Annotated in this window: 103 protein-coding genes and 2 pseudogenes (2 of these 105 only partly in view); 38 read left to right on the top strand and 67 right to left on the bottom strand. The window is 61.8% G+C overall.

The genetic code is table 11. The features are described from left to right. The 5 genes from ABH945_RS21465 to ABH945_RS21445 all read right to left on the bottom strand — a co-directional run. Positions 1-788: the 5' portion of a 3-hydroxyacyl-CoA dehydrogenase family protein gene (locus ABH945_RS21465; protein WP_429251833.1), read on the bottom strand. Its footprint begins 127 nt before the window's first position; 788 of the gene's 915 nt are visible here — the first part of the coding sequence; it begins with the start codon at positions 786-788; its stop codon lies beyond the left edge, outside the window. A 154-nt stretch (positions 789-942) separates the two neighbouring features. Beyond that, the gene (locus ABH945_RS21460; protein WP_074766612.1) at positions 943-1,236 is read right to left on the bottom strand and encodes a hypothetical protein; all 294 of its coding nucleotides are present in this window, start codon (positions 1,234-1,236) and stop codon (positions 943-945) included. A gap of 459 nt (positions 1,237-1,695) precedes the next feature. Next, a complete protein-coding gene (locus ABH945_RS21455; protein WP_171910253.1) occupies positions 1,696-1,854 on the bottom strand; it encodes a hypothetical protein in 159 nt (52 codons plus the stop codon). Positions 1,855-2,042: 188 nt separating this feature from the next. Next, the gene (locus ABH945_RS21450; protein WP_253189788.1) at positions 2,043-2,264 is read right to left on the bottom strand and encodes a hypothetical protein; all 222 of its coding nucleotides are present in this window, start codon (positions 2,262-2,264) and stop codon (positions 2,043-2,045) included. A 414-nt stretch (positions 2,265-2,678) separates the two neighbouring features. Further along, positions 2,679-3,365, bottom strand: a complete 687-nt coding sequence (locus ABH945_RS21445; protein WP_074770994.1) for an MgtC/SapB family protein — start codon at positions 3,363-3,365, stop codon at positions 2,679-2,681. Positions 3,366-3,614: 249 nt separating this feature from the next. Here ABH945_RS21445 and ABH945_RS21440 point away from each other — a divergent pair, with 249 nt between their 5' ends. Beyond that, a complete protein-coding gene (locus ABH945_RS21440) occupies positions 3,615-4,721 on the top strand; it encodes an AGE family epimerase/isomerase (protein WP_429251832.1) in 1,107 nt (368 codons plus the stop codon). Between the two features lie 51 nt (positions 4,722-4,772). Then, positions 4,773-5,096, top strand: a complete 324-nt coding sequence (locus ABH945_RS21435; RefSeq protein ID WP_429251831.1) for an HNH endonuclease — start codon at positions 4,773-4,775, stop codon at positions 5,094-5,096. A gap of 115 nt (positions 5,097-5,211) precedes the next feature. Here the strand turns inward: ABH945_RS21435 and ABH945_RS21430 are convergent, their stop codons facing one another. Next, a complete protein-coding gene (locus ABH945_RS21430) occupies positions 5,212-5,487 on the bottom strand; it encodes a hypothetical protein (RefSeq protein WP_074770991.1) in 276 nt (91 codons plus the stop codon). A gap of 219 nt (positions 5,488-5,706) precedes the next feature. Here ABH945_RS21430 and ABH945_RS21425 point away from each other — a divergent pair, with 219 nt between their 5' ends. After that, the gene (locus tag ABH945_RS21425) at positions 5,707-5,910 is read left to right on the top strand and encodes a cold-shock protein (protein ID WP_007178724.1); all 204 of its coding nucleotides are present in this window, start codon (positions 5,707-5,709) and stop codon (positions 5,908-5,910) included. A gap of 121 nt (positions 5,911-6,031) precedes the next feature. Here the strand turns inward: ABH945_RS21425 and ABH945_RS21420 are convergent, their stop codons facing one another. Then, positions 6,032-7,654 carry a methyl-accepting chemotaxis protein gene (locus tag ABH945_RS21420; protein WP_429251830.1) on the bottom strand — a complete coding sequence of 541 codons (1,623 nt, stop codon included), beginning with the start codon at positions 7,652-7,654 and terminating at the stop codon, positions 6,032-6,034. A 267-nt stretch (positions 7,655-7,921) separates the two neighbouring features. Between ABH945_RS21420 and ABH945_RS21415 the strand changes: the two genes are divergently transcribed. Continuing rightward, positions 7,922-8,356, top strand: a complete 435-nt coding sequence (locus ABH945_RS21415) for a PaaI family thioesterase (protein ID WP_074770989.1) — start codon at positions 7,922-7,924, stop codon at positions 8,354-8,356. Between the two features lie 107 nt (positions 8,357-8,463). Here the strand turns inward: ABH945_RS21415 and ABH945_RS21410 are convergent, their stop codons facing one another. From ABH945_RS21410 to ABH945_RS21370, 9 genes are all read right to left on the bottom strand, one after another. After that, complete coding sequence (locus ABH945_RS21410; RefSeq protein ID WP_074770988.1) at positions 8,464-9,312, bottom strand: ureidoglycolate lyase; 849 nt, start codon at positions 9,310-9,312, stop codon at positions 8,464-8,466. A 51-nt stretch (positions 9,313-9,363) separates the two neighbouring features. Then, the gene (locus tag ABH945_RS21405; protein WP_074770987.1) at positions 9,364-10,107 is read right to left on the bottom strand and encodes an SDR family oxidoreductase; all 744 of its coding nucleotides are present in this window, start codon (positions 10,105-10,107) and stop codon (positions 9,364-9,366) included. 86 nt (positions 10,108-10,193) lie between these two features. Beyond that, positions 10,194-11,024: an amidohydrolase family protein gene (locus ABH945_RS21400; protein ID WP_429251829.1), complete on the bottom strand. Its 831-nt coding sequence runs from the start codon at positions 11,022-11,024 to the stop codon at positions 10,194-10,196. Positions 11,025-11,034: 10 nt separating this feature from the next. After that, positions 11,035-12,075 carry an aldo/keto reductase gene (locus ABH945_RS21395; protein WP_429251828.1) on the bottom strand — a complete coding sequence of 347 codons (1,041 nt, stop codon included), beginning with the start codon at positions 12,073-12,075 and terminating at the stop codon, positions 11,035-11,037. Positions 12,076-12,254: 179 nt separating this feature from the next. Continuing rightward, complete coding sequence (locus ABH945_RS21390; protein ID WP_429251827.1) at positions 12,255-13,589, bottom strand: UxaA family hydrolase; 1,335 nt, start codon at positions 13,587-13,589, stop codon at positions 12,255-12,257. Positions 13,590-13,631: 42 nt separating this feature from the next. After that, positions 13,632-13,958: a UxaA family hydrolase gene (locus ABH945_RS21385; RefSeq protein WP_074770983.1), complete on the bottom strand. Its 327-nt coding sequence runs from the start codon at positions 13,956-13,958 to the stop codon at positions 13,632-13,634. 31 nt (positions 13,959-13,989) lie between these two features. Next, positions 13,990-15,045, bottom strand: coding sequence for an ABC transporter permease (locus ABH945_RS21380; protein ID WP_429251826.1), 1,056 nt, complete (start codon positions 15,043-15,045; stop codon positions 13,990-13,992). Beyond that, the gene (locus tag ABH945_RS21375; RefSeq protein ID WP_429251825.1) at positions 15,035-16,558 is read right to left on the bottom strand and encodes a sugar ABC transporter ATP-binding protein; all 1,524 of its coding nucleotides are present in this window, start codon (positions 16,556-16,558) and stop codon (positions 15,035-15,037) included. The genes ABH945_RS21380 and ABH945_RS21375 overlap by 11 nt, the downstream gene beginning before the upstream one ends. Beyond that, entirely contained in the window at positions 16,555-17,613 is a 1,059-nt protein-coding gene (locus ABH945_RS21370; RefSeq protein ID WP_074770980.1) for a sugar ABC transporter substrate-binding protein, read from the bottom strand. The genes ABH945_RS21375 and ABH945_RS21370 overlap by 4 nt, the downstream gene beginning before the upstream one ends. A 272-nt stretch (positions 17,614-17,885) precedes the next feature. Between ABH945_RS21370 and ABH945_RS21365 the strand changes: the two genes are divergently transcribed. Further along, the gene (locus tag ABH945_RS21365; protein ID WP_429251824.1) at positions 17,886-18,674 is read left to right on the top strand and encodes an IclR family transcriptional regulator; all 789 of its coding nucleotides are present in this window, start codon (positions 17,886-17,888) and stop codon (positions 18,672-18,674) included. 132 nt (positions 18,675-18,806) lie between these two features. Next, positions 18,807-19,352, top strand: a complete 546-nt coding sequence (locus tag ABH945_RS21360) for a hypothetical protein (RefSeq protein ID WP_074770978.1) — start codon at positions 18,807-18,809, stop codon at positions 19,350-19,352. Between the two features lie 161 nt (positions 19,353-19,513). On the opposite strand, the gene ABH945_RS21355 is transcribed toward ABH945_RS21360, so the two are convergent. Then, positions 19,514-22,015, bottom strand: a complete 2,502-nt coding sequence (locus ABH945_RS21355) for a GNAT family N-acetyltransferase (RefSeq protein WP_429251823.1) — start codon at positions 22,013-22,015, stop codon at positions 19,514-19,516. 385 nt (positions 22,016-22,400) lie between these two features. Here ABH945_RS21355 and ABH945_RS21350 point away from each other — a divergent pair, with 385 nt between their 5' ends. Further along, complete coding sequence (locus tag ABH945_RS21350; RefSeq protein ID WP_429251822.1) at positions 22,401-23,270, top strand: LysR family transcriptional regulator; 870 nt, start codon at positions 22,401-22,403, stop codon at positions 23,268-23,270. Positions 23,271-23,361: 91 nt separating this feature from the next. Here the strand turns inward: ABH945_RS21350 and ABH945_RS21345 are convergent, their stop codons facing one another. The 10 genes from ABH945_RS21345 to ABH945_RS21300 form a co-directional block, all read right to left on the bottom strand. After that, positions 23,362-24,963, bottom strand: a complete 1,602-nt coding sequence (locus tag ABH945_RS21345) for a peptide chain release factor 3 (RefSeq protein WP_074770971.1) — start codon at positions 24,961-24,963, stop codon at positions 23,362-23,364. Positions 24,964-25,289: 326 nt separating this feature from the next. Further along, the gene (locus tag ABH945_RS21340; RefSeq protein ID WP_429251821.1) at positions 25,290-26,672 is read right to left on the bottom strand and encodes an MFS transporter; all 1,383 of its coding nucleotides are present in this window, start codon (positions 26,670-26,672) and stop codon (positions 25,290-25,292) included. Between the two features lie 122 nt (positions 26,673-26,794). After that, positions 26,795-28,234 (bottom strand): NAD-dependent succinate-semialdehyde dehydrogenase, encoded by a 1,440-nt coding sequence (locus ABH945_RS21335; protein WP_429251820.1) that lies wholly within the window; start codon positions 28,232-28,234, stop codon positions 26,795-26,797. Beyond that, a complete protein-coding gene (locus ABH945_RS21330) occupies positions 28,231-29,268 on the bottom strand; it encodes an aldo/keto reductase (protein WP_074770968.1) in 1,038 nt (345 codons plus the stop codon). The genes ABH945_RS21335 and ABH945_RS21330 overlap by 4 nt, the downstream gene beginning before the upstream one ends. 71 nt (positions 29,269-29,339) lie before the next feature. Continuing rightward, complete coding sequence (gene fae, locus ABH945_RS21325; RefSeq protein WP_074770967.1) at positions 29,340-29,864, bottom strand: formaldehyde-activating enzyme; 525 nt, start codon at positions 29,862-29,864, stop codon at positions 29,340-29,342. A gap of 628 nt (positions 29,865-30,492) precedes the next feature. Next, a complete protein-coding gene (locus ABH945_RS21320) occupies positions 30,493-30,789 on the bottom strand; it encodes an H-NS family nucleoid-associated regulatory protein (protein WP_074770966.1) in 297 nt (98 codons plus the stop codon). Between the two features lie 122 nt (positions 30,790-30,911). Further along, entirely contained in the window at positions 30,912-32,111 is a 1,200-nt protein-coding gene (locus ABH945_RS21315; RefSeq protein WP_429251819.1) for a serine hydrolase domain-containing protein, read from the bottom strand. A gap of 155 nt (positions 32,112-32,266) precedes the next feature. Further along, entirely contained in the window at positions 32,267-32,470 is a 204-nt protein-coding gene (locus ABH945_RS21310) for a hypothetical protein (RefSeq protein WP_074770964.1), read from the bottom strand. A 516-nt stretch (positions 32,471-32,986) separates the two neighbouring features. After that, positions 32,987-33,253: a hypothetical protein gene (locus ABH945_RS21305; protein ID WP_074771252.1), complete on the bottom strand. Its 267-nt coding sequence runs from the start codon at positions 33,251-33,253 to the stop codon at positions 32,987-32,989. Positions 33,254-33,345: 92 nt separating this feature from the next. Beyond that, on the bottom strand, positions 33,346-34,815 hold the full coding sequence (locus ABH945_RS21300) for a sigma-54 interaction domain-containing protein (RefSeq protein ID WP_429251818.1): 1,470 nt from the start codon (positions 34,813-34,815) through the stop codon (positions 33,346-33,348). Positions 34,816-35,124: 309 nt separating this feature from the next. Between ABH945_RS21300 and ABH945_RS21295 the strand changes: the two genes are divergently transcribed. Both ABH945_RS21295 and ABH945_RS21290 read left to right on the top strand, forming a co-directional pair. After that, positions 35,125-36,525 carry a GntP family permease gene (locus ABH945_RS21295; RefSeq protein WP_074770962.1) on the top strand — a complete coding sequence of 467 codons (1,401 nt, stop codon included), beginning with the start codon at positions 35,125-35,127 and terminating at the stop codon, positions 36,523-36,525. Positions 36,526-36,853: 328 nt separating this feature from the next. After that, positions 36,854-38,047 (top strand): phytanoyl-CoA dioxygenase family protein, encoded by a 1,194-nt coding sequence (locus ABH945_RS21290; protein WP_429251817.1) that lies wholly within the window; start codon positions 36,854-36,856, stop codon positions 38,045-38,047. A 16-nt stretch (positions 38,048-38,063) separates the two neighbouring features. Here the strand turns inward: ABH945_RS21290 and gltS are convergent, their stop codons facing one another. Further along, a complete protein-coding gene (gltS, locus tag ABH945_RS21285) occupies positions 38,064-39,269 on the bottom strand; it encodes a sodium/glutamate symporter (RefSeq protein ID WP_074770960.1) in 1,206 nt (401 codons plus the stop codon). 259 nt (positions 39,270-39,528) lie between these two features. Here gltS and ABH945_RS21280 point away from each other — a divergent pair, with 259 nt between their 5' ends. From ABH945_RS21280 to ABH945_RS21255, 6 genes are all read left to right on the top strand, one after another. Beyond that, entirely contained in the window at positions 39,529-41,241 is a 1,713-nt protein-coding gene (locus tag ABH945_RS21280) for a methyl-accepting chemotaxis protein (RefSeq protein WP_429251816.1), read from the top strand. 628 nt (positions 41,242-41,869) lie between these two features. After that, positions 41,870-42,121 carry a hypothetical protein gene (locus ABH945_RS21275; RefSeq protein WP_074770959.1) on the top strand — a complete coding sequence of 84 codons (252 nt, stop codon included), beginning with the start codon at positions 41,870-41,872 and terminating at the stop codon, positions 42,119-42,121. Positions 42,122-42,527: 406 nt separating this feature from the next. After that, positions 42,528-43,520 carry a DedA family protein/thiosulfate sulfurtransferase GlpE gene (locus ABH945_RS21270; protein ID WP_429251815.1) on the top strand — a complete coding sequence of 331 codons (993 nt, stop codon included), beginning with the start codon at positions 42,528-42,530 and terminating at the stop codon, positions 43,518-43,520. 90 nt (positions 43,521-43,610) lie between these two features. Beyond that, a complete protein-coding gene (locus tag ABH945_RS21265; RefSeq protein WP_074770957.1) occupies positions 43,611-45,341 on the top strand; it encodes an FAD-dependent oxidoreductase in 1,731 nt (576 codons plus the stop codon). A gap of 175 nt (positions 45,342-45,516) precedes the next feature. After that, positions 45,517-45,795, top strand: a complete 279-nt coding sequence (locus ABH945_RS21260) for a hypothetical protein (RefSeq protein ID WP_074770956.1) — start codon at positions 45,517-45,519, stop codon at positions 45,793-45,795. Positions 45,796-46,078: 283 nt separating this feature from the next. After that, the gene (locus ABH945_RS21255; RefSeq protein WP_429251814.1) at positions 46,079-47,302 is read left to right on the top strand and encodes a winged helix-turn-helix domain-containing protein; all 1,224 of its coding nucleotides are present in this window, start codon (positions 46,079-46,081) and stop codon (positions 47,300-47,302) included. Between the two features lie 50 nt (positions 47,303-47,352). Here the strand turns inward: ABH945_RS21255 and ABH945_RS21250 are convergent, their stop codons facing one another. From ABH945_RS21250 to ABH945_RS21220, 7 genes are all read right to left on the bottom strand, one after another. Then, positions 47,353-47,610 carry a hypothetical protein gene (locus ABH945_RS21250; RefSeq protein WP_074770954.1) on the bottom strand — a complete coding sequence of 86 codons (258 nt, stop codon included), beginning with the start codon at positions 47,608-47,610 and terminating at the stop codon, positions 47,353-47,355. A gap of 151 nt (positions 47,611-47,761) precedes the next feature. Beyond that, a complete protein-coding gene (locus ABH945_RS21245; RefSeq protein ID WP_429251813.1) occupies positions 47,762-49,945 on the bottom strand; it encodes a hypothetical protein in 2,184 nt (727 codons plus the stop codon). A 315-nt stretch (positions 49,946-50,260) separates the two neighbouring features. Then, a complete protein-coding gene (locus tag ABH945_RS21240) occupies positions 50,261-51,448 on the bottom strand; it encodes a betaine/proline/choline family ABC transporter ATP-binding protein (RefSeq protein WP_074770952.1) in 1,188 nt (395 codons plus the stop codon). After that, positions 51,445-52,098: an ABC transporter permease gene (locus ABH945_RS21235; RefSeq protein WP_074770951.1), complete on the bottom strand. Its 654-nt coding sequence runs from the start codon at positions 52,096-52,098 to the stop codon at positions 51,445-51,447. The genes ABH945_RS21240 and ABH945_RS21235 overlap by 4 nt, the downstream gene beginning before the upstream one ends. A 14-nt stretch (positions 52,099-52,112) precedes the next feature. Beyond that, positions 52,113-53,009, bottom strand: a complete 897-nt coding sequence (locus ABH945_RS21230; protein WP_429251812.1) for a glycine betaine ABC transporter substrate-binding protein — start codon at positions 53,007-53,009, stop codon at positions 52,113-52,115. After that, positions 53,006-53,722 carry an ABC transporter permease gene (locus tag ABH945_RS21225; RefSeq protein WP_074770950.1) on the bottom strand — a complete coding sequence of 239 codons (717 nt, stop codon included), beginning with the start codon at positions 53,720-53,722 and terminating at the stop codon, positions 53,006-53,008. Before ABH945_RS21225 ends, ABH945_RS21230 begins: the two co-directional genes overlap by 4 nt. 598 nt (positions 53,723-54,320) lie before the next feature. After that, complete coding sequence (locus ABH945_RS21220; protein ID WP_074770949.1) at positions 54,321-55,223, bottom strand: DMT family transporter; 903 nt, start codon at positions 55,221-55,223, stop codon at positions 54,321-54,323. A gap of 185 nt (positions 55,224-55,408) precedes the next feature. Here ABH945_RS21220 and ABH945_RS21215 point away from each other — a divergent pair, with 185 nt between their 5' ends. Further along, positions 55,409-56,302 carry a helix-turn-helix domain-containing protein gene (locus ABH945_RS21215; protein WP_429251811.1) on the top strand — a complete coding sequence of 298 codons (894 nt, stop codon included), beginning with the start codon at positions 55,409-55,411 and terminating at the stop codon, positions 56,300-56,302. Between the two features lie 6 nt (positions 56,303-56,308). On the opposite strand, the gene ABH945_RS21210 is transcribed toward ABH945_RS21215, so the two are convergent. The 4 genes from ABH945_RS21210 to ABH945_RS21195 form a co-directional block, all read right to left on the bottom strand. Next, complete coding sequence (locus tag ABH945_RS21210) at positions 56,309-59,329, bottom strand: FAD-binding and (Fe-S)-binding domain-containing protein (protein ID WP_429251810.1); 3,021 nt, start codon at positions 59,327-59,329, stop codon at positions 56,309-56,311. A gap of 46 nt (positions 59,330-59,375) precedes the next feature. Then, complete coding sequence (locus ABH945_RS21205) at positions 59,376-60,125, bottom strand: 2-keto-4-pentenoate hydratase (RefSeq protein WP_429251809.1); 750 nt, start codon at positions 60,123-60,125, stop codon at positions 59,376-59,378. Between the two features lie 39 nt (positions 60,126-60,164). Continuing rightward, positions 60,165-61,451, bottom strand: coding sequence for an MFS transporter (locus ABH945_RS21200; RefSeq protein ID WP_074770945.1), 1,287 nt, complete (start codon positions 61,449-61,451; stop codon positions 60,165-60,167). A gap of 263 nt (positions 61,452-61,714) precedes the next feature. Beyond that, a complete protein-coding gene (locus tag ABH945_RS21195) occupies positions 61,715-62,935 on the bottom strand; it encodes a pyridoxal-phosphate-dependent aminotransferase family protein (protein ID WP_429251808.1) in 1,221 nt (406 codons plus the stop codon). A gap of 162 nt (positions 62,936-63,097) precedes the next feature. Between ABH945_RS21195 and ABH945_RS21190 the strand changes: the two genes are divergently transcribed. Continuing rightward, positions 63,098-63,823: a GntR family transcriptional regulator gene (locus ABH945_RS21190; protein ID WP_429251807.1), complete on the top strand. Its 726-nt coding sequence runs from the start codon at positions 63,098-63,100 to the stop codon at positions 63,821-63,823. 451 nt (positions 63,824-64,274) lie between these two features. Here ABH945_RS21190 and ABH945_RS21185 read toward each other — a convergent pair whose 3' ends face one another. The 7 genes from ABH945_RS21185 to ABH945_RS21155 all read right to left on the bottom strand — a co-directional run bounded on the left by ABH945_RS21185 (position 64,275) and on the right by ABH945_RS21155 (position 70,233). Continuing rightward, positions 64,275-65,615: an MFS transporter gene (locus ABH945_RS21185; protein ID WP_429251806.1), complete on the bottom strand. Its 1,341-nt coding sequence runs from the start codon at positions 65,613-65,615 to the stop codon at positions 64,275-64,277. A gap of 78 nt (positions 65,616-65,693) precedes the next feature. Continuing rightward, positions 65,694-66,644 carry a hydroxymethylglutaryl-CoA lyase gene (locus ABH945_RS21180; RefSeq protein ID WP_429251805.1) on the bottom strand — a complete coding sequence of 317 codons (951 nt, stop codon included), beginning with the start codon at positions 66,642-66,644 and terminating at the stop codon, positions 65,694-65,696. Next, the gene (locus ABH945_RS21175; protein ID WP_429251804.1) at positions 66,641-67,834 is read right to left on the bottom strand and encodes a CaiB/BaiF CoA transferase family protein; all 1,194 of its coding nucleotides are present in this window, start codon (positions 67,832-67,834) and stop codon (positions 66,641-66,643) included. Before ABH945_RS21175 ends, ABH945_RS21180 begins: the two co-directional genes overlap by 4 nt. A gap of 128 nt (positions 67,835-67,962) precedes the next feature. After that, positions 67,963-68,913, bottom strand: a complete 951-nt coding sequence (locus ABH945_RS21170) for a LysR family transcriptional regulator (protein ID WP_429251803.1) — start codon at positions 68,911-68,913, stop codon at positions 67,963-67,965. 21 nt (positions 68,914-68,934) lie between these two features. Continuing rightward, the gene (locus ABH945_RS21165; protein WP_074770938.1) at positions 68,935-69,243 is read right to left on the bottom strand and encodes a type II toxin-antitoxin system RelE/ParE family toxin; all 309 of its coding nucleotides are present in this window, start codon (positions 69,241-69,243) and stop codon (positions 68,935-68,937) included. After that, positions 69,240-69,527 (bottom strand): YlcI/YnfO family protein, encoded by a 288-nt coding sequence (locus ABH945_RS21160; protein ID WP_074770937.1) that lies wholly within the window; start codon positions 69,525-69,527, stop codon positions 69,240-69,242. The genes ABH945_RS21165 and ABH945_RS21160 overlap by 4 nt, the downstream gene beginning before the upstream one ends. A 67-nt stretch (positions 69,528-69,594) precedes the next feature. After that, entirely contained in the window at positions 69,595-70,233 is a 639-nt protein-coding gene (locus ABH945_RS21155) for an HD domain-containing protein (protein WP_074770936.1), read from the bottom strand. Between the two features lie 252 nt (positions 70,234-70,485). Here ABH945_RS21155 and ABH945_RS21150 point away from each other — a divergent pair, with 252 nt between their 5' ends. After that, positions 70,486-71,448: a GlxA family transcriptional regulator gene (locus ABH945_RS21150; RefSeq protein WP_429251802.1), complete on the top strand. Its 963-nt coding sequence runs from the start codon at positions 70,486-70,488 to the stop codon at positions 71,446-71,448. Between the two features lie 93 nt (positions 71,449-71,541). Beyond that, a complete protein-coding gene (locus ABH945_RS21145; RefSeq protein WP_429251801.1) occupies positions 71,542-72,309 on the top strand; it encodes an SDR family oxidoreductase in 768 nt (255 codons plus the stop codon). Positions 72,310-72,946: 637 nt separating this feature from the next. Here the strand turns inward: ABH945_RS21145 and ABH945_RS21140 are convergent. From ABH945_RS21140 to ABH945_RS21110, 7 genes are all read right to left on the bottom strand, one after another. Continuing rightward, a complete protein-coding gene (locus ABH945_RS21140; RefSeq protein WP_429251800.1) occupies positions 72,947-74,113 on the bottom strand; it encodes a porin in 1,167 nt (388 codons plus the stop codon). Between the two features lie 146 nt (positions 74,114-74,259). Further along, positions 74,260-75,117, bottom strand: coding sequence for a class II glutamine amidotransferase (locus ABH945_RS21135; protein ID WP_429251799.1), 858 nt, complete (start codon positions 75,115-75,117; stop codon positions 74,260-74,262). 258 nt (positions 75,118-75,375) lie between these two features. Beyond that, positions 75,376-75,741: a response regulator gene (locus ABH945_RS21130; protein ID WP_074770931.1), complete on the bottom strand. Its 366-nt coding sequence runs from the start codon at positions 75,739-75,741 to the stop codon at positions 75,376-75,378. A gap of 34 nt (positions 75,742-75,775) precedes the next feature. Next, positions 75,776-76,747: a chemotaxis protein CheX gene (locus ABH945_RS21125; RefSeq protein ID WP_429251933.1), complete on the bottom strand. Its 972-nt coding sequence runs from the start codon at positions 76,745-76,747 to the stop codon at positions 75,776-75,778. 17 nt (positions 76,748-76,764) lie between these two features. Further along, on the bottom strand, positions 76,765-77,304 hold the full coding sequence (locus ABH945_RS21120) for a hypothetical protein (protein ID WP_074770930.1): 540 nt from the start codon (positions 77,302-77,304) through the stop codon (positions 76,765-76,767). Then, on the bottom strand, positions 77,301-78,035 hold the full coding sequence (locus ABH945_RS21115) for a methyl-accepting chemotaxis protein (RefSeq protein ID WP_429251798.1): 735 nt from the start codon (positions 78,033-78,035) through the stop codon (positions 77,301-77,303). Before ABH945_RS21115 ends, ABH945_RS21120 begins: the two co-directional genes overlap by 4 nt. Positions 78,036-78,067: 32 nt before the next feature. Further along, positions 78,068-80,458 (bottom strand): ATP-binding protein, encoded by a 2,391-nt coding sequence (locus ABH945_RS21110; RefSeq protein WP_429251797.1) that lies wholly within the window; start codon positions 80,456-80,458, stop codon positions 78,068-78,070. 798 nt (positions 80,459-81,256) lie between these two features. Here ABH945_RS21110 and ABH945_RS21105 point away from each other — a divergent pair. Continuing rightward, on the top strand, positions 81,257-81,994 hold the full coding sequence (locus ABH945_RS21105; RefSeq protein WP_429251796.1) for a response regulator: 738 nt from the start codon (positions 81,257-81,259) through the stop codon (positions 81,992-81,994). Next, entirely contained in the window at positions 81,978-83,225 is a 1,248-nt protein-coding gene (locus ABH945_RS21100; protein WP_074770926.1) for an ATP-binding protein, read from the top strand. The genes ABH945_RS21105 and ABH945_RS21100 overlap by 17 nt, the downstream gene beginning before the upstream one ends. Positions 83,226-83,302: 77 nt before the next feature. On the opposite strand, the gene ABH945_RS21095 is transcribed toward ABH945_RS21100, so the two are convergent. Further along, a complete protein-coding gene (locus ABH945_RS21095) occupies positions 83,303-83,497 on the bottom strand; it encodes a hypothetical protein (protein WP_074770925.1) in 195 nt (64 codons plus the stop codon). An 878-nt stretch (positions 83,498-84,375) separates the two neighbouring features. On the opposite strand from ABH945_RS21095, the gene ABH945_RS21090 reads away from it, so the two are divergent. Beyond that, positions 84,376-86,058 (top strand): Na/Pi cotransporter family protein, encoded by a 1,683-nt coding sequence (locus tag ABH945_RS21090; protein WP_429251795.1) that lies wholly within the window; start codon positions 84,376-84,378, stop codon positions 86,056-86,058. A 410-nt stretch (positions 86,059-86,468) separates the two neighbouring features. Here the strand turns inward: ABH945_RS21090 and ABH945_RS21085 are convergent, their stop codons facing one another. From ABH945_RS21085 to ABH945_RS21075, 3 genes are all read right to left on the bottom strand, one after another. After that, positions 86,469-86,987, bottom strand: a complete 519-nt coding sequence (locus ABH945_RS21085; RefSeq protein ID WP_074770924.1) for a hypothetical protein — start codon at positions 86,985-86,987, stop codon at positions 86,469-86,471. Positions 86,988-87,212: 225 nt separating this feature from the next. Then, positions 87,213-87,692: a DUF1348 family protein gene (locus ABH945_RS21080; protein WP_074770923.1), complete on the bottom strand. Its 480-nt coding sequence runs from the start codon at positions 87,690-87,692 to the stop codon at positions 87,213-87,215. 14 nt (positions 87,693-87,706) lie between these two features. Next, entirely contained in the window at positions 87,707-88,402 is a 696-nt protein-coding gene (locus ABH945_RS21075) for a TetR/AcrR family transcriptional regulator (RefSeq protein ID WP_429251794.1), read from the bottom strand. A gap of 121 nt (positions 88,403-88,523) precedes the next feature. On the opposite strand from ABH945_RS21075, the gene ABH945_RS21070 reads away from it, so the two are divergent. After that, the gene (locus ABH945_RS21070) at positions 88,524-89,174 is read left to right on the top strand and encodes a YceI family protein (protein ID WP_429251793.1); all 651 of its coding nucleotides are present in this window, start codon (positions 88,524-88,526) and stop codon (positions 89,172-89,174) included. A 46-nt stretch (positions 89,175-89,220) separates the two neighbouring features. Here the strand turns inward: ABH945_RS21070 and tdh are convergent, their stop codons facing one another. Together tdh and ABH945_RS21060 are read right to left on the bottom strand one after the other, a co-directional pair. Beyond that, complete coding sequence (gene tdh / locus ABH945_RS21065; protein WP_074770920.1) at positions 89,221-90,252, bottom strand: L-threonine 3-dehydrogenase; 1,032 nt, start codon at positions 90,250-90,252, stop codon at positions 89,221-89,223. Positions 90,253-90,264: 12 nt separating this feature from the next. Next, positions 90,265-91,464: a glycine C-acetyltransferase gene (locus ABH945_RS21060; protein ID WP_074770919.1), complete on the bottom strand. Its 1,200-nt coding sequence runs from the start codon at positions 91,462-91,464 to the stop codon at positions 90,265-90,267. Between the two features lie 183 nt (positions 91,465-91,647). Here ABH945_RS21060 and ABH945_RS21055 point away from each other — a divergent pair, with 183 nt between their 5' ends. The 3 genes from ABH945_RS21055 to ABH945_RS21045 all read left to right on the top strand — a co-directional run bounded on the left by ABH945_RS21055 (position 91,648) and on the right by ABH945_RS21045 (position 93,943). Then, on the top strand, positions 91,648-92,286 hold the full coding sequence (locus ABH945_RS21055) for a helix-turn-helix domain-containing protein (RefSeq protein WP_074770918.1): 639 nt from the start codon (positions 91,648-91,650) through the stop codon (positions 92,284-92,286). 105 nt (positions 92,287-92,391) lie between these two features. Then, positions 92,392-92,790: a DUF2471 domain-containing protein gene (locus tag ABH945_RS21050; protein ID WP_074770917.1), complete on the top strand. Its 399-nt coding sequence runs from the start codon at positions 92,392-92,394 to the stop codon at positions 92,788-92,790. Between the two features lie 70 nt (positions 92,791-92,860). Beyond that, positions 92,861-93,943, top strand: coding sequence for a tyrosine-type recombinase/integrase (locus ABH945_RS21045; protein ID WP_429251792.1), 1,083 nt, complete (start codon positions 92,861-92,863; stop codon positions 93,941-93,943). A 51-nt stretch (positions 93,944-93,994) separates the two neighbouring features. Here the strand turns inward: ABH945_RS21045 and ABH945_RS21040 are convergent, their stop codons facing one another. Further along, a complete protein-coding gene (locus ABH945_RS21040; RefSeq protein ID WP_429251791.1) occupies positions 93,995-95,221 on the bottom strand; it encodes a DNA-binding protein in 1,227 nt (408 codons plus the stop codon). 2,036 nt (positions 95,222-97,257) lie between these two features. On the opposite strand from ABH945_RS21040, the gene ABH945_RS21035 reads away from it, so the two are divergent. Continuing rightward, positions 97,258-98,610 carry a replication initiation protein gene (locus ABH945_RS21035; RefSeq protein WP_074770914.1) on the top strand — a complete coding sequence of 451 codons (1,353 nt, stop codon included), beginning with the start codon at positions 97,258-97,260 and terminating at the stop codon, positions 98,608-98,610. Between the two features lie 73 nt (positions 98,611-98,683). Here the strand turns inward: ABH945_RS21035 and ABH945_RS21030 are convergent. From ABH945_RS21030 to parA, 3 genes and pseudogenes are all read right to left on the bottom strand, one after another. Next, positions 98,684-99,556, bottom strand: a pseudogene (locus ABH945_RS21030) (ParB/RepB/Spo0J family partition protein); the annotation flags it as partial. 68 nt (positions 99,557-99,624) lie between these two features. Then, positions 99,625-99,739, bottom strand: a pseudogene (locus ABH945_RS21025) (ParB/RepB/Spo0J family partition protein); the annotation flags it as partial. Positions 99,740-99,764: 25 nt separating this feature from the next. Further along, a complete protein-coding gene (gene parA, locus ABH945_RS21020) occupies positions 99,765-100,427 on the bottom strand; it encodes a ParA family partition ATPase (RefSeq protein WP_042326592.1) in 663 nt (220 codons plus the stop codon). 1,054 nt (positions 100,428-101,481) lie between these two features. On the opposite strand from parA, the gene arsC reads away from it, so the two are divergent. Next, complete coding sequence (arsC, locus tag ABH945_RS21015; RefSeq protein ID WP_429251790.1) at positions 101,482-101,841, top strand: arsenate reductase (glutaredoxin); 360 nt, start codon at positions 101,482-101,484, stop codon at positions 101,839-101,841. Between the two features lie 91 nt (positions 101,842-101,932). Here the strand turns inward: arsC and ABH945_RS21010 are convergent, their stop codons facing one another. Beyond that, positions 101,933-102,916: a sulfonate ABC transporter substrate-binding protein gene (locus ABH945_RS21010; RefSeq protein ID WP_429251789.1), complete on the bottom strand. Its 984-nt coding sequence runs from the start codon at positions 102,914-102,916 to the stop codon at positions 101,933-101,935. 226 nt (positions 102,917-103,142) lie between these two features. Here ABH945_RS21010 and ABH945_RS21005 point away from each other — a divergent pair, with 226 nt between their 5' ends. From ABH945_RS21005 to ABH945_RS20990, 4 genes are all read left to right on the top strand, one after another. Beyond that, positions 103,143-104,519 carry a gluconate:H+ symporter gene (locus tag ABH945_RS21005; RefSeq protein ID WP_429251788.1) on the top strand — a complete coding sequence of 459 codons (1,377 nt, stop codon included), beginning with the start codon at positions 103,143-103,145 and terminating at the stop codon, positions 104,517-104,519. Positions 104,520-104,735: 216 nt separating this feature from the next. Then, the gene (locus ABH945_RS21000) at positions 104,736-105,026 is read left to right on the top strand and encodes a DUF1272 domain-containing protein (protein WP_074770908.1); all 291 of its coding nucleotides are present in this window, start codon (positions 104,736-104,738) and stop codon (positions 105,024-105,026) included. A 448-nt stretch (positions 105,027-105,474) separates the two neighbouring features. Beyond that, entirely contained in the window at positions 105,475-105,606 is a 132-nt protein-coding gene (locus ABH945_RS20995) for a hypothetical protein (RefSeq protein WP_268960526.1), read from the top strand. A 515-nt stretch (positions 105,607-106,121) separates the two neighbouring features. Beyond that, complete coding sequence (locus ABH945_RS20990; RefSeq protein ID WP_074770907.1) at positions 106,122-106,406, top strand: DUF6723 family protein; 285 nt, start codon at positions 106,122-106,124, stop codon at positions 106,404-106,406. A gap of 137 nt (positions 106,407-106,543) precedes the next feature. On the opposite strand, the gene ABH945_RS20985 is transcribed toward ABH945_RS20990, so the two are convergent. After that, positions 106,544-106,750, bottom strand: coding sequence for a hypothetical protein (locus ABH945_RS20985; protein ID WP_074770906.1), 207 nt, complete (start codon positions 106,748-106,750; stop codon positions 106,544-106,546). A 384-nt stretch (positions 106,751-107,134) separates the two neighbouring features. Here ABH945_RS20985 and ABH945_RS20980 point away from each other — a divergent pair, with 384 nt between their 5' ends. Next, positions 107,135-107,689 carry an NADPH-dependent FMN reductase gene (locus tag ABH945_RS20980; protein ID WP_429251787.1) on the top strand — a complete coding sequence of 185 codons (555 nt, stop codon included), beginning with the start codon at positions 107,135-107,137 and terminating at the stop codon, positions 107,687-107,689. Between the two features lie 70 nt (positions 107,690-107,759). Here the strand turns inward: ABH945_RS20980 and ABH945_RS20975 are convergent, their stop codons facing one another. Together ABH945_RS20975 and ABH945_RS20970 are read right to left on the bottom strand one after the other, a co-directional pair. Beyond that, a complete protein-coding gene (locus tag ABH945_RS20975) occupies positions 107,760-108,779 on the bottom strand; it encodes a hypothetical protein (RefSeq protein WP_429251786.1) in 1,020 nt (339 codons plus the stop codon). Positions 108,780-109,054: 275 nt separating this feature from the next. Continuing rightward, on the bottom strand, positions 109,055-111,337 hold the full coding sequence (locus ABH945_RS20970; RefSeq protein WP_429251785.1) for an ATP-binding protein: 2,283 nt from the start codon (positions 111,335-111,337) through the stop codon (positions 109,055-109,057). A gap of 537 nt (positions 111,338-111,874) precedes the next feature. Here ABH945_RS20970 and ABH945_RS20965 point away from each other — a divergent pair. From ABH945_RS20965 to hpnE, 5 genes are all read left to right on the top strand, one after another. After that, a complete protein-coding gene (locus ABH945_RS20965) occupies positions 111,875-112,243 on the top strand; it encodes a response regulator (protein WP_074770902.1) in 369 nt (122 codons plus the stop codon). After that, the gene (locus ABH945_RS20960) at positions 112,236-112,859 is read left to right on the top strand and encodes a chemotaxis protein CheC (RefSeq protein WP_429251784.1); all 624 of its coding nucleotides are present in this window, start codon (positions 112,236-112,238) and stop codon (positions 112,857-112,859) included. Before ABH945_RS20965 ends, ABH945_RS20960 begins: the two co-directional genes overlap by 8 nt. Continuing rightward, on the top strand, positions 112,856-113,794 hold the full coding sequence (locus tag ABH945_RS20955) for a sensor domain-containing diguanylate cyclase (protein WP_429251783.1): 939 nt from the start codon (positions 112,856-112,858) through the stop codon (positions 113,792-113,794). The genes ABH945_RS20960 and ABH945_RS20955 overlap by 4 nt, the downstream gene beginning before the upstream one ends. 215 nt (positions 113,795-114,009) lie before the next feature. Then, positions 114,010-114,861: a presqualene diphosphate synthase HpnD gene (hpnD, locus tag ABH945_RS20950; RefSeq protein WP_074770899.1), complete on the top strand. Its 852-nt coding sequence runs from the start codon at positions 114,010-114,012 to the stop codon at positions 114,859-114,861. A 4-nt stretch (positions 114,862-114,865) separates the two neighbouring features. Next, on the top strand, positions 114,866-115,343 hold the start of the coding sequence (hpnE, locus tag ABH945_RS20945; RefSeq protein WP_074770898.1) for a hydroxysqualene dehydroxylase HpnE. It continues 791 nt past the right edge of the window; only the first 478 of its 1,269 coding nucleotides appear in the window; its start codon is at positions 114,866-114,868; the stop codon falls past the right edge of the window.

Genomic DNA, 115,343 nt, shown 5'->3' with positions numbered 1-115,343 from the left:
TCGAGCACGTCTTCGTCCTTGGCAAGCTCGGGCATCAGATGCGACGAGATATCGAGGAAAGTATCGAGGCCGCCCATGTCGGCGCCTTCGAACGGGCCGACGATGCTCCACCGGCGTCCGAGCGACGCCTTCATCACCCGATCGACCTCGTCCGCCGTGGCCGCACCGGAGCGGACGATGTTCAACGCCTCACGCAACACCGCAAACTGGATCCGGTTGCCGACGAAGCCCGGAATCGCCTTTTCCAGCACGACCGGCTCCATGCCGATCGCGCTCATCAACGCGGCGGTTTGCTGCGTGACCTCCGGCAAGGTTGCGGTGCCGGGCACGACTTCGACCAGCGGGATCATGTGCGGCGGATTCCAGAAATGCGCGATCACGAAACGCTCTTTCGCGCGCAGCGGCGCGACGAGTTGGTCGGGCGGGAAGCCGCTGGTGTTGCTGGCGAGAATCGCGTCGTCGGCGAGCAGTCCGGTCAGCGTTGCATACAGCCGATGCTTCAGTTCGAGCACCTCGGGAATCGCCTCGATCACGAAGTTCGCGGACGCCATCACATCGATCTGCGTATGCGTCTCGATGCGGGCCAGCGCTGCCGTTTTCGCCGCGAGATCGATCCGCCCGCAGTCGATCAGTTCGTCCAGCACCGCTTCCGCTTTGGGCGCCACGCTCGCCAGACGCGTCGGGTCGACGTCGTGGACGATCGTCCTGTGTCCATGCAACGCGCTTTGCGTCGCGATTCCGACGCCCATCAGCCCCGAGCCCACCACTCCGATTGTCGCCTTGTCCACCACACTCTCCCTTGCTTCCAATATCGAATTGAAAGCTTAAAAGCATAACGCAGCACACCGTTTGCCGCGCCGAACGTGACAAAGCCGGTCTTCCGTGAGGAAGGACCGGCTTTGGGGACTTCACGCCGCCAGATGCGGCGGCGTCATGCACGCATTAATCGTGGTGCGGGTCGCGATGATCGTCGTGATGGTGCGGATCACGGTCGTGCGGATGATTGCGCATCCATTCGTCGTGCGACCAGTAGCGGTGACCATCGTAGTAACGGTCGCCATGCCAGCCGAGGTTGATCGACACGCCCACCGGCGTCATGTGCGGCTGGCCGTATGCGGCCGGGCCGTTGTCGATGTACACCCGCTCCTGGGCGAAGGCGCTGCCTGCTGCGAGCAATGCGCCACCTGCGAGCAGCGTGGCAATAATCGAACGCGACGTCTTGTTAAAGGTTTTCATTGTGACCTCCCATCAAAGTTTGTATCGAAGCCGGCGTCCGTGTTCGTTCGACCTGGGTCTGCGACATCGGGATCGAACCGGACGCCGTACGCTTGAGACCAACTTTAGCGGTGCAAACCTCGCGAATACGTGAGCACTTGTAAGAGGTCATTTCAGAGTAAGGGACGGATGAAAAGCCGCCCAGCCGGACTTTCCCGCTTGCCAACAAAGGCCTGCGCGAAAGATTGCAGGCAAATTACGTCGGCTGAACGTCAGGCTCCGTTACATTCATTTCGCAGGAGAAATAATTGGCAACGCGGCTAAGACACAGCGAGCAAGAGCGCCCGCCCGTTCTGGATTGCCCAAAACAAAAAGCCACGGTACGCGTTTGCGAACAGTGGCCTCAATCAATTCAATGCGCACCCGACGTGCGCGCCCCTACGCGTTGTTTCGCGATTGGGCTGGTACTACGTGGCTTTCTTAGTCGGTCAGCTTGATGCCGAACAGCGTTGCTTGTGCCTTGCGCACGCGCTCCGATTCGCGGCTGCGAGCCTCGAACGAGTAGTCCGAATCCAGCGGCAGATGGGGCGACGCAAAGAGATCGCTGACCTTTTGGAACAGTGCAAAAATGAAGCTCATGGCGACTCCCGGTTGGTGATTGCGTTGCTAGGGTTTTCCCTTAAGAAGAAGTATAGGGTTTTCCCTAGGCAAAAGCTAGTGCAATGCAGCAATTTTTTAGTGTGGTGGGATGTCGCGTGCATTTTTACCGATGTTGCGTTGCACCATGACAACGTCCCTTTTTTAGCCTTCCGGGGCCGGATCTGATCTTATTGCAGGGTGGTCGGTACAACCTTGCGGGCTCGCGATGCCCTCGCGGCCGGCGTACGCTTGCGCGGATTGACGACGGCGGCATCGACCGCGCCGGCTGCGGCGCTGTCCGCGGGCACCAGCGCCGCCGCGTTCATCGACACGATCAGGCCCGGGAGAGTGCGCGCGGCATCGTCGGCGGGCTTGACGGACGCGCCGGTGGCCGAGAATTCGATGTTCAACGCCCAGTGTCCTTCGTGTATGCCTCGATCACGCAAAAGCGCGCACAGCAACTCTTCAACTGAATATTTGTAATCCTTAGCCGACATATGGCTCCCCGCTAACAAAATGCTGGCGTATCCGGTCTGGTCTCGCCGCAGTCGTGAAAGTTTAAAGCGGGGGGATCACGTCGCGACGGGCTCGAGGACAGTGGAAGCCTTACAGTGCCTATCAGGCGCGGCGGGCATGGCGCGATGGCGGCGCCTCTTTGAAGCGGCATCCGACATGCACGGATTGCCGGGATGCTGCGAAATCTGCCATGGAGTAAAAGCGGTCGCCTCCGGAGAGCAGTCGCAGGGCGTCGCCCGTCAACGCGCTGGAATTGGAAACCACGTTGTCGCGCATCCGCCAGAACCATCCGGCGACGCTTCCCACATTCAAGTCGACGCATCGTCCTGCCGGAACTCCTTCACGCCGGTCAGTTGACGCAAGCGCGAACAGATCGCCTGATACTCCGTATTCGACACGCGATGCAGCGTGATCATCACCTCGTCGCACTCGGGCGAGTCGTCGCTTTGCTGCATCACGAACTGCTTGACGCGCGGACTCGCGGCGCCGAGTTCGTCGTGCAGCGTGTGAAAGGTCATTGCGCCGCGCTCGACGATCATCGTCAGTTGACGCCGCTGCTTGACCGTGATGAAACGGCGCTCAAGCGGCTTGATGCCGGCGAGGATGATCAGAATGATGATGGTCGCCGCAATCGACGCCGTGTACAAACCGCCGCCCACCGCCAGCCCGATCGCGGCCACCGACCACAGACTCGCCGCCGTCGTCAGTCCGCGAACGATTTCACCGCGCAGCAGGATCGAGCCCGCGCCGAGAAAGCCGATGCCGGACACGACCTGCGCGGCCATCCGCGACGGATCGAGCACGACGTGCTCCCCGCTCAGCACTTCGGCAAAGCCATAAGCCGACACGATCATGATGAGCGCCGAACCCACGCAGACCAGCATGTGCGTGCGCAAACCTGCCGCCCACGAGAGCCGTTCCCGCTCAAATCCGATCACGCTGCCAAGCGCGGCGGCGAGCACCAGACGTGAGACGAGTTCGAGATTTCCCAGCATTGTTTTTCCTCCTGATTGGAAAGGCTTTGTAGCAGTGTCGACTCCTGCGACGACGTGTCAGCGGGACCCGTTTGCTTTATGCTAAGCCGCACGCCACCGGAGTGCATTCGCGACGCATATTGCGACGAGGGTCGGCCTGTTGACGCTTAAGCGCGCGCGACCGGATAACATCCGTGCTCGCCAGCAGGTTTGCCAGCCAATGCGCCGCGACGCAGGCGCTTCGAATCACCGTGTTTGATCAAACTGACTATGCCGAGCATGAACCCTCCCGCCGCTTCGACGATCGCTCTCGCCAATACACTGCGCGATCACTTTACGGGCGTCGTGCTGCCCATGTGGCGCAAAGCGGGTTTCAACACGGCGCTGAAACTGCCTTACGAGGCGATCGGCGCCGACCATCAGCCGCTGCCTGTCGAGCGCTATCGCGCAATGGCCTGCGCGCGCCAGTTGTTCGTCTTCTCGCAAGCAGGCGATGCCGACCACGCCCAAACGCTGTTCGAATCGCTGACACGTACATTTCAGGACACGCATCACGGCGGATGGTTCTATAGCGTCGACGCGGAAGGCGCCCCGCTCGACACCACCAAAGACCTGTACACGCACGCGTTCGTCGTTTTCGCGTGCGCGGAATACGGCCGCCATTCCGGCAATCGCGACGCGCTGAAACTCGTGCACAGCACATCGGCGCTGATCCAGTCGCACTTCGCCGCGCCCGGCGACCTGTTCAACGCGGCCATGTCCGCGGACTTCGGCAGCGTCACCGGCACGCCCATCCAGAATCCGCTGATGCATCTGACCGAAGCGTGGCTGGCCGCCTGCGAAGTCACGCGCGACAACGTGTTCGGCGCGGCGCTGCGTCGCCTGGCGGACGCCGTCGCGCATCACTTCGTGCATGAACCGACGGGTTGCGTCGCCGAATTGCCGATTGGCGCGAGCCACAACCGGCTGGAGCCGGGGCATCAGTTCGAGTGGTTCTGGCTGGTCAAGCAGGCCGGAGCACAGTTCGAAGGTTCAGGTCTCGCCGAAGCGCTCACGCGTGCGTTCAGCTTTGCGCAGCAATATGGCGTGGATCGGGAAACCGGCGGCGTGTACGCCTCGCTCGATGAAACCGGCAACATCAAGGACGCGACGCAACGAATCTGGGCCCAAACCGAGTATCTGCGCGCGTTGGCGAGTCACGGCGACTCCGCCGTGCTTGCCGCGCTGCCGAGGCAAATCGAGCTGTACCAGCAGCGCTTTTTGCGGCCCGAAGGCTGGTTCGAGTGCAAAACGCCGGCTGGCGAAGTCGCGCGGGCCGACATGCCGTCCACCACGCCGTATCACCTGGCTACGGCTTACGCGGCGTTGCCGGGCTGAACGAAGTCGATCCGCGAAGCTGCCTTTCTTCTGGGCCTGCGGGCGCTGATCATGGCCAGAAAAGTCGCCGAACCCTGGTATCAAGCGCCGCCGGCAGAGGAAATCTGCCCGTTATGCGGGCGCCCGATTCCACCGAGCCAACGCGATCTGCATCATTGGGTGCCGAAAACGAAGGGCGGTAAGGAAGTCGCTGCCTTACATCGCATTTGCCATCGTCAGTTGCATGCGCTGTTTTCCGAAACCGAACTGGCGCAGCGCTACTCGACGGTCGAAGCGCTACTCACCGATGAAGCGGTCCGTACGTTTGTCCGCTGGGTTCGCACAAAGCCGAATGATTTTTACGAACGCAGCCGCCGCAGCGGGAGAAAAGGCTAAGGCGAGCAGTTTGACAGGCAGAAAACGGGTTGATCGCGTGACCGGCAGGCGCCGGCCACCATCTCACAACGCGTTCACAACCGATGCCGGGAACATAAACCGACAGGCCGGTCGATCAATACTCTTCGCGTTGCCAGGGTCCCCAACCGGTGTCGGAGGATTTAAAACGCATATAAGTTGCGCTTTGTCCGGTGGGTGTGTCCGATATTTCGCCATGCGGCTGACGATCGGTTGTATGAAGGGCAAAAGCCTGACGATCTTCGGTATCGACGGTGATGCGGCCGACCGGGTCAGGAGCACCTTCTTCAGGTGACTTAGACTCCAATATCGCCAGATAGGGGGTCAAACGACTCCAGAACGACGTAAGTTCTTCTTGCTGATAATGTGTCAATGTATTTCCCGAAAGAGTAATACAAGCAGTTTACCCTACCGGCGGGAACACCCTTCCAAATGCTTTCGAAGGCCTCAAAAAGGCACAAACCTGGGAATACCCGAATACGGGTTGATTGGCGTCGAACATTAAGACGTGATACAACTCTCACTTCGCGCTCGATCTCGTGTTGAGAAATAGCGGACGCGAATGCAACACACAACATTTACTGGATCAAAAATGGCAACAGGTACTGTGAAGTGGTTTAACGATGCAAAGGGCTTTGGCTTCATCACGCCGGACGACGGCGGCGAAGACCTGTTCGCGCACTTTTCGGAAGTTCAAGGCAGCGGCTTCAAGTCCCTGCAGGAAAACCAGAAAGTGACGTTCGAAGTCAAGCAAGGCCCGAAGGGCAAGCAAGCTGCAAACATCCAGCCGGCTTAAGTACCTAAGGTACTTCTAGCACGCTAAGGCGCTTGCGTCTGATGCAAAATGGCCCGCTTTGGCGGGCCATTTTCTTTGGTCAATCGCGTTTGGAATGCCTGCTTTTTAAGCGTTCGCGAAACTAGATCGCCCGCATTCCTGACAACGCAAATTCCCCATTTGCTCCGCGCACGTCGTCGAGCTGTTGCGTACGCAACACAGTTTCTGAAATTTCGAAGACGGATACAGCTTGTTTCAATTGCTGCGTTTGCTGATGCAGTGAAGCTGCCGCTGCTGCCGCCTCTTCCACAAGCGCCGCGTTCTGCTGCGTCATCTCATCCATCTGCACGACTGCCTGGTTGACCTGCTCGATGCCCGTGCTCTGTTCGAGCGACGAGGCGCTGATCTCGGCCATCATCTGCGTGACGCGCGAAATCGACTCGGACACGTTGTTCATCGCCGCGCCCGCATGCTCGACCAGCGTCGAGCCGCCCTGAATCTCGGCAACCGACTCGCTGATCAGCGTCTTGATCTCCTTCGCCGAATGCGCGCTGCGCTGTGCGAGCCCACGCACCTCCCCCGCCACCACCGCGAAGCCACGGCCCTGCTCACCCGCGCGCGCCGCCTCCACGGCCGCATTCAGCGCCAGGATGTTGGTCTGGAACGCGATTCCGTCGATCACCGAAATGATCTCGGCGATCTTGTCCGAGCTTCGCGCAATGCCGCGCATCTTGTCGACCACCTCGTTGACCACCTCGCTGCCGCGCGACGTCGCGTCCAGAGCGGTCCCGGCGAGCGCGTTGGCCTCACGGGCATGCTCGGCGTTCTGGCGGACCGTAGCGGTCAGCTCCTCCATGCTCGATGCGGTTTCTTCCAGCGAGGCGGCCTGGTTTTCCGTACGAGCCGACAGATCGGCGTTGCCGGTCGCGATTTCGTCGGCGCCGAGGTGGATCGAGTCGGCGGCTTCGCGCACGGTCTGCACGGTGCGCGCGACGCTCGCCTGCATTTTGGCGAGGCCCGAAAACAGGCGGCCGATTTCGTTGGTGCCGCGTGCGGCGATCGGCTGATCGAGACGACCTTGCGCGATGCGGTCGAAGTGACGGCCCGCTTCTTCCAGCGGCGCCACCACGCCGCGCCGAAGCGCTGCATAGACCGCGACCGTGCCGACCACCAGCACCAGCAGGATCGCGATGCTGACCACTCGGAACGTCGCCATGCGCGCGTCGATCGAATCGAGCGATGCGTGGCTTGCGGCGTCGCCGAATTGCACGAAGTTGCGCGACTCGCTCAGGTACGCGTCCTGGAACGACTGGGTGGGCTGATCCAGAAACGCCTGGATGTTGTTCGCGTCGAGATACTGGACGAGTTCGCCGAGCGCGTCGTGCAGCGGCTTGTAGCGCGCGGCGAGCGCGGTCGCGCGGGCGCTGTTTTCGTCGCTGGTCTTCGGCACGTTCATGAACGCGTTGAACGACTGGTCGGCGGCCGCCAGTTGCTCGCGCGCATGCTGGACGATGTCGGCCGGTTCCCCGCCGCCGCGCACCATGCGCGTGCCGGCGCGCGAGAGGTTGATCCGCGCGTCCATCAGACGCTGGGTCGTGTCGTTGACCGCGTCCACCTGTTTCAACGCGATGCTCGACAGGTCGCCCACGTCGTCATGCGTACGCGTGAGCGACCAGAAACCCAGCCCCACCGTGACGAGCTGAAATACGCAGAAAGCGACCAGAACACACAACAGCCCGGAGGCAACTTTGATCTTGCTGAACATCGTAAAACCTTGAAAGCATGAGAGACGGAGAGCTATATCAGGGTTTACGGCAAGCGAACATCCAACTTGAGGCCAATTTCATTAAAAATCTGCTTACATACCCTTTTCGTCGCGCAATTCGTCGATTGACAACGTTTGGCGCAACAATGTAATCCTCTCTGCGCCGATTCACCTTGACGCCGCGCGTCCGGGCTTCCTAGAGTGGGTAAGGGTTGCATTTCGCAACCGCACAATTGCTCGCAGCGGGCCCTGCCCGAAGGAATCACGATGACCGACCTCCTCGACCGGGCGCGCGGCGCACTGCATGCCCAGCCGTTCAGCATGCTGTTGGGCGCAGAGCTGATGCATACGGGCACCAGCGAACTCACGCTGAGCCTGCCGATCCGCGACGAATTGCGGCAGCAGCACGGCTTCGTGCATGGCGGTGTCATCAGCTATCTTGCGGACAATGCGCTGACGTTCGCCGGCGCGCTGTCGCTCGGGCCGAAAGTCGTGACGGGCGAGTACAAGATCAACTACTTGCGGCCGGTCGTGAACGGGACGCTGATCGCGCGCGCGAAGGTGGTCTACGCGGGTCAGCATCAGGCGACCTGTCAATGCAACGTCTATGTGATGGACGGCAATCGCGAGAAACTCGTCGCGGTCGCGCAGGGCACGGTGAACCGGATCAGCGACACCGGCGAGCACGAACCGGCAGGTTGATGCGGACGCCGATGCAAAAAGGCCGTTCGTTGCGTTTTGCGCAAGGAACGGCCTTTTGCTTTGCTACGTCAGGCGGCCAGAACCGGGCCACCTGAATCACGCGCGCGTTACTCCGCCGCGTAAGTCTTCTGCGTTTGTTCGCCGAGACCTTCGATGCCGAGGCGGATCGTCTGACCCGGCTTCAGGAACACCGGATTCGGCTTCACGCCCATGCCGACGCCCGGCGGCGTGCCGGTCGAGATCACGTCGCCCGGTTGCAGGCTCATGCACTGCGACACGTACGACACCAGCTTGGCGACGCCGAACACCATCGTCTTCGTGCTGCCGTTCTGATAACGGTGACCGTCCACTTCGAGCCACAGGCTCAGGTTCTGCGGATCGGCGACTTCATCGCGCGTGACGACCCACGGGCCGATCGGGCCGAACGTGTCAAAGCCCTTGCCCTTGTCCCACGTGCCGCCGCGCTCGATCTGCCATTCGCGTTCCGACACGTCGTTGATCACGCAGTAGCCGGCGACGTAGTCGAGCGCGTTCGCTTCGTCCACGTACTTGGCCGGCTTGCCGATCACCACGCCGAGTTCGACTTCCCAGTCGGTCTTCTTCGAGCCGCGCGGAATTTCAACATCGTCGTTCGGGCCGACGATGGCGCTCGTCCACTTGTTGAAGATGACCGGCTCGCTCGGCACCGGCAGGTTCGATTCCGCCGCGTGATCCGCGTAATTCAGGCCGATACAGATGAACTTGCCGATCCTGCCGACGCACGGGCCCAGGCGCGGATTGCCTTCGACCACCGGCAGCGAAGCCGGGTCGAGCGCGCGCAGTTTGGCGAGACTTTCGTCGCTCAGAACGGCGCCGTCGATATCGCCGACTACTTTCGACAGATCACGAATCTTGCCTTGCGCGTCCAGCAGGCCCGGCTTTTCCTGGCCTTTCGGCCCATAACGAAGCAGTTTCATCGTTGCACTTCCCTTTACGTTCAGTAGTGTTCGGTTCAGTCAGTGTGTGCGTCAGTTCGACCAGCCGCCGTCGATCACATGCGCCTGGCCTGTGGTAAACGCCGATTCGTCGGACGCCAGATACAGCGCCAGTGCGGCGATTTCTTCCGGCTTGCCGATGCGGCCCATCGGCTGGCGCGCGACGAACGCCGCCTGCACGGCATCCACCGACGCGCCCTGCGCCTGCGCCTGCGCGGCGATCCGCTGTTCGAGCGACGGCGAGGACACCGTGCCCGGGCAGATCGCGTTACAGCGTACACCACGCGTGACGAAATCTGCAGCCACAGCCTTTGTCAGACCGATCACCGCGGCCTTCGACGCGCCGTAAGCAAAGCGGTTCGGCACGCCCTTCACGCTCGACGCCGCCGACGACATGTTGATGATCGAGCCGCTGCCCTTCTCCAGCATGCCCGGCAGGAACGCGCGGATCGTGTGGAACATGGCCTTCGCGTTCAGATCGAACGCGAAATCCCAGTCTTCTTCGGTGCATTCGAGAATCGAGCCCGCGTGCACGAAGCCCGCGCAATTGAACAGCACGTCGATCGGGCCGACTTTAGCGGCCAGCGCCTTGATCGCAGCGTTGTCGAGCACGTCGAGCTGGTGCGCGTCGACCGGCTTGCCCGCGAGTCCGTCGATGCGGATATCCGTCGCAATCACGCGCGCGCCTTCGCGGGCGAAGAGTTCGGCGGTGGCGAGGCCGATGCCTTGCCCCGCTGCGGTAATCAGGGCCGTCTTGCCGGCCAGTCTTTGTGTCATCTACGGCTCCAGTTGAATGGACTGCTGTTGCGTTGATGCCTCGTTAAACAATTCGCTTCGGACTTCGCTATGAGCTTGATCCAGATTCAGATTCGATAAAACGCGGCGGCATTGCCGCCGAAAACGGCTTCGCGCTCGTCGTCGCTCAGCGACGCGAGCAAGGTGGTCGCCACGGAATGCCAGAGCAGGTAGTCGCCGTTCAGATCGAGCACGGGCCAGTCGCTGCCCCACATCAAACGCGCGGGGCCGAACGATTTCAGCAGATGCCCGACGTACGGGCGCAGCGTGTCTTCGGTCCAGCCGGGAGAGGCTTCGGTGGCGAGGCCGGATAGCTTGCAATGTACTTGCGGAAACTGCGCCAGCCGCGCGACGGCATCGGCCCAGACCTGGTAGCCCGCGTCGCCGTCACGGATGGACGGCTTCGCGCCGTGATCGACGACGATGCGCAGTGCCGGAAACCGCGCAGCGAAGGTTTCGATGTGCTCGACGTGGCGCGCGAAGATCAGCGCGTCGAACGCGAGGTCGTGCGCGATCAGCGCTTCGATGGCAGGCGCAAGATCGGGATTCGCGATCCACGTATCGTCGGGCAGGTCTTGCAGCATGGGGCGCACGCCCTTGAACTTCGGTTCGCGCGCGAGCGACTCGATCAGATCCGGCGCCGTGTCCAGCAACAGCGGCACCCAGCCGACCACACCCGCGATCGACGGCTCGTTGCGCGCGAGATCCAGCAGATAGTGCGTCTCGGCGAGCGTCGGCGCGGCCTGCACCACCACCGTTCTTTCGATACCCGCCCGTTCGCGCAATGGCTTGAGATCGTCGGGGCCGAACTTGCGGTACAGCGTTTTCAACTCCGGCGTGAGCCATCCGTAATCGCCGCGAGCGGGGTCCCAGTAGTGCTGGTGAGCGTCGATGGGCATGGTTGTCAGTTCACTTATTCGGTACGGGCGCGCGCGGGTCGATCAAGCCGTCTTCGCGCAGCGCAGCCCACAATTCTGCGGGGATCGGCAGGTCGAACGATGCCACGTTCTCGCGCAATTCGTCACTGCTGCGCGCGCCGGTCAGCACGGTGGCGACCGCCGGATGCGCATACGGAAACTGCAACGCGGCGGCGGCCAGCGGCACGCCATGCGTGCGACACACGGCCTCCAGTTTCGCGACGCGCTCGATCACGTCGGGCGGCGCATCGCCGTAGTTGAACTTCAGATCGCCTGCGACGCCGCGCGCCAGAATGCCCGAGTTGAACGCGCCGCCCAACAGGATGCTGACGCCGCGTGCTTCACAGGCGGGCAGCAGGTCGTCGAGCGTGGTCTGCTCGAGCAGCGTGTAGCGGCCGGCGAGCAACGCGCAATCGATATCGAACTCCGCCATCGCGTCGAGAATGACCGCGCCTTCGTTGACACCCAGCCCAACTGCCTTGACCGCGCCCGACGAGCGCAGCGAGTCGAGCGCGCGGAAGCCGCCGCCTTCGGTCAGTTGCCGCCAGTAATGCGGATGGTTGTCGCCGTGCGTGACACGGCCGATATCGTGGACCAGCAGAATGTCGATATCGACGATACCGAGCCGCTGCTGGCTGTCTTCGAACGAACGCAGAATACCGTCGTGCGTGTAGTCGTAGATGGCTTCGAAGGGCAGCGGATTTTGCCAGCCTTCGCGGTCGTCGAACGGTGAAGTGCGCGGTACGAAACGGCGGCCGACCTTGGTGGACAGCACGTAATCCTCGCGCGGATAGTGACGCAATGCGTGCCCGAGCCGGTGTTCGGCCTTAGTGTTGCCGTAGTGCGGCGCGGTGTCGAAATAGCGCACGCCGGCGTCCCACGCTGCGGCGATGGTCGCGTGCGCTTCCTCGTCGGAGAGATCGCGGTACAGGCCGCCTAAGGGCGCCGTGCCGAGGCTCAATCCGCTCACCTGCAACTCGCCGCGTCCGACCCGGCGCTGTTGCGTGACTTTTGAAACGGTGCTTGCCGTCATTGAATGCGTCTCCCATGCAAGCCCCAACTCCGGCCCCATGCACTTGTGCGTTTGTATTTTTACCACGCGTGAGCGAGATGTGCCCGCCACATGGACAGATTGTCCTGTCGAAGCGAACACGCGAAAGGACCGCGAATCAAGCTTGCGAATCCTTCGACGCGGTGCCCCGCCAATCCAGCTCAATGCGTCTCGACCGCCACCTCCCGCTGCATCACCGCCACATTCGACGGCAAGCACGCCGGCCCAACCGGCTCGAAAGTCTTGTAAGTCAGAATGAACTCCTGATGCCCCAGCATCTCCGACTTCGACGCTTCGCCTAGCGACACCGCCACCGTCCGCTCGAACACTTCGCGACCGACTTCGTCCAGCGTGCCGCGTCCCTCGAGAATCCGGCCCGCGTCCACGTCCATATCGCCGGAAAGATTGCGGTAGGTCGCCGGATTCGCGCAGACCTTTATCACCGGCGAGATTGCCGAGCCGACCACCGAACCGCGTCCGGTCGTGAACAGGATCACGTGCGCGCCGCAGGCGATCAGCTCGCCGATCTCCGCGTTGTCGCTGATGTTCGGAAAGCCGAAACGCGGCTCGCCGTCGGGCACGACATCGAGCAGATAAAGGCCGCCGGTCGGCGGCACATCGCCCGGTTTGATAATGCCGACGATCGGCGACGCGCCGCTTTTCGCATACGCACCCAGCGACTTTTCTTCCTGCGTGGTGAGGCCGCCGTCCGCATTGCCGACCGCGAAGCTGCCGTGTCCGAGAATCGAGTAATAACGCGCCGCCTTCGCCACGCACGCAACGATTTCGTCGCCGAGTTCCGGCCGTGCCGCGCGCGTTTTCATGTGAAATTCGCAGCCCACCAGCTCGCCGGTTTCCTCGAAGATGCAGGTCGCGCCCGCGTCGATCAGATGATCGAACGCGCGTCCTACCGCCGGATTCGCGGTGATGCCGCTGGTGCCGTCCGAGCCGCCGCAAATCGTGCCAATCACCAGTTCGCTCAGCGCCATCGGCACCTTCTTCTGCGCCGCGAGTTGCTCGCGCGCGCCGCGAATCCAGTCGACGCCGTATTGAATCGTGCTGCGTGTGCCGCCCTTTTCCTGGATCGTCAGCACTTCGACGGGACGGCCGGTCGCGCGCACCACGTCCACGAGATAGTGCTTGTTCATGCTCTCGCAACCGAGCGACACGAACAGCACCGCGCCCACATTCGGATGCGTGGTCAGTTGTTCGAGCATCTTCTCGGCGTACCCGTTCGGATAGCAGCCGGGAAAGCCGATCAGATGCACGGGCGGTGCGCGCTCGGCGGACGGATCGTCGAAGGCGTCCAGCGGCTCGCGAAAATGCGTGACGATCTCGCGCGCCACGTGATGCGCGCACTCGACCAGATACGCCACCGCGACCACGTTGCGGATACCCTTACGTCCGTCGCTGCGAAGATAGCCTTGCAGCATCGGCTGCGTAGCGCCCGATGCTGCGTTCATTGCTGCGGCGGTTGCTATGGAAATGTCGGTCATGATCGTTCCTGCGCGGCGTCGAACCGCGCCATTGTGCGCCTGTCAGTGGTGGACGAACTCGTGGCCCGCGTCGTGGGTGTAGGTCGGCAGATAGTCGCTTTCGAGGTTGTGCGTGTGCAGATGCTCGCCGCGCGCCACCGCCCCGGTCACGTGGCCGATCACCGCGCCGTAGCGCAGCACCTTGTCGTCTTTCGCGAGTTCATGGCGCGCCACCTTGTGACCCAGCTCGATGGTTCTGACGAGCGTGACGCGCTCGCCTTCGATCTCCACCTGCGTGCCCGCATCGAGCCGCGCTGCCGCGATCAGGCAGTTGTCGGCGGGACTGAGCAGGATCAGGCGCGAGTCGGTTGGCAATGGATGGCTGGTCAAGTAAGTTCTCCGTAACGCGTACGTTTGCGCATCAGTTCTGGCCTTCGCCGCTGGCAAGACGCGCGACCATCAGCGAGCCGAGAATGATTGCGCCGTAAATCGCCTGGATCCAGAACGACGGCACCTGGGCGAGCGTCAGCAGGTTCTGGACGACGCCGAGCAGCAGCACGCCGGAGAGTGCGCCGAGCATCGTGCCCTTACCGCCGTCGAGCGAAATACCGCCGATCACCGCTGCCGCGAACACCGTGAAAATCATCCCGTTGCCCTGGTTTGCGTTGATCGCGCCGACGTAGCCGGTCACGATCAGACCGCCCAGCGAGGCCAGCATGCTGCCGAGCACGAACACGCCCCACGTGATGCGCTCGACGCGAATCCCCGCCGCGCGCGCCGCTTCCGGGTTGCCGCCGATCGCGTAAAGCGCGCGGCCCACCCGGTGATAACGCAGCACGACCGCGGCAATCGCGAACGCCACGGCCGCGAGCCACACCGACAACGGCAAGCCGAGCACGATGGTGGTCGCGAGCGTGAAGAACGACGGCGGCATATCGAACAGCGTGCCGCCTTTGGTCGCGCCGACCAGCATGCCGCGCAGCACGATCAGCATCGCCAGCGTGACGATGAACGCGTTCAGCCGCAGCCGCACCACCAGAAAGCCGTTGATGAAGCCGATCACCGCGCCGACCGCGACGATCGCCAGCAGCCCCGCCCACGCGGGCCACTGCATGCCGAATCCCGCGGACGCGGCGGGCATCACCAGCATCGCGCCGACTGCGGGCGCGATGCCCACCGTCGATTCGAGCGACAGATCGAACTTGCCGGTCAGCACGATCAGCGATTCCGCGAGCACGACGAGCGCCAAGGCAGCGGACGCGCCGAGCACGCTGATCAGATTCGCTTTCGTCAGAAAGCTTGGGCTGACGAATGCGCCGATCACGAGCAGCAACGCGAGCGCGGGCAACAACGCCAGTTCACGCAGACGCGCGAGCTCGGTGCGGGCACGTTTGCCGCGCGACACAGGCGCTGCCGCCTGCACCTGCGCGCTACCTTGCGCCGTACCGAAGGCCGGGCTGGGCACACTATTCTTCATGGAGACTGACTCCTTCAACGGATGCGATCAGGTCGTGGTCCTGCCAACCCGCCGGAAACTCGGCCGCGACGCGGCCACGGAACATGACCAGGACGCGGTCACAGGTACGCAGATCATCGAGTTCGCCGGACACGACCAGCACGGCCTTGCCCTCCTCGCGCACGCGATCCACGACGGAGAGCAATGCTTCTTTCGATTTCACATCGACGCCCGCCGTGGGGTCGATCAGCACGAGCACGTTCGGGTTGGTGGCGAGCGCGCGGGCCATCACCACCTTCTGCTGATTGCCGCCCGACAGCCCCGACACGACATGCTCGGGACCTTGCGAGACGATGCCGAGCGCGTCGATCATCTTCTGGCCGAACGCGTTCTTTTTCGCGGGCGTCGCGATGCCGAATTTGCCGAGCAGACGCGTGATGGTCATCGACGCGTTTTCCGCGATCGACTGCGAGAGCACCAGACCTTCGTGATGCCGGTCTTTCGGCACGCAGCCGATGCCGTGCGCAAGCGCGGCGGGCACGTCGCCGGGCGGCAGCACTTTGCCGTCGACGCTGATCGTGCCGCGTTTAGCCGCGCGCAAACCGGCAATCGCTTCGGCGACGCTGGTGCGTCCGCTGCTAGTCGCGCCGGTCAGGCCGACCACTTCGCCGCGCTTCACGGCGAACGACACGCCGTCGTAATCGGAGCCGGCGAGATCGGCCACTTTCAGCGCGACCGCCGTATCGGCGGGCAGCTTGTCGCGCGCCGCCGCATCGGCGACGGCGAGGCCGCCGCGTTCGCCGGTCATCGCTTCGATCAACTGTTCGCGCGGCAACGCGGACACCGGCGCGCTGACGATATGCCGCGCATCGCGCAACACAGTCACCGCCTGGCAAATCTCGTACACCTCCTGCAAGTGGTGCGAGATGAACAGAAACGTCACGCCCTCGCGCTGCAATTCGCTGATACGCCGGAACAGCCGCTTGATTTCGTCGCCGTCGAGTTGCGCAGTCGGTTCGTCGAGGATGATGAAGCGCGCGCCGTACGACAGCGCCCGCGCGATCTCCACGAGTTGCCGCGCTTCCACGCTCAAATCTCCCGCGCGCGCATCTTCACGCACGTCGATTTTCCAGTGGTCGAGCAACCCGCGCGCGTCGCGGCGCATCGCTTGCCAGTCGATCTTGCCGCCGCGCACCGGCTGCCGGTTGATGAACAGATTCTCGGCAACGCTCAGGTCGCGGATGATCGTCGAATGCTGATAGACGCACGCGACGCGCTCGCGCCACGCGTCGCGATCCGCAATGGACGGCGCCGCCACGCCGCCGAAGCGCACCTCGCCGGTGTCGGGCTTGCGCAGGCCGGTGAGGATCGACACCAGCGTCGATTTCCCCGCGCCGTTGCGCCCGACGAGCGCGTGCGACTCGCCCGGCATCACGCGGATGCCGACGCTGTTCAGCGCGGCCGTCGAGCCATAGCGTTTGGTGACGTCGAGCGCCTCGACGACCGGCTGCACGAAGGACGTGGGCGCGTTCATTTGACCGTGTTGCCCCACAACGCCTTGTCGTCGACATTCGACTTCGTGACGAGCGGTGCGGGCAACTGATCTTCGAGCAGGCCAGGCGCCAGTTGAATGATGTTGCTGCCGTGATCGGTCGGACCCGGCTTGAAGGTTTGTCCGGCCAGCGCGGCCTTGATATAGAACAGCCCGTATTTCGCGTACGAATCCGCCGGCTGCGAAATGGTGGCGTCGATGTCGCCACGGCGAATTGCTTCGAATTCCTGCGGAATACCGTCGTTACTGACGATCACGACGTGCTTCGGATCGCCGGCCGGAAACAGCATCTGCTTGCGGCGCAATGTTTGCAGCGTCGGCGACAGATACACGCCGCCCGCCTGCATGTAGATCGCCTTCACGTCCGGGTTGGCGGTCAGCAGGCTGTCGAGCGCGGTGGCCGCGACATCGCCCTTCCAGGCCGCCGGAATTTCCAGCAACGACAACGCCGGATAACCCTTCAGGCAAGCGCGAAACGCTTCGGAGCGGTCGCGTCCGTTGACCGACGCGAGGTCGCCCATGATCTGCACGACCTTGCCCGACTTCACGTGTTCGCCGATGTACTTGCACGCCTTCTCGCCGTACGCGTGGTTGTCCGCGCGCACGACCATCGCGACCTTGCCTTGCGTCGGCGCGACGTCCACGGCGACCACCGGCACGTTCTTCGCGGCGGCGGCGTCGAGCGCGCGGCTGATCGCCGCCGAATCCAGCGGACCAACCACGATGCCCTTCGCGTCGAGGTTCAGCAGATTGTTCATGTCGGTGATCTGCTGCGCCGGATCGCCGTTCGAATTGACCGGCGCCAGGATGGTCAGGCTCATGTCCTTCGCGTACTTGGGCAGGTAGTTGTTGTACGACTGCCAGAACGGCGACGTGAGCAGCGGCAGATCGAGGCCGATCTTGCCGGATTCGGCGGCTTGCGCGCTCTGGCTCACGGCGACGCCGGCCACACACGCGGCAGCCGCAACGGAAAAGAGTGAACGACGGATCAGACGACGGGCCGCGTGCGGCCGCTTGAGGGACGTGACGAACGACATGGGGTTGTCTCCAGCTATGCGTTGTTGAACTGCGTGAACCGGTCATGGATGCCGGCACTTCGTCCTGCGCTTTCTTATCGTTATTGGCGAGCTTTGTCGTGTGTTTATTCACCAATGAACGTATTATTCATATACGGACTTTCCGAAGTCAAGGAATGTGCGCTGCATCGGCGTCCGTATTTTCCCTGGACGAGGTCCGGTTGCCCGAGAATCGCCCCGCATATACCTTCTCGCGCCACATAATGAGAAACGCTCACAGACACTTGCTGACGATGGACGCAGAAGACAAAGAAGACGCCGACCGTTATCGCGCGCCCGCACTCGACAAAGGCCTCGACATCCTCGAATTGCTCGCCGAGCAGAAGGAAGGGCTGACGCGCGCGGAAATCACCAAGCTGCTCGGACGCAACGCGAGCGAGATGTACCGGATGCTCGAACGCCTGGTCGCGCGGCAATACGTCGTGCGTTCGGCGGGCGGCGACCGCTATTCGCTGAGCCTGAAGCTATATGCGCTCGCGCACCGTCATCCGCCGATGAACCGTCTGATCGCCGAGGCGTTGCCGCTAATGCAGCGTTTCGCCGACGCCGCCGAGCAGTCGTGCCATCTGGTCGTGTACGATCGCGGCAACCTGCTGGTGATCGCGCAGGTGGACGGCCCCGGCACGTGGGGCATGTCGGTGCGGCTTGGGTCGCGGGTCGGCTTGATCGACACCGGTTCGGGTCGCGTGATGCTCGCGTTTCAGAGCATCGAACAGCGTCAGCAGATGCTGGCCGAGCACACCAAGGTGAAGGGCGAAGTCACGATCGACCGCGAAGCGCTCGAACTCGCGTGCGAGCGGATTCGCACGGCCGGCTTCTCGCAGAAAGACAGCCAGCAGACCTTTGGCGTGACCGATGTCACATTCCCGATTCAGGGCCCGGCCGGCCAGGCGATCGCGGCGCTGACCTGCCCTTATCTGCGGCGGATCGACGAATACGTCGCGCCGACGCTCGAAGCGGCCACCGGCTTGCTGCGCGATACGGTCCAGGCTTTGTCGATGTTTCACGAGGACGCCGCGTAGGCCGTGCCGTGAAAAAGGGGGCAACAACGCGGCGGTTCGTCGAAAGCGGACCGCCTGCGCGCATGGTTTAGAATGGCGACCCTCTCAAAATTACGCCGCGTGAGTCCGCTCATGCGCGCCCATCGATAAGCAATGGCTAAACTTCTGACCGATTCCGAATTCCAGCGTTTTTCCGAACTCCAGCAGAAGCAGTCGAGCTTCACGATCACCGCCGAAGAAGCCGACGAACTGCGCGACATCGTCGCTCACGCGCAAAAGCGCCGCGACGACCGCGCGGCGGCGATGCAAAGCATCGAGACCTTTATCCAGCAATTCGACATCGGCCCGGACGAGCTGTTTTCGGCGGAACAGATCGGCGAGGCTGCGCGCACGTTCGGTCTGATCCCGGCAGCGAAGAAGGAGCGCGTGCTGCCGCCGTCGTTCACGTTCAACGGCAAGCCGTATCAGTGGACGGCGCGTCCGCTGCCGGACGATATCCGCGTGCCGCTGTTCGACGCATTCAAAGCGGGCGAATCCGTGAAGTCGTTTATCGCGACGCTGAAGGACGCGAACCGTTGCGCGCTGACGATCGCGCGTCTGGAGCGCGAGACCGGCGCGGTGTATGCCGAGGCGCTGCTCGAAGAGTTGTCGGTGACGCGCGCGCAGGTCGACGAAGCGGCGGCGAAGTTGCCGGCCTGAGAAAGTTGAGTTGAGCTTGATCAAGGCGGCTGGCTATGTTTGGCCGCCGCCCTAGATGAATTTCGTGTTGCGGCTTTGGCCTGTCGGGTTCGGCGGGTCTGTGCAAGCCGCATGGCGTCGCGGGCCAATCCGGCGCCCGCCCGCTCGCTGCAATAGCTGCCCTAGCTGCCCTTGCGCAGAGCCTCCTCGTTTCCCTCCACTGCTTCATCCAGCGCCATGCGAAAGCCCACCACGCCGGGATCTTCGGTCCGGGTAATCGTGAAGCCGCTCGCTTTCGCAAGCGCGATCATCGGCGTGTTTTCGCGCAGCGCCTCGCCCACCAGCCAATGGATGCCGCGTATCCGCGCGTATTTGATGATCCGCTCCATCAGCAACTGACCAAGGTGCCGGCCTTTCTGGTCCGAGCGCACGGCCACCGCAAATTCGGCTGTTTCGTTGTCGGGGTCGGCGACGGCGCGCACCACGCCCAGCGTCCGCGTGAAGCCTTCGTCGCTCGTGACCGTCGCGATCAGTGCCATTTCGCGGTCGTAGTCGATCTGCGTCATCCGCGCGAGTTGCGAGTGGTCGAAGCTGCCTACCGAGCCAAAAAATCGCAGACGCAAATCTTCCGGCGTCATCGCTTCGACGAAGTCATGATGCGCCGCTTCGTCTTCGGGACGGATGGGCCGCACGGTCACTCTCAGGCCTTGCCAGTCGAGCGTCTCTTCGAAGCGGCGCGGATACGGCACGATCGCGAGCCGGCTGCGTTTAGCCGCCAGCTTCAGCGTGGGATCGGCGACCGTCACGCGATCGCTATAGACCCGCAGCGTCAACGTCAGACCGACGATCTCCTTGACGTCGCAGACCGCCTGCGAGAGCGCTGTCAATGCGCTCAACGCCGGTTCCGGCCCGACGAGCCGCGCGTAGCGCGAACGCGTGACGATATCGCGCGCGAGTATCGGATTGAGCGGCGGCAGGCCGTAGACGCGCAGCGGTTCGGACATGCCGTCGGCCGATGGCGCGGTGAAACGGAATACCGGGCCGAAGTTGTCGTCATCGTGCAGTTCGATGGCGATGTCGACGATGGATTCGGGCCGGTCCTCCAAGCCGCAGGGCGCGGCTTGGGTTACGCGCGGTTCGTGTTCGACCACCCGCGCCGCCCCCGTGCCGGTTAGTTGCGATTCACCGTTCTCACCCGCATCGCCGTCGTCTGCTTCGACATGCAGCCCGAAGCGCCCCAGAAACCGCGCCGCCGCCGCGCCGGTGAGTTGCGACTCACCCGATGCCAGCGCCGCGCAAGCCTGCGCCTGAGCCGCATCGATCGCATCGGGAATCCGCTCCGGCAAGCCCTCTGGCGTTTGCATCAGCAACTCACGACCCATCCGGTAATCGACCAGACGGGCGAACGCGCGCGCGAGCCGCTGCGGCGTCGTGTGAACCGGAATCCCTTGCGCGTGCAAAGCGTCGCGCGTTGCCGCATCCAGTCCGCCGAAAAAACACGCGAGCAGGCCGCGATACGCGAAGCGCTGATTCTCGATCAGCGCCTGCGCGACTTCTCCAACCGGCGCGCTATGTGTCGATGCATGGACCACGAAAGCCGTGCCCGTCCCCGGATGCCCGGCGAGCAGCCTGAGCGCGGCGCCGAACTGCTCGGCACGCGCGTCGTCGCCGAGTTGCAGCGGATTGCCGCCGACCGCATGCGGCAGCGCCTGCCGCAACACGTCCGACGCCTTGTCCGGCCACGGCGCGAGTGTCGTGCCCGCAGCGGCGAACGCGTCGCAAGCCAGCGTAGCCAGACCCTGGTCGCTCGTGATCAGCGTCGCCGTGCCGCCCGCCGCGACCCGCCCGACGCCCAGCGTTTCCACTTCGTCGAGCAGATCGTCGAGCGCATCCACGCGCACCAGGCCCGCGCGACGAAACGCGGCGGTATAGAGCGCGTCGGCGGGATCAGCGCGGCCCGAGCGTAGCGCCAGCACCGGCTTGTTGCGGGCCGCCGCGCGTGCCGCCGACATGAACTTGCGCGCCGCCCGCACCGAATCGAGTTCGAGCAGGATCGCGCGTGTGCCGGGGTCGCTGGCGAGGTAATCGAGCACGTCGCCGGCATCGACATCGGCCTCGCCGCCAAGCGCCACCGCATGCGAAAAACCCAGCCCGCGTGCCTGCGCCCAGCCGAGCACCGCGTTGGTCAACGCGTTCGACTGCGAGACCCACGCGACTCCTCCCGGCTTGACCGTGCACGACGGCGCGCCCAGATGCGCGCGCAGTCCCGGCGACACCACGCCGAGACTGCCCGGCCCCACGATCCGCAGCAGATTCGGACGCGCCGCCGACAGCGCGTGCCGCAGCGCCAGCCGGTCGTCGTCGGAGCGCACCTCGCCGACGATGATCGCCGCCCGCGTGCCCAGCCCGCCGAGCTTGTGGATGATCGCGGGCCACGTCGCGGGCGGCGTGCAGATCAACGCGACGGTTGGCGCTTGCGGCAAATCGCCGACATCGCCGATCACCACATGGCCGCCGAGCGTTTCGTTTTCGTACTTCGGATTGACCGGCCACAGCGGTCCGTCGAAGCCGCCTTCCAGCACACGCGCCCAGACCATCGCGCCAGTGCTGCCGGGCCGCTGTGATGCGCCGATCACGGCAACGGATTTGGGTCGGAACAACGCGTCGAGATTGCGAACGGTCACGGGCACTCCGCGAAGTGAGAGAGACGAGCCGGCCTGGTGGCCCGGCGCGCGATTTCGATTTCGTCAGGATAGGCGAACTTGGGACGTTGCGCGGCGCATCGATTCGCGCCGATGACCCCGGTCCAGAAAAGCGCGCACAAAACTCACGTCATCACGATTTTTTCTCCTGATCAAGCTAAAATCGCCTCGCCGGTGTCACAATCATCCGGCCATCGGGAACGAGTTTCAGCTCGGGAAATTGCCGGACACGATGGCGACGAAAGCGCGTTCAGGAGACAACACGCGCCCGGCGAAGCAGCACAACGCGAACCGTGCAAGCGCGGCGAGGCATGCCTCGCTCGGGCCAGCCATTTCGCATCACTAAAAAAGAAACAGAAGGTGATTTATGCGGCGCCTGCCATCGCTGATCGCGTTGCGCTTCTTCGAAGAGACTGCCCGTCACATGAGCTTTAACCGCGCGGCCACGGCGCTCTGCGTGACGCAAGGCGCGGTGAGCCGGCAGATCAAACTGCTGGAGGAGTCGATCGGCGCAAAACTGTTCGAACGCGATCACAAAGGAATTCGTCTGACGCAGGCGGGCTCGCAATTCCTGCCCTGTCTGAGCGACGCGTTCGACATGATCGAGCGCGGTTTTCGTCAGCTCACGGTGGCCAAGGTCCGGCGGCGTCTCGTCGTGGCCGTCCCGCCGACGTTCGCCACGCAGTGGTTCTCGTTGCGGCTCGGCGCACTGGCGGTGGAACTGCCCGACGTCGAACTGTCGATCCGTACCGAGCCGAGCGCCGATTGCCACTGCCACATCCGCTTCGCGCGCCACGCGTTAGCCGACGCGCATTCCGAATTGCTAACGATGGAGCGCCACGTACTCGTCGGCGCGCCGCGCCTGCTGGCGCAGCCTCTCGACACGCTGCTCGACAGCATGCCCGCGCTGCATGTGCTGCACAACGACGCGCGCCTCGAGCTCTGGCCGAACTGGCTCGCGAAAGCGGGACTGCCCGCGCGCTACGCGGACAACGGCATCGAATTTTCGACGCTGGAGCAGGCGATTCGCGCGGCCAGCAAGGGCGCGGGACTGGCGATCGTCGACCGGAACATGATCGTTGAGGAACTGGCCGACGGCGAGCTTGCGCAGTTTTCCGATATCGAAGTGACCGGGCCTTATGGTTATTGGCTGGATGTCGCGCCACGTCACGCGACGCTGGAGCATGTGCAGGCGTTCGGTAGCTGGATGCGCGGTGAGATGTTGAAAATCGGTTGAAGATCGACCGACGAAAAAAAACCGCACTGGGTTTTCTAACCCGATGCGGCTTTTTGAAACTGCACGCTGCGTTAAAAAACGCAGCGTCAAATCACATCGACTTCCGGAACGGCGCGCCCGAGTGTTCGCGCAATTCGTTGAACACGATCTTCGGCCACGCCTTCTGCGCAACCTCGATTTCGCCGACGTGCGACGCCAGGTAAGTCGGCGCATCCGAAGCGTCGAGCGCGATCCGCGCCGCGTACGAATCGGTGAAGCGGCGCAGTTCGGCGGCGTCGTCGCAGGTCACCCAGCGCGACATCCGGTAGCGCGCGGGCGCCATCCGCACATCGACCTTGTATTCCGTCGACAACCGATGCGACACCACTTCGAACTGCAGTTGGCCGACCGCGCCGAGAATCGTCAGACCGCCCACTTCCGGACGGAACACCTGAATCGCGCCTTCTTCGCCGAGTTGCTTCAGCGCTTCGCCGAGTTGCTTCGCGCGCATCGGATCGACCACTTCAACGGTCTGGAAAATTTCCGGTGCGAAGAAAGGCAGGCCGACGAATTGCAGTTGCTCGCCTTCGGTCAGCGTGTCGCCGAGACTCAGCGTGCCGTGATTCGGAATACCGATGATGTCGCCCGGATAGGCTTCGCTCACCGTCTCACGACGCTGCGACAGGAACGTCACCACGTTATTCGCGCGGAACGTCTTGTTGGTGCGCGTGACCTTCACGGCCATGCCGCGCTCGAAATGCCCCGAACACACGCGGATAAACGCCACGCGGTCGCGGTGCGCCAGATCCATGTTCGCCTGCACCTTGAACACGACGCCGGTGAATTTCGGCTCGTCGGGCATCACCGGACGCTGCACGGTCATGCGCATCGACGGCGGCGGCGCGAGATCGACCAGCGCGTCGAGAATTTCCTTCACGCCGAAGTTGTTGATCGCCGAGCCGAACAGCACCGGCGACTGCTGACCGGCGAGGAACTGTTCGCGGTCGAAATCGGGCGATGCACCGGTAATGAGGTCGATCTCTTCCTTCGCCTTGACCCAGGCCTGACCGAAGCGGCGCTCGCCTTCTTCGTCGCTCAGCGCGTGCAGCGTTTCGACTTCGCCGCCCGCTTTGTCCTGCCCCGCGCGGAACAGGCGCACCTGGTCGCGCTGGATGTCGTACACGCCCTGGAAATCCTTGCCCATGCCGATCGGCCACGTGAACGGCACGGCCGCCACGCCGAGATGCTGCTCGATCTCGTCGAGCAGTTCGAGCGGCTCGCGCACTTCGCGGTCGAGCTTGTTAATGAAGGTGACGATCGGCGTCTTGCGGCTGCGACAGACTTCGAGCAACTTCAGCGTTTGCGCTTCCACACCGTTCGCACCGTCGATCACCATCACGGCGGCATCGACTGCGGTCAGCACGCGGTACGTGTCTTCGGAGAAGTCTTCGTGGCCCGGCGTGTCGAGCAGATTGATGACGGCATTGCCGTACTCGAACTGCATCACCGAGCTGGCCACCGAAATGCCCCGCTGCTTCTCGATTTCCATCCAGTCGGACGTCGCGTAGCGATTGCTCTTGCGGCCCTTCACGGTACCGGCGATCTGGATCGCGCCCGAGAACAGCAGCAGTTTTTCGGTGAGCGTGGTCTTACCCGCGTCCGGGTGGGAAATGACCGCGAACGTGCGGCGGCGTTTGAGTTCGGAGACTGACATCGGGTCTGGCGATCACTGATAGGGGGTTCGGGCGGTTCCCGGCGGCCTGGGGCGACCGGTATGCCGCGCCTTGCGCGGCGGCGTCGGGCTGCGGGAGTTGGGCCGGGACCCGCGTCGACTGGCAAACTCGCCGCGTCGCAAAACAGGTCACGAACGAGCGTTCGGCACTACGGGAATCGCCAGCGCAGAACAGCGCAGGGAACGAATGATACACGCCTGGGGCTGCATCAGGGGGAAAGGAGCCCGGCCGGGCGCCGTCGCGCGCGGCCGGAAAGTGCTTCGGAACAAGCCTGGGCGGTGATGTGCGCGGCGCCCCGATCGGCGGACTACACGCCGCTTGCTTCGTTCAACGTCAGATGCTTCGTTTCAGGCGCCCATGCAATCGACACGATCATGCCAACCAGCAGCACCGCCGCGAGCACCAGAATCGTGATGTGAAAGCCCAAGTGGACGATGCCGAGCGGCAGCAGGAACGTGCCGACCGCCGAGCCGAGCCGGCTGCATGCAATCGCGAGTCCGACGCCACAGGCACGCACTTCGGTCGGAAAGCACTCGGGCGGAAATACGCCAACCAGGTTGGAAAACGCCGACATGGTCAACGTGAAAATGCCGAACGCGACGATCATGCCGACGGTCGCCGATTCTGGCAGGAAGCCCAGCGCGACCAGCGATACGCACGTCACCGCGAACGAGCCAATCAGAAACACGCGACGCGGCAATTTAATCGTCAGCCAGATGCCGATCAGCGCGCCGAGTACGAGGAAGCCGTTCAACAGGAAGTCCGCTCCCGAATCGTTATTCAGATGGATAGCCTTCAGGATGGTCGGCAAAAACGTGTAGATCGCGAAATACGGGATCACGAGACACACGAAGAACGCGCAATTGAAAATAGTCCGGCGAATCAGGTCTTTTCTGAACAGCCGGGCGAAGCCGCCGGAGGTTTGCGCATGCTCGTCATGACCGGCGTCGAGCGTGACGTTCGGGCCGAAATGATTCAGCACGATCGCCTTGGCCTCCGCAACCCGGCCCTTGCCGTGCAGCCAGCGCGGCGACTCCGGAGTACCGATGCGCAGCAGCAGAACGATCACCGCCGGCACGCCCGCCGACGCGAGCAGCCAGCGCCACGCATCCGGTGAAGCATCGGCGTAATGCATGCCCAGCACGTTCGCCATGACATAGCCGATGGTCCACACCACGCTGAAGGAGCCGAGCAGTGTCCCGCGATGCTTGCGCGGCGAGAATTCAGCGAGGATCGCGTGGCCGACCGCGAAATCGCCGCCCATCCCAAAGCCGATCAGCACGCGCAGCAAACACAACTCCGCCGGCGATCGCACATAGAACTGCGCGAACGCGGCGGCGGTGATGATCAGGAAACTCAGCAGGAAAATCTTCTGGCGACCCATGCGATCCGACAGCCAGCCGAATACGAGGCTGCCGAGGAAGATGCCCATCAGCGCGGAACTGCCGATCATGCCCATCCAGAACGCGTCGATCGGCATCTGCCGGTTCATCGACGCGAGCGCGTAGCCGATCGTGCCGAGCGCGAAACCTTCGGTCAGGTGCGCGCCGAACGTCAGCCCGGCGATTTTCACGTGGAAGGCGTTCAGCGGAACGTCGTCGAGCGGAACGGGGCCGTGCGCGGACGCCGCCGCAGACGGCAAGGTAGGGGCGAGCCCAGGAAGGGCCACCTGAATGTCCTGATTGCTCACGCTGTCTCCATATTTGGTATGAATCGCCGGGCGTTGCGAGCGCGTTGCCGCTACGTCTGGTGGTGCCGCCGCCAATGCTGCCCACAACTGCAAGCACTGACGACGGCGGCACAGGTCGAAGATCAGCGTCCGAGGCCGCCCATCATCATGTACTTCAGTTCCGTGTATTCATCGAGCCCGTACTTCGAGCCTTCGCGGCCCAGGCCCGACTGTTTGACGCCGCCGAACGGCGCGACCTCGGTCGACAGAATGCCTTCGTTGATGCCGACCATGCCGCTCTCCAACGCCTCGCCGACGCGCCATGCACGCGCCAGATCGCGCGTGTAGAAATACGCGGACAAACCGAACGGCGTGTCGTTCGCCGCAGCGATGACCTCCTGTTCCGTTTCGAAGCGGAAGCACGCGGCGACCGGCCCGAAGGTTTCCTCTTCGGCGATCAACATCGAACGCGACGCATCGGCGAGAACGGTCGGCTCGTAGAACGTGCCGCCGAGCTCGTGCGGCTTGCCGCCGGTCAACACCTTCGCGCCTTTCTGCAACGCATCGGCGACGTGCGTTTCGACCTTCTTCAACGCCGCCTGGTTGATCAGCGGACCCTGCTCGACGTCGCCCTGCAACGCATTGCCGACGCGCATCTTGCGCACCGCCTGGGTCAGCGCGGACGTGAACGCGTCGTAAATGCCGTCCTGCACGTAGAAGCGGTTCACGCACACGCAGGTCTGCCCGGTATTACGGAATTTCGAGGCCATCGCGCCCTGTACGGCGGCGTCGAGATCGGCGTCGTCGAAAACGATGAACGGCGCATTGCCGCCGAGTTCGAGTGACAGCTTCTTCAGCGTATCCGCCGACTGCTTCGCGAGCAGCTTGCCGACGCGCGTCGAGCCGGTGAACGACAGTTTGCGCACCACGTCGGATGCGGTCAGCACGCCGCCGATCGCGACGGCATCGCCGGACACGATGTTGAACACGCCCGCCGGAATGCCCGCGCGCTCGGCCAGTACCGCCAGCGCGAAGGCCGACAACGGCGTTTCCTCCGATGGCTTGAGCACCATCGTGCAACCGGCCGCCAATGCGGGACCGGCTTTGCGCGTGATCATCGCGAGCGGGAAATTCCACGGCGTAATGGCCGCGACCACGCCAACCGGCTCGCGCGTCACAATGATCTTCGCGTTCGGATTCGGGCTCGGGATCACGTCGCCGTACGCGCGCTTGCCTTCTTCGGCGAACCATTCGAAGAAGCTCGCCGCGTAGCCGACTTCACCACGCGCTTCGGCCAGCGGCTTGCCTTGTTCGAGCGACAACAGTTCGGCGAGCGCGTCGCGATTCTCGAGCATCAACTCGCCCCAGCGTTTCACGCGCACGCTGCGCTCTTTCGCCGTGAGCGCGCGCCACGCGGGGAACGCTTTCGCGGCGCACGCGATGGCCTGCGCGGTTTCATCCGCGCCGCCTTTCGCGACTTGCGCGATGACTTCGCCTGTCGCCGGATTCAACACGGGGTACGTGCTCGCGCTGTCGTACCACTCACCGCCGATGTAGTGCCCTGTGCGGAGAAATTCGTTCATGCGGCTTTCTCCAGCGTTTCGTCGAACGTACCTTGCGCGGCGCGCGGCTCGCGGGCCACGCGGCGGCCGGCCGTGTAATCGTTGATCAGATCGCACGGCGTGTAGTTGCGTTCGAGTTCGAACAGTTCGTCGGCGGAAAGCGTCGTGCCGAGCGCGGCCAGCGCGCTGTCGAATTGCGCGGGGGTATCCGCGCCGACCAGCATGCTCGCGACGCCGCCATGATTGAGCACCCACGCCTGCGCGATCTGCGCAGCGGACACGCCGCGCCGCGCCGCCACGCGCGCCACCGACGCCGCGATCTCACGCGACGCGACATCGCCGTACATTTGCGCGGTGAAGAAGTCGGTCTGATTGCGCGTCGAGTGTGCGTCGCAGGTGAGCAGGCCGCGCGCGAGCGGGCTGAACACCGACACGCCGATGCCCTGATCCTGGCAATACGGAATCATTTCGCGCTCTTCCTCGCGATACGCGAGGTTCAACTGCAATTGCATGTTGACCGGCTTGTGCCAGCCATTGCGTTCGCACACCTGGATGATCTTCGCGAGCTGCCACGTGTACATCGTCGACACGCCGATATAACGGGCCTTGCCCGCGCGCACGATGTCGTTCATCGCGCCCATGGTCTCCTCCACCGGCGTATTCACGTCGAAGAAATGCAGCATGTACAGATCGACGTAATCCATGCCGAGCCGCTTCAGCGATCCGTCGATGCCGTCCATGATGTGCTTGCGTGAATGGCCGCCCGCGTTCTGATACGTGCCCATGTCGTAGCCGACCTTGGTCGCCACGACGATTTCCTCACGACGCGCCGAGCGCTTCAGGATGCGGCCCACCACTTCTTCGCCGACGCCGGTCGAATAAAAATCGGCGAGGTCGATGAAATTAACGCCTGCGTCGAGCGCATGGCGAACGATCGGCTCGCTTTGCGCTTCGTCGAAAATCCACGGCTTCCATTGCGGCGTGCCCATGTTCATCGTGCCGAGGCACAGACGCGAAACCTTCAGACCGGACTGGCCGAGGCGAATGTATTCCATGATGCTTGTCTCCTTCCAGGTCGCATCCAGCAGCGCGGACGGCACACCCTAGCGCGCCGCGCGGCACGCAATTAACGTTGTTTCGGGGTGTAGAACGGATTCGATACGTCGCGCGCGGCGGCGAACACTTCATCGCGATGCGGCAGGCCTTTCATCGCCGCGAGAATCGCGTTCTTGCACGCGCGGTAGTTGTTGTCGAAGACGGCGTCGAGATCGTCGGTCGACGGGTTGACCCAGTTCGCCGACACCACCACCCAATCGTTTTCCGCTTCGGGCGGCAACGTGCCGTTTTCCAGCGACTCGGCCACCGCCCTCGCGATGCCCGCCTGCGATGCGCCCCACGTCGCGTTGCCGTGGAAGTCGCTGCCGATCTGCGCCTTGTTCACATAGAGCGTCAGCGGCTTGGTCGGCACGCCGGGTCGCGCGATCACGACGAACGGTGCGTGGCCTGCCGACGGGGTCGCGAGCGCAGTGGCGAAAGCCTGGCCTGCCGGGCCGTTGCGCGGGCCGACCAGTACGTTGATATGCGCGAGGTTGACGCCCGGGCCTTCGAATCCTTCGCCGATAAAGAGTTGTTTGTCCGTCGATACGCTCATGGTCTTTCCGTCGAAGTTGAATGGATGACCGATTGTGGCGTTCGGCCTCCGCGACCATGTATCGATGAGTTTTGATCCGGGGTATGAGGCGAACTCAACTCCGGGTTTGCCCCGAGCGCAGTGCGACGCGCGTCAGGGACAAACCGCAAAGGTGAGGGTTTTCGGGACTCGCCGTGATCGGCCTCCTGACGGCCGCCAAAGGTGAATGCAAAGGACGTTCGTACACGCACCTGCCGCGTGGGCTTTGTTTATTCGTCGAGCGTGAGGAAGTCGGTCGGAAACCGTCAAAAGGCCCGACGGCGCTTTATTGCGAAGCGCTGAAACGCCCTGCAGCAAGGGCTCACGCGGATTTCGTCGGGAACGCGCGCCGCCGCAGCACGAAGCGTATGTATCAAATGGGACGGTGCGTCGCGCGACAAAACCAGGCTCACCGAAACAAACGCGCCTGAGTGCCGTTGACAGGAAAATCCGATATTCCGCATGCCCGCTCACGCGAAAGGTGAGTGTTTTCGGGACCTACGTTGCGGTGCGAAATAAACCACATAAAACATCACTTCTGATTCAGCCCGTTATGCAACAGGCCAGGTGCCGCGAGCCTGATAAACCCGCCGTACGCAATAAAGCGCTTTCACGCTTCAATCAGAAACCGCTCGCGATTTTTACCGACGAGCCAACTCGGCGAGCGGCCCCGGCCACTCCACGTTTCACCGGTTTTCGGATTGCGATACTTCGCAACCGACGCCGAAGCCGCTTTACGCGCCGGTTTGTGCTCGGTCGTAAAGCCCAATTCCTCGGCAGTCAGATCGTATTCGGCAACTTTCTGCCTGATGTCGGCAATCGCCTGCGCAATTTCCTTTTCGCGGGCCACTGCGACTTCCTTGTGGAGTTTTTCGAGTTGCGCAGTCAGTTGTTTGTACGAGGCCATGGCGGATGCTCCCATCGGTTTGGCGAATTGCAGTGCGGACACTATCAGACGAATAAACCGCCGGATAGAAAAAAACGCAACTGCGCGCGATGCTGGATTGTCAGTTGCAACAGCCGACGCATTTAGTCGTCAATGGCATCGTACACGCGGCGTTCGAAATCGACGGACATCGGAAATGCGTCCATCGAACGGCGCTGGATCAGCATCAAACCGATCAGGTTTTCCACCGGATCGGCGAACCAGCTGGTGCCGTACGCGCCGGGCCAGCCGAACGAACCGGTCGAGCGATAGCCGAGCGGCAACTGCTGCGCCGGATCGTCGACCACCGAGAGGCCCAGGCCGAAACCCTGCCCAGCCCAGATCGGACGCCCGAACGCCAGCACGCGGCGTTGCTCGGGCGTGAGGAAATTCGAGCGCATCAGATCGACCGAGCGATGCGACAGCAAACGCGTGCTGCCGAGGCGACCGCGTCCGAGCAGCAGTTGTGCGAATTGCAGATAGTCCTGCGCGGTCGACACCAGTCCGCCGCCACCACTCTGAAAGCGTTCGGGATTCGCCCAGCGGCTGTCCGCCGCGTGATCTTCGACCACGCGCCGTCCGGTGGCCGGATCGACGTTATATGCGGCGGCCAGCCTGGAAAGCTGCGCCTCGGGGACCCAGAACGCGGTATCGCGCATGCCGAGCGGCTCGAAAATACGCGTGCGGAAAAAATCGGCGAGCGACATGCCGCTCACCCGTTCGATCAGCACGCCTAGCACGTCGGTGGCGACGCCGTAATGCCAGCGCGATCCCGGCTGGAACATCAACGGCAATTGCGCGATGCGACGCAGCCAGGCGCTCGGGTCGCCGTGCGCTTCGAAGCCGTTGAACGTCGCCGCATAGGCGTCGGCGAGCGGGCCGGTTGCCGTGAAGTGATAAGCGAAGCCGGCGCGATGCGTCAGCAGATCGAGCACCGTGATCGGCGCTTTCAGCGGATCGGTTTCGTCGAGCGCACCGGCGGGGTCCCGCAGCACGCTGAGCCCGGACAGCTCCGGCAGCCATAGCGAAACCGGCGTGTCGAGCGCCAGCCGGTCTTCTTCGACCAGCATCAGGATCGCGACGCTGGTCACCGGTTTGGTCATCGACGCGATGCGGAACAGCGTGTCGCGCTCCATCGGCAACTGCGCGGCTTCGTCGCGCAAACCGAGCGGCTCGAAATAGCCGATCTCGCCACGCCGCCATACCAGCGACACCACTCCCGCAACTTCGCCGCGCTCCACATAACCCTGCATGGCGTTGGTCAACGCGGTGAGACGGGGCGCGGAAAATCCTGCTGCTTGCATGTTTGTCCTGTTCAGTGGATGGAGAGACCCCCGACACGCGGCCCGACTGCCCGCTCACACGTTACGTTCCGTCATTCTTGCAGAAAACGTTACGTCGTCGAAGGTTACACGACTGCACTCCACACCCACCGCAACCTGCACATTCAAGCCGGCAATCAGGCTTTCTGCCGATTCTCCAGAGCCGAAAGAGCGGCGGTCAGACGTTTGACCCGGCTGGCCTGCGCGGGCACCCGCACCGCGCCGGACACCAGTTCGATACGGCTACGCCAATAGGACAGCGGGATTCGGTCTTCAGCGGAAATATGCGAAATCACGTGTTCCAGGTGCTGAATATCTTTTTCGAGTTGATGATGATTCATTGCTATCCCCGTCATTCTCATTGAATTAATGCAAAGTCGAATTCTCTATGCATGAAACGTGCCGCAATGGATGTCACTCTTACCGGAACGGAAAATTATGCTTGAATGTTTTTCCGTCTCTAAAAAAAACGGAAAAACCTGCGTTTATGTTTGATCCCGAACCCGTAAATAGAGATTACTGCCGGGACAATCAGCGCTCCGTTGGTTTCCGCACCGACCCTCGTGCAATGACGAAAAAGCGGCTGATTATTTAATACGCATCAACGCTCGTGACTTAAAGCCAAAGCCGCCTTGGTATCTGATACGCATACTACCCGTTGTACGGATGCATATTACGCACAGATATTTATGACGGATATGCGCGTGCGCCAATGGCCGTCGTTTGAATTAATACGCGCTGGGGCGGGCGATACGGGAATCTGGGGAGGAATCGACAGGTCCGCCGTTATAGCGGACTGAATAGAGAAAATACGGGTTAACCTTAATCCACCACGCCAGCATTGCGCTGGCGTTTCGTTATTTTGTGCGGCAGGCGTAAATCAGGTTGAGCGTGCCGTTATCGGTGGTTTGGCGAACGACATCGAACGCGCCGCCACAGCTCGCGGTGGCCTGCTGCGAGCAATTGTCGGAACCGGCGGGGCACTGAACCAGCGTGGTTTGTCGACCGTCGGACAGAAACAGCGGCGGGCTGCTGCTGCAACCGCCCAGCGCAGACGCGAGCGCGCCCGCAGCCAGCGTGGCGCAGCAGGCGCGGCGTGCAAAAGAGGAGAAAGTGCGTTTCATTTGATGCCCCGATACGTCTTGTTTTTCGATCTCGCGATTGTGCCACGCGGACATTGCGCTGCGTCATTCGCCGTCGCGGGCTGGCGGGCCTTTCAAACGCCGATGCCGTATGCCGCGATCTTCTTGTAAAGCGTAGCGCGGCCCATGCCGATCTGGCTGGCGGTGTCGATCACGCGGCCGCCATTCGCGCGCAATGCGTCGATCAGGAAGCGCTTTTCGAAAGTAGCCATGGCGTCGCTCCACAACGCGGGTTCGTCGGCGACGACGCCTGACGCGATAGTCGGCGCGGGCGGCGACGACGGCATGGCGGCGACCCGCCCCGCATGCGTGCTGCCTTGCACCGGCCCGAGAAACGACGCCAGCGCCTGCGCGTCGATCCGCTCGCTGTCGGAAAGCATGACCACCCGCTCCAGCGTATTGCGCAACTCGCGGACATTGCCCGGCCACGCATAGGCGCACAGCACCCGCAACGCGTCGTCATGAAGCTCCACGTGACTGCCGCCGCGCGTTTGCGTCGACAGATCTTCCAGCATGGCGTAGGCGAGCGCCTCGATGTCGGACGTGCGTTCGCGCAATGCGGGCGCGTGGATCGTCAGCACGTTCAGCCGATAAAACAGATCCGCGCGAAAACGTCCCGCCGCGACCAGCGCGGGCAGATCCGCGGAGGTGGCGGCGATGATCCGCACGTCCGCGTGGACGATCCGGTTCGAGTCGAGCGGCTCGAACTCCTTGTCCTGAAGCACTCGCAGCAATTTGCCCTGGACGGACAGCGGCATATCGCCGATTTCATCGAGAAACAGCGTGCCGCCGTTCGCCAGTTCGAACTTGCCGACCCGCCCTTTCTGATCCGCGCCGCCGGACGCCGCGCCGAAGAATTCGGCTTCGAGCAGGGTGTCTGGAATCGCCGCGACGTTGACCGTCACCAGCGGCTGATTCGCGCGCGCCGAGCCGCCGTGGATCGCATGCGCGAGCAACTCCTTGCCGGTGCCGGTTTCACCCAGCAGCAAGACCGGCGATTCGAGTTGCGCCGCGCGTCGCGCCTGGCGCTTCACCTCGAGGCTCGCCGCGCTCGTGCCGACAAAACTGCCGAACGTATATCTGGCCCGCCGCGCCTGAGCGAGCGACTGGCGCGTCGCGATCAACTCTTCCTGCACGCGCGAATAGTGGGAAAACAGCGGCGTCAGCGCTTTCAGTTCGTCGAACAGCGCAAAGCCGACCGCGCCGACCGTCGCGCCCGCGTCATCTTTCAGCGGCAAGCGGGTAACGACGAGCGGCTCGCGATCCGTCTCCATGATGTCCAGCAGAATCGGCTTGCCGGTGTTCACGACTTCGCGCATCAGACTGTTGGGGATCACCGCTTCGCAATCGCGTCCCACGGCCTGCTGCGGATCGGAAAAGCCGAATCGCGCCGCATAGCGCTTGTTGATCCAGACGACGCGTGCGTCGGCGTCGACGATAAACGTGCCTTCGCTGAAATTTTCGAATGTGCGGAAAAGCGAGTCCATCGCCCGGCGCAATACGTCGCCATAGTTGGCAGGCACGCCGGCCCAGTCGTTCATCATGCTGTCGCGGTCTCCAGATATTGTTTTATCAGGCTGTCTCGTTTTGTAGACAGCTTATCTCATTAGAGAGACAGTCAACAGGCCGGTTGTATAGGGGTTTAACCTCAGTTCAGCTTATGTTCAGCTAAATTGCGTCCCGTTTTGGAGACGTTTGGGTACAATCGGCCGAATCTCGTATTTCAGCTTTGGCCTGTGCAATCAACGCATTAGACAAAGCGGCTTGCGCGGCACGGAGCCAGCACTTGAGGGGCCGGGCCGTCGCATGATCAGGATGGCTTACACGTAGAACAACCAAGCTTTGGAGACCCAATGTCCTTTGTCATCGTCCTCGCCGCACTGGCGTTTCTGATGTTTGCCGCGTATCGCGGCTACAGCGTCATTCTGTTCGCGCCGATCGCGGCGCTCGCCGCCGTTCTGCTGACCGAACCCGCCGCCGTCGCGCCGGTGTTCACCGGCATCTTCATGGACAAGATGGTCGGGTTCGTGAAGCTGTACTTCCCGGTGTTTCTGCTGGGTGCCGTGTTCGGCAAGGTCATCGAACTGTCCGGCTTCTCGGAATCGATCGTCGCCGCCGCGATCCGCTATATCGGCCGGTCGCGCGCGAACGCGGTGATCGTCGCGGTGTGCGCGCTGCTCACCTATGGCGGCGTGTCGCTGTTCGTGGTGGTGTTCGCGGTTTATCCGTTCGCCGCCGAGCTGTATCGCCAGAGCAATATTCCGAAGCGGTTGATGCCCGGCGCAATCGCGCTCGGCGCCTTCTCGTTCACGATGGATTCGCTGCCGGGTACGCCGCAGATCCAGAACATCATCCCGACCACGTTCTTCAAGACGACGTCATGGGCCGCGCCCGCACTCGGCGTGATCGGCTCGCTGTTCATCATCGTGGTCGGTCTGACGTATCTCGAATGGCGTCGTCGTGCGGCGATGGCAACCGGCGAAGGCTATGGCACCGATCTGGTCAACGAGCCGGAACGCGTCGAGTCGAAGCAACTGCCGCATCCGCTGCTGGCGGTTGCACCGCTGATCGTGGTCGGCGTCGCGAACTTCCTGCTGACGCGCTGGATTCCCTCCTGGTACGGCGCGACGTACACCATCACGCCGGACATCCTGCCGGGTCTGCATGCGCCGGTCGAAACCACGGTCAAGAGCCTGGTCGCAATCTGGGCCGTGCAGGGCGCGTTGCTGCTCGGCATCATCATGGTCGTGGTCACAGCGTTCGGCCGCGTGAGCCAGCGTTTTGCGGTCGGCACCAAGGCTGCGGTGGCGGGCGCGCTGCTGGCGTCGCTGAATACCGCGTCGGAATACGGCTTTGGCGGTGTGATTGCGGCTCTGCCGGGCTTCCTCGTGGTGAGCAATGCGCTGAAGAGCATTCCGAATCCGCTCGTCAATGCGGCGGTGTCGGTCAGCACGCTGGCGGGGATCACGGGTTCGGCGTCGGGCGGCATGAGCATCGCGCTCGCGGCGATGTCCGACACGTTCATCAAGGGCGCGCAAGCCGCGCAGATTCCGATGGAAGTGCTGCACCGCGTGGTCGCGATGGCGAGCGGCGGGATGGACACGCTCCCGCACAACGGCGCGGTGATTACGCTGCTGGCGGTGACGGGATTGACGCATCGTCAGTCGTATCGCGACATCTTCGCGGTGACGGTAATCAAGACCCTGGCCGTGTTCTTCGTCATCGCGGTGTATTACATGACCGGGCTGGTTTAACAGCGGCTCGCGCGTTTGGTTTTTTACAACATCCGCGCGAAAATTTTTCTTGCCACGCCGTGTACATGAGCCTTTGCGCACGGCGATAAAACGTCAGACGAGAAACCCAATTGTTTCAACGCTGACGCATCGCTAGGATTTTATTGGACGTCGGCACCTCATCGGTCGGCGTGTGTGTTCAAGCCGCGGCAATCTGCCCGCGGCTTTTTTTTGGCCGTCGAATCGGTATGACTCGCTGTGCGAGGTGTTTCTGAGGGATTCAGGCTTACGCAACCGCGCGTCGGACGACTATTGTTGACACCAGACAATCCACCGATGGGGAAACACCATGAGCCGCACCGACTCGCGCCACGAAACGCCGCCGACCCATTGGTACAGAGAGCGTGACTGCTCACTTCAGGGCTTTGTCGCCGTACTCCAGTCGCAGCCCGAAGACACTAATCTGAAGTTCGCGGCCGATCTACGCGAGAACATCCCGCTGTACGACTGCCGTGCGCTCCGCGACACGCTCGACAGCGCACCGCATCGCGCGCAATTGCAGGCCGAGTGGGCCGACGTGTTGAATCGCGGCGCGGGCGTGCTGGTGCTCAAACACGTTTATACCGACACCGCAGCCGTCGACGACGCCACCCAGGTCTTCGAATCGATCATCCGCGAAGAGCGCGAATCCGGTGCTGCAGCCGCCGATCATTTCGCCAAGGCGGGCGCCAACGATCGCATCTGGAACGCGCAGGAGAAGCTCTGTCTACGCGCTCCGTCGGTGTTCGCCCGCTACTATTCGAACGCGGTGCTGGCTGGCATCGCCGAGGCGTGGCTCGGGCCGCACTTTCAGGTGACGTCGCAAGTGAATGTCGTACGCCCCGGCGGACAGGCGCAACAGGCGCATCGCGACTATCACCTCGGTTTCCAGACCGTCGCGCAGGCCGAGCGCTACCCGCCGCACGTTCACACAATGTCGCCCTTTCTCACGCTGCAGGGCGCGGTTGCTCACAGCGACATGCCCGTGGAAAGCGGCCCGACGAAACTGCTGCCGTTTTCGCAGCGATACGCGCCGGGTTATCTCGCGTGGCGTCGCGAGGATTTCCGCGATTACTTCGAGACGCACTTCGTGCAGTTGCCGCTTGAAAAGGGCGATGCGATCTTTTTCAGCCCGGCGCTGTTTCACGCAGCCGGCACGAACAGGACAACGTCGGTGCAGCGCATGGCGAATCTTTTGCAGATTTCATCGGCGTATGGCCGCGCGATGGAATCGCTGAATCGCGCGAAGATGTGTGAGGCGCTGTATCCGGTCTTACGCGAATGCGTGGTGGCGTCGAGCATGACGCAAGCCGAAATCGATGCGACGGTGGCGTCATGTGCCGAAGGCTATCCGTTTCCGACGAATCTCGACCGCGACCCGCCGCTCGGCGGCCTCGCTCCCGAGAGTCAGCAGGATCTGTTTTCTCGCGCGCTTCACGAAACGTGGAGCGTCGACAGATTTTGTGCGGCGATCCGCGAACAGGCGTCGCGAAGGGAAGCCTGAGCGTGATGCTTCTTCGTCAACGGAAAAACGGCAGCATCAGGAACAGCTTGATCACGATCGCGTTGACGATATCCATGAAGAACGCGCCGACCATCGGCACGATCAGAAACGCCGTATGCGAATGGCCGAAGCGATGTGTCACCGCCTGCATGTTCGCGATGGCGGTCGGCGTCGCGCCCATCCCCAGACCGCATTGCGCCGTGCTCAGCACGACCGCGTCGTAGTCGCGGCCCATCGCGGGAAAAGTCACGAAGACGATATAGACCGCCGTGAGCACGGTTTGTCCAGCGAGGATCGTGAGCACGGGGAGCGCCAGTCCGGCGAGTTCCCAGAGGTCGAGCCTCATCAGCGCCATCGCCAGAAAAAGCGCGAGGCTGACGTTGCCCAGCAGCGCGACCGCATGCTGCGGAATTTTCACGCCGACAAACGGCAACCCATTGTTCAGAATCACGCCGATAAACAGCACGCAAACGAAGGTCGGCATTTCGAAAGGCGTTCCGGCCAGCCAGTCGGCGACGATCTCGCCCAAGGTCAGACACACCGAGATCAACGCGAGCGTGGTGATAAAAGCGGCAGGCGTGGTCGGCTGCTCGGCCTTCGGTTCTTCGAAGACGAGCGTCTGCTCCGCTTCCTGCTGCCTGAGCCGCTGCCGTTCCTTATCGCCGAGTTTGCGCATCAGGTAGCGCGCAATTGGACCGCCGAGCACGCCGCCGACCACCAGGCCGAACGTCGCGCAGCCGATGGCGATCTCGCTGGCGGACTGCAATCCGTGATGTTCGGCGAAGATCTGGCTCCAAGCGGCGCCCGTTCCATGTCCGCCGGACATCGTGATCGAGCCGCCCAGCAAACCGAACAGCGGATCGACGCCGAGCGCGAATGCCAGCCCCAACCCCAGCACGTTCTGCAGAATCAGCAGCCCGCTGACCAGCGCGAGAAAACGGACCAGCACGGGACCGCCCGCTTTCAGGCTGGAAAAATTCGCGTTGAGACCGATGGTGGAAAAAAACGCGAACATCAGCGGCGTTTGCAGCGCGGAATCGAAGCGCACCGGCACGTTCGAAACCAGCCTGATCAACAGGACAGCAAGCGCGACGAGCAGGCCGCCGACCACCGGAGCGGGAATCGAGTAGGTCCGCAGGACCGCGATCCACTGGACGAGTTTTTCGCCGAGCAGCAGCACGAAAGATGTGGCGACCAGGGTTGCGAATACTCCGACATTCATGAATCACCCCGAATGGTGAGCGTAGGTGCCGACGTAAGTGCCGATCGCGGTTAATAAGGGTCGGTGACTGCTATCCCATCTTAGACAATCCTGCCCGCGACGATCCGGATTTCAGCATCGTCTCGAGGTAACCCTGCAGTAACGGCAAAGTCCAGGCAAAACCTGAGCGTTTTACTGGGAAGCCCTAAAGATTCCGGGGTCATTTGCCGTTATGCCTTGCACCATGCGCTCACGCGCATCTGCATCAGCAAGGAAAGCCATGCGCAACAACCAGCCTGTTTCCGGGCACGAGTACGAATTCCCTTCGTCACACATGCTTGTCTCCGCGACCGATCTGACCGGCCGCATCCAGTACTGCAATCCGGCCTTCATCGCCGTTTCGGGCTTTACGCGCGATGAGCTGATCGGCCAGCCGCACAATCTGATCCGCCATCCCGACATGCCGCGCGAAGCGTTCGAAGACATGTGGACGACGATCCGCGATGGCCGTCCGTGGACCGCGCTCGTCAAGAATCGCCGCAAGAACGGCGATCACTACTGGGTTCACGCGAACGTCACGCCGGTGGTCGAGAAAGGCACCGTGGTCGGTTATCTGAGCGTGCGGATCAAGCCGGACCGCGAAGCCGTGCACGACGCCGAAGCCTTGTACGCCCGCATGCGGGCCGGTGAAGCGCGCGGCCTGAGGCTGCGGCGCGGGGCGGTCGTGCGCACTGGCGTGGCGGGTCGCCTGCAGGCGTTGATGCGTCTGCCGGTGGCGACGCGCGCGGCTTCCGGCTACGCGCTGACGCCACTGGCGCTGCTCGCCACCGGTCTGATCAGCTGGGAAGGCGCGCCGCCCGTGCCGTTCTGGATCGGCTTCGGCGTCACCGCTGCGATCAGCTTCGTGTCGTGGCGCATGCTGACGCGCCAGCTCGCTGCGCCAATCCAGGATATGTCGGGCTTCGCGACGCGCCTGGCGGCGGGCGATCTGACCGCCGATCTGCACATCGCGCGTCACGACGATCTCGGCGACGTGCTGCAAGCAATGAATCAGTTGAAGGCGAATCTCGCGGCAATCGTCTACGACGTGCGCGCGCAGATCACCGGCATGCTCGACAACGCGCGGGAAATTTCCAGCGGCAACGTCGATCTCGCGCGGCGCACCGAGTTGCAGGCAGCGTCGCTCGAAGAAACCGCCGCGACGATGGAACAGTTGACCACCACCGTCCAGGCCAACGCCGACGCCAGCGTGCGCGCGCTCGATCTGGCGCGCGACGCGCAAGCGGCGGCGGCAGTCGGCGGCAAGATCGCGGGCCAGGTCGAGCAGACCATGGCGGGTATCACGGCAGCCTCGCGGCGCATCGCGGACATCACCGGCGTCATCGACGGCATTGCGTTCCAGACCAACATCCTCGCGCTGAACGCCGCCGTCGAAGCGGCGCGCGCGGGCGAGGCGGGTCGCTCGTTTGCGGTCGTCGCGGGCGAGGTGCGGATGCTGGCGCAACGCTGCGCGGCGTCGTCGAAGGAGATCAAGTCGGTGGTCGAGGCGAGCGCGAGCGAAGTCGCCGCGGGCACCGAACTGGTCGCGCGCACGACCTCGCAGATGCGTGTGATCGACGAGGCCGTGGAGCGCGTGTCGTCGATCATCGTCGAGGTGGCGAACGCGAGCAGCGAACAGGCCGAAGGGATTCGCCAGGTCAACCAGGCGGTCTCGCATCTGGACGGCGCCACGCAGCAAAACGCGGCGCTCGTCGAGCAGGCGGCGGCGACGGCGCAAAGCCTCGCCAAGCAGGCCGATGTACTCGATGAAGCGGTACGCCTGTTCACCATCGCCGAAGCGACACCCGCGCGACATGGCGGCAGCGTGAAGCGGCCGGCGTCCACCTCCGATAAGGTGAGTCGCGTCGCGCCCGAGTTCTCACGTCACGGCCAGGACCGTGACGAACAACGCAGCGTTCACGAAGTCGAGCACGAAGAAGCCACATTGATCTGATAGATCGGCATTACTCCCACCTCGACAGCCCGGTATTGGCGCGTGAGGATGGAACCCGTCAGCGCCCCGTGAGTGGTCGGGCCGGCTGACCCGAGTAACAACGGCGTTTAGCGGCCCGTCCCATTCCGGACGGGCTATTTTTTTGCGCGATGAGTTCGTTTGGCTGGCAACCGGAAAAACCGGGAAAAGCCTGTTCGCTCAATGCTGGCGAAATAGTCGACAAATAGCCTGGCGACTCGAGAGGTGAGGTAATACGGGAGCCGATGCAACGAGAAACGCGGACTCCGACGAGCCGGCTTATCCATTGCGCATGCGACGAAGCCGCCTGAAACTCACGCGCCATCTAGCCGCCCTGTGCGTCAGCAACATGACAGCCAGCCGTTAATGGCTGCACCGCCACGGGGCACGAAAAATGCAGCCGTCGTGACGGAGAGTCGCGTTAAACTGGTTGCCACGCCCGGACGTCACGGGCCTCGCTGCCCGGCGGCCCAAGCCAGGTAACGCGCTGCGGCATCCCGGCGGGCAGTCAGTCAACTGGGCGACATGCAGGCCGTGACGGCGGCGCGACAGACGGCGCGGCATCCTGCCCGTACAATGGTTTGATCAACAACGGTACAAGGACAAATCGATGCGCACTACCGGGTCCTCCGGGTCAATGGCCCTGCTCTCCGAATACGACGATGCAACGGCGCGCGAACTTCGCTCGCTACGCCTCGAATCGACAGAAGACGGCAAAGGCATTCTTCTGGTCGAGATCGATGAGCGCAAGCCAGGCATCCATCGCGAAGTGCGTTACGAAATCACGCCCGCCGAGCTGATCGCGGCAATCCGTGCGCACGGTGCCGAGCTGCCGGGCGAACAGCACAATCATCGTCAGTGATTCGATGAAACAGACACGCAGCATTTGCGCATCGGCGCGAATGCCGCGTGGTGTTTTGCGCCGTGCCAGCTAAGGCTCGGGCGGCGAATCAGGTGCCGGATAAGTGCTGGATAAGGCGGCGAATACAGATACAAAATCCGCACATATAACGCGCCCAGCCCGGTTCGGCAGACGTCATTTCCACGTCAAGCGCACCGCACCGGTTTCAACTCTTTTTCTGTTTGTTCCGCCTACGCTGCTAATCGGCGGTGCGAGCAGTGCGTATCGCGCTTTAGCACTTTCAATACCCGAATTTCGGACACATTTTCATGCCGTTTGCACGTCTTGAAAATGCGTCCATAATCCTTGCATTCTCCTTCGCTTTATTTTCCTGCGCTGCGCCCGAAAGGGCTGCGGATGTAAGCCGATGCTACATGATCTCGTCGAACAATATGGTCCGGCGCTCATTTTCGCCAACGTGCTGGCCGGCTCGCTCGGGCTGCCGGTGCCGGCGATGCCGTCGCTCGTCCTGTTCGGCGCGATGGCCGCCATGCATCCCGGCTCGGTGGGCACGCAATTATTGCCGGTTCTGATTCTGTCGATATTCGCTACGCTGATTGGCGACAGCGCGTGGTATCTCGCCGGCCGTATATACGGCGGCAATACGTTGAAAACCATTTGCCGTTTGTCGTTATCGCGTGACACCTGCGTTAAAAAGACCGAACGCTTTTTCGGCCGATGGGGCGTGCGGGTGCTGGCCGTGGCGAAATTCGTCCCGGGCCTGTCGATCGTGTCGATTCCGATGGCCGGCGCAATGGGTACGAAATACCGCACCTTCCTCACCTACGACAGCATCGGCGCGGCGCTGTGGTCCGGCACCGGGCTGATCATCGGCGCGTTGTTCGCGAAGCAGATCGACATGCTGTTCGCCATCGCGGGACGCCTCGGCCGCACCGCCGCGCTGGTGGCGGTCGCGCTGTTGCTGTTGTACGCGGCTTACCGGTGGGTGCGGCGCCGTCAACTGATTGCGAAGCTGGCGTCCGCGCGCATCGAGGTCGACGAACTGGCGACACTGGTCAAGGCGGGCCACACGCCGGTGCTGTTCGACATTCGTTCGCAGGAAAAGCGCAAGCTCGATCCGTTCGTGATTCCGGGCTCGAAATTCGCCGACGAACGGCAACTGGACGAGATCGTCGCCACATATCCGCATGACCAGAAACTGGTGATTTACTGTTCCTGCCCGAATGAGATTTCCGCGGCATGGATGGCCAAGCAACTGAACGAAGCCGGCTTCTCCGATGTGCTGCCGCTGCGCGGCGGCATGGAAGCCTGGCGCGACTCGGGCAAGCCGGTTGAGGCGCTGCCCGACATGCCGCCGCCGGAAGTCGCGGTCGACGACGTCGCGCCCAAGGCCGTATAAGCGCAAGCAGCGCATCCGCACCGGCGTGCTTGCACGCCGCGCCGCTTCGCCCCCGTTCAATCGATCAATGAACACCGAAGGAGCGGTTCAATGCTTTCGACTCAGGAAGTTCCGACTCAAGAAGCTGAAGCACAACCATCTGGACCGGTCGCCGACGCGCCGTTTTCGAATCTCTCGACGCGCATGCACCAGATGTTTCCGTCGCTCACGTGCGCGGAAATCGACCGTTTGCGGCGCTTCGGCGAAACCGGCGAATGGCACGCAGGCGACCTGCTGTTCGAGACCGGCCACACTGGCCCCGGCATGTTCGTGCTGCTCGAAGGGCGGGTAAAGGTTTATCAACGCGACGGGATCGGGCGCGAAGTGGTGATCGGCGAACACGGCGCCGGGCATTTTCTCGCCGAAGTCGGCCAGTTGTCGGGACGGCCCGCGCTGGTCAACGGCCTTGCGCTCACCGGCGTCAAAGCACTACTGATTCCGCCGACCCAACTGCGCGCGCTGCTGGTCGCCGAGGCCGAACTGGGCGAGCGCATCATGCGCGCGCTGATCCTGCGGCGCGTGTCGCTGATCGAAAAGGGCGCGGGCGGCCCGATCCTGATCGGCAACAGCAGCGACGCGCGGCTCGTGATGCTGCAAGGCTTCCTGTCGCGCAACGGCCATCCGCATTCGGTGATCGACGAACGCGACGAAGATGCGCTGCGTCTGATCGAGCAATTCGCCGCGCAACGGGAAGACATGCCGCTCGTGATCTGCCCGGACGGCTCGGTGCTGCGTCATCCGAGCATGCCGGAACTGGCGACGTGCCTCGGCCTGCTGCCCGACCTCGACGACTCGCACGTGTACGACGTAGCGATCGTCGGCGCCGGGCCGGCGGGGCTGGCGACGGCCGTGTACGCGGCGTCCGAAGGTCTGTCGGTGATCGTGCTCGACAGCCGCGCGCCGGGCGGCCAGGCGGGCGCCAGCTCGCGGATCGAAAACTATCTCGGCTTTCCGACCGGCATCTCCGGCCAGGCGCTCGCGGGCCGCGCATTCGTGCAGGCGCAGAAGTTCGGCGCGCACGTCGCGATTCCGGTCCACGTGAAGGCGTTGCACTGCGCGGAGTCGCCGCACCGGCTGGAACTGAAGTGCGGCGGGCATATCAGCGCCCGCGCAATCGTGATTGCGAGCGGCGCGGTGTACCGGCGTCCGGCGCTCGAAGGCCTCGACCGTTTCGACGGACGCGGCGTCTACTACTGGGCGTCGCCAGTCGAAGCCAAGCTGTGCAAGCGACAGGAAGTCGTGCTGGTCGGTGGCGGCAACTCGGCCGGCCAGGCCATCGTCTATCTGGCGACGCACGCGGCCAAGGTCCACGTGCTGATCCGGCGCAGCGGCTTCGAGGCGACCATGTCGCGCTATCTGATCGACCGGATCCGCTCGCTGCCGAATGTGTTCGTGCATCCGAATTCGGAAATCGGCCGGCTGGAGGCCGACGACAGCGGCCTGGCCGCCGTCGGCCTGAAGAAGCCGTTACCCGACGGCACCGAGCGTTTCGACACGCGGCATCTGTTCCTGTTCACCGGCGCAGACCCGAATACCGACTGGTTGCGCACCTGCGGCGTCCAGCTCGACAGCAAGGGCTTCGTGATGACCGGCACGAGCGTGGACAACGCGTCGGTCTGCGATCTCGCGACCACGGTCGAGGGCGTTTACGCGATCGGCGACGCGCGTGCGGGATCGACGAAACGCGTGGCGGCGGCGGTCGGCGAAGGCGCCGCCGTGGTCGCGCAGATTCATCAATTGCTGGCGGTGTCGGCGGGAGAAGCCGTCGCGCTCGGTGCCTGAGTAAAGCTGCCGTCGGTCCTCGCGCGTGTCGGCGCGCGCCGGACCCGGCCAGCTAACCTGCTGTTACACACGCATTCAACTCGTTGCACCTGCCTGTCTTTGCGTTTCGTAAGATCGACGTCAGCCGTTCGACAGCGAATGGCCAGCTCTTTCGACTTCGGAACAGGAGACAAGCATGATCAAACGCGGGATCGCCACGCTCAGATTCGCCGCCTTCGGGTTGGCCGCCGCCTGCGTCTCGACCGCCGCTTTCGCGCGGGTCAACGTGGGCGTGTATGTCGGCACGCCGGGGCCCGTGTATGCCGCACCGCCCGTCGTTTATGCACCGCCGCCTCCGCCGCCCGTGGTTTATGCGCCGCAGCCCGCTTATGGCTATGGGTACTATCGGCGCGGCTGGCATCACGACCATTGGCGGCATCGTGAATGGGAACGGCATCATGGGCGTGGGTGGTGATGTTCGGTGAACCGGCGGTGAGGAAGCAGTCGTGAGAGGTTCACCGGTCCCTTGCGAGGTTAGCCAAACCACTTGAGCCGAAGGCGTCACAATCGCGGTCGCCTTCACCTACGCATGCTCACGGTCGATTTGTCGTGAGTTGCGTAACCGGTGAGCCTGCAACCACCCTCGGTCCGCACCCGAGCCCTCTGCCGCATTCACGCTAAAGTAGCGACTGCTGATCCGACCCGCGTGGCGCCACGCGCCCGCTCCTTCGCAGTCACTCACGGACCCAAACTTTCGCGTGAAGACTCTGCCGCTCCCCGCAGCCCGCACCCTCCATCTGGCCGCTCAAGGTTTGCTGACGCCGCCGCGCCGCAAGGCCGTCAAAGCCGATGTGCTCGACACGATCCGCCGCATGACGCAGTTGCAGATCGATACGATTCACGTCGTCGCGCGTAGCCCTTATCTCGTGCTGTTCAGCCGGCTCGGCGCGTATCCGCAGCAATGGCTCGACGAGCATCTCGCCGAAGGCAAACTGTTCGAATACTGGTCGCATGAAGCCTGTTTCGTGCCGACTGAAGACTACGGGTTGCTGCGTCACCGGATGCTCGACCCGAGCGGCATGGGCTGGAAATACGCGGCCGAATGGCACAAGAAATATCGCAAGGACATCGAGAAGCTGCTCGCGCATATTCGGGCGACCGGTCCGGTGCGTTCGGCGGATTTCGCTCGCGAGGCGGGCAAGGGTAACGGCTGGTGGGACTGGAAGCCGGAGAAGCGTCACCTCGAAGTACTGTTCGCCATCGGTCAACTGATGGTCGCCGAGCGGCGCAATTTTCATCGCGTGTACGATCTGACGGAGCGCGTGTTGCCCGATTGGGACGACGCGCGCGATCTGCAACCCGCCGACGCCGTCATCGCGCAAGTGCTGCGGCGCACCTGTCGCGCGCTCGGTGTCGCGCGCGCCGATTGGGTCGCCGATTACTACCGGCTGCCGCGCCGCCCGTATCGTGACGAACTGCATGCGCTGGCCGATCAGGGCGAACTGGTTCAGGTGCAGGTGGAAGGCTGGAAGCAGGACACATTCGTCCATCGCGACTTCGCACCGATGATCGACGACGCGGCGAACGGCAAGCTCGCATCGACGGTCACGACGGTTTTGTCACCATTCGACCCGGTGGTGTGGGACCGCAAACGCGCCGCCGCGTTGTTCGATTTCGATTACGCGATCGAGTGCTATACGCCCGCGGCAAAACGCAAATACGGTTACTTCGTGCTGCCGCTGTTGAGCCGCGGCAGGCTGGTGGGTCGCGTGGATGCGAAGGCGCACCGGACGCAGCGCATTTTCGAATTGAAGTCGCTGCATATCGAGCCGGGCGTACGGCTGAGCGCGCGACTTGCCGGTGATCTGCGCCGCGCACTGCAACGTTGCGCCGATTGGCACGGCACGCCGCAACTGGAAATTACGTCGGGTCCGTCGGATTGGCTCGACGCGTTGAGCGCCGATAGCAATGTGGAAGCGTGACCTCGATTCAACACAGCGCCGCCTGCAAGACGGCGCTGTCACCCTCTGCTTCAGTGATCCAGCTTCGCGCGCAATTCGCGGGCGGCTTCGAGCAGCCCTTCGTAACCCGAACGCGCATGTTCCGGCAGATCGGGATCGCCGACAAACGCGCCGAGCGTTTCGATCAGGCTATACAGAATTCCCTTCGCGGCACCCGACGCAATGCTGCCGGACGAGACCTGCTGATCGACGTGACTCAGCGCTGCATCGAGTTGTTCCAGTTCGGGCCGGTCGCCCGAAGGCGGCTGAGGCGAAACGTCTTGCGTCATGATCGAACATCGCTCCTGTTAGTCACGGTTGGCCATCGATTCGGCATCGGCGAAAACGCGATGCTTTCACTTTGTTTATATACCGATCGCACGCCGCCGTCCATTCGCGATGGGGTCGCATCCGGTCGATGCAGCGTGACGGTGAGCCATCTCAAGGCGTCCATCGATACATCAGGATTTTTGCGCGCGCGTCGTCTTCCAGCAGGATCACATACTCGCCCGTGTCGCGCTGCACCGCGCTAATGCCGAGATAAACGTCCACCCAGCCGCTCGTGCCGCCGACACTCGCGCCCGGCGTCATGTAGCCGACCGGCTGGCCCGAGCGCGAGTCGTAGACGTCCACCTTGTTGGTGTACAACTCCGCGACGAAGATGTAGTTGCCCGCCAGCGCGACGCCCACCGTGGTGGTTTGCGGATCGGTTTGCGTATTCCACGGCAGCGCGATCGAATACACCATGGTCGGCGTGCCCGTGCTCCAGTTCGCGTAGCGTGCGAGCACGGGACCGGCTTCCTTCCAGTGCGTCGCGTCCCACGGAATCGCGTCCGTGAAGCCCGAGATGTACATCGTATCGTTCGACGCTTCGTAGACAATCCGCGCGATCCGCGTGAACGGTTGCGGCATCGCGAACATCTTCGAACTGGCATAGGTGTAGATCGGATTGCCGGCGGAATCGAGTCCCTGCAACGGCATTTCGCGGATCCCGCTCAGCGGCGTGGCGAGCCACACGTTGCCAGGCGTATCGACCCACCAGAAGCCGTTGCCGACTGTGCTGCCGGTCGACGGATTGCTGCTGATCTCGCTCGCATCGACCGCGCCGTTGCCATTGCTGTCACGCCACAGCCACTCGCCGTAGGTGGGCTGGCCGACCGGCAACGTGCCCGGCAGCGGATTCTGCGCAAGCATGCCGGACGGTATCGCCATCTCGCCGTGCGCGGTATCGAAGCGATAAACGTTCAGATAATGCGCGCCCGAATCGAGCGTGTAGAGAAACGGCTGACCGTTGATTCTTCGCACCATCGGCTCTCCCCGCACGCCGCGCGGCTCGTAAAACGCGGGGTCGCCGGGATAGTCGAAACGGTCGAGCGTAAACGCTGCATACGACCACTCGTGCCCGACCGGCTGCGTGTAATCGAGTGTGAAACGCTTCGAACCGGTGTAGACGGAATTGGGCGTGGCTGGATCGAACGCCGCGCTATCGACGAAGGTCAGGCCATACAAACGCCAGAGAAAGGCATGCGAGCCATACACGTAGCTCTCCAGCACCGCGCCCTGCCCGACCGTTGCCGAACCCAGCGGCCGCGGCCCCTCGCCGTTTTGCGCGACATACAGATTACCCGCCGGATCGACGCCGACCCCGGTCACGCCGTTGAAGCGCACATTGCCCGGCGCACCCCGCACGGCATGGAAAAGTCCGTTGCGTGTGCCGATCGACGGAGCGGCTTGCGGCTGCCCGTTCGCATCTTTCGTGAAGACGAGGATCTGTTGCAACGGCCCGTTATCGGCGACCAGAATCTGGCCCGACGGCGTGACCGAAATATCGGTAGGAATAGTTCCAGCGGGCAACGGCAGCGCGCCGGACAGCAACGCGCCGTTGGCGGCGTAGTGCAGGATAGTTAGGTTTCCGGATGAAACTCCACTCATCACCCAGAGTGTCGAATCGGTATCCACCGCAATACGTCCCGGCGACGTCACGGGCCACGAGCGCAGGCGTTGCATCGAATTGGCGTCGAACACGACGATCTGGTTGCCGTAAGTGTCGGCCACGTATAGCTCGGTGTCGGTGGCAGCCAGCCCTCGGATGCCGGCGTCGTTGCCGGTTGCCACTGTTTCGACCGGCAGAAAGCTGTTTTTCGTCGCGTTCGCGCTGTTGCCGATGCCGCCGCTGAACGGCGCGCCCGTCGCGAGATTGGCCAGCGTGCGGCGCGTGATGCCGTACCACGTCAGATTCGCCGCCGGATAATCCGCGCCGACCAGCGCATTGCTTTCGTTGCCGATCGACATGGCCGCGTACAGGTACGTGTGGTTCACCGCGACCGCGTCGCCGCCCGCCGCGCCCCAGCCATGGGTCGATCCGGCTACGGCGACTTTATCGCCCGCGCGGTACGCGGCAATTTCGCTGCCGCTTTCGTCCCAGGGCGCATTCGTATAAACCGTGCCGTCGGCGCCAATGCTGATGGCCTGGATATCCTGCTGCATCCATTTACCATCGCCGAATCCGAAGCTATTTCCGATCCATGAAGTGGTGTAATTGAGTTGCGATTGCGCGGACGCATTCAGCGGAATAAGACTGTGTAATAAAACCACAGCCGCGCCCAGGCGGGAGACAAGTTTCACGACGGTATTTCCTTGCGGGTGCGAATCAGCGATATTCCAGCGGAATAACGTGCTTTCGCGGATAGGCGGCGCGGCCAGCCATCACGCCTACGTAGTAGTAGGCGCGCTATCTTCGCATAGAAAAATCGTAAACTTATTTGTTAATAATTGAGCATTAAAAATATCCCATTTAATTAATTCCAATGGCATTAATTTATATTCGGAATGGGATTTTTTAATGATTATCGAGTGGCTGCGGCGAGCGCCTCGACTAGCGGCCTTCGCTCCTGCGAAGAGTGAGGAGCGAAGGCCGGCCTGCATACCGCCGTCAGCGCATCACGAATGCGCGGCGGCTGCAGCTTCAGCAGCAGCAACCGCAGGCGACACGATCGCCGGCTGCCCCGTCTGACGACGCGAACGACCCGAACTCAGATAGTCCGCGATCGAATCCTGCGTGACTTCGCCGACATAACGGCCGTCGCTATCCAGCACCGGCATCCACGACGAGTTGAACTGGTACATCTTCGACAGCACGATCCGCAGATGCTCGTCGGCGCTCACCGTCGCCTTGAACGGCGTGAGATGGTCGCCGCACACGCCCTGACCCGCGCGCGCCGCACGACGCGTCACGTAGCCGAGCGCCTGCCGGTTGTCGTCGACGATGGTCAGATAGCGGTTGTCGCTGTCGTCCATCATCTGGAACGCCTTCGCCACCGGCATATCGGCGCTCGCGGTTTCCGGTTGGGTGGCGGCGTCGCCGGCCTTCACCAGTAGCAGGCGCTTCAACGTGCTGTCCTGACCGACAAACGCGCCGACAAACTCGTCGTGCGGATGCGCGAGCAGCGTATCCGGGTGATCGTATTGCACCAGTTGCCCACGGCGGAACACTGCCACGCGGTCGCCGAGCTTGATTGCTTCGTCGATATCGTGGCTCACCATGATCACCGTCTTGTTCAACTGACGCTGCATCTGGAAGAACTCGTTCTGGATCGACTCGCGGTTGATCGGATCGACCGCGCCGAACGGCTCGTCCATCAGCAGCACCGGCGGATCGGCGGCCAGCGCGCGAATCACGCCGATACGCTGCTGCTGCCCGCCCGACAATTCGCGCGGATAACGCTTCAGATACTGCTTCGGATCGAGCGCAACCATCGACATCAGTTCGGTCGCGCGTTCGCGGCAGCGCTTCTTGTCCCAGCCGAGCAGACGCGGCACGACCGTGATGTTCTCTTCGATCGTCATGTTCGGGAACAGCCCGATCTGCTGAATCACGTAACCGATACGGCGGCGCAGTTCAATTTCGTTCAAGCCCGACGTATCCTCGCCGCCGATCAGCACACGGCCCGACGTCGGCTCGATCAACCGGTTGATCATCTTCAGCGTGGTGGTCTTGCCGCAGCCCGACGGCCCGAGAAATACGCAGATTTCGCCTTCGCCCACCGTCAGGCTCACCGAGTCAACTGCCTTTACCTGCTGGCCGTCCTTCTGCGTGAATGTCTTGGTCAGTTTGTCGAGTTCGATCATGTCTTTTGTACTCCCTTCGGTGTCAGCAGGCGTTGCAAAGCCTGCAGCAGCAGGTCGGCGACGATCGCGAGCAGACTCACGAGCACGGCGCCCACCAGTAGTTTCATCATGTTGCTCTGGCCGATTGCGCGGATGATCAGCGTGCCGAGTCCCCCCGCGCCGATGACGGCGGCAATCGTCATCACGCCGATGTTCATCACGACGGCCGTGCGCACGCCGCCGAGAATCACCGGCACGGCGAGCGGCAAATCGACGAGCCGCAGCCGTTGCCAGACCGTCATGCCGATGCCGATACCCGCTTCCTTGATGCCGGCGTCGACGTTGCGCAGCGCGAGGTAGGTGTTGCGCATGATCGGCAGCAACGAATAGAGGAACACGGCGGTGATCGCCGGCACTGCGCCGATGCCCTGGCCGAAGCGCGAGAACACCGGAATCATCAGACCGAACAGCGCGATGGACGGCAGCGTCAGCACCACGGTCGCCACGCTCAGCAGCGGCGCGGCGAGCCATTCATGGCGATTGATCAGGATCCCCAACGGAACGCCGACGATAATCGCGCATCCCACCGCAATCCCCACCAGCCACACGTGTTGCGCGGTGAGTTGCAGCAGTTCAGGCCAGTTGGCCGACAGATAGTCGAATACAGTCATAAATAGGTCTCCGCTCAGGGCAGCTTGTGCGTGCGCAAAAATTCCGCCGCGACTTCATGCACCGCCTTACCGTCGATGTCGACCTGCTTGTTCATCTCCAGCATGATGTCGTTGTTTAGCGCGGCAGATAGCGCATTCAACTGCGTCGCGAGTTGCGGGTTCTGGTCGAGCGTGACCTTACGCACCACCGGCGTCGCGTTGTACGCGGGGAAGTAGTGACGGTCGTCTTCGAGCGGCATGATGTTGAAGCCCTTAACGCGTCCGTCCGTCGTGTAGATCAGGCCGATCGGCACCTGGTTGTTATGCAGCGCGGTGTACACGAGGCCGGGGTCCATCTGACGCGTTTCCGCGCGGCTGAACTGCATGCCGTACGCGGCTTCGAGCGGCTTCAAACCATCCGGACGATTCGCAAACTCCGCATCCATTGCGAACACGTGCTTCTTGTGCGGCTCCGCAGCGAGCTTCGCGGCGAGTTGCGAAATCGTGCGAATGCCGGTCTTTTGCGCTTCTTCCTGCGGCAGGCCGAGCGCGTACGTATTGTTCAACGGCGACGCGTCGAGCCACACAAGGCCGCGCTTTGCGTCGAGTTCCTTCACGCGCTCGTACATCGTCTTCGGATCGAGCTTCTCGGTGATCTTGTTGTAGACGATCGCAGCCGTGCCGGTGTATTCCCACACCAGATCAACCTGACCGTTTTCCTGCGCACTCCGTAGCAGCGTGCTGCCGAGACCCGTGCGCGCGTCGATCGTGTAGCCCTTCGAACGCAGGTATTGCGCGGTGATTTCGGTAAGAACGTACTGCTCGGTGAAATTTTTTCCACCCAGCACGAGCGTGGCCGCGCTTGCATGGAGGCTCGTCAGCAGCATCGCGCCTGCTGCAATCCAGTGGACCCGTTTTAGCAGATTCATCATGCCGTCACCCCGCGTCGTGCGAGCAGGTAGCGGCTGCCGTTGGAGACGATGGCGTCGAGCACCAGCGCGAGAATCGCGGTCGCCGCCGCGCCGAGCAACAGTTGCTGCTGATTGTTCAGATAAATACCGGGGAAGATCAGCGTGCCGAGACTGTCCGCGCCGATCAGATACGCGAGCGGCGCACTGCCCACGTTGATCGCGAGCGCGGTGCGCACGCCGCCGATGATGATCGGCATAGCATTCGGCAACTCGACGCGCACCAACGACTGCCAGCCGGTCATGCCGAGACCGCGCGCCGCTTCACGCAGCGCGGGCGAGACGTTTTTCATGCCCTCGTACGCATTACGCGTGATGGGCAGCAGCGAAGCGAGGAATAGAGCGACCAACGCCGGAATATCGCCGATACCGAAGATACCGAGCGCAATCGCGAGAACGGCGAGCGAAGGAATCGTATTGCCGATGTTGAAGATCTGCATGAACCGCTCGGCGTGACGCGCGAACGACGGGCGGCTCAGCAGAACTCCCGCAGGAATGCCGACGAGCAGCGCGGCCGCCATCGAATAGCCGACCAGCAGCAGATGCCGTTTCGTGTAGTAGACCAGATCGGGCGCGTACTGATGCAAGGCGCTGGGGTCGATCGCACGGCACAGCAATGCGATGACGATGCCGATGGCTACAAGACTGCCGATTAGTCTGGCAGGACGTTGAATCATGAAGAGGCGCCTCCTGGTTCGAGCGACGCGCGAAAACGGCCGCGCCGCACAGGCGTCGTGACGACGCTGCGAATGGGAAGTTCGAGACGCGGCAGGTGCCGCGAGGTGAACCGAGTGATGCCGGGGTGTGTTTTCTGCCCGGCGCGAGGGGATTGAGCGATGCGGTGCTTTTGCCCCTCGGTGGCTTACCAGTTAGCAAAACCGGTGCCAGATCCATCGAGAAGGTGGACAACGGCGCTAGCGCACGCGTCCGGCGGCCGTCGAACGGCCATTGGGAAACCGGTTTTGGCCGGCATTGAAGCGAATTCAAACTGGCGACAATATGCGCGCAGTTTGCATCCAACCCCTTCTAACTTAGCTTATTTAGCTGCGATTTCGCGGTTAGGACGAGGGGCAGTATAAGACCGTGAGGTAATTTCGTCTACCCACGTCAAAAATCAACGGGCGAGTTTGGGCGGGCGCAGCAAAAGTGCCCGCCTTCCACGAAAGCTCGCCGGTAATTTTTTCAAGCGCTGTCGCATCTCCCGAAAAGGCTCACCTTGCGTGGCCTCGGGAGTGAGTTGCGAAGATCGCACGCGCGTCGCGCGCGTGCGATCGATCAGGAGCGTGCAGGCGAACGCCGCACGAAAATACGTTTGGTCAAATCGAACGCGACCAGGTTGCCGGCCACCACCAGCAGCAAGCCGACTACCGCCAGCGCCGACCAGCGATACCCCTCGAATACCGTCGATGCCGCCAGCGCCACGATCGGAAACAGCACCGTGCAGTAAGCGGCGCGCTCCGGTCCCATGCGTCCGACCAGCATCAGGTACGCGGTAAAACCGATCACCGAGCCGAAGATCGCGAGGTAAGCGAGTGCGCCGAGATACCGCGCGGAAGGCTCCACCGCGAACGACAGGCCGCCGAGCGCGCTGCCCACCGTCAGGATGCTCGCGCCGATCAGCATCGCCCAGCTATTGGTCGCGAACGGATGCAAGCCCATCGACTGCATGCGGCTCGACAGCAGGCTGCCGGTCGAGAAGCACAGGGTGCCGAGAAACGCGATGCCAAGGCCGATCAATTCCGCGCGATCGCCGAGGTGCCCAGCCATCTGCTGAACGAACAGACACAGGATGCCGACGAGGCCGAGCATGGCGCCAGCGATCGCCGTCGGCTGCAATGGACGGCCCATGAAGATCCGTCCGTTGATCGAATTCAACAGCGGCGCGATGGAAAACACTACGGCCACCAGGCCGCTCGGTACGGTCTGTTCGGCGTAGTAAAAGCACAGGAAGTTCAGGCAGAACAGCGTGAAACCTTGCGCGGCCAGATATCGCCAGGCGGCTCGCGGCGGCCAGATCGGCCGGCGCATGATGCGCAGCAGCGCGAACAGCACCAGCGCCGCAATCCAGAAGCGCCACGCAATCGACACCGGCGGCGGCACGGAGCCGAGTTGCCATTTGATCGCGAGCCAGGTGGTGCCCCAGATCAGAACGGTGACGGCATAAAGCGCGAGATTCATGGCAAGCCTGCAAGCGAATACGGGAGTCCGACTATGCGACAACGCGCGCCGCCGCACTTGTCCAGGATTGCGCACTTTTTCGCCGTGACGAGCGGGGTCTTCAGGCACCCCGTATACTTGCGACATTCGAGCCACCCAACGTTGCTTCCCCGTTTTCCGTGAACGCCACTCCGCCCGTCCCCGCGATGTTGAACCCTACCGAAACGCCGTTCGGCCTTCAGTCGGTCTGTCACACGCTGGGCAGCGCCGACGCGCAGTTGCACCGCTTCGCGTGGCTCGGCGACCGGCTCGCCATCGCGCAGTGGACGCGCGATACCGAGGAAGCCGAAACCATCTACGAGCGCCCTGGCCATCACACGCTGTCGTGCTATCTGGATGGCGGCTATCGCACCGAGCGTCAGAAAATGCCGGGCCATTATGGCGCGCCGTCGCGGTTGTGCGCGCTGCCGGGCGAGCACGAATCGCGCTGGTGGGTGCGCGGCCACATGCATTTCATGCATCTGTACTTTCTGCCCGAGCACTTCACGCAGCGTGCGGTTCAGGAACTCGACCAGGAGCCGCGCGAACTGACGCTCGCCGACCGCACGTATTTCGAAGATCCGCGTATCGCCAGCTTGTGCCAGTCATTGGTGAACGAAGACTGGGAGACGCCTGACGGCCTGCTGCGCACCAACGAAACCGCGCACGACGTGCTGAGTCTGCTGCTGCGCGCGCAAGGCGTGCGTCGCACCGACACGTCGTTCAAGGGCGGCTTGTCGGTCGCGACGCGGCGGCGTCTGCGGGACTATATCGACAGCCATCTGTCGCAAACGCTCACGCTCGGCGAGCTTGCCGGCGTCGCGTCGCTGTCGGAGTTTCATCTTGCGCGGATGTTCCGCGCGTCGTTCGGATTGCCGCCCGCTGCGTGGATCGCGCAACAGCGGATCGAACGCGCTCGCACGTTGTTGCGCACCACGTTGATGCCGCTCGCGCAGGTCGCCGAGCAATGCGGCTATGCGAACGCCAGCCACTTCAGCCATCGCTTCCGCGAGAATGTCGGCGTCGCGCCGACTGCTTACCGGCAGGTTCTCGGCGTTTAAGCGCCGTTATTGCAGCGCCATCGCCAGCACGCGCGCGATGTGAATCGCTTCGACACCCGCGCCGTCGTGAATCTGATGGCGGCAACTCGTGCCGTCGGCAACCATCAGCGTGTCGCCGTCCATCTCGCGCACGGCGGGCAGTAGCGACAACTCGGCCATGGCCCGCGAAGTCGCGTAATGCTCGGCTTCGTAACCGAAACTGCCGGCCATTCCGCAACACGACGATTCCACCGTCGATACCTTCAACTCAGGAATCCACTTCAGCACGGTCTGGACAGGCGTGAACGCGTCGAACGCCTTCTGATGACAGTGACCATGAACCAGCGCCTGCTGCTTGCTCAGCGGCTTCAGCGCGAGCGTCAGACGCCCCGCCTTTTCCTCGCGCACCAGAAACTCTTCGAATAGAAACGCGTGCTGCGAAAGCCGCTGCGCTTCGTCGCCGAAACCGTAATGCAGAAACTCGTCGCGTAGCGACAGCAGGCACGACGGTTCCAGCCCGACAACCGGCACGCCACGCTCCACGTACGGCCTGAACAGATCGAGCATGCGCCGCGCTTCCTGCTTCGCCTGATCGACCAGACCGGCCGCGAGGAACGTGCGCCCGCAGCACACCGGACGCTCGCCCTGGCGCATGTTGAAATGCACCGTGTATCCGGCGGCTTCGAGCACCTGCTGCGCGGCGCGCGCGTTATCGGGTTCCATGTGATTGTTGAACGTATCGACGAACAGCAGCACTTCTTTTAAAGCGCCATCTCGCGGATTCTTTAGCTTCGCCGCGTTTGACAAAAACGACTTGGTAAAGCGCGGCAAACTCCGCTCAGGCGCGAAACCTACCGAACGCTTGAACCACGCCGACAACACCGGCACGTTGTCCGCCAACGCCATCAGCGCGGGCACACGGCTCGCGGTAGCGGCATAACGAGGCATGAACGCGACCAGCCTGTCACGCAGACTCAAACCCTGCACCTTCACACGCGCCGCCCGCGCTTCGATCTTGAACTTCGCCATGTCGACGCCGGTCGGGCAATCGCGCTTGCAGCCCTTGCACGATACGCAGAGATCGAGCGTGTCTTTCACGTCATCGCTGGCGAGTCCTGCCTCGCCGAGTTGACCCGAAATCGCGAGACGCAACGTGTTCGCGCGCCCACGCGTGACGTGCTGTTCGTCCTTCGTCACGCGATAACTCGGGCACATCGTGCCGGCGTCGAACTTGCGGCAATGGCCGTTGTTATTGCACATCTCAACAGCCTTCGCGAGACCGCCGGACAGATCGTTACCGCTCCCCGGTTGTGTCTCGGCGCCAGTCAGCGGATCGCGTTCCACATTCCACGCCGACCAGTCGAGCGCCGTTTCGATCCGGCGTTCCTGATAGCCCGGCGGAAAACGGAAATTGCGCGCATCGTCCATTTTCGGCGGACGCACGATCTTGTCGGGATTGAAGCGGTTATCCGGATCGAACAGCGCCTTGATCTCGCTGAACGCCTGGTTCAGCCTGGGTCCGTATTGCCACGCGACCCATTCGCCGCGGCACAGGCCGTCGCCATGTTCGCCCGAATACGCGCCTTTGTATTCGCGCACGAGTGCCGCGGCTTCGTCGGCGATAGCGCGCATTTTGATCGCGCCGTCGCGGCGCATGTCGAGAATCGGCCGTACGTGCAGCGTGCCGACGCTTGCATGCGCGTACCACGTGCCCTCGGTGCCGTGCCGATGGAACACCTCGGTCAGGCGGCTCGTGTAATCGGCGAGATGCTCGAGCGGGACCGCGCAATCCTCGATGAAGGACACCGGCTTGCCGTCGCCCTTCATGCTCATCATGATGTTCAGCCCGGCTTTGCGGACCTCCCACAACGCCTTCTGTTCGCCCGCGTCCGGCATTTCGACGACCGAATCGGGCAGGCCGAGATCGGCCATCAATTCCGTCAGTTGTTTGAGCGACGCAAGCTGCGCATCGCGGTTCTCGCCCGCGAATTCGACCAGCAGAATCGCTTGCGGCTCGCCGACCAGCGCCTTTCCGATTACCGGACGAAACGCGGGGTTGCTCATCGCGAGATCGATCATCGTGCGATCGACCAGTTCCACCGCCACCGGCTTCAGTTTGACGATGTGCTGGGTCAACGCCATCGACTGCCGGAAGGTCGGAAAGTTGACCACGCCCAGCGTTTTATGCGCGGGCAGCGGCGCGAGCTTCAGCGTCAATTGACGGCTGAACGCGAGCGTCCCTTCCGAGCCGACCAGCAGATGCGCTAGATTCGCGTGGCCGTCGTCGGTATAAGCGCGCGGATTCTGGCAATCGAACAGGTCGATGTTGTAGCCCGCCACGCGGCGCAAAACCTTCGGCATGCGCTCGATGATTTCGTCGCGCTCACGCTGCGCGATTTGCGCAACGCCTGCGAATATCTGCTGCAAACGCTCGCCTAGCGGCGCGTCGCGCAACGACGCGAAATGCGCTTCGCTGCCGTCGGCGAGAATCGCGTCGATCGCGTCGACGTTGTGCACCATGTTGCCGTATTCGATCGAACGCGAACCGCACGAGTTATTGCCCGCCATGCCGCCGATCGTGCACTGCGCCGCCGTCGATACATCCACCGGAAACCACAGCCCGTGCGGCTTCAGCCACGCATTCAGATGATCCAGCACGACGCCCGGCTCGACCGTCACGGTGCGCGCGTCGGCATCGAAAGCGACGATGTTGTTCAGCCACTTGCTCGTGTCGATCATCAGCGCTTCGCCGACCGTCTGACCGCACTGGCTCGTCCCCGCGCCGCGCGCGAGCAGCGGCACCTTTTCGCTGCGAGCGATCTCCAGCGCGACGCGCAGATCGTCCTGATCGCGCGGCACCACGATGCCGACCGGCGTGATCTGATAGATCGACGCATCGGTCGAATAGCGGCCGCGACTGGCCGCGTCGAACAGCACGTCGCCGCGCAGCGATTTGCGCAGGTGCTGCGCGAGCGGACTCGTCAGACGCGCACTGGAAGGGACCAGATGGATCGGCTTGACGAGTAAAGCGGAGGTGGGGTTCGTCATATCGTCGCCCTTTGGAAAAGGCTGCGTGGCGTCAGGCAGCGCGCAGCTAGTACAGCGTGACGCTCACCGGCGCGAGTCCTTCGATGCGTCCGCTGGCGGTGCCCGCGTGGCGCGGGAAGAACATGCCGGTGTAGGAGCCGGCGGTGACGATCGTCTCCGGCGTCACCGCAATGCCACGCGATGTTGCGTGATTGACGAGCCACGTCAGCAAGCGGCGCGGGTCGCCGGCCGGATTCGCGGGCGTGGATTCGACCACGTCGTGTCCGTCGAAATTGAAACGCAACGACGGCGCGACGAACGGAAAGTCCTCGCGATACGGCGTGAATTCGCCGACGATCAACGCGCCGTGATTCTGCAAGTCCGCGAGTTGCGCGAGCTTGTCGACATCGGGCCACGCGGCATAGCGGCTGGCGACGACCTCGATGGTCGCGCCGATCCAGCCGATCGCCGCCTTCACTTCGTCTTCGCCATAAGGCGTGGTCGACGGCTCGAAACTGCGGTTGAAGCGGAACGCGATTTCCAGTTCGAGCCCGAGCGGCGCGAAGCCCTCGCGCGGCAGACGCGCGCCGTCGGGATGCAGGTCCACGTCGGGCAACGGTGCGCCCTGAATGGGACCGTCAGCGCTTTTCGCGCCAATCTTCCAGCCGCCGATTCCCGCGCCATTGAGGCTCAGGATCTCGTGCTGGATCGCGTACGCGGCACTGGCGTCGACGGGGGGTTGATCGGGCGAAAGCGCGTCGAGCGTGACGCGGTCGCGGCGTGCGTCGGCAAGCCGCTGGCTGAGTGATTGAGTCATGTATTCAGGAACGTTGATTGAAAGACGGTGCGTTGCTGCTCACGCGCGCAGACTGGTCGTGACGTGGGCGTTATCCGCCGGATCGAGCGCGAACTTGCTTTCGGGCTGCATGCGAAACGCGAGCACGACACCGACGCCCATCAGCAGCATGCTGCCGACAAACGGCAACTCCCAGTTGTTGAAGTAGTCGATCAGAAAGCCGCCTACCACCGGCGAAATGATCGCGGCGAGCGCCGAGCCGGTGTTCATCATGCCGCTCGCGGTGCCCGAGAATTCCGGCGCGATGTCCATCGGAATCGCCCACATCGGACCAATCGTCATTTCGGCGAAGAAGAAGCCCGACGCGAGACACGCCATCGACAGATAGAGGTTGTGCGTGAACATCAGCGGAATCAGCGAGAGCAGACAGAACAGCATGCAGATCGACACCATCCAGCTACGTGCGCGTTTGAGGCTGCCGGTGCGCTTAAAAATCCAGTCGGTGACGATGCCGCCGAGCGTATCGCCGATAACGCCGGCGAAGAACACGACCGAAGCGAAGATCGCCGACTTCTGCAATTGCAGATGATGACGATGCAGGAAGTACTGAGGAATCCAGCTGAGGAACAGCCACAGCGTCCAGCCGTAACAGAAGTACACGATCGTGACCGGCGCCATCCGGCGAAACAGCTTGCCCCAAGGCACGCCGGTGACTTTGGGCTTAGGCGTGGGCAGCACCGCGAGTTCTTCGGCGGTGATACGCGGGTGATCTTTCGGATGCTCGGTGAACGTCAGCGCCCACACCGCGACCCACACGAGACTCAGCACGCCGCAGATATAGAACGATTCGCGCCAGCCCCAGTTCGCCATCACCAGCACGATGACGGCGGGCGCGATTGCATTGCCCACACGCGACGCTGCATGCGTGATGCCCTGCGCGAAGCCGCGCTTCTCTTTTGCGACCCAGCGCGCCATCGCAGCCGTCGCGGCGGGAAACGTCGCGCCTTCGCCGAAACCGAGCAACAGACGCGCAGCCAGCAGCGACGTCAATCCGCCAGCAAATCCCGTCAGCAAGGTGGCGACACCCCAGATCGCGCCGCACAGCAACAGCGTGCGCCGCGCGCCGAAGCGGTCGCTGACCCAGCCGCCCATCACCTGAAAGATCAGATACGGATACGCGAAGGCCGAAAACACGAGGCCGATCTGCGTATGCGAAAGCTGGAATTCCTTGCCGAACCCAGCCGCCGCCGTGCTGACGTTGACGCGGTCGAGGTAGGTGATGAAGTACATGATGCAGAGCATCACTAGAACGATACTGGTCGCACTGGTCAAACGAAACCGCTTCATCGTCTCTCTCCATTGCATGTGGCGACGGCGCGCCGGAGGTGGCGTGCGACGTCCTCGCCCGTCAGCGGCACACGCTGTTTGCGGACGCATTGCATGTTGTTCGGGCCGCGTTCTTCGCGCGGCTTCGTGAGGGAAGCGTCTCCACTTCCCTGACTGCGAGTTGCTTCGAGCTGTTTGATGCGTGGTGCGTGATGCGAACTGATTGATGCGTTCTGCTTATCTCAGTTGTGGTCGATGCTTCAGAGGGATGCGTAGTGACTCGTTCAGGCGGCAGCTTTCAAACCCGATGCCTTGGTCGGCGCACTCAACCACTCCATAGCGGCAGGCAAGCCGCTTTCCTTTAGCGTGACACCCGCAAGCTTCAGGCCCATTTCGCAGCCCGCGAGCGTGGCCAGCAGCATCAGGTCGTTGCAGTCGCCGAGATGGCCGATGCGGAACATGCGGCCTTTCATCTTGCCGAGGCCCGTGCCGAGCGACATGTCGAAGCGTTCGTAGATGAGCTTGCGCACCGCGTCGGCATCGATGCCTTCGGGCATCATCACGCCGGTCAACACCGGGCTATACACGGACGGATCGGCGCACTGAATCTCCAGGCCCCACGCACGCACCGCACGGCGGGTGGCTTCGGCGAGACGCTCATGGCGCGCGAACACGTTGTCGAGTCCTTCGCCGAGAATCATGTCGAGCGCTTCGGACAAGCCGTAGAGCAGATTCGTGTTCGGCGTGTAAGGCCAGTACCCGGTCTTGTTCATCTCGACGATGTCAGTCCAGTCCCAGAAGCTACGCGGCAGTTTTGCGTGCTTGCTGGCGGCCAGCGCTTTCGGCGAGATCGCGTTGAAGCTGATGCCCGGCGGCAGCATCAAGCCCTTCTGCGAACCCGACACGGTGACGTCCACGCCCCACTCGTCGTGACGATAATCGGCGCAGGCAAGGCCAGAAATCGTGTCGACCAGCAGCAGCGCCGGGTGGCCCGCTGCATCGATCGCGCGACGCACGGCGGCGATATCCGACGTCACACCCGTGGATGTTTCGTTATGGACGACGCACACCCCCTTGATCGTGTGTTGCGTGTCGGCGCGCAGACGCTCTTCGATCATTTGCGGCTGAACGCCCTTCCGCCATCCTTCGATACCGGGCAAGCCGAGGAATTCAGGCTTCAGCCCGAGGCTCTCCGCCATCTTTTTCCACAGCGTCGCGAAGTGGCCGGTCTCGAACATCAGTACGTGATCGCCGGGGCTCAGCGTGTTGGACAGCGCCGCTTCCCATGCGCCCGTGCCCGACGCCGGATAGATCACCACCGGCTGTTGCGTCTTGAAGATTTTCTTGATGCCGTCGAGTACCTTCAGACCCAGTTCGCCGAACTCGGGGCCGCGATGGTCGATGGTCGGATAGCTCATCGCCCGGAGGATGCGGTCGGGCACCGGGCTCGGACCCGGAATCTGCAGAAAGTGACGGCCGGCGGGATGGAAATCTAGCTTGAGCATTGGGCTCCTCCGATTGAATTTTGCATTCAAAAAACTATATCAGACGAACTGTGACGCTCCCAAGGCGAAAAATGCGCGTTGATGGCGGTGTTTACCCGTGCTATTAACTAATCTGCAAGGTTCCGATAAAATCCGATCTCACGCGATGTTGAGGGCTTTTGTATGCAAAATTCGGATTTCAATGCGGGCTTAACGATTGTCCCGCTGATGCCGAAGGTCGAGCGCCAGCGCTTGCACGACACGGTGGTGGAGCACATTCGCCGCTTTATCGTCGAAGGCGCGCTGGAGCCTGGCAAGAAACTGAATGAGCGTGAGTTATGCGAGACGCTGGGCATTTCGCGCACGCCGTTACGTGAAGCGCTGAAAGTGCTGGCCGCCGAAGGGCTGATCGAGATTTCGCCGAACCGGGGCGCGTCGGTGTCGAAGATGTCGGAGGCGGAGTTGCGCGAGACCTTCGAATTGATGAGTGGTCTCGAAGCGTTTTCCGGCGAACTGGCCGCAGAACGAATGACTGCCGCAGAACTCGCCGAAATCAAGGCGCTGCATTACGCGATGCTCGCCTGCCGCACGCAGAACGATCTGCCTGGCTACTACAGCCGCAATCAGGCGATTCACGACAAGATCAACGAAGCGGCGAGAAACTCGGCGCTACGTCAAACATATATGGCGGTGAACCGGCGTTTGCAGGCTTTACGATTTCGCTCGAATTTCCAGACGCCGAAATGGGACAGCGCCATTCACGATCACGATGAAATGCTGAAGGCGCTCGAAGCGCGCGACGGCAGGAAACTCAGCGCGATTCTGCGGCAGCATCTGCTCGATAAGCGCGATGCGGTCTTGCAGGTTCAATCGCAGGAAGCGGCGGCGGGGTCGTCGTTGAAGACCTGATCGACGCGCGCCGCGAGGTAAAGACCTCGACGTTTTGTAGCGCGACGGCGAAAGCGGATCAAACGGCGGGAATTACGTTTGTCGTCAAGAAGACGTCGAGTTCGACGTCCTGATAGTCGCCTGTGCTGAAGGGAAAACTTGTCCACCTAAAATGTTGGCAAGCCTGTGGACAAGTTTCTCACAGCAGGGTTAAGTGGTTGATGTAGCGGGAATATCGGGTGGCGGCTTCGGAGTAGGCAGCGGGTGATGCGGCGAAGCCGGCCTCCTCTGAATCGCTGTTTAGCAAGGATGCCCTACGACCCGCGCCGCCCTCACCCTCCAGTTGTCCACACATTTTGTTGGCAAGCCTGTGGACAACTCGCGCACAGCACTACCAAGTAGTTGATACGACTGATCAATCTCACGCAGGTGCGGCCGGGAGCAGACTTGCGCCGCTCGAATCCCTGGCGGCTCACCCCACCCCATCCCGCCGACGCAGCGACTCCGGCATCCCGAACAACATAATCACCGCGCACACCACGCACATCGCGCCGATCACATACAACGCGGGCGTCGTGCTCCCCGTCAGATCCTTCACGCGACCCACCATGACCGGGCTGACAATGCCGCCGAGTTGTCCGAGCGTATTGATCAACGCGATGCCACCCGCCGCGCCTGCGCCCGTCAGCAGCTTCGGCGGCAGCGCCCAGAACGCCGGAATCGACGCCACCACGCCCGCACCCATGACCGCCAGCGCGACGACCAGCAAACCCGTCTGTTTGTCGAAGAACCCCGCCGCAAAGAAGCCGACCGCCGACATCACCAGCAAGCCGAACACGAACTTGCGCCGCTCGCCGCTCGCATCGGACAAACGCCCCACCACGACCATGCAGATCGCGCCGCACACATAAGGCACCGCGGTCAGCAATCCGATCACGGTCGGATTGTTCGTCCCCGCCACGCGAATCAGATGCGGCGCCCAGAAATTCAATCCATACGACGCCACCTGAATCAGGAAGTACACGAGCCCCAACGTGAGAAAGCCCGGCGTTCTGATCGCGCCCATCAACGAATGGCCGGTGTCGGCGTGACGGCTCTGCTGCGCTATTTGCCCCGCCAGAAAAGTCTTCTCCGCCGACGACAACCACGCCGCGTCTTCGATCCGGTCTTTCAGCAGTTTCAACACCAGAATCCCAAGCACGACGCAGGGCAATCCACCGAGCAGAAACAGCCAGTGCCAGCCCGGCATGCCGAGCACGCCGTTCATATGTCCGATCACGAGACCCGCGAGCGGCGCGCCGACCAGACCGGAGAAAGCGGACGCGAGAAACAGCATCGACGTGATGCGTCCGCGATAGCTCGGCGGAAACCACAACGTCAGGTAATACAGCACGCCGGGTGCGAAGCCCGCTTCCATGGCGCCGATCACGAAGCGCAATCCGTAGAACTGCCACTCGTTGCTGACGAACACCATCGCAGCCGTTGCGAGTCCCCACGAAATCATGATTCGCGCAATCCAGCGACGCGCGCCGACCTTGTACAGAAACAGGTTGCTTGGCACTTCGAACAGCACGTATCCGATCACGAACAGACTCGCGCCGAGACCATACGCGGTATCGGACAAACCGAGATCGCTCTGCAACTGGAACTTCGCGAAGCTGATGTTGATGCGGTCGAAGAACGCAAACAGATAGCAGATCATGATCAGCGGCATCAACCGCCACGCGACTTTGCGGATGATCGCCGCGGCATCGTCCACGCCGTATTCGCGGCGGCCACTCTTGTCACTCGCGACTGCGCTCAGGTCACTCATGCTTGTCTCCAATGCCGGATTCGGCGATGCCGTCCGGTCGTTTAATGGGGTTTATCGGATTGGACGGTGAGGCTCGTGTCAAATCTGCAAAACGTATTCAGGCACCGGATGCAGGTCGCAATTACGACCCGCCTTCGCCAGTTGTCCTGGCACGTCGTGGCCGAGCAAGGCGGGCAAAGTACGCGACAGCGCAATCACCTTTTGCAGATCGACCCCGGTGGCAATGCCCATCTCGTCGCACATATTCACCAGGTCTTCCGTGCAGATGTTGCCGGACGCCCCCGGCGCAAACGGACAGCCGCCGAGGCCGCCCAACGCGGCATCGAAGCGTCGCGCACCGGCTTCATACGCGGCCAGCACATTGGCGAGACCCAGACCGCGCGTGTTGTGAAAGTGCAGCGTGAGCGCACTCGCGGGAATCCGCTCGAGCACACGCGTGACGAGCCGCCTGACCTGACGTGGATTCGCCATGCCCGTCGTGTCGGCCAGCGTGATGCCCTCGATGCCCATCTCGCGATACGTATCGACGATGCCGATCACCCGGTCTTCGTCGATCGTGCCTTCGAACGGGCAACCGAACGCCGTCGCCACCGACGCGTTCAGCAACACGCCCGATCCTTTAACGTGCCGCACGATGTCGTCGAACGCGGCCAGCGACGACTCGCAACTCATGCGCATATTCGCGCGGTTGTGGGTCTGACTCGCGGACATCACCAGGTTCAGTTCATCGGCGCGCGCCGCGAGCGCGCGCTCGGCACCCTTCAGGTTCGGGATCAGCGCGACGTAGATCACGCCAGGTTGCCGTTTGATCTGCTGGAAAACGGATTCGCCGTCGCGTAACGCGGGGATCGCTTTCGGCGACACGAACGAGCCGGCTTCGATCCGCGTGAAGCCGAAGGTGGACAACGCGTCGATCAGCGCGATCTTGTCGGCGGTGTCGACCCAGGTGGGCTCGATCTGCAAGCCGTCGCGCGGCACGACTTCCTGCACGATCAGCCGGTCGGATTGCAAGTTGGTGGGGGCGCTCATTGCACGGCTCCTTCGCGGCGCAGCCGCTCGATATCTTCGTCGGCGAAGCCCAGTTCACTGAGCACGCTGCCCGTATGCTCGCCAAGCGACGGCCCTTGCCAGCGCACTTCGCCCGGTGTGTCCGAGAGCTTCGGCACGATGCCCGGCATCTTCACTTCCATGCCGCCCGGCAATTGCGCCGGCAGCAACATGTCGCGCGCCTGGTAGTGCGGATCGGCGACGATGTCCGCCACCGAATAGATGCGCCCCGCCGGCACTTCCGCGCGTTCGAGCGCGGCCAGCACATCGTCGGTCGCGTGGTGCGAGGTCCATGCGGTAATCGCCTGATCGAGCATCGCCGACTGTTTCGCGCGACCGTCGTTGCGCGCGAGGGCGGGATCGTCGGCGAGATCGGGGCGGCCGATCAGATGCATCAGCCGTTTGAAAATCGGATCGCTGTTGCCGGCAATCACGACGTAGCCGTCGTCTTCGGTGCGATACGTATTGGATGGCGCGATGCCCGGCAACGCGCCGCCGCTGCGTTCGCGCACGTGCCCGAGCAGGTCGTATTCGGGCACGAGGCTTTCCATCAGATTGAACACGCTCTCGACCAGCGACACGTCGACCACCTGGCCTTCGCCCTGTCCGGTCTTCACGCGCAGCAACGACATCAACGCGCCGATCACACCGTGCAGCGACGCGAGCGAGTCGCCGAGACTCACGCCGACGCGCGCCGGTGCGCCGTCCACTTCGCCGGTCGTGTAGCGGATGCCGCCCATCGCCTCGCCGATTGCGCCGAACCCTGGCCGGTCGCGATACGGTCCGGACTGGCCGTAACCGGAGATGCGGACCATCGTCAGTTTCGGATTGATCGCGTGCAGCACGTCCCAGCCGAGACCGAGCTTTTCGAGCGCGCCGGGGCGCAGATTTTCGATCACGACATCGGCGTCGGCGGCGAGCCGCTTGACGATATCGACACCCTCCGCCGACTTCAGATTCACGCAGACCGACTTCTTGTTGCGCGATTGCAGATACCACCAGAGCGAGGTGCCCTCATGCAGCTTGCGCCATTTGCGAAGGGGGTCGCCGGTTTCGGGGGCTTCGATCTTGATGACATCGGCGCCGAATTCGGCCATGAGGCGCGCGGCAAACGGCGCGGCGATGAGGGTTCCGATCTCGACGACACGGATACCCTGGAGCGGTCCACTCATGGTGCTGTCTCCTTCCCATATAAGTTTCGTATTGGGAGACAGCTTATGAGCCACGCGGCGGTGGCGTCCAACCGCAATTCGCCAACGACCGTTCGCGAATGACGAACGCTCGGCGGTTGGCGTTTGTTCTAGCCGGTCTTGACGGAGTCTGTGGACGCGGACGCTTCCAATGCCTCGACTGATCGCAGGTGATCGAACAGAAGGCGGCTTACCGGCGAGAGCGCGTCGACATCGCGCACGACCAGCACGAGGCTGCGTTCGGACCATTCGTCTTCGAGTGGAATGCCGATCAATCCGAGCGGATCGCCCATCAGTTGATAAACCTTCTGCGGCAATACGCCGACGCCCATGCCGGCCTGCACCATCCGGCAGACCGCATCGAACCCCGGCACGTGGATGCGCAAGCGCAGCGGCTTGCCCGCCTGACGCGCGGCCATATGCGTGCGCGCGTTGATCGAACTCGCGGCGTGCAGGCCGACATGATCGCCGTCGAGCGTCTCGGCGAAAGCCACACTGCTGCGCGCCGCCAGCGGATGATCGTCGCGCGTCACGAGCACCAGCGAGTCGTGCCGGTAATGCGTGACGTGCAGATCGTGCGTGTCGGCGTCGCCAGAACAGATGCCGAGATCGGCGAGGCTATCGTCGACGGCTTCGACCACGCCGCCGCTCGGGCGCTCTTCGAGATCGAGCTTCACGCGCTCGTGCTGCAACTGGAACGCGCGCAAATCTTCGGGGAGAAATTCGACGATCGCCGACAGATTGGCCATCATCCGCACATAACCGCGTACGCCGCTCGCATGTCCCGCCAGTTCGATGCCGATATTTTCGATGTCGCGCATCACGCGCCGCGCGTGATGCAGCAGCGTTTCGCCGGCCGGCGTCAGCGTCATGCCGCGCGCGTTGCGCTGGAACAGCGTGGCGCCGACCGCCTGCTCGAGTTCGAGCAGACGCTTGCTGGCAGCGGAAACGGCAATCGCCTCGCGCTCGGCGGCCCGCGTGAGCGTGCCTTCTTCGTAGACGGCGAGGAAAAGTTGCAGCGTGGTGAGGTCGAGTCTTCGGAGCAGGTTTTTGAGGACCATCGCGGAACGCCGGGAGTTCTGTCAGTGGTAATCATCCTCCAGCTGATGACGCACGGCTAGCACGGTGAGGGTTTGGCTGTTCTCGATTTCGAACAGCGCGACGTAACCGGACCGGCCGAACGGGATCAGTAGCTCACGCAGAAACGGGGCGTCTTGCTGCGCTTTGCGGCAAGTGAACGGCGACGTACGGAGCGTCGCGATACCGTCGCGGATTGATCGCAACGCACGCTCGGCGAGTGCGATATCCGTGTCGTCCCGTTCGATGATGAAGTCGTACAGTCGTTTAAGGTCAACTGCGGCAGTGCGGGTGAAACGAACTTGATACGTCATCGTTTCTTCTTGACTTTTGCGGCCTTGGCCTTCGCTTCCCCCAGCCGCTCTTCGAGTTCCGCAAGCAGATCATCAGCCTGCACGTAGTCGCCGCTTTGCTTCGCTTCCTCGCGCGATGCAAGTCCACGCGCGACAAACTCGCGTTGGTTCAAGCGCCGCGAAATGTTGTCGCGGATGGCCTGTTCGACGAAACTGGAAATGCTTTCGCCGTCCTGCAGGACTTCTTCAGCCGCAGCCCGTAGTTCCGGCTCGACCCGCACCGACGGAAAGTTAGCGCTTTTCATACTTCACTCCATGCATCGCATTTGCGATGCATTATCGCGCTAACCGTTGCCCGATGCAAGCCGCCCCTCAATCCTTCCACGCCGATCCAAGAATCATCGTGCAAAAATTCTCGCGATGATAATGCGGGTCCTTCAGCGCCAGCACGTCAGCCTTCACGTTGCCGAACGTCGTCTCCGGCTTGTGAATCGTGCCGTGCGCGAACGCGTCGATGATGCCTTCCTTGAAGTGCGCGCCACGCGGATGCGCATGAATCACCTCATGCCGATGATCCTCGCTGAACTCGTTGTACGCGAGGCCCAGCACGTCCATTTCGACACCCGCCGTCACCAGCGCGACCACCGGCTTCATATGCTGCGGAATGCCAGGTGTCGTGTGCAACGCAATCGAATTCCATACCTGATCGATGTCATCCTCGCCGATGCCGTGACGGCGCAAAAAGTCACGCGCGGCGTTCGCGCCGTCCACCTCGAAGCGGTCGTGCTCGCTGCTATAAGGCGCGACGAGCCCCATATCGTGGAACATCGCGCCGATGTACAGCAGCTCCGGGTCGTACTTCAACTGCTTGCGCTCGCCGGCCAGCGAGCCGAACAGAAACACGCGGCGCGAGTGGTGGTACAGCAGGTCGGTTTCGGTATCGCGCACGAGTTGGGTGGCTTCGCGCGCCATCATGCTGTCGGGAATCTGAATGCCTGCAATCGTTGCCATTTGAGTTGCTCCGTAACTGGTTCGAGTGAACGGGACGCGCGTTGCCGGTGGCGGCCTGGTCGCATGGAAGCGCCTTTGGTATGCTCATCCGCGGCGCTTATTTCGTGCGTTTCAAGCTGCGTGTCCGATGAAGTCCAGTATTGGTCAACGCGCCCTCGCGGACAATCGCCAGGCACCGTCGAACACTGCCAGGCGTACGGCGTTGACTGCCGTGGCTGCCGGTTCCGTCCACCGTCCAAAGGAATTGTTTCGATGCCCACCGTCGCGATCGCGATCTTTCCCGGCGTGCAGGCGCTCGATGTCGCCGGTCCGGTCGACGTTTTCTCCGAGGCCAACGGATTCATCGCGCCCGAGGTTCGTTACGACGTCAAACTGCTGAGCGCGGAGCCGGCGCCGCTGCGCGCGTCCAACGGCATGACGCTGGTCGCCGACGCCACGTTCGATCAGGCGCAGGGTCCGTTCGATCTCGCGCTGGTCGCAGGCGGCCCCGCGCTGCCTCACAACAGCGTGCCCGACCCGCGCCTGCTGCACTGGCTGAGCCACGTCGCGACGCGCTGCCGCCGCTACGGCTCGATCTGCACCGGCGCGTTCGCACTCGGCCATGCGGGATTGCTCGACGACCGCAACGTCACGACGCACTGGCAGCACGCAGCGCAACTGGCCGCGCAATTTCCCGACGCGCGCGTCGATCTCGACCGCATCTATCTGCGCGATGGTGAGTTGGTCACGTCAGCGGGCGTCACCGCCGGCATCGACCTGTCGCTCGCGCTTGTGGCGGAAGATCACGGGCCGCACACGGCGCTGGCGGTCGCCAAGCGGCTGGTGGTCTTCGCGCAGCGGCAAGGCGGCCAGTCGCAATTCAGCCCCTACCTGACCGCTCCCGCCGACGACACGTCGCCCGTCGCCAAAGTCCAGGCGCACGTCATGCAAAAGATCAGCGAGAGCTTCACGGTGAAGCAACTCGCGGATGTCGCGGGCATGAGCGCACGAAACTTCGCGCGCGTGTTCGTGCAGGAAACCGGCGTGACGCCGCATGAATTCATCGAACGGGCGCGGGTCGATGCGGCGCGCAAACTACTCGAAAGCAGCGGCACGGTTCTGAAAGCGATTGCGTACGACTGCGGTTTCGGCACCGCCGACCGGATGCGCATCGTGTTCACCAAACGCATCGGCGTAACGCCGATGCAGTACCGCGAGCGCTTCCGTTCAGTGTGAGCGCGGTGGGCGGCAGGCACGCCGTCCGCCTGAACTCGCCGTGAGAAAATGTCGGTCTTTGCTCCGGCAATGCCATCGATCACAAGGAACGACATGACCTCCTCCACTCCGATTCGCGCGATCGTCACCGGTCACAACCGTGGCCTCGGCGCGGCGCTCGCCGAACAACTGCTCGCACGCGGCGTCACGGTGCTGGGCCTGTCGCGCTCGCGTCATCCGGCGCCCGACACGCTCAACGCGCACTCCGCTGCGAAGTTCGAAGAAATCGAATTGGAACTCGCCGACCCGTCGCGCGTGGCGCAATGGATCGCAACCGACGCATTGCGTGCGTTCGTCAGCGGCGCGCAAACGGTTCTGCTGATCAACAACGCGGGCATGGTGCAGCCGATCGGCACGCTCGAAGCACAGGACGCAGCAGCGATCGCGAGCGCAGTGAGCCTGAACGTCGCGACGCCGCTGATGCTGGCCAGCGCGCTCGCCACGGCCGCCGTCGACGCGAGCGACCGGCGCATCGTGCACATTTCGAGCGGGGCGGCGCGCAACGCGTACGCCGGCTGGAGCATCTACTGTGCGACGAAAGCCGCGCTCGATCATCACGCGCGCGCGGTCGCGCTCGATGCCAATCGCGCGCTGCGGATCTGCTCGCTCGCGCCGGGCGTAATCGACACGAACATGCAGGCGGAGATTCGCGGCAGCAAAGACGCGCAATTCCCGATGCGCCCGAAATTCGAGGATCTGAAGCGCAACAGGCAACTGACGTCGCCTGGGCAATGCGCGGCTCAACTGGTCGATTACGCACTCAGCGACGCGTTCGGCCAGACGCCGGTCGCTGACATTCGCGAGATCGTGGGCGCGGCCTGATCAACCGCACGGCCAACGTCGTCCCATCCCCCGAAAAAGCTCACCTTTCGTACGGAGCGGCGTGGGACTGACGTGGGGTGCCTGTCCAATTGCTCCCGAAAACCCTCACCTTTCGAGCTTGGGGGCAGGACGCAAAGCCATGCTGGGCAAGGTGCCCAAGGTCCGAAACAGGCCACTCCCGCAAACCCTCACCTTTGGGAACCGTGGAATGGCCTGCATAGCTTCGGAAGATGCGCCGCGCCGATACGCGGGGTCAACGCCGCCATTGACACGGCCGGCGTCATGAATTCAGGGTTTTTTGCGTGCATTCACGCCGCGCAAGGCCCCGTGGAATGGGCAAATGCGCTTATCCGCCCGCAATCCGCCGTTTTTTTCGCCGATGCTTCACGGCTTTTATCGGACTGGCGGCATGAACCGGGCGTCGCCTGTCTGCGAAAGACAGTCGACGCATCCTTGCCTGGCGGGGCTTTGAGTCTCGAATCGACAGCGGAATGTCGAAGGGTGAGGAAAAATCAGGCGCTCAGGCTCACGGTTCGCTGCACTGCGTCCGGCTCCTGAATATCCTCACCTTTCGTGTCTTCGAAGCGAATTTGATGGACCCGCCGCGTACGCACAGCGAGGTCTTTCACCTCGTCGATCAGAACTTGTGACGGATACCGACGACCGCCAGCGCCTGGCTGTCGGTCCCGGAATTCACACCGAAGTCGCCAATCGACGCCTGCGCGCCCACCACCTTGCCGCTCGAGTTAAGCGTGTTGCCGCTCGCTTTCTGATAGCCGGTCAGCGCATACAGATCGGTGCGTTTGGAGAGCGCGTAATCCGCCCCGAGGTTGATCTGGTTGTAATGCGCGGACGACGGCCCGGTCAGCGACGTGTAGTTGTAGGCCACGCCCGTGCGCAACGCCGGGGTGATCTGATAGTTCACGAACACCGCACCGTTGTTGAACTTCGCCGTCTCGCGGAAGGCAGAGAACGCGTCGCTGCCGTACTGCGTGTTCGAATACGCAGCGCCGATCGTGGCCGAGCCAACGACATACTGACCGCCCACGCGCACGATCTGAATCGACTTCGCGCTTGCAAAACCCGCGTTGATCACCGTGTTGAACAGCGAATCCGAGCTGCTGGTCCAGGTCCGCACGTTGGCCGTGGTCGTGTTGCCGCCATTCGCGTAGAAATAGCCCGCACCGAGCGACAGCGGACCGTTCGCGTAGGCAGCGCCGAAGCTATAGGTCTGTCCGCTGCCGCCCGCACCGGCGACGCCGCCCACGCCGTACAGCGCTTCGACCTGGAAGCCGGAGAACAGCGGGCTCACATACTTGACCGAGTTGCTCACGCGCAGGCTGTTGTCGTAGTTGTCCAGGTCGCCTGGCGTGCCGAACACGCCGCCAAAGTAGTTGTCTTCGGTGAGACCTTGAACCAGGTCGACGATCGGATCGTATTGACGTCCCAGCGTGACCGTTCCCCACGTGTTGCTCGACAGACCCACCACGGCCTTGCGGCCGAACTCGCGGCTACCCTGGCCGAGCGCGCCCGTCCCCACGTTGAAGCCGTTCTCCAACTGGAATACCGCTGCGAGGCCGCCACCGAGGTCTTCCGTACCCTTCAGCCCCCAACGGCTGCCCGACATATTGCCGCTGCTGAACTTCACCAGCGTCGACTGGTTCTGGCCGTTCGTGCTTTGTGCGTTGTGTACGTAGGCGATACCGGCATCGACGATGCCATAGAGCGTGACGCTGCTTTGCGCGTGAGCGCCCGCTGCGAGGAGAAGACCAGCTGGCAATGCGAGGAGAGAGAGGCGCTTCATTATTTAGTTTCCCGTATCAATGCTGTAGTTGTTTAAAACCGTTGCAACGATACGAGAAGGTTTTGTGTCGGCAAACTAACTAATTCTTCGATAGATATCAACGTGCCGGCAGCGTCGCCGTTTTCAGGCGACGTGCGCAGATGACGTCACGCGGGAATCGCGGACAGTTCGGACAGTGCGTATTTCGAGCGGGCGATGACTTCGGCGGGAACCGGCACATGTGCGCGCCGCAGCAACGCGCCGCTGCGGAACATCAGCAGATCGCCGGGCTGGCAGGCAGTCCAGACTTCGTCGGTGAGCGGCGTGGTGGCGATCACCGCGGTGCGATCGGCTTGCGTACCGCGCTCGGCAAAGTCCACGCTCAGATCGCCGTCGACCAGACGCGCGCTCGAAAACGGCCAATGACGTATCACGTACGACAAACGCGTCGAGCAGAACGCAAACTGCGCTTTGCCGTTCGACAGCACGAAATTGAAAATGCCAAAGGGGTTCAACGTGCGCGTCGCCTGTTCGATCACGTCGAAAAGTGCGTCGATATCGTCCACGTCGGCATCGGCGTGCGTGGCGAAATACGCGTGCAGCCGATTCATGATGAAGCAGAACGCTTCTTCGCTATCGGTCGAGCCAACCGGCGCATACGGCCCCGGCTCGCTGTGTTCACCGAGCGCGTGCAGGTCGCCGTTGTGCGCGAACACCCATTGCTGTCCGCGCAACTCGCGCATGAACGGATGGCAGTTCTCGACCCGCGCGCCGCCCTGCGTCGCCTTACGGATATGGGCGACCACATTGCGTGACTTGATCGGATAGCTCTTCAGAAACTCGGCGACCGGCGATTGATACGCGGGCTTTTCGTCGACGAAAACGCGGCAGGCGCGGTCTTCGTAAAACGCCACGCCCCAGCCGTCGACGTGATGATCGGTGAGGCCGCCGCGCGCGGCGAAGCCTGTCAGCGAGAAACTGACGTCGGTGGGTTCGGCGCAGCTAAGGGCGAGCAACTGGCACATGTCCGGGCCGCCTCAAGCTGCTCGTGCCGGGACGTGCATGATCGACATGATCGCATCCGCCGTTACGGCGCCGGTGCTTTCGAAAGTCTTCGCGGTCATTGCAGGTCATCCCAGTTCGTTCATCTTCACTGGAGACTAACGTGTTTCAACCGCCGCCGTTATAGCGAATCATGCTTTGCAAATGACGGGCGCGCGCGGCTCCCGAAAACCCTCACCTTTGGCGATTTCCGCCGAATTTCCGCCGAAACCGCCCGCGCTTCAGCTCGCCAGCTTGCGGAACGTTTCCAGCACTGCGTCGCCCTTGAACGGCTTGACGATCCAGCCCTTGACGCCCGCCGCCTTGCCGCGCTCCTTCATCGCCGGGCTGCTTTCGGTCGTCAGCATGATCACGTTGACGGTCTTGTTCGCCAGTTCGCCGCGAATCTTTTCGACCATCGTCAGGCCGTCCATATTCGGCATGTTGACGTCGCTGATCACCAGCTTGATGCCGGGGCTCGACTTCAGCTTGGCAAGGCCGTCCTTGCCGTCCACGGCCGTATCGACGTCCAGACCGTTCTTCTTCAGAAAGCCGGCCACTTCGTCGCGCACCGTGCTCGAGTCATCCACCACCAGAATTTTCGACATGTTGTTTCCTTTGACCTTTCACCTTTGACACTACTCAGAACAGATCCAGCTCGCCCGCCTCGACCATCTCGCCGACATCGCGCGTGACTTCCCTGAAGTCTTCCGGCGACCAGCTCAGGCTGAACACGAAACGTTGATGCAGCCTGACCGCGCGGCCCGTTTGCGGGTCTTTCAGCCAGTACATGAAGCACAGTTGCGGATTGCCGCTGCCGAACGAGATGTACTTGTGCTTGTGATTGACCAGCAGCGGCACCTGCACCTCGCTGCGCTGCCACGCGTCCGCGTCGCCGACATAACGGTTCTTGAACGAGCCCCACACGAGATTCGTCACCTCGCCGAGCACGCTATTCAGATCGCGGAAATCGGCCTCGCCTTCGGCCGCGTCGTCGATCATCCGGTAGCGATCGAGCAGATCGAGAATCGGCGCCTCTTCGGCCTGCATCGTCATATAGCCGCGACACCAGGGGCTTTCCAGCGGAATCAGGCTGAATACTTCGCCGAAGATAATCCGGTCGCGCACGATGTACGGCGTGTCGCACGTGATGGTCAGGTCCTTGAACACGTCGCCGAGAATCGCCTGGGTCATTTCGGCGATGCCGCGCACCAGCGCGTTCGGATAATCCTGGCTGAAAATGTATTCGTCGATTACGCGGCGCAGCGGCGCCATGTCGTGCGCGACATAGGTTGCGCAGACGACGCGGCGCAGGCTCTCCGGCAGGTCGTCCATGCAGGTGTCGTGGTCGCGCCGCATGATGATCGGCAGTTCGGGGCGCACTGCGTTGATCCTGATCGCGAGTTCCGCGCTGGCCTCGGGCGAGCCCGCGCAATTCTCCGCGAACAGCACCGCGCCAAGATCGATGTTCGAGCGCAGTACCGACTGCAAACGGTTCTTGCCGACTTTCACGCCGACCAGATTGTGTTCGTCGCAAAAGCGCTTCAGCGTTTCCTTGTGCACCGGGCAGTCGTCCAGCACCAGCACCTTGCTGACCGGTTCGTTGATATTCATCGTTTCCATTCTCTTGTTCAGAACAGTTCCAGCTCGCCGCTGGTTTCTTCAATCGCGCTGGTATCGGCGACGAAATCGATTGGCGCATGCGCGCACACGCAGACAGTCGCGGCAAGCCGCACGCCGTCGTTAAGCGTGACCGAATACGACGCCAGGAACCCCGGCTTCAACTCATGCAGATGCGGCAGGCACTGCGCGTTCAGCACGTAGGGCGTGGACATGCCGAGGTCGGGAAAGTAGTTCAGCAGTTCCTGGTTCATCGCGCCGCAACACAGGTTGCAGATTTCCAGAAAGACTTCCTGGAACGGCCTCTCGTCGCCTTCTTTCAGGTAGTAGCGATGCGTGCTGTCGTCTTCGTCGAAATGCAGAATCAGCAGGAGCCGGAACACGATCGACGAGATGGTCAGCACGACCACCTGGGTGTTTTTCGTCGCGCCGATGCTGGCGTCGGCAATCGCTTCGATCTCGCACGAGTCGCTTGTGTCTTTTGGCAGGCGAGCCTGCGCCGCCTTGCGGAAGATGCGCTCGAAACTGCTTTTCGCGTCGGCCGAAATCACGCCGGCACCTCGTCGAGCCGCGCGTGAAACTGATGGGCCAGCGATTCGACGCTAGCGAGCGACGCCGCGATCATCTTGCCGCCCGCCTGGATATCCTGAAACGTGGACGTGGTGGTCAGATCGTTGCGATGCAGGCTGTCACGATAGCTCTTCGACAACTCCTCGGAACGCGCGGCGAGCGAGCGCACTTCGCTCGCGACCACCGCGAAGCCGCGTCCGGCCGGACCCGCGCGCGCCGCCTCAATCGATGCATTCAGCGACACGATCACCACATGCCGCACGATCGACGACAGCTCCTGATTCTTCGCGTGCATGTCGTGGTTCTGCGTCATCAGCGAGATCATCTGCTCGTGCCAGCGCTCGAAGGTCGCGCCGAGGGCCTTCAGACGCGCGGCTTCGCTCGCGATCTGCTGCGCCTGGTGAGTCCACTGTTCGCGGTTCCCGCTCATGGCGTCGAGTGCGCCGCGCAGTTCTTCGACATTCGCGGCTTGCTGCGCCAACTCCTCGCGCAATTGCGCGGTCAGCGCCTGCAAGTCCTGTTCGGCCTGCTCGCGTTCGTCGAGTGCGCGCCTATGCGCCGCCTGCTCGGCCTCGCGCGAGACGGTCAAGGCTCGCGCTTCGGCCAGCAGCCGCGCGGTTAATTGCGCGCTGTGCAGCTTGTGCGCGACCCATGCCGCCACAGCGGTCACCGCGCCGCCTGCCAGCGCCCCCAATACATACTGTTGGATCACAACCTTTCCTTGCGATGTGCGTCAGCCGACGCTCAACCGGCCATCGCGTCGAGTTTCAGATCGCCGGCTTCGTCGCGCGCGTCGGCACCGAGGGTGTCCACGGCGAAGCTGTCCGGCAGACTCACAATCGTCTGGAACTGACGGAACGACGCGCCCTTTCGATCGTCGGTAAAGCGCAACTCGATGCTGCCGTTTTCGCGCCGCAGGAAATCGCGTACGGCGTCCATGCCGACGCCGCGGCCCGATACTTCGGTCACCGTTTCAGCCGTCGAAAATCCGGGCCGGAAGATGAAGTCGGCGATGGCTTCGTCGCCCAGCGTGTCGTCGGCGCCGATCCAGCCGCGCTCCATCGCGATTCCGCGAATCCGTTCGAGCGCGAGGCCGCGGCCGTCGTCGCTGAGCGTGATCTGCAATGCGCCGCTGTCCACGCCTACTTCGATATCGATCGTGCCGGCCGCGCTCTTGCCTTGCGCGCTACGTGCGTCGGCGGATTCGATACCGTGGTCGATCGAATTGCGCAGCAGATGCACGAACACGTTGCTCAACGTGCCGCTTGCCTGACCGCGCAAGCGATAACCGTTGTCGTCGATCCGCACGTCCGGCGCGGGCTTGCCCAACTCGCTCGCGAGAGAGGGCAGCGAATCCAGTACGCCGGAGAGCGCGTCGCGCACGCTTTCGCTGCCCAATGCGCGCAGCTTGCGGCGCAGCGAATCGCGCATGGATTGCAGGTCGTGCAGTTCGTCGGCGTTGGTTTTGTCGAGCAGGCTGAGCGTTTGCTGAAGGTCGTCCTTGCCGATCATCACGTAGCGGCCTGCATTGCCCGCATCGTCCGACTGGTTTTTGCCCTTGCGGCCCAGGCTCTGTTCGTTGATTCGCGCGTAGCTCTCGATGGCCTCGCGCACGCGCGTCAACTCCTGCATCAGATGCTCCTGATCCCACGAGCGATCCGCATCCGGCTGACGCAGTTCGTGATAGCTGCGCTCGGTTTCGTGCACGACGTTGGTCAGGTGCTGCAGGTTGTAGGTCCGCGCATTGCCCTTGATGGTGTGCATGTTGCGGAACAGTTCGGCAATCGCCGCGTGATCCGCTTCCGAATGTTTGCGGATGATCCGCTCGTTCTCGCTGACAAACCCGGCCGAGCTTTCGATGAAGTGATGGAACTTCTCTTCGCTGACCGCGAGAATCTCGCCGATCATGTCGAGACGGCGACGCTGTTCGCTGGCCTCCGCTGCGAGCTTGCGCAATTCGGTGACGTCGCGCACACACAGCATCAGCCGCACGATGACGTCGTTTTCATCGGTAATCGCCGACCACGTCAGGTCGAGAATCTTCGCGCGGCCATCGGGCATGCGTCGCGAAATTTCGCCGACCAGCAGGTGCTGGTTAAACACAAAGTTGATGCCGTCTTCGCCCAGACATGCGTGCGTCGCGGCTTCGATTTGCGACAGCGCGTCGGCGCCGAGGTCGGTGTCGCCGAACACGAGGTCCATCAGCGCGCGGCCCGCAATATCCTTCGTCTCGAAGATATCTTTCAGATAGGCCGAATACTCCGAGTGGATCACCGCGCCGTCGACCACGGTCAGAATGCCCTGCTGCATATTCTGCAACATCGCCTGGATGTCGGCGGTTTTCTGCTTGAGCTGCGCGGAGCTTTCCTGAATCTTCTCGATCATGCCGTTGAACGCGACGATCGAGTGGCCGATCTCATCGAGCCGGCCCACCGGCACGCGGCGCGTGAAATCCTGGCTCGACGCGATCTCGCTCATCATGCCCTGCATGCGGCTGAGCGGACGCGTGATCTGGCGATACAGCAGCGAGCCGATCGACGTCAGCAGAATGATTGCGATGCCGGTGACGACCGCGATTGCCGTGGTCGTGGTGGCGAGCGTCGCGTTCAATGTCGTGATTGCGTCGTCTTTCTCGCGGTTTTTCTCGACGCGCAAGGTCTCGACAATGCCTTCGAGTTCATCGCGATACTGCGCGACGTTGGCGAACAGATACGCCTGCGCGAGTTCGTTCTTGCCGTCGGCCTTCATTTTGGCCGTGTCGTCGATCGCGGAGAAGTAGTTCGCGAGGCTCTCGGTCGCCTGCGTCACGAGCCCTTGCTGCGCGTGGCTCGCGGCTTCCTTGCCCTGCAACGCTAGCGCCTGTTGCAGCGTCGCCTTTTTCTTCTTCAACTCGTCCTGCGCTTGCGCGATCATGTTGGCGTCGGGCGCGTAGACCAGCGTCATGGTGGCGAGCTGCACGTCCTTGACCTGCGACACGAGGTCGGCGGACGCAAGCGCGCTCGGCACGACACCCTCGGTCACCTTGCGCACTTCGGCGGCGCTGCCGCGCGTCTGGTAAACCGCATAGCCACCAATCGCCGACAAGGCGACGAACATCAGAACAACCAATAGCGTGATGCGATGACGGATCGTCATGTGAACCCCCGATTTCTGGCCTTGGCGTCAGCCCTCGATCGGAGCCGCGCGTTTTATGCGAAATATCGCCTGACTTGTAGCGTCGCGGAGTATTGCCGATGGATGTTACTAAGCGATGACTGAATTGGATTTTCTCAGGCAATTAGAGTCGTAAATTTTTTTCTAAAGTTTTGTCTTGAAGTGCCGTTATTTAATGCCTTTTTATTGCGGCGATTCGCGCGGGGCCGACAAGGCGCGAAAGTGTTCGTTGTGCAAAAAACTTTGTGTTGACGGTGGTTTTGCAATGCTGAACGCATTGCCGCGGCTGGCTAGCTGGCAAAATTAGCGCGCATTCTGCAGAACCATCTTTGACAATAGACAAATTTTTCTATTTAATTTATTGACAATTTTACCTGTATAAACATCAAAAATTTATTCGGTATAAATTGCTTTTTTTTATTATCTTTGAAGAAATTTTTTCGGCATGCCGTCCGGTTCCGTTTGGGCCGCAGGCCGCGAATGACTTAATCAATCCCGCTCCCGTATTCCCTCACCTTATCGGCTAAAGTGCGCCTGAAGTGCGACAACAGGCACGTACATCTTCACCTTGTCGGCTCCCGAATATCCTCACCTCTCGACCTCAGGCATCACCAATCGCATCCGCATCGATGCAAAGCGTCACAAGCCGTCGCACCGTAATAAACTGTAAGCGTGCATAAGAACCCGAAACCGCTGCTACCACGCGATTCGCTATATTGCGATGTGTGACAGGAGCGGCGACGCCGCCCATCAATTGTCCTCATCGATCAGGGCCCAGCCATGTCCGACACGCCCATCCAGGTTTTACTGGTCGACGACGACGCCGACCTGCGTGACCTTCTCCGCACCTTCTTCCAGCAACGCGGCATCGACATGTCCGTGCTGCATGACGCCAACCATCTGGCTCGTCGGCTCGAACGCGAGCGGCCGTCGATCATCGTGCTCGATCTGATGATGCCTGGTGTCGACGGCCTCAGTGCGCTGCGCCAGTTGCGCGCAAGCGGTGACACGATTCCCGTGATCATGCTGACGGCGCGTGCCGACGGCGTGGATCGCGTGGTCGGTCTCGAACTCGGCGCCGACGACTATCTCGGCAAGCCGTTCATGCCGCAGGAACTGCTGGCGCGCATCCACGCGGTGCTGCGCCGGCACGCACAACCCGCCGCCGCGCCCCCGCCGGTCGAGAAACGCGATGCGCTGCGCTTCGGCCGCTTCCGGCTCGATTTCGCAAGTCGCACGCTGTTTCGCGACGAAGAGCCGCTCAAGCTGACCGGCAGCGAATATGCGCTGCTCGAAGTGCTCGCCCAGCATCCGATGGAAACGCTGTCGCGCTCACGGCTCGTCGATCTGCTGCACGGCCCTTACTCCGAAGTGACCGAGCGCGGTATCGACGTACCGGTATGGCGCCTGCGCCGTCTGCTCGAAGACGATCCCGCCAACCCTCGCCGTATCCAAACCATACGCGGCACCGGCTATATGTTCGTGCCCGGCGGCAGTGACGATGAAGAATCCCTTTAACACGCTGTTTGGCAGGCTCTCGTTGATGACGGTGAGCCTGATCGTGCTGGTGCACATCACCGCTGTGGTTCTCGTCGACAGCGAACGCGGCCAGATCGACACCGGCCATGCGCAACGCGCGTTGCTGCTCGCTCTCGAATCGGAGCAGGGCAAGCCGCTCCCGGCATCGCTGGTGTCGGAGACGCTCGGCATCACCTATGTGAACGGCAACGACGCGATCAGCCAGGGCTGTTCCGCGCCGTGCGACAACACCTCCGGCCCGTTCGAGAGAGACTTGCGCGCGAAGCTGCCGAGCGGCAGTCACGTGGTGGCCGATCCTTCTAACGGCACGATCTGGGTTCAATATGCGGGCCACCCAGGCTGGCTCGTGTTGAAAAACAGCATCTTGCCCGCGCGCCGATTCATTGGCGCGCAGGCGGTCATGCTCGCGTTTGCGGTGATCGTCGCGCTGTTCGCTGCATGGCATTTGCAGCGGCCCTTGCATCGGCTGGCGCTCGCGGCGCGCGAGTTTCGCATCGGCCATCGTGCGCCGGTTGTCAAGGCGAGCGGACCGCGCGAAGTGAAGGAGTTGATCGGCGACTTCAATCAGATGGTGCATGAGCTTGCGCAAGCCGACCAGGAGCGCGCAGTCATGCTGGCGGGTGTCGCGCACGATCTGCGCGCACCGATCACGCGCATGCAGGTACGCGCCGATCTGCTGCCCGATGAAGCGAACCGTCGCGGCTTTCTGCGCGATGTGGAGTCGTTGTCGCGCATCGTCACGCAGTTTCTGGATTTCGCGCGCGAGACGGCGGACGCATCGCCCAATACGAATGTGGATGCCCATTGCCGCCGCCATTACGGCGACAGTCTCGCGGACGACGCCCTCGTGCGCCTCGATCTGCAAGCCGGCGATGGCTTCGGTTTGCCGCTCGTCGACCTCGACCGGATTCTGACGAACCTGATCGAGAACGCGCTGACGTATGGCGATCCGCCGGTCGAGATATCCACGTCACGACACAACGGGCATTACACGCTTCAGGTGCGGGACCACGGCAGCGGCATTCCCGGCAGCCAGCTCGACCGCGCGCTGCAACCGTTCGTGCGGCTCGACGAAGCCCGCAGCGGCGACGCGCATTGCGGCCTGGGGCTCGCCATCGTGCGACGCCTCGTGCGCTATAACGGCGGCGCTTTTCACGCGGATAACGCTGTCGACGGCGGCTTCGTCGTGTCGATGACGTTTCCCGCCTAGGAAACGACTCGCTGTAAAAAAGCCGCGTGACTGCTCACGCGGCTTTCTCGCTGCATCTCACTGAACTGGACGGACGCTCAGCCCTGAGCGACGTGACCCGGAACGACGATCGCGCCATGCGGACCATCGCCGCCGCCGCCGGGGCCGCCACCGCCGCCAGGCCCACCGTGGTCATGGCCACCGCCGCCCCAGCCCGGAGGCGGTCCCCAGAAACATCCGCTCAAGGTCGCGCTCAGCGCGGCCACGACCGCGATTGCCAATAGCTTCTTCATACTTGCTCCTTCGATAGATTGATGTCGACGCACAGTCATTGCGTTATCCAAAACTTATCAATCGACGGAAGATCATGTTTTACGAAGCCGTTACAACCGCAGCAAAGCGTGACAGCCGAAGCAGATCCAGCGGACCGGGGAGTGTCGCCGTGCAGCCTGTTTACAGCGACCCTGCGATGCTGGGCGATGCCGCTTTGCACGCTCACGCTTTGTTTGTATATGGAAGACGATGTAAGGAGTCGGGTGGCCGTTAGTTCGAGCGACTGGTGAGTTCGGCAAGTCCTCTTGCGTCACCACAGAACGTTGCTGGAGGACTCCCTGGAAATACTCACCTTGCAGCCGGTGCGGATTGACGAAGGCCATGACTCACCTCCTGGAATTCCTCACCTTTGCCGATACCTCCTGGAATTACTCACCTTTCGACATGGAGAATCGACCTCCTGGAACGTCTCACCTTTGCGCGTATCGCGTCAACGTGCGTGCCTGGCGGTTCTCTCACACGCACACGATCCGCTACGTTGCGCTTTCGAATCCAGAGCGCCTATTATAGAAATGACAGTCCATGGGTACCGATGCGACTGCTCGACGAACCGCATTTCAGATAACCCAGATCGCCTGAACAATGGCAATCGAATCATGATGTCCAACGGTTGCCGGACAAAATCCCGCGTTCGCAATTCGTCTTTCAGCAGATCTTGAGTCTTTGATTCGCGAACCTTAAAGTTCGTATCCTTAACCTGATTGTGAAGTTGTATTAACTGCATTGAGTCAGTCCAATTCGTCATCGAGTCGGAAGTAGTGCATACGGAAAGGCATTGCGCGAACCGTTCGCAATGCTTCATTTGAGGAATGCGCATCATGACAAAAGGCAAAACAATATGACTCCTGGCATCGAACCGGCCGGCCTGAATCTCGTCGAAATCGCGGGACTGTTGCTCGGCGGTCTTGCGCTGTTCCTTCTCGGTCTGGAATTCATGACGGCGGGTCTGAAATCCATCGCCGGCCCCAAGCTGGAGTCGCTGCTGGGCACGCTGACCGCGAACCGCTTTCGCGGCGTGCTGGCCGGCGCGCTCGTCACCGCACTGCTGAATTCGTCGACGATCACCACGGTGCTGATGGTCGGCTTCGTTTCCGCGGGTTTGATGACGCTCAGTCAATCCGTGCCGATGATCATGGGCGCGAATATCGGCTCGACGATCACCGCGCAACTCGTCGCGTTCGACGTCTCGAAGCTGACGCCATTCATGCTCGCGCTCGGCTTTCTGCTGCATGCGTTCAGCAAGCGCGATCTGCTTCAGCAGATCGGCGGAGTGGTGCTGGGGCTTGGGCTGCTGTTTCTCGGCATCCAGTTGATGGGCGATGCGACGCGTCCGCTACGCACGTTCCAGCCGTTCATCGACGCCATGCAGAATATGGAGAACCCGGTGCTAGGCATCGTGGTCGGCGCCGTGTTTACCGCCATCGTTCAAAGCTCCGCCGCGACGCTCGCCATCGTGATCGCACTCGGCGCGCAAGGGCTGATGCCGCTGGAAGCAGGCATTGCGTTGATCCTCGGCGCTAACGTGGGCACCTGCGGAACGGCGCTGCTCGCGTCTATCGGCAAACCGGCCGAGGCGCGCCAGGTCGGCGTCGTGCATCTGATCTTCAATCTTGTCGGCGTGATGTTCTGGGTCTTCTTCATTCCGCAGATGGCGAATCTGGTGCGGCATATCTCGCCGTCCTACCCGGAGTTGCACGGTCTCGCGAAACTCGCTGCCGAAACGCCGCGCCAGGTTGCCAACACTCACACGATATTCAGCGTAGCCAGCACGTTGATCCTGATCTGGTTCACGGGACCAATCGCCAAACTCGCGCAATTGATCGCGCCAAGCCGCGAGAAAAAAGAAAAGCCCGTGGGAGATGCGGTCTACCTCGACACATCGTCGCTGACGGTGCCGTCATTGGGACTTCAGCGAGTCCGCCTCGAGCTGACGCGTTTCGGTCAACTGGTTCTGGAAATCGTTCGCAACGGTTCGACGATGGTAGGCACCGGCACGATCGAAGATATCCGGCGGCTGCTCGAACAGGACAAGGAAGTCGAGCGGCTGGCGCCGCAGATTCTCCAATATATCGGCGAGCTGTCGCAGGTCGAACATTCCGAGGCGGAAGGTCAGCAACTGGTTGGGCTCGCGCAAGTGGCGACGAGTCTGGAAAGCATCAGCAGTATCGTCGCGACCAATCTGGTTTCCGTCAGTCAGCAAAGGCTGACGCATCAGGTCGATCTCACGCGCTTGTGGGACGACGCGACGACCCAGTTTGGGGCGACCGTGATGCTCAACCTCGAACGTGCGATTGCAACGATCGACGAGGAAAAGGACAACGAGGCCGCCGCCGTCGTCGAAGCGAAGGCCGAAATCGAAACGATGGCGACGGCCGCTCGCCAGGCCGTACTGACCAAACTTCAACTGGCCGACAAGATGGATGTGCTGAGTTACCGCCTGGTCATGGATCTGATCGAGCAGGGCAGACAGATCGCGCATTACTCGCGGGCAATTGCCAGAACTGCGTCTGAGTTCCGGTAGATGGCGGCGGGTTATATGGCCTGGTTTACGCTGCCAATGCAGGTTTCACGGGCGCATTGATTTGCATGAAACCGAACGCCAGGGCATCTGGGAAGGGCTATTTTTCAGGTGCGGCCTGGACCCCTGGATATCCTCACCATCCCGCAATCGCTCACCTCTAGCGATTTTCCCTCAGATCCGCTACCTTGAATTCCTCACCTTTGCGATCTGGCCGGTCGCGCCGGGTTTGTGCTCCTGGATATCCTCACTATTCAGAATATGCGTACCGTTACGCACATTTCTGTTTGGAGGCTTCCTCTTCGCGGAGAAAATACGATCGACGATGGTGTTACGCAGAGGCATTCAATCCGGCTGGCAGCCACAATTCGAGGGCGATAAACCCAGCCCCCGAAAAAGCTCACCTATCGCGGTCAGAACTTCACCTTCACCTGAAACCCGATCGTAAACGGCAGATTGTCCGAAGGAATCGGCGGAATCACGATGAAGTTCGCGCCGACGCGCTTGTACTCGAGCATCACGATCGGCGCGACCACCGGTCCGATCGTATGGTTGCGGCCGAGTCCCCAGTTGCCATAGTTATAGCCGGAGATAATCCCGCCCATCGCCGCGATCCGCACGATGCCCCAGTGCGCGAACTCCGGCGCCCACACTCCGCCGCCATAGTAAGAAGGCCGGCGCAGCGAATTGCGGAAGCCGCCCGCCGTCACCGCCCATTGATTGTTGATCCAGCATTCGACGCCGAGGCCCGGGTTGAACTCGTTGAAGTTGGTATTCGGATCGGGGTCGATGTGATACGAGCCGAGCATTGCGTCGACCCAAACGCCGCCTTCGCACCAGTTGCCCGCATGCGCTGCGGATGCGGCCGCGAGGCTGGCCACGAGCGCCACTGCGGTACGTCGGATGTTCTTGTTGATCTGCCGAAAGTGCATGTGTTCTCCGTCACCAGTCGAGCGCTGGTGTCATCTATGTTCTGGCCATGTGCGTGCCGCCCGTCGCGCACTGTACCTCAACCCGCGCCGACGATGTTGAGGTTGCACTCGGACGCGCGGGCACACCACGTGCGCCCGCAGCCTCGAACCATAACCATAACGGAGAACCGATGGCAAAGCGGTGAATACGCGACGCGCATTCACCTTCTGGAGTGAAAGATAAATTTAGAGGCCGAGATCCGACAGCCCCGGATGATCATCGGGACGGCGGCCGAGCGGCCAGTGGTACAGGCGGTCCGCTTCGCGAATCGGCAGATCGTTGATGCTCGCATGACGGCGCGCCATCAGTCCGTGCTCGTCGAACTCCCAATTCTCGTTGCCATATGAGCGAAACCAGTTGTTCGAATCGTCGTGCCATTCGTAAGCAAAACGTACGGCGATGCGGTTATCGGTAAATGCCCACAGTTCCTTGATCAGCCGGTAGTCGAGTTCCTTCGCCCATTTCCGGCGCAGCAGGCCGACAATCTCCGCGCGCCCGTTCGTGAATTCGGCGCGGTTGCGCCACACGCTATCGACCGTGTACGCGAGCGACACGCGTTCGGGATCGCGGGTATTCCAGCCGTCTTCCGCGGCACGCACTTTCTGGATCGCGGTTTCACGCGTGAATGGCGGCAACGGTGGGCGGGTTTCGATCGAATCGGCCATGATGATTCAGTTCCTCAGTCAGTTGCGGTGCGTCGGGATGACGGGCGCCGGTTGATGGACGGGCTTGCGGGTTTGCTTCTTCGGTGCTTGTCCGATTCTTCTGCGATTTGCGCATCGAGCAGGATTTCGCCGGCGGCTTGCGAGTCACGTGCGGCATCGGCGTCGCCACTCACCAGCGCAACCGCAATCGCGCCGTCGAGCAGAATCAACCACTGGCGCGACAACAGCGCAACGCGCCGCGCGTCGATGTCGGCCTCTGCGGCAAACGCATCGCACTCGGTTCGCACGAATTCGAGAAGACGTTCCTTATGTTTGCGCGCGACCAGCCGGATCGGATCTTCCGCCGACGCAATTTCCCCGGCCGCATTCAAAAACGCACAACCGTGAAAATCGTCCGACGCAAACCATTCGCGCAGTACCTCGAACATGCCTAGCAGCCGCTTTCGTGCGGTCTTGCCACGACTTTGCGTACCGGCGATAAACCAGTTCATCCAGCGTTCGTCGCGCCGGTCGAGTGCGGCCGCGACCAACGCATCTTTCGATTCGAAATGCGTGTAGAAGCTTTTGCGCGCAGTGCCAGATTGCTTGACGATCGCATCCACGCCGGTTGCATGGATGCCGCCCGCGTACACCAACGCTTCGGCGGCTTCCAGCAGACGCTCGCGCGCGCTGCCGGGTGCGGCCGATTGAACATGAGTTTCTGTAGCCATGTGCGAAGGGTAGAATGATCGTTCTCCCTCGTCAAGTTGTTTGTGTTCTGGCGAGGTGGGTACGCTAGCTGCTATCTTGATCGGCGATGATGGTCAACGTTGTTCAACCGGAACGGGCGTCATGAACTCATTCTCTGTTCGCGTCATGCTGGCGCGCGCGCTGCCTGGCGCACTGCTGCTGACGGCAATCGCCTGCACACCGGTGCAGGTGCTCACGCATTCGGTCAGCCAGAACGAGGCGCGCGTACCCGCCGGACGATACGAAGTCGATCCCGATCACACGAGCATTACCTTCGACATCGATCACTTCAAATACTCGCGCTTTACGATACGGTTCGATCGCAAGCAGGGTCAGTTGGACTGGAATGACGGCGGTCTGGACCGAAGCACGGCAGCGATCACGATCGACGCGGCGAGCATCGATACGAACGTGCCGCTGCTCGACAAGATGGTGAAAGGCGACAACATGCTCGACGTGACGCGTTATCCGGAGATCCGTTTTGCGAGCACACGTTTCGAGCGCACCGGCGAATCGCGTGGCACGCTGACTGGTGATCTGACGATTCGCGGCGTCACGCAACCTGTCACGCTCGACGTGACTTTTAACGGCTTTGCCCCCGATCCGCTCACGAAAGAAGACACGCTCGGTTTTTCAGCGGACGGCCATTTCAGCCGCGCGAAGTTTGGACTGGCGACGTGGTATCCCGCTGTCGGCGACGATATTCATGTGCGAATTCAGGCCGAGTTCGTGAAAACGCCCGCAGGCGCGTAAGCGCGATGCGGGCGTTCGAGATACAGCATTGGTTGTTAGCGCTGACTCAAGCGTCGGTCCAGTCGAGAATCACTTTGCCGCTTTCGCCGGACAACATCGTGGCAAACGCCTGCTGATAATCGTCTACCTTGAAATGATGTGTGAGGATCGGCGAAAGATCCAAACCGCTTTGCAGCATTGCCACCATCTTGTACCAGGTCTCGAACATCTCCCGCCCGTAAATGCCCTTGATTTCGAGACCTTTGAAGATCACCTGAGTCCAGTCGATTGCGGTCTGCGCCGGCGGAATGCCGAGCAGCGCAATCTTGCCGCCGTGATTCATCGCTTCGAGCATGCTCGTGAACGCGCTCGGCACGCCGGACATTTCCAGCCCGACGTCGAATCCCTCGGTCATGTGCAAATCGGCCATCACGTCGCGCAACGATTCACGCGATACGTTCACCGCGCGCGTCGCGCCCATTTTGCGCGCGAGTTCTAGCCGGTAATCGTTGACGTCGGTAATCACGACATTGCGCGCGCCAACGTGCTTCGCAATCGCGACCGCCATGATGCCGATCGGTCCCGCGCCGGTAATCAACACGTCTTCGCCGACCAGATTGAACGACAGCGCCGTATGCGTCGCGTTGCCGAACGGGTCGAAAATCGCGGCGAGGTCGTCGGAAATCTCGGGCGGAATCTTGAACGCGTTGAATGCGGGAATCACCAGATATTCGGCGAACGCGCCTTCACGATTCACGCCGACGCCCACCGTATTGCGGCACAAATGACGGCGCCCCGCGCGACAGTTACGGCAAAAACCGCAGGTGATATGTCCTTCGCCGGACACGCGGTCGCCGATTGCAAAGCCGCGCACTTCCTGTCCCATCTCGACAATTTCGCCGACGTATTCATGCCCGACATGCATCGGTACGGGAATGGTTTTCTGCGCCCAATCGTCCCACTTCCAGATGTGGATATCGGTGCCGCAAATCGCGGTACGGGTGATGCGGATCATCACGTCGTTGTGTCCGACTTCGGGCTTCTTGACGTCAGTGAGCGTGAGGCCCGGCGCGCGTTCGAGTTTTGCCAATGCTTTCATCTGCGTCTCCATTCAGATCACGCCGAGTTCACGGCCGACGCGCGCGAATGCATCGACCGCACGGTCGATCTGCTCGGGCGTGTGCGCGGCGCTCATCTGCGTGCGGATTCGCGCGCGGCCTTTCGGCACGACGGGGAACGAGAAGCCGATCACGTACACGCCTTCCTTCAGCAACGCGTCGGCCATCTTCGATGCGAGCTGCGCGTCGCCGAGCATCACCGGGATGATCGGATGTTCGCCGGGCACGAGCGTGAAGCCGAGCGCGCTCATTTTGCTGCGGAAGTGCGCACCGTTTTCGCGGACACGTGCGCGCAATTGCGCGCCTTCGTCGCTCGCGAGAAGTTCGAGCACTTTCAGCGACGCGGCGGCAATGCTCGGCGTCAACGTGTTCGAAAACAGATAGGGACGCGAGCGCTGGCGGAGCAATTCCACGATCTCTTTGCGCGCCGCGACATAACCGCCCGACGCACCGCCCAATGCTTTACCCAACGTACCGGTGATGATGTCGACGCGCGACAGCACACCGCAATGTTCGGGCGTGCCTCGCCCGTGTTCGCCGACAAAACCCACCGCGTGTGAGTCGTCGACCATGACCAGCGCGCCGTAGCGGTCGGCGAGATCGCAGATGCCGGCGAGGTCGGCGATGATGCCGTCCATCGAGAACACGCCGTCGGTCGCGATCAGTTTGAAGCGCGCGCCGGCGGCGTCCGCTTCTTTCAGTCTGGCTTCGAGATCGGCGAGGTCGTTGTTCTTGTAGCGAAAGCGCTTCGCCTTCGAAAGCCGCACGCCGTCGATAATGCTCGCATGGTTCAACTCGTCGCTGATGATCGCGTCGTTGTCGTCGAGCAGGGTTTCGAACAGGCCGCCGTTCGCGTCGAAACAGCTTGAATAGAGGATGCAATCGTCGGTTTGAAGGAACGCGGCGAGTGCGTGCTCAAGCTGTTTGTGCACGGTTTGCGTGCCGCAGATAAAGCGCACCGACGCCATGCCGAAGCCGTCGTTGTCGAGGCCGCGCCTGGCGGCTTCGATCAGGCGGGCGTCGTCGGCGAGGCCCAGGTAATTGTTCGCGCAGAAGTTCAGCACGGCCGCGCCGTTGGCCAGGCGGATGTCGGCCGACTGCGGGCTGTCGATCACCCGCTCGTTCTTGTAGAACCCGTCGGCGCGGATCTGATCGAGGGTGCCGCGCAGGTGGGCGAGGTATTGGTCACGCATGAAGCAGACTCCTGATGAATGGGGGCGCCCGCATCTGCGTCGGCTTCAGCCTTAGCGGTAGCTTCGGCTTGAGTGCATTCGGCATGGGCGCGGAAGAAGCGGCCTGTTATAGTCGGCTGTCAGTTTTATCGGATTTTTTCGTTTTTCCGAACTAAAATCCGGTATATCGAACAACTCTAAACGATGGATCAGGAAATGGCAAGTTCGGGAATTCGCCGCACTGCGGGCAGTGCGGCGGCCACCTCAGGCACAGCGTCGGTCCCGGCGACTGCTGCACCGCCGCGCGTCGGCGAGCAGATTCAGCGTTTGCGCGCCGAACGGCGGATGACGCTCGACGATCTGTCGCGCGCGGCCGGCGTGTCGAAATCGATGCTGTCGGAGATCGAGCGCGACAAGGCCAATCCGACCATTGCGGTCGCGTGGCGGTTGACCAATGCGCTCGGCGTCAGCCTCGATTCGCTGTTTGCGCCGCCCAAGGCGCCGGAGGCCATTGCCGTTTCGGGTCCGCATGACATTCCCACGTTGAGCGGGCACGACGCCAGATATCAGTTGCGTGTGTGGGGGCCGATTGAGTTGGCCGGCAAATTCGAGTGGTACGAGTTGACGCTGCAAGCGGGTGGCGCGTTGGTGTCGAACGCGCACGAGCCGGGTACGCGTGAGCATTTGACGGTGCTGAATGGATCGATTGAAATCGAAGCGGCCGGCACGACCAGGCGGCTCAAGGCTGCGGACACGGCGCGCTATGTCGCCGACGAGCCGCACGCGATCCGCAATGTGGGAAAGGGCGAGGCGAAGGCGCTGCTAGTGGTGATCCACGGCTGAAGTCCTGGCGCACCGCTGCAGGAAGTTGCCGGGATTGGCCGTTTGGCCGAGGTTGCATCTAACACTGTATGTTTGTACAGTATTGGTTATCGACTGGAGCCGATAATGAACAACCTGATTTCCGACCCTACCGATCACGCTCTGGCCGCGCTGCGCTACCAAACCGCGGCGCGCGATCTCGAACGTATCGTGCGCAATATCGCTGCACGCTACATCGTTCAGCAGGTGCCGCTCACGTGGCGTTTGCTGCACGCTATCGAAGCCGAAGCTCTCGCAGACCTCGGTTTTGCCAGCCGGCACGACGCGCTGATGCTGGGGCTGTTCCAGCGGCCGTCCGATCTGCCTTACCCGGAAACTGATGAAGGCGTGGATTTCGGCACGTCCACCGCGTTGCCGGCGGTGTTTGCGTTTGCTGTCAGCGCTTATGAAGAAGCCGCCCGCCGCGCCGCGCAGTCGACTTCGGCAAGCTCTGGCTTGAAACGCGCACGTCCCTGGGGCGGCTAAAGCGGCAGATGAAGGCTGTATTTTCATCGGTTGGCATCTACAATATGCGCAACTAACGGAAAGATAGCTTATGTCACCTCCTCACTTGTCGGACCCGGTTCCACGCCCTGCGCCTTCAACCGATCTCTTCGATCAGCAACGGGAAGACTGGCGTCGCGATCCGCAAATCGCTTTCGATGCCTGGCTCGCGAAGCAGCACTTCCGACGTTCATCGGCTGAGGTCTATCAGGCCCAGTGGGGGCTTTTTCTCGAGTGGCTTGGCGCTCGCCAGAAGACTCTCGTCTCCGTCGATACCGCTGCTATCGCCGAATTCGTCGCCGGGCTGGAAATACGGAAACCACAGCGAGTACGCTATTTGCGGTTAATCGAGCGGGTTCTGGATCACGTGCGGGAAATCGAATCCGCTTCCACCAACCCGGCTCGTTTCATTGCTCAGGATGGCGAAGCAGCGTGGCGAAATGCACGCGACAACGAACCCACCGGTTTTCTCAACCATGCAGAACGAACCGCGTTGATCGCTCAACTGTTTGCGCCGTTGCCGGATTTGTCCGTCGCACAGCGCTGGAGAGAACGTCGCGATCGCGCGTTGATTGCAGTCTTTCTCGGGGGAGGTCTGAAGACGGGAGAGGCAGCTTCGCTTACGGTTAGTTGCGTGAGTGCAGGTTCGCCATGGGTAACGATCGAGGCGGCCAACCCGATGTTGACACGTCGCACACGGCTCGCACCTTTTGCCGCAGCGATTCTCGACGCCTGGCTCGCTGAACGGCGTCTTTCTGAATTGGCGGGAGATCTGGTTTTCCCCGCCTCTCCGTCTGGACGTCCGATGCACAAAGCCACGATGCTGCGCGCGGTCGATGCGCTGGTCGAGTCCGCCGGAATTTCCGCATCCCGGAAATCGCGCGCCAGTCCGCAAACATTGCGAAACACCTTTGCTGCGGATCTTTTCGAGAGCGGAGTCGAAGCGGAACTGGTTGGGCAATGGTTGGGATTTGTGCAAGCGGTATCGGCGAATCGCCTGTATCGGGCGTGGCAAACATGGGCGGATCAGCAGGAATCGCCCACCGCCGACCAACCCGATCCGTCAGCCCCGCCTTTGCCCGCACCTAGACGCGACGGGCGTTTGACAAGAAAAGCGGGAGCTGGCGAGCCCTGAAAGTCCTCACCTTTCAGGTCCCGAATTTCCTCACCTTTGACGTTCGACGCGTCACCGAACCGCGTCGAACTCTCGCTCCGGACTTGCAATCGAATCGGCCGATAAGAACCGGCTGACCGCCGCCAGTCTTGATTCTCCGAGTCCAGACGAATGGTCGCATTCCGGACAGAGCAATTCAAACCGGTGATCGACCTGCGATAACTCCGGCTCACCTTCATCACATTTTGGGCAACGGGGAGGCAGCGTGACGTGACCGTCCGCGGCAGTGCCGATCATGTTCAACTCGTCATTTGTCAGCCGACCCGCATCGACCAGCGAACAAAGCAGGCTCGCTATCGCCGGGTCGATACCTTGCTGACCGCGCAACACGGTAACCTCTTTGGTCAACGCATCCACTTCGTCTGATTGCTCGCGCAGTTGGGCGTCGAGCCGATCGCCGCGCGCCTTGGCGGCCGCGATCTGCTGAATAAACTCAAATTCCTTGCGACTCGCGTCGCGAACACCCGACTGATAAGTCGCGGCCATGCTGCGCAACGAGTCGAGTTCGACCAGCATTGGCTTAACGCGCCGCTCCGCTTCAGCAACCGCGTCCTTGATCTGCTGCGCATAGTGTTCGGTGCTTTGGCGCAATTCAACATGTAATGCGTCAATTCGATCGCGAAGTGTCGCATTTGTGGTCTGTTCACTGTTCAGGCGCTGACTCAGTGCGTCATTTTCGCGTTCAAGCCGGCGAACCGTCGCCTGCAAGCTTTCCTGGTGAACATTGCCGTGCGTGGTGGCGCTAGACAGTTCGGCTTCGAGCGCACGAACCCGCTCCCAAGCCGCTTCTGCCCTTATTTCACTGCGCCTGATCGCGTCGTCGGAGGCTTCGCGGCGAATTTCCGCGTCTCTTGCCCGCTGATCCGCGATCCCAATTTGGGCGTGAATTTCTTCCCGTTCCCCCTCGAGACTCGCTCGGGCATGACCGACTGCTTCCTCGAAAAGTGCACCTAGCAGTTCGCCCGCGCGATCTTCCAGCGCTTTTGGAATAGCCCCGGCGCCTACTTTGACGCGCGACACATTTCGAATGCGCTCCCAGAAATTATCAATGTCTTTTGGGATATCGCTCGCACTGCCAGTCTGAGTCAGGTCACGAACTGCAGCCATGGAGGGCCGAATGCCCAAGTCGAAGAAGAGTCTCTTGCACGCATGAAGGGAGAGGTCCTGCCGTCGGACCCCTTGCGCTCTCATTGTTTCAAGCTCTTCGCGAATAGCTTGCCGTTCCTGGTCCAGATTCATATCTACCTCGATGTCGCTCGAATTGGATGGATCATAACAATTTACGTAGTATTCGCTACTTATTTGTTTGCGTCAGGTAGATTTGAACGAATTGCTGTGCTTTTAGGCGTCAGGTTAACGGATGAACCTGTCTTCGCTGTATTTTTCCGTGAAACAAAACGAAGAATAGCCAATAAGCTCTTGTAAAAAAAGAGTTTTTAAGAGGTTCTTCATGATCGCGCACTGTTTCACGGACGTTTCATGGAGGCTATGTGGTTGGGAGGTGTTATCCGGAGGGCTCGCGGGGTTGCGATTCTAGAGAGTAATAAAAGTAAACACCTTTGAACCCATGTTAAAAACGTTAACGCCACGGCAAAGCCTTACCTGGTGGGGGGTCTAGCCCGGTAAGGTGAAGCTTTGCGGGAGACGTGGTGAGGTCTTGCGGGATTCTGGAGTGATGAGGTTCGGGGGCCTCGGTGAGCAGGTCCGGGACAGAACGTGAGCGGGTTCAGGAGCCGGGGCCAACAAGGGGTTCGGCGAAAGGTGAGATTTTGCGGGACCTGACCGCCGTGAATCACCCGTTAACACGGAAAACTCGGACCTGAAGCTCGTAGGACCTTCGGTGAGCGCTTTCGGGACCGGTTCGAACCGTGATTTTTAGCCCTATTCCGAGGCTGTAAACCTCATTGGTGAGTCAAGTCGGGAGAAAACGCGAACCGAAGGTGAGACTTTACGGGGCCGCAGCGCGTTTTTGCATCAATTTCAGGCAAGTGGACACCTTAGGTGAGCTTTTTCGGGAGTATGAATCTGGTCTGCGGCGAGTTTCGCCGACAGCGTCGATCGGTGCCTGCGGTATGGAAATTGGAAAGGTGAGGAGATTCGGGAGATGTCGCTTCGTATACGTCGTGGTCGTTTGAATCGCCCGGTTTTTGGCTAAAGGTGAGGTTTTTCGGGAGGCTTTGAGACGGGTTTTAGCCGCACAGGTGAGGAAATGCAGGAGCAAAGCGGTCGACATGGGCCTGAAAAGCCCTGCAGATGGCGGTTTGTTAACTCTCAAGCTGCCGGTGTCGAATTCTATCGGTGAGGTTTTTCGGGAGGATGCAAGATAGTGACTTGGGGCGCGGGCTTTCGCCAAAATGCGGTTTAAGGTGAGGAAATCCGGGAGCCGCTATCAGGAGTATTCATTTTTAGAATTGTTTAAGTACATGAAATGATTGATTTATTTTGTCTTCGGCATCATAGGTGAGCGTTTTCAGGAGCTGTCGCTGGAAGTGCAAATAATTAACGGTGGTGGTGAAAGGTGAGGCTTTTCAGGAGGACTTTTGGGTGCATTTTGGGGGCTGCTTTGCCGAAAGCCGCGTCTTTTCGGGAATCGGGTTGATGCAAAGGTGAGCTTTTTCGGGGATGTTTGACGCTGTAAACCTGACTTGTCCCTCGGAGTGGCGAGTGTTAACGAGTCGTTTTGGCTTCGCCGTCGCGTAAAAATCGCCGTAGGTCGGTGTTGACGGGACTGCTCGGACGCAAGGCGGCCCCAAATTCCTTTGCTGCAGCCCTATAGTCCGTTTCCTGGCTCTAGACCGTAGGCGCGGCAATGGAGATGTCTACCGACAGGTGTTAACGGCGAGATCCCCCGCTTTTCAGCCGCGCTGCGTTAGGTGGTGTTTGGGAAATAGTGGGTCGCGAGGCGCTTGAGAGCGCAGGTTCCGGCATCGCTATACCCCGCCCCCTCCCCTTCCGACCAAGTCGCCGTCCAACGGCCGTCCCATCCCGTGGTACCAGGTGTCGCCACAAAAATCCTCAAATTTTTTAAGGTGAGCATATTCGGGATCAAATTCCTCCCGATCGCGCGCGGCACTCAAAAGCCCAAAATTCGAAGCGCCGCGATCTGCAAGGATCGCCCGAACCTGGCGTAAACCGGTGAGGTGAGGGTTTTCGGGGGTTGCTCGAGGTGAGTCGCGCCTCGTAAACTCACTTCACCGGGAACGGTGAGATGTACGCTATAGACGCGTATCACCACAGCCGGTATGCTCTCGCGAAATCCCTCTCCGACCAGACGTATGGCCACAAAGCGCGCGAAGAAGACAGATGTAGTCAGCCCGAGCTCGGCCGAATTGCGTAAGGCGGTCGAGGCGATCGCTATTCAGCCGAAAAGCGGGAAAATCACGCTGCTTACCCGCAAGCTGTTCAACGTGCTGCTCGCCGTCGCTCAGCAAGCGGATGAATCCGGCGACACTTATCGGGCTCTGCTGTCCGACATCGTGGCCAATTCCGCATTCGATTCCAACGACACGGCGCTCGTCAAGGAGCATCTGCGGCGCATGGTGTCGGTTCAGGTTGAGTGGAGTACGGGGACGTCCAGTCAGAAGCCTGGTCGCAAATGGGGTATTTCCACGCTGATTGCCGACGCGGAAATTCTTGAAGATCCCACCACACGGCGTGTCTGGGTGGAATTTTCATTTGCGCCGAAGATCAAGAAGAAGCTGCTCGATCCGGTTCAGTACGCTCGCCTGAGTCTTCAGTTCCAGAGTCAGTTGCGTAGCAGCGCGGGTTTGGCGCTCTACGAGATTTGCGTCCGCTATCTGACTAACCCAAGTCACCTGACGATGCGCGAGACGTGGGAATGGTGGCGCCCGATTCTGTCAGGCACGCCCGACACGGAAGCCGGCGACGAAGCGAAGCGCGAATACAAGTATTTCAAGCGTGATTACTTGCGCCCCGCGATCGCAGAAGTCAACGCGGTCACGAATATCTTTGTCGAGTTGATCGAGCATCGGGAAGGACGGCGTGTCGCCGAAATCCAGTTCCGTGTGACTGAACGCAAGCAGCCTATGCTCGCGCTCGACGAGCATCCCAATGTGTTCGACAGCACGCTGGTCGACCGGATGGTGAAGATCGGCATCCCGCTGAAAGAAGCGCAAACGCTGTATGCCGACAGCGAAGAAAACCGTATTCGCGCCGCTCTGCAGATGACAGAACAACGCATGCGCAGCACATCGTTGCCGCCGGTGCGTAGCGCGCCCGCGCTGTTCAAGGATGCGTTGAAGAAAGGTTATGCGCCGCCGGTCGAAGCGCTGCCTTCGGGGAATACACCCGGGAAGGCCTCGATCGCTGCGCCGGCCGACGATCTCAAAGCCCGATTGCTCGGCGAATATTCTGCATATCGTCGCAAGGAAGCGTACGCGCTATACAACGAACAAGGCGATTCCGAACGGGAAGTCGCGCGGCAATCGTTCGAGGAAGATGAGTTGCCGGGGCTCGGCACACACATGCGTGACGACTGGCGTCGTCGTGGACTGGATTCGAAGATTGTCGAAACTGCATTTTTCGACTGGCTGGCCCGCAAGACCTGGGGTGAGCCGACCGATGGCGACCTGCTCGCCTTCACGCTGAGCCAATCGCGCGCAGCTTGATCATCTTGGGGTGGCGGCTCGAGTGACGAGCCGCCCTGCCCTGTCTTTTGTCTCGGCGGTAATTCCCGCCTTCTTACTTCAGCATCTTCTCGATCTGGCGAAGGATGTCATCGCGCTTTTCACGCGAGAGGCCCTTCAGACGTAGTTCGATTCGATCATCTCCGTATGATTTGAGATCCCCTACCGGTACGCCGTCGAGCTTGATTTCCATCCGCTGCGCGTAGCGTTGACGTCCCGCCGGTTTGACGCTTTCCTGAGCGCTCGCCCTTCCCTTCACGATGTCCGCGACTTGCCGCGTGCTCAGATCGTCGGAGAGGATTTTGTTGATCAGACGCAGAGTTGCATCCGCACCGCGGGCGGTGTGATACCGGCCTACCTGATACGCCATGTTCGAGCCGAATCTATCCGGTCGCGCGACCATCTCATGCATGACGGGTTCGGGCAGCTTTGCAATGGACAAGGCGACCGCGACGGTCGATTCGTCCAGCCCGAGATGTTCCGCCAGTTCCTTCTGACTCTGGAAATGCCGATCATCCAGGAAGCGCCTCCAGACGACTGCGTTGTCGAACACTGTCTGCGAATCGCGCTGGACATTGAGGTCGTAGCCGAGCTTGTAGCTCTGAATGCCGATTGGCAGATCGATGACGATCGCCTTCACCAACTCCTTGTTCGCCTCTTTCAGCGCGCGCACACGCCTGCCACCGTCACTGACGAAGTAGGTCCCGGGGTTCTCGTAGTCGGGAATAACGTGAATCGCCTGTTGCTGTCCCTGCTTCGCCAGATTGACAGCGAGCTCAGCAATGGACGACTTCAGATAGAAGTGCCGGGGATTGAAGGGGCTCGGCTTGATCGTCTTAAGCGGCAACTCGATGACCTGGCTCGGGCGATACCCGTGTTCAAGCCTCCACGCACGATATGCGGCCGATTCGTTTGCTGCGTCGCTCGTATCGACTTCCGGCTCCGACTGCGGGACAACGGCTGCAATGGCGCGCCCTGCTACTTCGTTGCTCCTGGAGCCACTCTTAACCAGACCGTCGATTGCATTCAGACGATCGAGTGCTGTTCGCTTTTCACTGCTGGTCGTATCAGGACGTGCTTGAAAGCCTTTGGCAAATTGGGAGGGTTTCATTCAGGGTCCTTTATGCGCATAAATTTCACGGGAGCAGCGCGGCGATCTCGTTCGCGCATGCCCGGACTTCGAGTGCGGCCAACTTCGCGCCGCGGTCATTCATCTGGAGCACTGTTTGTCCTAGTGCCATAGCCTGCTTGTAGGCTTCGCGCGTTGGAATCTGGGTTTTGAGCAACGGGAAACCTAGCTCTTCCAGCGCGCGCTTCAGTTCACGCGTCAGCATCCGCTTTTCTTCGGTTTTATTGAGCAGGAAGACGGCGCGCAGGTCCTCGTTCATGACCTGAGCTTGCTGGACGAGCTTGACCAAACCAATGCTCGACCAGTAGTCAGCGGGTGAAGACGATGTGGGAATCACAGCGACGCTCGCGGCGAGAAGAACCACGCCGGATACTTTCTCTGTGATGGAGGGAGGGCAATCGACCACGATGATGTCGTAGTCGGCCACAAACTTCTTGATCTCGCGGTGAATCTGGCTGCCCGCTTCAGAGAGATTGATGACCGGAAAGGGAATGCCGGTATCGCCGTCTGATGAAGCACTGGCCCAGTGAATCAGGGTGTTCTGTCCGTCCGCGTCGACAACCAGGACGCGCTTGCCTTTCTCATGAAACGCAGCGCCGAGGTGCATCGCGATTGTGCTCTTCCCGACCCCACCCTTCTGCTGAGTTACCGCGATGATTTCTGCTGCCAATATTCACCTCCTCTTTTTAGACGCAAATGGATTTTACCTGGATGGATTTCCATTTCAATTGTTTTTGTGTAAACAAAGGAAGAATTAGCCGTTCGGGTTAGGTTTATGCGCATAAAGAGGTGGATGCATGCGCGGACAGAGAGGGGAGGCGCGAATGCATGCATCTATGGCGAGAAGGTCTGTGCTATCGGCAACCGAAAGATTGGTGAGTTGGAGAGCCTGCTCTTAGGGCCGGTGGTGTGCCGGGCACTGGGCTTGGAAGGTGTCGTCATGATTGTTTGATCGATGCGGCTACTTCGATTAAGCGCTAGGTCCGATTCAATAACACTCGTGGTGTGCCTGTAGTTTTCGCGGGCGGACGTAGATGACACGCGATGGACTTTATGCGCATAAAGTCCATCGCGTGAATGGGCCGATGCGTACCCCAATAGTGTGGAAAGTCATTTCTGCGAGATGACGGTGACCAATTGGTTGGTGTGCTACACAGGCGGCTATGGCGCCTACCGCCGACCTATTCGTGATCCTCTGGGCGGCGCATTTCATGAAGCATGAAATGCATGGATATTCCGGTTATGTGGAAGAAACCTACCGGAACAACAAGGCAGCGGACGTCTACTGCTGCGTGTGTTGCCAGAGCGCTTTGCTCTATGGCCGCGATGGCGGCCGCCGAAGTTCAGAACCTGATGCTCGCGGTCAACACGACACTGATCGAGGGTGCGATAGCCGCTGAGATAATCTCGCATCTGGACTATCTAAGACGTAGCCCAAGCCATTGGCCTAGGCGAATGAGTGCAGCGGCGTTAGCGTAAAACTGGCCGTCATCGAGCGCAGCCGACTCAGAGTCGATCTACCAAGCAATTACGGGGGCAGTTGAGCCCGTCCCGACTCCAAAACACGAGCGGCTTTTTAGCCGCGTCGACAGACCGCCAGCGTAGGACATCGGCGCTTACGCACTTTATGCGCATAAAGCCCCCCTCCTCCGTCACCCCCTCCCCTCCACCAGCTAGAATCCATCCAAAATCCGGACCACCCCTACATCACTCCATCCACGCCCATGATCACCATCTATCACAACCCACGCTGTTCCAAATCGCGAGCCACCTGCGAGCTAATCACCAGCACTTACAACCTCGCCAATGAAGCAACGGAAGTCGTCGAGTATCTGAAGCATCCGCTTTCCGTCGCGCAACTCAAGCAGATCCAAGCACAACTGGGCTGTACCGTCCGCGACATGCTTCGAGACACTGAAGCCGAATACAAAGAGCTTCAGCTGTCCGACGCATCCCTGACCGACTCCCAGCTATACGAAGCAATCGCCAGACACCCCATCCTTCTACAGAGACCTATCGTCGTTCGGAATGGGCGAGCCGTGATCGGCCGCCCGCCGGAAAACGTCGCGGCGCTATTTGAGTGACGAGTGTCTGCCGACAAGAAAGCCTTTTCGCCGGATACGAATCACAATGCGCGTTATGCGCCCGCTCCGCCCTCCGACTCAAAGGCGCACGTTAAGCCTTAGCCGGCAGCGCCGCATCCTTCGTGACGATCTTCGTCGGGATGATGCGAAGATCGCTGAACGTGTCCGCAATCCGCTGCTGCTCGGCAAGCACTTCCCCGTCGACGGGCTTATAGATATGCGCGTAATGCCGCAAGCCCGCTTCGATCACGCTAGCGTCGAGTCCCTGAATGGGTGCGAGTTGTGCTGCTGCTTCGCCGTAGTGCGCCCGCACCCACGCTCCCTCCTTGCTGACTTCATCCATCGTGATTGCGAGCACGTCGCCGTTTTGCTGCGCAAACGGTCGCGCGCTGAGGAAGAACTGGTGATGGCTCACAATCCCTTCCGCGTCGGCGAGTAAGCGCGCATTCGACTGACGCTTCGCGGCTTCAAGGAACGGGTCCCAAACCGCCCATGCATCGATCGCACCGCGCTCAAAGGCCGCGCGCGCGTCTGCAGGTGCAAGGAAGACAGGCTGAATCTCGCTGTACTTCACCCCGCTCTTCTGGAGCGCCGCAACCAGAAACCAGTGCACGTCCGAGCCCTTGTTCAGGGCGATTTTTTTTCCCTTCAGATCGGCCAGCGTTTTGATCGAAGAATCCGGGTGCACGAGGATGCCTTCGGCGTGCGGCGTCGGAATTTCATAGGCGGTGTAGACGAAGTTGGCGCCCGCCGCCTGCGCGAACACCGGCGGCGCCTCGCCGACATAGCCGAAATCGATCGCACCGACATTCAGCCCTTCAAGCAATTGCGGCCCGGCGGGGAATTCGGTCCATTTGACGGTAATGCCTTGCGAGGCAAGTCGCTTTTCAAGCGTGCCATGCGACTTGAGCAACACGAGCGTGCTGGCTGCTTTCTGATAGCCGATACGAAATTCCTTTGCGTGTGTATCGGCGGCAAAAGCGGATGAGAACACGCCGGGCAAGGTGGCTGCGGCCAGCGACGCACCCACGCCAGCGAGAAACGCGCGGCGCGTAAGCAGCGGATGACGGGACATAAAAGTGCTCGTTTAAAAGACGGACGCAAAACGGACCGATTGGCTCCGACGATAATTCGTCTGCAAGCCTGGACGAACCGATAAATTCGCATAAGCAAATCACTCGCGAGCCACGCGCCAACTGCTATGACGCGCGCCCCACCTCCGCTGCATCAAGCCGAGCCGCCGCCGCTACAATTCGTCATCCGCGCGTGGCCGCGGCTGCGTTAATCAACAAAGGGACATCGTGCATCTAACGACAACACTCGCGCCGTGGTCATCCCACGACACTCAATTGATCTTGTCGTGCGTACTCGGACTCGCACTGATCATCATCGCTATCAGCGTTCTAAAACTTGCACCGTTTCTATCGATTCTTGTCGGCACGTTCGCGGCGGGCTTTGCGGCCGGCCTGCCGCTCGAAGCCGTCGCCAGCGCCTTCAGCAAAGGTGCGGGCGCGTTGCTGGGCGATGTCGGCATCATCATTGCGCTGGGGGCGATGCTCGGTGCGTTGATGGCCGAATCGGGCGCCGCCGACCGGCTCGTATCGACTATCCTCAAGCACTCCACGCCGCGCACGCTGCCGTGGATGATGGCGCTGGTCGCGCTGATCATCGGCATGCCGCTCTTTTTCGAAGTTGGTCTGGTGATGATGGTGCCGATCATCTTCGTGATGGCGCGTCGCTCGCAGCAGCCGATTCTTCGCATTGCGATTCCGGCTCTGGCCGGCATGACGACCCTGCACGCATTGCTGCCGCCGCATCCGGGTCCGTTGATCGCGGTGAGCGCGCTGCATGCCGACCTCGGGCTGACGCTCGGCCTTGGTGTGATCGTCGCGATTCCGGCCGTGATTCTTGCGGGGCCGCTGTATGGGATGTGGCTGTCAAAACGGATGCACGTCGCCGAGCCGGAGGAAATGGGTAAGCTTTTTTCCGCGCAGCAAGACACTGGCGAACCGCCGAGCTTCGCCATCTCGCTGATTACGATCCTGTTGCCCGTCGTACTGATGCTGGGCCGCACGGTCGCCAAACTGCTGCTTCAGCCGGAGACTTTCCTGTTCGACGCGCTGAATTTCCTCGGCGAGCCGTTGATCGCGCTTGGCCTCACCGTGCTGTTCGCCGTGGTGGCGCTCGGCTGGTCGCGCGGAATGGCACGCGAACGTGTCGGCGGCATTCTGCGCAAAAGCTTGCCGCCGATCGCCGCGCTGCTGCTGACCATCGGCGCGGGCGGCGGCTTGAAGCAGGCGCTCGTCGTCGCGGGCATCAGCACGACGATTGGCAAGATCGCGGTCGGCGCGCACATGCCGCTGATTTTGCTCGCCTGGTTGATCGCGGTCGCGTTGCGCCAGGCAACCGGTTCGGCGACGGTCGCCACGACGACAACCGCGGGCATAGTCGCCCCCGTCGTCGCGGGTCTTAGCGCGACGCACAATTCGTTGATGGCGCTCGCCATCGGCGCGGGTTCGGTGTTCTTCTGCCACGTGAACGACGCCGGCTTCTGGATGGTGCGCGAGTACTTCGGGCTGCAATTGAAGCAGACGGTATTGGTCTGGTCGGTGCTTCAGACCATTGTCTCTGTCGTGGGTCTCGCGCTGACGCTCGTGTTATGGGGCGTGTTGACCTGAATGCGGAAGTCTCGCAATTGATCCGGGAAAAATTAAAACTTCGGCAGGGGTTTTAGTTCTTTTTCCGGATTGCGTGGCCTCCGGTGCAGCGTTAAACGGGACCGACGTTGGCAGGATTTGCCGCCTCGCTGTCTATTTCAAGCCGTCCTCGCCGCTTACACTGGCTCGCAAGTGAGGTGCCTTCCGCACTTCGAGTCAAATACGGAAATCGTCGCCATGCTTGAACTCAGACCCTCTTGCGAAGGATGCGGCAAGTCACTGCCGCCGAATGCGTCCGACGCCATGATTTGCACGTACGAATGTACATTCTGCGAGGTATGCGCACTGGGTACGCTGCGCAATGTGTGTCCGAATTGTGGCGGCAATTTTCAGCATCGGCCGATCCGCACGCGCGCGCAGCTTGAGAAGCACCCGGCTCGTGCGGAGCCACATCCCATTTCCATTGATGAAGAGGCGCATGCGCGATTTTTTGAGCGTTATCGGGATACGCCGGCTGGTGAGCGTTAGCGGCTTGTCGAGATAAACGTGAATATGGAGGGCTTGGTTACAGCCCCGCCCTGCCGTGGGACTTTACGACGTCGCTGTCTATTGCCCCACGGCAAACCTAAGAAAGGTAGCGGCTATTTTCCTCTACTTCGAATGCACCCTCCCTCCCGTGCGGGGACGCAAAGACCAGTACGACTGCACGTCCCCTCCTCGCCCGGCGAAATCAATTATTGCGAAATCTGAAATCAATAATTATTTGACCGTCCGGCAGACCTGTCCCGAAATGCAGAGGCAAGCGATTCAGCCAGCCGCAAATGGCCGTTTCAATTAAGCCCCTGCCCTGCCTCGATTATTTCGAAAATTGAAAAAATGTCTTATCGACTTCGGTATTTGTCGGAGGACACTCAATCGCTATCCTTCGCTCAATCGATCGCACCAGATCGCGACACCCACGCTGAGGACTAGCACCATGAAACGTATTCTTTCCGCTTTGATCGCTTCCGTCGCCCTGTTTGCAGCAGCTTCGGGCGCAGCCCATGCCGCCGCTCCGGAGAAATGCAACGGCCCGGCGTCGTACTGCAACGTGTTTTTCGGCAACTAAAAAATCGGGAGACTTGATCGGATCGCCAGTGTGGTTCGAATCCGTTTCCGAAGATGATCGTCGATGTAAAAAGAAGGGCGCCGGAAGCTAACGGCGCCCTTTTTGCATTCCCCTCCAACAGCCGCCCCGGTCGTCCGTGCGGGAAATTTTTCACGTTGCTAACCGTGTTACAGTGGGTCGACAGCTTGCCCTTCTCCCGCCTGATTTTCCGCGGTCACTGACGCAAAACGTCGTCATCTCAACGCCTTGTATCGAACAGGGTTTCCCGTTTGCCCGTGTGACTCTGCGGCGTGTTATCGGTCGTGTCGAAGCGAATAGACCATGGTCGCGGAACGCGAGCCGCGTTATCCATGCGCTGCTGCAGGCTGCATTGACGGCCAACGAGCCGCCTTGTCGGCAAATGGGCGACAAACGACTTTACTGGAGACGATCACTATGAATATCAGCATCACGCGCCATCAAGGTCTGGAAAGACCGACCGACGACTTGGCGTTAAGCCAGTCGCTCACCACGCCATGACGCAATCATCGATGGCAAATCACGGTTCCAGACGCTCTCAGCGCGCCGCGCTTCCTGTACTCACGGGGCGGGCCAATTATCAGGTGATGGCATCGTCACGAAGGACTTCGAGCGGTACGGTGCCGACATTGAAAGTGATTAGGCTCAGCGACGAACGGGTGATCTATCCGTTTCAAGGTCACGCCGATCTCCCCTTTTGCGAAGATGCCGACGCGGCGCAGGCCTACGCGGAGACGTACGGTTGGCAACTTGTCGATGGGGACATCGCAGTACCGGAGTAAGAGCCGCACTACGCGACGACATGCTGCCCGATCAAACGCGATCTGGGCGGCCGCAAAAAACACCGCGCGCGCCGCCCAACGCCCGGGCGCGGCCGACACTAGCGGAACAGCCTCAACCCCGTCCCGCCAGCAACAGCCTAGATCTTCCCTCCCCCATCGATCCCACTCCCTTTGCGCCACACATCCTTGCCGCGCTCGGACAGCTCGCCGCTGCTATGCACCTTGTCCGCCTCGGTGCCGTCGACGGCCATATCGCCGCCCGGCTGCTCCTGTGCCGGCTGCTTTTGCTTCTTGCGGGCCGCGACCGCTTCATCATGCGATTTACCTGCATAGTTGAGACTCATAATCGGCTCCTCCAGAAGAGATCGATTCGCTTAACCGCAGACGCTGGCGTCGTCCAATAAAACGACCCGCCGGATCGGTCATATTTTCCAGATCCGACAATCTTCGCCCAGTGCCTTTGCAGTTAAGCACTCATTTGCCTCAAATCGTCGTAGGCCGAAAGCATGCTTGATTGACAAGGCAAAAGTACCAGTTATCCACAAGGTTATTCAGTGAATCTGTGGATAACTTCGATGCGCTGCAAGTTATCCACCGACACCCCTCGACTCCTTCGAGGGACAGCGCTATCTAGCCGCTATTCCGTCGCCGTCCGCCAGGCTTTTGCCTATGATGGACAGTTCGTACCCTTCCCGCGCCTCGTGCGCCTCACGTCAAGGAAACGAATCATGGCTCATCACATTGCGGTTGTTGTCGGCAGTCTGCGTCGCGAGTCGTTTAACCGGCAACTGGCACAAGCGGTGATTTCGCTTGCCCCTGCCGACTTCACCTTCGAATTCATCGATATCGGTTCGTTGCCGCTTTACAGCCAGGACTACGATGCCGACTATCCCGAAGCGGGCAAGCAGCTGAAGCAACGGATCGAAGCCGCGGACGGCCTGCTGTTCGTCACCCCTGAATACAACCGCTCGATACCCGGCGTCCTGAAGAACGCGCTCGATTGGGGTTCGCGGCCGTGGGGCACCAATTCGTGGGGCAACAAACCTGGCGCCGTACTCGGCACTTCTGTTGGCGCAACCGGCACGGCGCTGTCGCAACAGCATCTGCGGAATGTGCTGGCTTACCTCGACGTCGCGACTCTCGGCCAACCCGAAATGTTCATCAAACACGACGCAGCGGTGATCAACGACAAAGGCGAAATTCTCAACGACGGCACACGCAAGTTTTTACAAACTTTCGTTGACCGCTACGTTGCATGGGTCAAACGGCACACGGCGGCTTAACCAAAGCGCCCACCCGGCGAAACTGGCAGCGGACGCCGTCCTACCGGCACCGCTGCCGTCACGACCTGCATCAGACGTGGTGATGATGTCCCGTCACCCGCTCCCACCCGTGACGCACAGCGAGCTTGAAGCGTTCCCACGTGCTGTCCGGCGACGTGCGTTCCCAATGATCGCGAGCTTCCGGCTCGATCTCATCCCACGGACGATCGCGAAAACGCGTGTCGGCGGCGATCTCCGCGCCGTAGCGATAAGCGGGCACGTAGTCTTCGTAACGCGCATTGTCCGCCGCGTATTGCTCGTCATAGTGCGAGCGGAAATCCTCTTCGTATTCCAGATATTCGTTCGGAATCTGGGCGCCAACCGCGCCCGCAGGTTGCGTCGTGTTCGGGACGACCTCGGACGGCTGCATTACCGCGCCCGAACCGGCGACCGAACCCGCAGCAATCGCGCTGCGCCCTGCGTCGCCCACTAGCGGATCGACGACTGGCTCATTCACCGGATCGATCAGCGGCCGTTCGGCGAGCGGCGGCGGCACGAAAGGCTCGGCGTCGGTGCTTCCCGGAGGCATGGCGTAGTACGGCTCCGCTGCCGACGCGGCCCGCGCTGTGTCCGTCGCGCTCACTCCTGGCCTCACTGCACTTGACGTTTGCGGAGTGGTCGCTGTGACAGCGCCAATTCCTAATTCGTCCAGCACGGAATGTTCACGGCGCGCTTCCGGCTGCGCTTCCCAGGTGGGCAGACGGTCGCCGATGTCGGTCGCGCCCAGCCGCGTCAGCGTGCTGCGCGCCAATTCCGCGTGCGATTCGCTGGTGGCATTCACGCAGACCAGCACCGCGCCGCGCCGCATCGCTTCGACATAGCTGGCAGTTTCGGGCGCGCGGGGGCCGCTCGCAAACAGACTGGCCAGGAAACGCTCGATGTTCGCCAGCATGCCCGCGCCGGCGACTTCGTCGGTGGCGGAAGCGACCGTGGGTTGCGGATTTGCCTGCAATTCGATGGATTCGCGGGCGAAGCCAGTTTGCACGAGCGTATCGCGGGCGCTTTCGGCCTGGGTGTAGGTGTCGAATAAACCAATCACGGTGTGTTGCATGGCTGTCTCCCGACGTAGTTGGGCGGAACGAACGACGCTGAAATACGCCGCCCTCCATGCTTTTTCCGCCGCAACGATCATGCCGGGGTGATCGCGAACAGCTGTGCGCCCTGCCCCGCCTGACTTCGGCGCACAGAGCGGACAAAAAAGCGCGGCGCAATGCGCCGCGCTTTTACACGCATCGGTAAATGACACCGGCGTGACGCCCGCATGGCAGCCGCATCACGCAGCCGCATCACGCCGGCGCCACGCGTCACCGATCGATCACCCGGGACTCACTGCGCAGACTGCGCCGCCGGGCTGGCACCGCTTTGCGCCACATCGCGCTGGATCGTCTCCAGCAGCTTTTCCAGCAGGCCGATATCGAACGGTTTGGACAGCACCCGCACATCCACGCTCCGCGCGCGGTCGAGTTCTTCCGCGTAACCGGTGACGAGGATGACCGGCAGTTTGGTATCGAACGCCAGCACCCTCTCGGCCAGGTCGATGCCGTTCAGCGTGCCCGGCATGTGGATGTCCGACAGAACCAGGTCGAACGGCAGCGGCTCGCCCGTGCGAGCCTGCTTCGCGTGCGCGTCGTCGAACAGGCGCAGCGCGGCATCGGCGTTGAACACGCAGGTGATCTGGTGGCCCATCATCTGCAGCAGCGCTTCGGTGCCGGCGGCGACTTCCTCGTTGTCCTCGACCAGCAGAATGCGCAGACCTTGCGGGCCGCCGTTTTCTTCCGCGCTTGCCTCGACTGGCGCAGGAGTCTCCAGTTCGTCCGCTGCGCGGGGCAGATAAAGCCTGACTGACGTACCCGCGCCGACCGCGCTGTCGATCGCGGCCAGCCCGCCCGAACTCTCGCAGAACGCAAAAACCTGCGGCAAGCCGAGACCGGTGCCCATCCCTTTCGGCTTGGTCGTGAACAGCGGTTCGAACGCCCGCGCGAGCACGTCGGGTGCCATGCCCACGCCCGTATCTTCCAGCGACAACTGCACGAACTCGCCCGTCAGCGGAAAGCCGTCTTCGTGACGGAACACGATATTGCTGCCCCGCACGGTGAAACGCCCGCCGTTGGTCATCGCGTCGCGCGCATTTACCGCGACGTTGATCAGCGCCAGTTCGAGTTCGGCGACATCCGCGCGGATCGGCCATGTCTGCGCGCCGATGTCCATCACCAGCGAAACCTTTGCGCCGAGCGACGCGCGCAGCAGTTCGCGGCAGGTCGGCAACCAGCGGTCGAGGAACAGCGTTTCGGTGCGCAGCGGCTGCTTGCGCGCGACGCCGAGCAATTGCCGCGTGAGCGACTGGCCGCTCTTGAGCGCGCGTTCCATCGCCGATAATTCGCGGTCGATTCCGGCCACGCCGCGCCGTCTCGCGATCTGCACGTTGGCGGAGAGGATCATCAGCAGGTTGTTGAAGTCGTGCGCGACGCTGCCGACCAGCGTGCCGAGCGCCTCCATCTTGCGCGACTGGCGATACGCCGATTCGATCGAGCGACGCATCGACGCCTCGGCCTGCCAGCGCTCCCACGCCTCCTCTTCCGCGCCGAGCCGCCGCAGTGACAGCCAGATCACGCACCACAGCGCGATGGACGGCATGAACATCGAAAGAATCAGCACGCTCAGGTGGCGATACCACGCAGCCCAGATCGCCGACGTGCGATAGCCGCACAGCACGTACACCGGATACGCACCGACGTGCCGGAACGCGACAATCAGATCGCCGTCGTCGACGTCCGAGCGCATCCGCACAACGCCGGAGCGCCGCCCTTGCGCGATGGCTTCTGCGAGCGGCGTATTGGCCGCCATCACCGCCGGCTTGCGCGGACGGGTCGGATAGTGCGCAAGGATCGCGCCGTCGGTGCGCACGAGGCTCAGGATCATCGGCGTGCTGTCGTTGCCGACCAGCAGTTCGCGGTAAAACGCGTCGAAATAGCTGGGCCGCAGCGCGACCGAGACCATTCCGGCGAACGAGCCGTCGGTGGCCACGCGCTGCACGCCCATGTTGAACACCTGCTCGCCCGCGACGTGCCCGGTCATCACTTTCGACACGTGTTCCAGATCGCGCCCGCTGCGAATGCCGACGAAATCGTCGCGTCCTTCGATCGACACCACCGGCACCGGATAGAACCGGCTGCTGGCGAGCAGCACGCCCTCGCGCCCGAAGATCGACACGGCGGCCACTTGTGGATAGCCGCCGCCCATGGTGCGCAGCTTGTCGTGAATCACGGCTTCGCGCTCGCGGATGCCGTCGTCGTCGAGACCATCGGTCAGCTCGATGATGCGGGCATCGAGCGATTCGTTCATGTCGAACACTTTCAGCGCGTGTTCTTCGGCGACGCGCACGGTGCGCAGCGTCATGTCGGTGGCGTCGGCTTCGCGCGCGCGCCAGTCGTTGAGCGACATCGCGGCCACGTACACGCAAGGCAGCACGACGGCGGCGACCAGCAACGCGATCAGCGTGATGCGCCGCACGTGGAAATTCTGTTCCGGCACGGCAGGAAACGACGCCCCCTCTTGCGGGGCAGCGGAAAGACGACCCGCGCGAGGCGGGTCCAACCGGTCTTGTGTCATTGTCGATAAGGCCAGAATCGTTCGGGACCGGAATGCCGGAAGTCGGCTTCACAACAGAAGCATAACGTTGGAGCAAGCGAGAAGTTACTGCGACGAACGCCAGGACCGCGCGCAGATTAATCGTCTGATATTTGAAAACAGCGACAAATCAGGAAGCGCAAACGAACACGAAAGTGTAAATACAAAAGAATGGCTGCGCATCTGAATGAAACGTTTCTGCAAATAGGATATAAGGAGTAAATATCATTAGTGAATGCAGTTTTGGCGAGTTGCTTCTGCAAGCTTTTACTTCGAAAATCCTTGCCGCGATAGAAAATCCGTCTGCCATGCCCGGACGCGTTTGCCACGAGGAATCAGGCCATGCTTACCACGCGCGTTTTGCACGCGTCCGGTCACGCACGCTCCCCGCTCGCTCCACGCAACCTGCATTTGCGCAGGCATCACCGCACTTTTCCGCTGGGCGACCGGTCCGGCGCTAAAGAACTCGCTTCGACGTGCCGTTAACGCGTAAGAGACCATTTCGCTTTCTACCTGCCCATGTCTTTGCCCATTGTGATCGCCGATGATTCGTTGCTTGCCCGCAAGGTGCTCACCCGGGCATTGCCGCCGGACTGGGATGTCGACGTGTCGTACGCATCGAACGGACGCGAAGCGCTCGGTTTATACCGGGAAGGCCGCGCGTCGGTCATGTTTCTCGATCTGACGATGCCCGACATGACCGGCTATCAGGTGCTGGAAGCCTTGCAGCACGAAGATCTGAACACCTTCGTAATCGTCGTCTCCGCCGATGTCCAGCCGATGGCCCAATCGCGCGTGCGCTCACTCGGCGCCGCTGCGTTCCTCGCCAAGCCCGTGACGCCCGAGGCGCTTCTGCACACCCTCAAGGAGTACGGGTTGTATGCCTGAACCATTCCTCAGCGAAGATCAGCGCGACGCGCTCCAGGAGGTTGCCAATCTGGCGATGGGCCAGGCTGCGACTCGCCTCGCCCGGCTGCTCGATGCGTTCATCGAATTGTCGGTGCCGCGCGTGAAACTGGTGGCGGTCAGCGAGGCGGCGAATTCGCTGCGCGAGATGACCGGTATCGACGATACCGTGAGCGCGGTGCGTCAGGGCTTTCGCTCCGACATCAAGGGCGAGGCGCTGGTGATCTGCCGCAGCGACGGCGTCGAGCAGTTGTGCTCGCTCGTCAACGATCCCTACGCGCGTTCGAGCTACGAGTCGGTGAGTCAGACCGAGTTGATGTTCGACGTCGCCAATCTGCTGACGGGCGCGTGCGTCTCGTCGATTCTCGACCAGCTCGGCCGCACGCCGGTGTTTTCCGCGCCGGGTCTGCTCGGCGACGCAATGACGCTCGACGAAGTGTTCCAGCCCGGCGTGCTGCAATGGGAAGTCGCGTTGCTGGTCGAAGTCAATTTCTCGCTGGAAGACCAGAGCTTCCGCGCCCATCTCGTGATGCTGATGGCCGAAGAGTCGATCCGCCACATGAACGGAGCGCTCGACGAGTTGCTGTCCAGCCTATGACGGTGTCTGCAGATTCATTGAGCGACCTGGTGGTCGAGCGGGTCGGCTTTGGCATTTTCGTGATCGACCGTGACATGAACGTGCTCATGTGGAACCGCTTCATGCAGGACCACAGCGGGTTGTCGGCGGAACAGGTGGTGGGCAAGTCGCTGTACACGCACTTCCCGGAACTACCGCGCGTGTGGCTGTCGCGCAAGATCGAGAGCGTGTTCCAGCTCGGGACGTTCGCGTTCAGCTCGTGGGAGCAGCGCCCTTACCTGTTCAAATTCGATCACGACCGCCCGATCACCGGCGGAGTCGATTTCATGCAGCAGGACTGCACGTTCATGCCGCTGATGCGCGAGCGTGAGGTTGTCGCCGTGTGCGTGACGATCTCGGATGTCACGCATGTGAGCATCGTTCAGCGCGAGCGCGAAGAGGCGGTCGCCAAACTGCAGGAATACGCGGATCGCGACGGTTTGACGGGCATCGCCAACCGGCGCTTCTTCGAGGCGCGCCTGCGCGATGAATTCACGCGCTGGCAACGGTATGGCGGCGACATGTCGGTGCTGCTGTTCGATCTCGACCACTTCAAGAAGATCAACGATCAGTTCGGGCATGGTGTCGGCGATACGGTTTTGCGGTTGATGGCGCAGCGCGTCTCCGCCGTGCTCCGCGCGCAGGACTTATTCGGGCGCTTCGGCGGCGAGGAGTTTGCGCTGCTGCTGCCGTGTACCCCGCTCGCCGACGCGATGATCGTCGCGGAGAAGATCCGCTGCGTGATCGCCGATACGCCGGTCGAGTTTCAGGAAACGCTCGTGCAGGTCACGGCGAGCGTTGGCGGCGCGGCCGCGCGGACGGGCACGCCGTCCTACGAGGTGCTGATCAACGAAGCCGACGCGGCGCTGTACACCGCGAAGCGCAAGGGGCGCAACTGCACGGTGGCGCTGAATTGACGTGACGCGGGCCGGGCGCCGCGCTGGCGGCGCTTCCTTCCGGCCCCGATTAGCTGGCAAAACTGCGGCCTCTCACAAAGATTGATATACTTTTCGCCGTTTCCGGCATCCCAGCCGGGTGTTTCGCGCGTGTCCACGCGCGTGCCCCCTGTCCTGCAGTACGCATAAAAACCTCTTTAAACGCCTTTCAGCAGGCGCCTCCAGCGGAGATCGTCTTGGCTGTTTCCAATCTTGTCGTGGACGATACAGAAATCGACGCCGCTGCCGCGACTTCCGGCAGCTCGTTCTATCTCGCCATGCGCATCCTGCCGGCTGCGCAACGCGATGCGATGTATCAGGTCTACGCCTTTTGCCGCGCTGTCGACGATATCGCCGACAACGACGACACCCCGCGCGCCGAACGCGCCGCCGCGCTCGAGCGCTGGCGTGCCGACATCGACGCGTGCTATGCCGGTGCGCCGCGCGCTTCGTTGCGCGCGCTGACGCGGCACATTCACACGTTTCATCTGCAACGCGAAGATTTCCACGCGATGATCGACGGCATGGCCATGGACGCCGCCGCCGACATCTGCGCGCCCGACGAGGCCACGCTCGACCTGTATTGCGACCGTGTTGCCAGCGCGGCGGGCCGCCTGTCGGTGAGGATATTCGGGATGCAGGACGAGCCTGGCCGGTTGCTCGCGCACCATCTGGGCCGCGCGCTGCAACTGACCAACATCCTGCGCGATATCGACGAAGATGCGGGTCTGAACCGTTGCTACCTGCCGCACGAATTGCTGGCGCGCGAAGGCATCGCCGTGAAAAGCCCGCAGCAGATCGCCGACGACCCGTCGCTGCCGCGCGTTTGCGCCACGCTGGCCCAGCGTGCGCTGCAACACTTCGCTGAGTCCGACGCGATCATGGACCGCGAGTCGCGCAGCCACGTACGCGCACCGCGCATCATGTCGGGCGTTTATCGCCTGCTGCTCGACCGCACGCTCGAACGCGGCTTCGACATTCCGCGCACCAAGGTCAGCAAACCGAAGCTGCGCATGCTGTGGATCGTCGCGCGCTACGCGCTTTTCTGAGCTGATGCCCAAGCTCGTACATGTGGTCGGTGCGGGCCTCGCCGGCCTGGCCGCCGCTGTGCAGTTACAGCGGCGCGGCGCGCAGGTCGTGCTGCATGAAGCCGAAGCGTACGCGGGCGGCCGCTGCCGTTCGTACTACGACGCCCGGCTCGGTGCGACGCTCGACAGCGGCAACCACATGGTGTTGTCGGGCAATGCCGCGACGCTCAACTACACGCGGGCGATCGGCGCCGCCGACGAACTGGTCGGCCCGGCGCAGCCCGAATATCCGTTCGTCGACCTGGCCACGCGGGCGCGCTGGACCGTGCGGATGTCGCCGGGCGCGCTGCCATGGTGGATTTTCGACTCCAACGCACGCGTGCCGAACACCGGTCCCGGCGATTACCTCGCGCTAATGCCGCTGCTGCTCGCCAGGCCTGGCCGCAGCGTCGCTCAGACCATGCGTTGCGACGGTCCGCTGTGGGATCGTCTGCTCAGGCCGC

The organism is Paraburkholderia sp. GAS333, from assembly GCF_050435665.1.
GTDB classification, from domain to species: domain Bacteria; phylum Pseudomonadota; class Gammaproteobacteria; order Burkholderiales; family Burkholderiaceae; genus Paraburkholderia; species Paraburkholderia fungorum_A.
The sequence above is the reverse complement of the archived record's forward strand: the minus strand, read 5'-3'. Positions and strand labels throughout refer to the sequence as shown.

Coding starts and splice junctions, on each gene's coding strand:
- ABH945_RS21000 (WP_074770908.1), top strand. CDS start 104,736: ATGCTTGAACTCAGACCCTCTTGCGAAGGATGCGGCAAGTCACTGCCG.
- ABH945_RS21210 (WP_429251810.1), bottom strand. CDS start 59,329: ATGACGAACCCCACCTCCGCTTTACTCGTCAAGCCGATCCATCTGGTC.
- ABH945_RS21040 (WP_429251791.1), bottom strand. CDS start 95,221: ATGAATCTGGACCAGGAACGGCAAGCTATTCGCGAAGAGCTTGAAACA.
- ABH945_RS21095 (WP_074770925.1), bottom strand. CDS start 83,497: ATGAAGAAGCTATTGGCAATCGCGGTCGTGGCCGCGCTGAGCGCGACC.
- ABH945_RS21130 (WP_074770931.1), bottom strand. CDS start 75,741: ATGTCGAAAATTCTGGTGGTGGATGACTCGAGCACGGTGCGCGACGAA.
- ABH945_RS21240 (WP_074770952.1), bottom strand. CDS start 51,448: ATGATCGAACTCGACAAACTGACCAAGACATTCACGCAGAAGGACGGC.
- ABH945_RS21280 (WP_429251816.1), top strand. CDS start 39,529: ATGCGCAACAACCAGCCTGTTTCCGGGCACGAGTACGAATTCCCTTCG.
- ABH945_RS21445 (WP_074770994.1), bottom strand. CDS start 3,365: ATGCTGGGAAATCTCGAACTCGTCTCACGTCTGGTGCTCGCCGCCGCG.
- ABH945_RS21290 (WP_429251817.1), top strand. CDS start 36,854: ATGAGCCGCACCGACTCGCGCCACGAAACGCCGCCGACCCATTGGTAC.
- ABH945_RS21275 (WP_074770959.1), top strand. CDS start 41,870: ATGCGCACTACCGGGTCCTCCGGGTCAATGGCCCTGCTCTCCGAATAC.
- ABH945_RS21425 (WP_007178724.1), top strand. CDS start 5,707: ATGGCAACAGGTACTGTGAAGTGGTTTAACGATGCAAAGGGCTTTGGC.
- ABH945_RS21265 (WP_074770957.1), top strand. CDS start 43,611: ATGCTTTCGACTCAGGAAGTTCCGACTCAAGAAGCTGAAGCACAACCA.
- ABH945_RS21175 (WP_429251804.1), bottom strand. CDS start 67,834: ATGAGTGGACCGCTCCAGGGTATCCGTGTCGTCGAGATCGGAACCCTC.
- ABH945_RS20995 (WP_268960526.1), top strand. CDS start 105,475: ATGAAACGTATTCTTTCCGCTTTGATCGCTTCCGTCGCCCTGTTTGCA.
- ABH945_RS21035 (WP_074770914.1), top strand. CDS start 97,258: ATGGCCACAAAGCGCGCGAAGAAGACAGATGTAGTCAGCCCGAGCTCG.
- ABH945_RS21150 (WP_429251802.1), top strand. CDS start 70,486: ATGCCCACCGTCGCGATCGCGATCTTTCCCGGCGTGCAGGCGCTCGAT.
- ABH945_RS21305 (WP_074771252.1), bottom strand. CDS start 33,253: ATGAAACGCACTTTCTCCTCTTTTGCACGCCGCGCCTGCTGCGCCACG.
- ABH945_RS21400 (WP_429251829.1), bottom strand. CDS start 11,024: ATGCCCATCGACGCTCACCAGCACTACTGGGACCCCGCTCGCGGCGAT.
- ABH945_RS21185 (WP_429251806.1), bottom strand. CDS start 65,615: ATGAGTGACCTGAGCGCAGTCGCGAGTGACAAGAGTGGCCGCCGCGAA.
- ABH945_RS21345 (WP_074770971.1), bottom strand. CDS start 24,963: ATGTCAGTCTCCGAACTCAAACGCCGCCGCACGTTCGCGGTCATTTCC.
- tdh (WP_074770920.1), bottom strand. CDS start 90,252: ATGAAAGCATTGGCAAAACTCGAACGCGCGCCGGGCCTCACGCTCACT.
- ABH945_RS21330 (WP_074770968.1), bottom strand. CDS start 29,268: ATGGAATACATTCGCCTCGGCCAGTCCGGTCTGAAGGTTTCGCGTCTG.
- ABH945_RS21090 (WP_429251795.1), top strand. CDS start 84,376: ATGACTCCTGGCATCGAACCGGCCGGCCTGAATCTCGTCGAAATCGCG.
- ABH945_RS21110 (WP_429251797.1), bottom strand. CDS start 80,458: ATGACGATCCGTCATCGCATCACGCTATTGGTTGTTCTGATGTTCGTC.
- ABH945_RS21225 (WP_074770950.1), bottom strand. CDS start 53,722: ATGATTCAACGTCCTGCCAGACTAATCGGCAGTCTTGTAGCCATCGGC.
- gltS (WP_074770960.1), bottom strand. CDS start 39,269: ATGAATGTCGGAGTATTCGCAACCCTGGTCGCCACATCTTTCGTGCTG.
- ABH945_RS21390 (WP_429251827.1), bottom strand. CDS start 13,589: ATGACCGACATTTCCATAGCAACCGCCGCAGCAATGAACGCAGCATCG.
- ABH945_RS21180 (WP_429251805.1), bottom strand. CDS start 66,644: ATGAGCGCCCCCACCAACTTGCAATCCGACCGGCTGATCGTGCAGGAA.
- ABH945_RS21405 (WP_074770987.1), bottom strand. CDS start 10,107: ATGACACAAAGACTGGCCGGCAAGACGGCCCTGATTACCGCAGCGGGG.
- ABH945_RS21375 (WP_429251825.1), bottom strand. CDS start 16,558: ATGAACGCGCCCACGTCCTTCGTGCAGCCGGTCGTCGAGGCGCTCGAC.
- ABH945_RS21010 (WP_429251789.1), bottom strand. CDS start 102,916: ATGTCCCGTCATCCGCTGCTTACGCGCCGCGCGTTTCTCGCTGGCGTG.
- ABH945_RS21140 (WP_429251800.1), bottom strand. CDS start 74,113: ATGAAGCGCCTCTCTCTCCTCGCATTGCCAGCTGGTCTTCTCCTCGCA.
- ABH945_RS21260 (WP_074770956.1), top strand. CDS start 45,517: ATGATCAAACGCGGGATCGCCACGCTCAGATTCGCCGCCTTCGGGTTG.
- ABH945_RS21370 (WP_074770980.1), bottom strand. CDS start 17,613: ATGTCGTTCGTCACGTCCCTCAAGCGGCCGCACGCGGCCCGTCGTCTG.
- ABH945_RS21205 (WP_429251809.1), bottom strand. CDS start 60,125: ATGACTCAATCACTCAGCCAGCGGCTTGCCGACGCACGCCGCGACCGC.
- ABH945_RS20980 (WP_429251787.1), top strand. CDS start 107,135: ATGGCTCATCACATTGCGGTTGTTGTCGGCAGTCTGCGTCGCGAGTCG.
- ABH945_RS21380 (WP_429251826.1), bottom strand. CDS start 15,045: ATGAAGAATAGTGTGCCCAGCCCGGCCTTCGGTACGGCGCAAGGTAGC.
- ABH945_RS21170 (WP_429251803.1), bottom strand. CDS start 68,913: ATGGTCCTCAAAAACCTGCTCCGAAGACTCGACCTCACCACGCTGCAA.
- ABH945_RS21085 (WP_074770924.1), bottom strand. CDS start 86,987: ATGCACTTTCGGCAGATCAACAAGAACATCCGACGTACCGCAGTGGCG.
- ABH945_RS21125 (WP_429251933.1), bottom strand. CDS start 76,747: ATGAATATCAACGAACCGGTCAGCAAGGTGCTGGTGCTGGACGACTGC.
- ABH945_RS21145 (WP_429251801.1), top strand. CDS start 71,542: ATGACCTCCTCCACTCCGATTCGCGCGATCGTCACCGGTCACAACCGT.
- ABH945_RS20960 (WP_429251784.1), top strand. CDS start 112,236: ATGCCTGAACCATTCCTCAGCGAAGATCAGCGCGACGCGCTCCAGGAG.
- ABH945_RS21395 (WP_429251828.1), bottom strand. CDS start 12,075: ATGACGGCAAGCACCGTTTCAAAAGTCACGCAACAGCGCCGGGTCGGA.
- ABH945_RS21165 (WP_074770938.1), bottom strand. CDS start 69,243: ATGACGTATCAAGTTCGTTTCACCCGCACTGCCGCAGTTGACCTTAAA.
- ABH945_RS21105 (WP_429251796.1), top strand. CDS start 81,257: ATGTCCGACACGCCCATCCAGGTTTTACTGGTCGACGACGACGCCGAC.
- ABH945_RS21155 (WP_074770936.1), bottom strand. CDS start 70,233: ATGGCAACGATTGCAGGCATTCAGATTCCCGACAGCATGATGGCGCGC.
- ABH945_RS21160 (WP_074770937.1), bottom strand. CDS start 69,527: ATGAAAAGCGCTAACTTTCCGTCGGTGCGGGTCGAGCCGGAACTACGG.
- ABH945_RS21365 (WP_429251824.1), top strand. CDS start 17,886: ATGGACGCAGAAGACAAAGAAGACGCCGACCGTTATCGCGCGCCCGCA.
- ABH945_RS20970 (WP_429251785.1), bottom strand. CDS start 111,337: ATGACACAAGACCGGTTGGACCCGCCTCGCGCGGGTCGTCTTTCCGCT.
- ABH945_RS21315 (WP_429251819.1), bottom strand. CDS start 32,111: ATGCAAGCAGCAGGATTTTCCGCGCCCCGTCTCACCGCGTTGACCAAC.
- ABH945_RS20965 (WP_074770902.1), top strand. CDS start 111,875: ATGTCTTTGCCCATTGTGATCGCCGATGATTCGTTGCTTGCCCGCAAG.
- ABH945_RS21270 (WP_429251815.1), top strand. CDS start 42,528: ATGCTACATGATCTCGTCGAACAATATGGTCCGGCGCTCATTTTCGCC.
- ABH945_RS21350 (WP_429251822.1), top strand. CDS start 22,401: ATGCGGCGCCTGCCATCGCTGATCGCGTTGCGCTTCTTCGAAGAGACT.
- ABH945_RS21320 (WP_074770966.1), bottom strand. CDS start 30,789: ATGGCCTCGTACAAACAACTGACTGCGCAACTCGAAAAACTCCACAAG.
- ABH945_RS21235 (WP_074770951.1), bottom strand. CDS start 52,098: ATGACTGTATTCGACTATCTGTCGGCCAACTGGCCTGAACTGCTGCAA.
- ABH945_RS21230 (WP_429251812.1), bottom strand. CDS start 53,009: ATGATGAATCTGCTAAAACGGGTCCACTGGATTGCAGCAGGCGCGATG.
- ABH945_RS20990 (WP_074770907.1), top strand. CDS start 106,122: ATGACGCAATCATCGATGGCAAATCACGGTTCCAGACGCTCTCAGCGC.
- ABH945_RS21440 (WP_429251832.1), top strand. CDS start 3,615: ATGCCGAGCATGAACCCTCCCGCCGCTTCGACGATCGCTCTCGCCAAT.
- ABH945_RS21420 (WP_429251830.1), bottom strand. CDS start 7,654: ATGTTCAGCAAGATCAAAGTTGCCTCCGGGCTGTTGTGTGTTCTGGTC.
- ABH945_RS21300 (WP_429251818.1), bottom strand. CDS start 34,815: ATGATGAACGACTGGGCCGGCGTGCCTGCCAACTATGGCGACGTATTG.
- ABH945_RS21045 (WP_429251792.1), top strand. CDS start 92,861: ATGTCACCTCCTCACTTGTCGGACCCGGTTCCACGCCCTGCGCCTTCA.
- ABH945_RS21215 (WP_429251811.1), top strand. CDS start 55,409: ATGTTGAACCCTACCGAAACGCCGTTCGGCCTTCAGTCGGTCTGTCAC.
- ABH945_RS21075 (WP_429251794.1), bottom strand. CDS start 88,402: ATGGCTACAGAAACTCATGTTCAATCGGCCGCACCCGGCAGCGCGCGC.
- ABH945_RS21050 (WP_074770917.1), top strand. CDS start 92,392: ATGAACAACCTGATTTCCGACCCTACCGATCACGCTCTGGCCGCGCTG.
- ABH945_RS21455 (WP_171910253.1), bottom strand. CDS start 1,854: ATGAGCTTCATTTTTGCACTGTTCCAAAAGGTCAGCGATCTCTTTGCG.
- ABH945_RS21100 (WP_074770926.1), top strand. CDS start 81,978: ATGAAGAATCCCTTTAACACGCTGTTTGGCAGGCTCTCGTTGATGACG.
- ABH945_RS21200 (WP_074770945.1), bottom strand. CDS start 61,451: ATGAAGCGGTTTCGTTTGACCAGTGCGACCAGTATCGTTCTAGTGATG.
- ABH945_RS21060 (WP_074770919.1), bottom strand. CDS start 91,464: ATGCGTGACCAATACCTCGCCCACCTGCGCGGCACCCTCGATCAGATC.
- ABH945_RS21190 (WP_429251807.1), top strand. CDS start 63,098: ATGCAAAATTCGGATTTCAATGCGGGCTTAACGATTGTCCCGCTGATG.
- ABH945_RS21135 (WP_429251799.1), bottom strand. CDS start 75,117: ATGTGCCAGTTGCTCGCCCTTAGCTGCGCCGAACCCACCGACGTCAGT.
- ABH945_RS21295 (WP_074770962.1), top strand. CDS start 35,125: ATGTCCTTTGTCATCGTCCTCGCCGCACTGGCGTTTCTGATGTTTGCC.
- ABH945_RS21080 (WP_074770923.1), bottom strand. CDS start 87,692: ATGGCCGATTCGATCGAAACCCGCCCACCGTTGCCGCCATTCACGCGT.
- ABH945_RS21335 (WP_429251820.1), bottom strand. CDS start 28,234: ATGAACGAATTTCTCCGCACAGGGCACTACATCGGCGGTGAGTGGTAC.
- arsC (WP_429251790.1), top strand. CDS start 101,482: ATGATCACCATCTATCACAACCCACGCTGTTCCAAATCGCGAGCCACC.
- ABH945_RS20985 (WP_074770906.1), bottom strand. CDS start 106,750: ATGAGTCTCAACTATGCAGGTAAATCGCATGATGAAGCGGTCGCGGCC.
- ABH945_RS21220 (WP_074770949.1), bottom strand. CDS start 55,223: ATGAATCTCGCGCTTTATGCCGTCACCGTTCTGATCTGGGGCACCACC.
- fae (WP_074770967.1), bottom strand. CDS start 29,864: ATGAGCGTATCGACGGACAAACAACTCTTTATCGGCGAAGGATTCGAA.
- ABH945_RS21250 (WP_074770954.1), bottom strand. CDS start 47,610: ATGACGCAAGACGTTTCGCCTCAGCCGCCTTCGGGCGACCGGCCCGAA.
- ABH945_RS21360 (WP_074770978.1), top strand. CDS start 18,807: ATGGCTAAACTTCTGACCGATTCCGAATTCCAGCGTTTTTCCGAACTC.
- ABH945_RS21410 (WP_074770988.1), bottom strand. CDS start 9,312: ATGAAACTGCTTCGTTATGGGCCGAAAGGCCAGGAAAAGCCGGGCCTG.
- ABH945_RS21070 (WP_429251793.1), top strand. CDS start 88,524: ATGAACTCATTCTCTGTTCGCGTCATGCTGGCGCGCGCGCTGCCTGGC.
- ABH945_RS21195 (WP_429251808.1), bottom strand. CDS start 62,935: ATGCTCAAGCTAGATTTCCATCCCGCCGGCCGTCACTTTCTGCAGATT.
- ABH945_RS21055 (WP_074770918.1), top strand. CDS start 91,648: ATGGATCAGGAAATGGCAAGTTCGGGAATTCGCCGCACTGCGGGCAGT.
- ABH945_RS20955 (WP_429251783.1), top strand. CDS start 112,856: ATGACGGTGTCTGCAGATTCATTGAGCGACCTGGTGGTCGAGCGGGTC.
- ABH945_RS21310 (WP_074770964.1), bottom strand. CDS start 32,470: ATGAATCATCATCAACTCGAAAAAGATATTCAGCACCTGGAACACGTG.
- ABH945_RS21415 (WP_074770989.1), top strand. CDS start 7,922: ATGACCGACCTCCTCGACCGGGCGCGCGGCGCACTGCATGCCCAGCCG.
- ABH945_RS20975 (WP_429251786.1), bottom strand. CDS start 108,779: ATGCAACACACCGTGATTGGTTTATTCGACACCTACACCCAGGCCGAA.
- ABH945_RS21460 (WP_074766612.1), bottom strand. CDS start 1,236: ATGAAAACCTTTAACAAGACGTCGCGTTCGATTATTGCCACGCTGCTC.
- ABH945_RS21435 (WP_429251831.1), top strand. CDS start 4,773: ATGGCCAGAAAAGTCGCCGAACCCTGGTATCAAGCGCCGCCGGCAGAG.